This window comes from Sphaerisporangium sp. TRM90804 (assembly GCF_029846175.1).
Classification (GTDB): domain Bacteria; phylum Actinomycetota; class Actinomycetes; order Streptosporangiales; family Streptosporangiaceae; genus Sphaerisporangium.
The window spans coordinates 1-115,343 of the sequence record NZ_JARWAC010000023.1 but is presented as its reverse complement, the minus strand read 5'-3'; the positions used below and the strand labels follow the sequence as shown (position 1 = coordinate 115,343).

Sequence of the window (115,343 nt, the reverse complement as noted above, 5' to 3'; positions counted from 1 at the left end):
GAACTGACCGCGTTTGGACGTACAGCAGAGGGGCCGGGTGACGGATAGTGATAGGTGGAGGTCTCATCATTCTCCGTCAGAGCTGTGATGTTCCCTACCGCGTCGTAGGAATACTGTTGCTTGTAAGGATCTACACCCAGACCATCTGCCTCCGATGAACAGGAAGTTCCGGTCGTCGTCCAGGCGGCAGAGAGCCGCCGCAGTTTGTCATAGCTAAAGCATTCCGACTGGCCGGACGAACTTCCGGCGATAGTGGACTGCGCGTCTAATATACGTGTTATTTGGCCGACGGCGTCGTAACTATATCTGTCATCTTGCACAAGGCGCGAAGTGGAGTCGGCGTGGGCCGTAGTGGTCAACTTGACCAGCCATCCAGTTGCATCGTCCCATGTGAAGTCGCGCTGGACCTGCCCCTTAGATCCGTACGACCGCCCGGCCATCCGTCCGATCGACGTGTACGTAGTGTCCTTAACGTAAGTGAACTCCCCACCGAAATCTGATGTCAGGGATTTGGCCAGTCCTAGCTCTGTGAAGGTTGAACGAATCTGCTCAGCAGGCAACCCTCCGACAGCTGGCATCCCAACCTCGGAAGTCATGCCAGCGGAGTCGTATGTCGTTGTGAAAGTATATGCACCGGCGAGAGCCCCCTCAGAGGCAGGGATCTTCAAAGTAGAGCCGGTTGGGCGCCCCATGGTGTCGTACCCGATCACCTCGTCCACATAGGCATTGCCATCCAGGTAGCGAATCGAGGAGGTCACCTTGCCTATCGCACGGGTGTCGTAAACGTACTCGGTGAGCTTTGTTCCCGTGTTGGGCTCTCCGGCCCATTGAGCGGTCTTTCGCCCTAGGTCGTCGTAGGAATACGAGACTTTCTGGCCCTTCGCATCCATCGTCCACGCAAGTAAGCCTGCGGAGTCGTAGTGGTCTTGACTTTGCCCAGAGTCTGGGTCGTGCGTCGTCAACCGGTGACCCTGCAGATCATAAGTGTAACTTCGCCGATTGCCATTGGCGTCACGCATTTGGATCAGCTGACCACCGGGGTCAAAAGCGTATGTCGTGTCATAATGTGTGTCCTCGTTGACCCACTCCTCAACCTTCGTGACACGGTCTTTGGTGTCAATGTGGCTCACAGTCTTTCCACCGACAGACGGAACGACCTCATATCGGTCGCCGAAAAATTTGGTGGTGGTTCGCCGCAGCTCGTCGTTGCCAGCGTTTTCAATCTCGGCTATTTTGCGCCCAGCGCCGTCATACAGAGATTTAGTCCACTGTGGTAGCCCGGCCGGGGTCGGATTGACTAGACCACTTCCTGCGTTGGCGGTGTTGAAGAAGGGCCGGGAGCTTACTTGCGCGAAGCCTCGGGCTTCGTACGAGGTGACATTCACAATCCGCCCACCCACCGGCGAAGTGGACTGCTGCTCACGGGTCCGCCCGAAGCCGTCAACATACGTATGCTGGCTTACCCACTGAGCTGTACTGCCTGAACCCGACTGCAGGGTACTCGTTGTAGTGCGGGCAGGCCCAGACGGTTGGCCGAGTCCTCCATTGAAGGTGATGTGGTAGGCGACGGTGGCCGCCGGCGTCTCCCCGCTCTTGGGTTTCTCCGGATTCCACAGTTTCACCGTCCGACCGAGTGAGTCGTAATCGATTGCGACATCACCCCTGTTTGCGTTACGCACAGCTACACTTTTTCCATGCGCCGCCGAGGTCCAAGTCGTGGTGGTGTGCCCAAGCGGGTTTGTCGACACTACGCCATTGGCGGGATATCCAATTGCTGGACTATAAGCTGTGGTGGAGACCTTACCGCGAGTGTCCGTGACCGAGACAGCCCGACCGTAAAGGTCGTATGTCGAGTGCGCCGCGCTTGCATCAGCCTCACTTGCATAGCTTCGTGTGGTAGTCGGATTGCCGGTAGTCGGCGCATTCGATGGAACGGTAGCGCCGTCATACAGCGTGATCGCCCTCGCTAGCAGGATGCCGGTAGTGCAGGCGTCGCCGGCTCGGCGTTCGACTGTGGCGGGGTAGTTGAGGAGCCACTTTGTGGTGTTTCTGGCGTATGTGGTGGTGGTGCAGGTGTTGTCGTCGGCCTTGCCGGTTTCGCCGTAGTCGTTGACCTTGGTGGGGAGGCCGTACCCGTCGTACGTGGTGCGCTGGTCGGTGTAGCGGAAGCCGGTGGTTACGGCCTCTCGGGTGACCTGGCGGGTGGCGTTGATGAGCAGGGGTTCGTAGATGCCTGGGCCGTCACCGGTGGACTGGGTGGCGTACTCGTGACGTGTGGAGCCGACCTCTACGTAGCCGCCTAGTGCAGGACCGCCGTTGCCGGGGGGTGTGGTGGGGGTCGGGTCGGGAGGCTGAGAGCCTGTGGGGGTGGGGGTCGGCGTGGGGTCGGCGCAGATGCCGAGGTCGGCCCAGGAGGAGTCGACGCCGGGTTCGGCGCCGATGCCCATGTTGAGGTTCTTGCCTTCCCAGTGGTGGTCGCGCCAGGTGACCCGGCTGCCGCGGCCGTACAGCTGGGTTCTGCTCCAGGTGGGATAGGTGCAGCGCAGCGCTTGCCTGGTCAGTTTCTTGGCCACCGTTCCGGCGAGCACCCCGATCGCCCCGGCGACCTTCGCGCCGCTGGGAATCGCAAGCGCCTGTGCGCTCTGTCCGTCCTGGCCGCCTGCGGCGGAGGTTACCGCCCCCTGTGCGGTGAGGGTGGTGGCGCGCCAGGTCTGTTCCTGCAGGGTTCGGCCGACCAGGACGCGGCGGTCGGGGTAGGTGTTGCCGTCGAAGTCGGTGATGGTGGTCTGCTTCGTGGTGCCGTTGGCGCGCGGGTCGTCGTACATGCCGCGGTAGAAGGCGGTGGTGGAGACGCTGTAGTCGTCAGGGCTCGTGCCCTCGCCCTTGATGGTGCGGACGGTCTGGTAGCCGCGGAACTCGTCCCAGTCCTCGGTCAGGGTCTTGCAGTAGCCGGTGACCGGCGGGGTGCACAGAACTCCGTTGTTGGTGGTGGCCCGCATGTAGTTGAAGGCCCGCGCCCACGCCGGGGTGCCCAGGTACTGGTACCAGGTGGGCACGTCCGGGGAGCCGCCGACCAGATCCTTGTCGACGGCCTTGGTGACGAGCCACTTCATGTAGACGGCCCGGGTGGTGCGGGGGATGCCGCTGCTGTCGTAGTACGTCCCGAGCGTGGCCAGGTAGCAGTCGCGGACGTTGGCGTCCCAGCCCGTGATCGGGTAGCCGGACGGGTACGGGCAGGGATTGGCCTGGCCGTAGGAGACGTCGGTGCGGCCGCCCAGGCCGTTGTAGACCGAGATGACGCGGGGGAATTGCAGGCGCGCCTTGCCCTGGGAACTGTTGTAGTCCGCTCGGTTGTCCAGCAGCGCGGCCTCGAAGTCGACCGGGGGCAGCGGGATGTCGGGGCCGTCACCGGCGAGGCCGACCGGGCGCAGGGTGTCCAGCCACAGCACCGGGCCGGTTGGGGACAGCGGCGGGACGATGTTGGTGTAGACCCACTTGTAGCCGGCTTCCAGCCGGTACACCTCGTCCCAGCCGTTGGTGCTCGGGTTGTGCACCGAGGTGACGACGGTGTTGAGCCGTTTGGTGATGTAGAACGCCGGGCCGGGGATGTCACACGCCGTGATCACGTCCGAAGGGCCGGACGGGCAGTTCAGGTCGGTCGGGGTGTCGTTGTCCCATGGCACGCCGGACGCGGGCGGGGTGCCGCGGTCAACGGCGTTGAACGTCACCCTGGCGGTGTGCGCCGAGCCGGTCACCCGGGTGTTGCGGCCGTACGCGACCTGGCTGAGGTAGCCGCCCCGGTCGTAGGGGACGCGGAACGCGCGGCCGTCTCCCAGCGGGCCCGGCTGGCACAGCGCGCCGACGACCTTGCAGTACCAGTTCTCCTCGCGGGCGAAGGTGTAGTCGACCACGTTGCCGTTGGGGTCGATCTCCTGGTCCATGTTCCACCGCCACGGGGCGTTGCACAGCCCCGGCGTACCGCTGGTGGAGTACTGGGCACGGCACGGCTCGCCCGGATCGTCGCCCACGTGAGCCGTCTGCCACATCGAGTCGCGGCGGTACCCGAACCGGTACACCGTGCCGTCTGTCGTCGTGACGACCCAGAACGACTGGCTCGTCTGACTGGAGGTGAGCAGCTCGATCCGCCAGCCGAAGTCCTCGACGGTCTTCCAGCCACCGGACGTCTTGTCCTTGACGATCGGCGACGACTTGCCGTCCAGGGACAGCACCAGGTGAGAGGTGGTGTAGTCGGTGGTCGCCGCGTCGCCGTCGTTCTCGTCGGGCGACTCCCAGCACAGGTGCTTCCAGTTGCGCTGGTCGGTGTTCTTGTTCGTCTCGGCGACGTCGTCTGAGCAGTTGCGGAACCGGCGCTCGATGAACCCGCTGGAGACCTCCCAGCCCATGCCGGCCACGGACGCCTGGTTGTTGGTGTAGTTGGTCAAGCCGTCGATCGCCGAAGAGGAGTACGACAGCGCCAGGCTGGGCGCCTCGCCGGCGACCGGGGGCGGCACCGGGATGGGGTAGGAGTAGGAGAAGCCGCCGCCCGAAAGGCCGACCTGCCAGGAGCCGGCCGCCTTCAGATCGGTCGCGGCGAAGTTGCCCGTCGACGAGTCGGGATTGTCCGCTGCTGCCGCCGAGGCCACCACGTAGACGTTTCCGTCCGTCTGGGACGCGCCCGGCGCCGCCTCTACATCCGCGACCAGCCGCCGTCCGGCCAGGTCGTTCCGCACGGGGATCATTCGTGCCCTCTCCGCGGCCTTCGCGCAGGCGGAGTCGGGACGGGCAGCCAGTACGCAGGCGGGCATCTGCACCAGGCCCAGGCGCGCGGCGTATCCGCCCGGATGGGCGTTGGCGAACCCGGCGTAGTCGACGCTCACCCGCACCCGCCCGGTGCCGGTCACGCCGTTGGCGCGCGTGACGCGCACGCCTGTCGCCACCCCGCCCAGACGTTTAGCCGTGTCGGCCCCCAGCGTCTCCACGCGAACCTTGCCCGGTGAGCCGGTGCCGGGCACCTTTCCCACCGCCAAGGGGACGTCGGGCACCTTGGTGAGGCTCTCTCCCAACGTCACCTCGGCCGATCCGGCCTTCGGCCACACCGGTTCGCCGGAACGCTCCATTGCGGGAGGCGCGTCCTCCACTCCCCGCACATCGGCGACCTTCTTGATCGGCTGCCCCTCCACCGACTGCTCCTGGGAAGCATCCGGAGAGGATGGCGACACCAGGTCGGTCACAACGCCGATGCTGGACACCAGCAAGGCGATGGAAAGGAACACGAACAGCCAGATTTGAGCACGCTGAAAGCGCACGCCATTCCTCCGGAAAGCCCCGTCGACTAGCGGCGCCGCGCCCCTGCGGACCGCATAAAGCACACATAAAAGTGATCAAACGCGGCAATCATGATCGGGCTGACGGGGGCTGTCAACGCGCTTTTCGTCTCCGCGACACCACTCAGCGTTACTCGTAGCCGATAGCGGCAGTTCAGGACGCCGCTCGCCCCCAAGAAAACGCGGTGTGAACTCATTAGGGCTGATACCAAATCATCGGTGAGGAGTGATTCGGACGTCGGCGGCTTGGCTGCCGACCGTTCTTGTGGGGGTGGGCGCAAGTCACGGGCTCCGGGCCACCGGCAGCGTGGACGAGTCCAGGTACGGGGTCCCACGTGCTGGCGGGAGTATCAGGCGGGATGGTCAGACGAGGGCGAAGCGGTCGGCGAGGGCGGAGAGTTCGTCGTGTTGTCGGGCTGGGTGGGGGGTGGTGGGGGTGACGACGAGGCGGGTTACGCCTTGGGCGGCGTGTGCTTCTGCTTGCGCGGGGGTCAGGTCGGTGGAGGCCCAGCGGGTGTATTGCAGGGCTTGGGTGGTGCGGCCCGCTTCGGCGGCGGTTGTTTGGGCGAGGTTCCATTGCAGGGCGCGTTCGGTGGGGTCCAGTGCGCCGCCGGGGAAGTAGCCGTCGCCTCGGCGGCCGGCGCGGCGGGCCGCGGCGCGGCTGGAGCCGCCGATGTGGATCGGCAAATGGGTGGCCTCGTAGGGCTTGGGGTACTGGCACAGGTCGGTGAAGGCGAAGAACTCACCCGCGAAGCTGACGCCGTCTTCGCCGCCCGCCCACAGGAGCCGCATCACGTCGATGGCCTCGTCGGCGCGGCGGCCTCGGGTGGCGAAGTCGACTCCCATCGCCTGGGCCTCGCCGGGCAGGGTGCCGAGACCTACCGTCAGCAGCCGCATCCGGCCCTTGGACAGGACGTCGATGGTCGCCAGGCGCTTGGCCAGGACCACCGGGTGGTGGTACGGCAACAGCAGGACGCCCGTTCCCAGCAGGAGGGTGCTCGTCGCCGCGGCGACGAAGCTCAGGCAGTCGAGCGGGTCGGCGTACGGCAGGGACGGCGGCATCTCGTAGGCGCCGAACATCGCACCGGGGTACAGGGCGATGTGCTCGGGCACGTACAGCGCCTCGAAGCCGCACGCCTCCGCGTGCCGGGCATAAGCGATGATCCTGTCGGGGTCGACACCGTGATAGGCGGTGTTGTAGCTGACGGCGAACTTCATCGTCGTTCCTTCGCTCGGCCGGGTCGGCGGCCGAAGGCGATGAACTGGCGTCGCCCACCACGCGTCCGCCCTGCCTGACCTCGGCCGTCGCGCCACGCTAGAACGTTGACGCCAACGTGAAGGCAACAGACAGGCACCGGGCGGCGGTCACGAAACGCTCTCGGAGTATCAGAGCCCGCAGGTTCAGCGAAACGTCCAGCTTGGAACGGGCGTTCGCCCAGTGACGGCATGCCACTCGGGCGAACCCTTGGCCTATCTCCCGCCTCCACCGTCCAACGAACACACCGAGTGCTGACTTGGCCTGTTCCGGTCACGCAAACCGACCCGCGCACGCGACGAGGCCACGAAGATCGTCAATATGTTTGCGATGATGACCAGGGAACTGGTGCGAGACGGGCGAGGAGGTGCCGCGGTGTCCTACAGCCCACCGCTGGCCGCCGCGCTGTCGGGCGCCACGCTTCGCCAACTCGCTCACTGGCGGAAGGCGAGTTCGAGCCGCGGGGCCGTCCTCGTGCCAGAGGTCTCCGTGGTGCGACCCGTCCTGTACTCGTTCAGAGATGTGGTGGCGCTTCGCACCTGCGTGCGGCTTCGCAACGACGCCTCGTTGCAGAAGATTCGCCGGGCTCTCGACACGCTCCGCGGCGATCTGCGTGAACGCGAGCACCTGTCGGCTTACCGGCTGGTCGCCGATGGCAGCAGCATCTACCTCGTGGAGCCCGACCAGGCGACCGACCTTGTCACCCGTAAGGCGAATGTCGTCATCCACGAGATGATCGACGTCCTGCGCCCGTTCTACCGCGACGGCCGGCACATTCCCGATCTTCTCCAGCCCCGCGAGCACGTGAGCGTGGATCCCGCCGTCCGCGGTGGAGTCCCGGTCATTGAGGGGACGCGGGTGCCCTACGACGAGGTGGCAGCGTTGCTCCGCGACGGCGTGCCCGCCGAGCGGGTCTCCGACTACTACCCGAACGTCACCGCGTCGGCCGCGATGGACGCGGCCGACTTCGCCGCCTACGTCGACAGTTACGACCCTTCCCGGGAACCACGTGCGGCTGCTGCTGGATGAGAATGTGCCCAGCCCGCTCCATCGGGCGCTCACCGCTTTCATCCTGAGCCACGAAATCGTCCATCTGCTCGATCTGCCACAGTGGTCTGGAACCCGTGACGAGCAGCTCTATCCCCGCGCGGCGGCTGAGGGATTGCATGTGGTGCTGACCAATGACGGCCGACAGATGCAGCGCCCACGCGAGGTCGCCGCCATCAGAGCCGCCGGACTACACCGAATCGAGTACCCCCACAAGCACGCCGGACTGGCGGGTATGGGCGTCGCCATCGCGACGGTCCTCGCGGGACTCCCCGGTGCGCTGGAGGTACTGGAGGACGCGGACGGCCAGCGGTTGATCACCCTGAGGGGAGTCGACCCGACTCCAGCTAGCCGGTTACGCGTCATCGACCCCGCGGTCACCCCACCCAAATGGTGGTTTACCTCGTGAAAGTCAGATGACCGTCAAGCCTCGGTCGGCGAGGAGGGCGGCGGCTTGGGCGGGGCTGATTATGGCCCCTGCCAGGGTGCGGAGTTGGGTGTCGTCGATTGTGCCCAGGTCGGCGCCTCGGAGGTCGGTCTTGGTGAACTTGGTGTCCAGGAGGCGGGCGCCTCTGAGCCTGCATTCGGTGAGGACGGCGCCGGCGAAGTCGCAGGCCGCGAGGTTGGCCTCGTCGAAGCGGATGTTGTCGAGGGTCTGCTTGCGGAAGGTGCAGCCGGAGACGTCGGCCATGGTGAGGTTGCAGCTCGTCAGGGTGAAGGGGGTGCCGCGCGAGTCGGACAGGGTGGCGCCGATCATGCGGCAGCCGGTGAAGGCGACGTCGGTGAGCAGGGCGTGGCCGAAGCGGGCGGCGGAGAGGTCGACGTTGGTGAAGGTGGCATCGGTGAGCTCGGCGCCGATGAACTTGATGTCGGAGCCGCCGCCGCCGGTGAAGCGGGCGCCGTCGAGATCGGCGCCGCGGAAGTCGGCTCCGTCGAGCACGCAGCCGTCGAAGGCGTAGCCCACCAGGTCGGCGTCTCGCAGATCGGCCCGCGACAGGTCGCAGTCTTTGAAGGTGTACGGCTCTGCGGCGAGGACGTCGGTCAACGGGGTCTCCGAGAGGTCGAGGCCCTCGATGTTCCGCTCGTCGCGCAGCAGCTCCGTGTAGTTCATGCCGAGCAGTCAAGCAGGTCCCTCCGACAACGTGACGCAGGGCGGATGGTTCGGCGAGGGTGGGGCCGTGCATGAAGATTCAGGGCCTGACCGCCCCGGTCGCCCGGCCGCGACGCGGCGGTTTCAAGCGCGAGTACGCGGCCGGGTCAGCGACGATTCAAGCGTTAGTACGCGGCCGGGTCAGCGGCGGCCCGTGAGGACCGGCCGATCGGTCATACCGTCGCGAGCAGGGCCATCGCCGTGGGGTTCTGGTATTCGCGCCACAGGGTGACGCGGCCGTTCTCTACTCGCACCACCACCGCGAAGGGGGCGGCGGCTCGCAGGCCGTCGGGTTCGCGGGTCGCCTCCAGTTCGTACTCGATGAACGCGACCTGCGGGTCTGCCGTCTCGTGGACGATCACGTCGCGTACGGCGGTGAAACGGATGCGCTTCAGGAGCGCCTCTCGTTGAGGGACGGCCCTCGCGGCGAACGCCTCGCGGCCCTCGATGTGCCGGGGGGCGCCGGGCGGGGCGAACGGGGTCTCGACCACGGCGTCGTCGGCGAGGAACGTCTCCAGCCCGGCCGATGTGCCCGCCAGCAGGTGGTCTCGGAATCGTTCGAAGGCCTCTCGCGGCCCGGCCAGTGCCACTTCGTCTACTTCGCTCACCGTTGCACTCCTAAGATGAGTCAGCACTCATGATCTGTCGCTCAAAATATGAGTCGCCACTCATCTTGTCAATGTCACGAGGTACGCGGGGCCGCTCCGCGCCGACGGCGACGGCGACGGCCACGGCCGCAGCCGGGTCCGCGTCACCGCCGCCGTCGAGGCTTCGGGCCGCGCCGGGGCGGCGCCGCACGACGGCCCACAGGATGGGCCACACGACGATCACGGGCGTGAGTCGGGCCGGAGGTGGCCCGGACTATCGTGATGAGGAGGGGCGACGGCTCGGCGGATCCCAGATTCGCGGGCGGCCCGCCGCGAGTGCACGCGGGGAGACGCACCTCACATCCGTTCCTGTCACGTTCTGCCCGGCTGTTCGGTCAGAGAGGTGTAGCCACCGAACAAACCTAAGGAGAGCGCCATGGATGCTCGCATGAACCTTCACGGCACCGATGTCGCAGGCAAGGCCCTGAAGTACCTCGTCGCGGCGGGCAAGCCGCTCGCGGACTCAGCGCTGCCGGCCGCGACGCAGGAGCTGGTGAAGATCCGCGCCAGCCAGATCAACGGCTGCGGTTACTGCACCGACATGCACACCAAGGAGGCCGCGCACGCCGGGGAGACCTCGGTACGCCTCAACCTGATCGCCGCCTGGCGGGAGGCCACGGTCTTCACCGAGGCCGAGCGCGCCGCTCTGGAACTGGCGGAGCAGGGCACCCGCATCGCCGACGCGGCCGGCGGCGTCACGGACGACGCCTGGGCGAACGCCGCCAAGCACTACGACGAGGAGCAGCTCGGCGCTCTCGTGGCTCTCATCGCGTTCATCAACGCCTGGAACCGCCTCAGCGTCATCGTCCAGCGGCCCGCCGGCGACTACCAGGTCGGCCAGTACTCCTGAGGAGGAGCACGCCGCCACTCGGGCGTACTAGGGCGGACTCCGATATCCACCCACTCGGGCGTCTTGGGCGAACCCCGGCAACCGGCCATCCGAGCCTCCTGGGGCGAGCCCGATAACCAGCCACCCGGGTGTACTGGGGCCCTGATGACCCTCCACTCGGGCATCCTGGGGCGAGCCCGATAACGGGCCACTCGGGCCTTCTGGGTGAGCCCCTATATCCGGCCACTTGGGCCTCCTGGGGTGGGCCCCGATAAGTCGTCGTTCTTCTCGGCCTGCGGTGTTAGGTTCCACGGCATGCGTCTCAACGTCTCGCCGCCGCCCGCCCGCTAAGCGGGCGGCGCGCTCCACCTCCACGCCCCCGGGCACCGCCCGGGGGCGTGGCTTCGCTGTCCGCGAGTGCGAGTTCTCATCGGGACAGCGAGTCGTTGGAGACGAAGATGCTTCGTGTTGGTCCCCTGCCGTCCGGCAGGGCCGTGTTCCTCATCGCCGTGGCGGCGACCGCGTGGGGGACGGGCGGCGCGGTCGCCGCCGTGTTGTACTCCGCCAGTGGGCTCGACTCGTCGGCGGTGTCCTTCTGGCGCTTTGCCGGAGGCGCGCTGGCGCTCGGCGTGGCCTGGCCGCTGCTGCGCGGGCGGGGCGCGTCGTCGCTCGTCGAGCAGGTGCGGCGAGCGCCCATGCGGCTCGTCGCGACGGGGGCCGGGATGGCCCTCTACCAGACCGCGTACTTCGCGGCCGTGGGGTCGGCCGGGGTCGCGATCGCGACGGTGGTGACGCTCGGCTCCGGGCCGGTCCTCGTGGCGCTGGGCTCCCGGCTCTGGCTGGGCGAGCGCCTCGGCGGCCGAGGCGTCCTGGTCGTCGCCTCGGCACTGGCGGGGCTGGTGCTGATGGTGCTCGGCGGCGGGGCCGCCACCGGCCCGGCCGCTGGACGGCCGGGCGCGGGCGTCGCCCTGGCCGTGCTGTCGGCCGTGGCCTACGCGGCGACCACCCTGCTGACCAGGAGTGTCATGGGACGCGCACCGGCCACGCCGCTCACCCGGGGCGACCGCGCCCAGGGTGGCCAGGATGATCCTCTCGGCAGCGCCTTGGTCGGTTTCGTCGTGGGGACGTTGTGCCTGCTGCCGTTCGCGCTGGTGTCCGGGCTTCTCCCCGGGCGTGGCGATCCGGCTACGGTCGTCGCGATGCTGGCGTACCTGGGGCTGGTGCCGAGCGCGCTGGCGTACGGGCTGTTCTTCACGGGGCTACGGGCCGTCACGGCGACCACGGCCTCGGTCGTCGCGCTCGTGGAACCGCTCGCGGCGGCGGCGATCGCGGTGGGGTTCCTCGGCGAGCGGCTCACGGTGCCGGGCCTGCTCGGCGCGGTGGTGCTGCTGGCGGCGGTGCTCGTGCTCTCGGCCGGGCGGCGCGGGGCTTGAGTCTCCCCTGAGGGGAGGCGGGAGGGTGGGGGCATGGACGGGGACGGGCTCTACTCGATCGGGGAGCTGGCCGAGCGGACGGGGCTGACGGTGAAGGCCATCCGGTTCTACTCCGATCGCGGGATCGTGCCCCCGTCCGGCCGCAGCCCGGCCGGCTACCGCCTCTACGACGCCGACGCCCTCGCCCGCCTCGAACTGGTGCGGACGCTGCGCGACCTGGGACTCGACCTTTCCACGATCCGCAAGGTCGTGGAGCGGGAGATCTCGCTCGCCGACGTCGCCGCCGCCCACGCCGAGGCGCTGGCGGTGCAGATCAGGACCCTGCGCCTGCGGCGCGCGGTGCTGACGGCGGTCGCCGAGCGCGGGTCCACCCCGAAGGAGATCGATCTCATGCACAAGCTCGCCAAGCTCTCCGAGGACGAGCGCCGACGTCTGATCGGCGAGTTCCTCGACGCCGCCTTCGACGGCCTGGACGTCGACCACCGCTTCGCGGGCGCGAGGCGCACGATGACCCCCGAGCTGCCCGGCGACCCCGAGGCCGAACAGGTGCGGGCCTGGGTGGAGCTGGCCGAACTGTCCCAGGACCCCGGATTCCGCACCGGCATGCGCCGCATGGCCGAACATCACGCGGCCGACCGCTCCCAGAGCGGCACCACGACCGTGCAGCGGGACTCCACCGCGATGGTCCGCGAGCAGGCCGGCCCGGCAGTGGAGGCGGGCATCGCCCCGTCCTCCCCTGAGGCCGGCCTCGTCGTCGCCTCCGTGACGAGCCGATACGCGCACGCCCTGGGCCACCCGGACGACGACGCCCTCCGGCACCGCCTGCTGACCCGGCTGGAGGCCGCGAACGATCCCCGCAGAGAGCAGTACTCCCGCCTCCTTGCGGTGATCAACGGCTGGGCTCCGCCGGAGACCCTCACCCCGGTGCTCGACTGGTTCATCCAGGCCCTGCGCGCCCGCACGCCGGAGTAGCGCCGGTCAGGGCAGGATCTCGACGTACCCGTCGCTTCCGTGCACGCGGATCCGCCGCCCGTCGGGGATCAGCCGGGTGGCGTCGGCCACGCTGACGACGGCCGGCAGGCCGTACTCCCGTGCGATCACCGCGCCGTGGGTCATCAGTCCGCCGACCTCCGTGACCAGGCCCGCGACGGCGACGAACAGCGGCGTCCAGCTCGGGTCCGTGTGGGCCGTGACGAGGATGTCGCCCGGTTCGAGATCGGCCCTGGCCATGTCCAGGATGACGCGGGCGCGCCCTTCGACGGTCCCGGCGGAGACCGGCAGGCCGATCAGCGCGCCGGGCGGCACGTCGTCGCGCCGGTACGACCCGGTGAGGACCTCGCCGTCCGAGGTCAGCACCCGGGGCGCCGTGAGCGCCTGGTACGACCGGAACGCGTCCTTGCGGTGCTTGATCAGCTTGTCATCCACCTGGTTCGAGCGGACGACGTCGTGGAACTCCTGGAACGTGAGGTAGAAGACGTCGTCCCTGTCGAGGAGCACGCCGGCCCGCACGAGGCGCTCGGCCTCCTCCATCAGGGCCTGCTTGTAGACGAAGTAGCGGCTGATGATGCCGTACTTCGGGTACTCCCGGTAGCCGATGAAGGTGCGGACCTGGTCGATCATCCGCTTCGTCTCCCCGGCCTTCCGCTCCCCGTCCGGCAGCGCCCGCAGCCGCTCCAGCACCTCCCGCTCCTTGTTCAGCGCCTCTCGCCGTCCCTGCTCGAAGCGCCGCTCGGCGGCGCCCGGCTCGAAGTTCCTGACGTTGTCGAGGATGACCGGCACGAGCGTGGCGGGGCGTTCGCGCCAACGCGGCCTGGTGATGTCGATCTCGCCGACGCAGCGCATGCCGTACCGGTCGAGGTAGGACTCGATGGCGTCGCGCGCCTCGGGCCCGCCGGTGAACTTCGGCAGCTCGTCCAGGAAGCCGTCGTCCTCGACGCCCCGCAGGAACGCCACCACCTCCGGGTGCGGGCGGATCACGTCCGCGACGTCGAGCAGCGCCAGTCCCATCTCCGACGTGACGTTGCCGGGGGCGGACAGCGTGAGGGTGTCGGCGGCGTTCTTCTCGCCCAGCCACTCCCCCAGCCGGTCGTTGAGCCACCAGGTGGCATCCATCCCCGCCATGATCGCCCGCATGCTCGACGGATCGCCGAGGACCCGCTTGTGCTCCTGGAAGGCCTCCAGCAGGAAGTCGAACAGCGCCGGTCCGGTCTTGGTCGCGATGTCGCGCCGCAGGGCGTCGATGGACGCCCGGCTGCGCTCGATCAGCCCGGCGACGATGGCCGGATCGTTCTCGATCGGGGCGGGCGCGCCGCCGACCGGAGGCCCGGCGGGGCCGGCGTCCGGAAGCGTCGGGACGAAGCCTTCGCGGTCGAGCACGGTCTCCAGCGCGTCCCTGCTCAGCGGGTCGGACTTTCCCATCATCTCCAGGAAGGCGGCGCGGCTCGCGGGCGAGGCCAGGTGCCGGGTGACGTCGACGAACAGTCTCCCGCCGGCCTCGTGCATCGGCGCCATGGCGGTGAGCCGCCACATCGACAGCCCCAGTGGTCTCATGGGGTCGGTCATCATCTGCTGGTGACCGACGGAGAGGTAGACGTGGTTCTCCCCGTCGCCCGCCTCGGGGAGGGGGAACAGCGTGGTGATCGGCCGGCTCTGCACGATCTGGAAGTCATCGCCGGCCAGGCACCATTCGATGTCCTGCGGGCGGCCGAAGTGCGCCTCGATCCGCCGCCCGAGCCGTACGAGCCGCACGACCTGCTCGTGTGTCAGGGCCGGCCGCTCCTGTCGCTCCGGGTCGATCTCCACCTCCCGCGTCCCGCCGCCCGGGAGGGCGTGAAGGGCACGCTGTTTGGCGGCGACCGTCTCGGCGACGACCTCGCCGTCACGCACCTTGAAGACGTCCGGGTTCACCAGGCCGGAGACCAGGGCCTCACCGAGGCCGAAGCCGGCTTCCACGGTGGCGGACTTCCGGTCGCCCGTGACGGGGTCGGCCGTGAACAGGATGCCGGCCGCGTCCGGGAGGACCATCCGCTGGACGACCACGGCCATGTGGACCTGCCGGTGGTCGAAGCCGTTGCGCAGGCGGTAGGTCACGGCCCGCTCGGTGAACAGCGACGCCCAGCACCGGCTCACGTGCTGGAGGATCGCCGCCGGCCCCAAAACGTTCAGGTACGTGTCCTGCTGGCCCGCGAAGGAGGCCGTCGGCATGTCCTCGGCGGTCGCGCTGGACCGCACGGCGTAGGCGGCTTGCTCACCACCGAGCCGGGCGAGCTCTCGGGTGATCGCCGCCGCCGGCTCGCTCGGGATGGCCGTCCCTTCGATGGCCCCGCGGACCTCCGCGCTGAGCGTGCGGATCGCCTCCCGGTCGTCCGGGTTCAGGCGCGACAGCCGATCGAGCCGATCATCGATCGACGGCGCCTCCGCCAAGATCCGCCGGAACGCGGCCGTCGTCACGCAGAACCCGGCCGGCACGCGGACGCCTTCGATCCGTGACAGCGCGCCCAGGTGCGCGGCCTTGCCGCCCACGCCCGCGACCCGCGTCTCGTCAACCTCCTGAAGATCCAGTACGTACTGTTCCATCGCCGGCACACCCACGTCGCGCCCCCCATTACCTCGTCGGTGCTGTGTCCGGCCGCCGATTCTGCGGCACGACCCGGGTCTTGCCGCAAGCCCCCCCGTGCGCTATACGTTGAAAGTGGCGAGGAGTGCTATCTCCTCGCCTTTGCTTTTGCCCGACCGTCGGACCTGACGGAACCCGCCATCGCGGGATGCCTCCGCCAAGCCCATGGCTACGGGCTCAGAAGTCGAACTCGCCCTTCTTGGCGCCGTCGACGAAGGCGTCCCAGACCGAAGCGCTCACCACGAAGGGCGCCCTGTCGGGGGCCTCGGTGTCGCGGAGGCCGACGCGCCCTCCGGACAAGGGGGCGACCTCCAGGCAGTTGCCTTGGTTGGAGCCGCTTTTCGTCGCCTTACGCCACGCGGCCGTCTTCAACTCCTCGTTCAGGTCCACTGCTTCTCCGCCTCTCTGATCAACTCAAGGGACACGTGCTCGGGTTGCGCTGCCGCTCGCAGGGCGTCGTATCTGCTCTGGATCGCCTGGACGTGTTCCGGACGACTCGTGACGTGCCCGTGGGTCGCGGATTCGATGTACACATTATCCGGACTTCCGGGGATCTGGGCGATGGCGAATCCGCCGAGAAGTCCCGTCGTGACTCCCAGCTCTAGCGGGATGATCTGAATACCGATTCTCGGATATTCGGCCGCCTCCAGCAGACGTTCGAGCTGGGCGTGCAGGATTTCCTTGCCGCCGATCGGACGATGAAGAACACCTTCGTCCAGCACTACACGCAGCATCGGCGGGTTCGCTCGACCGAATATCTCCTGTCTTTCCATACGGGCGGCTACAGCCTTCTCCACCTGCGCCTCTGATATGCCGGGTTCTCCACGGATGACCACCCTCGCGTAGTCCACGGTTTGCAGTAGGCCCGGCACGTAGAGCGGTTCCCACGAGTGCAAGGCGTGTGCCTCCTGCTCGACATCCAGCCAGCTGCGGAACCATATGGGGCTGGCGCCACGGGTGAGTGAGGCCCAGAGGCGGACGAGTTCGCCGTCCGCGCCGACGGCGTCGTCGTAGCGCTGCATGAAGTTGTGGCTGGCCGTGCGCTGGCCCCTCTCGATGAAGCCGACCAGGCTCGGACTGAATTGTATGAGCACGGCCAGGCGTTCCTGTGACAGGCCGACCATTCTCCTGCGCTTTCGCAGTTCCGCGCCGAGCTGAACAAGCGGCTTGATGGCCGGGTCGAGCGCGGCAGGTACGGACATTTCTTCTCCGTCCGACGGTGAATCGCTACTCCACCAACACACCAGCACGGCGTCGCTACGGACTGTCCTGCAATGTGGGGGGTCTTTCGGTGCACAACGTAGCTGGTCGAAGGCACTGTGTGAAGCGGTTTCAGGAGTAGGCAATCCGCCGGAGGGCCTGTCTCGATGGCATTAGGAGCATCCCTATGGCGGCAGTGTCGAATTAACCAGTTATGTCCGGCTCAAGAGGGGACGAAATGGTCGGGAGTGGAGCGGGGAAGCGTCGGACGGGCGATCGGGATTCGCGGTGGCCGGGTACGGATCTCTCACCGATGCGTCAGGCGGGGGCGCGGTCCGTCTGCTGGGAGGTGCCGTACGACCTGGCGGCGGTGGGGAGGGCGCGGGCCCTGGTGGGCGAGGTGCTCGGGTCGTGGGGGCTGCGGGGGCTGGCCGATGACGTGGTGCTGGTGGTCGGGGAGCTGCTGGCCAACGCGGTCGCCTACGGGGAGCCTCCGGTCGGGCTTCTGGTGTGGGCGGGCGAGGGGGAGCTGGTGGTCCAGGTCAGCGATCACGGTGCGGAGCGGCCCCGGCGGCTCAGGCTCGACGTCGAGGCGGTGCACGGGCGCGGGCTGGCGATCGTCGAGGCGCTGGCGGACGAGTCGGGGGTCGCCGGGTTCGCGGACGAGTCGGGGCCGGCCTGGCTCTCGGGGGTGGCGGCGGGTGCCTGGACTCCGGCCGCGGCCGCCTGGCTCCCGGGAGGCGCGGCCTTCGCCCGGCTTGCCGGAGCGGCGGGGGGCGCGGGGATGGTGGGGATGCGGGGGAAGAGTGTCTGGGCACGGTGGCGGCTGGGGCCGGGTGGGGCCGGATAGAGGTGTCTTCGCAGGTGAGAGGGTGTTAGCAAAAAAAGCTTCATGGTAGTGTGACGGGAGGAAAAATGTGACCAAGCCCGTCTTGTACCCATCTGAGTGAGCGATGGGAGACCTGGAGCATCCCTGCATGAAGCGACTCGCAGCGATCGTGGCCGCGGTGGCGCTGGCCACCAGCGCCTGTGGCGCCTCGGACGTGGACTCCGCGGATGCCGGGGGGATCTACACCACGATCGACGGCGCCAAGCAGATCGACGCGACGGCGCCCATCAACCCGTTCAACCCGGCGGGCAGCACCTTCATGGGCTATGACGCGATGGCGCTGGCCTGGCCGAAGAACGGGCTCACGGACGCCAACGCCTTCTACCCGGGCATCGCGGCGAGCTGGACGGCCACGCCCGACCAGGGCGAGGTGGTGATCCACCTGCAGCCCAAGGCGCGGTGGTCCGACGGGAAGCCGGTCACCAGCGAGGACGTGCGCACGTCCATCGGGCTCGCCTACACCCAGGGCGGCAGCGCCTACACGGTGAACGCGGGGGCGGCGGGCGCGGCGGCCGACATCCAGGTGCTCGACGGGAAGACGATCAAGATCACGCAGGGTGCGAACCGCAGCAACGCGTTCCTGCGCAACGTCCTGTCGACCGTGGTGGTTCCCGCGCACGTCTACGGGTCGCTGCTGCCGCCCGGGTTCTGGGAGACGCTGCGCGCCGCCAGGGGCTCGGGCCCGGCCGCCGAGAAGGCCAAGGGCCAGATCACCGGGCTGGCGCAGCGGGTCATCGCCTTCGCGCCCCGCGAGGACGTCTCGGCCGGGCCGTTCGTGCTGGAGCGGATCAACCCCGGCGCGGCGCTGCTGAAGAAGAATCCCTACTTCTACGACGCCGCCAGGATCCAGCCGGATCGGGTGAAGGTCCTCAACTACACCGGCAACGAGCAGATCTGGAACTACCTGGTCTCCGGCAAACTCGACAGCGCGCCGTTCACGGCCGTCCCGGCCGCGGTGATGAGCCGCATCAAGCAGACGCCGGGCAACGAGATCCGCAAGGGCTACTCCCCCGTGGCGGCGTCCCTGGCCTTCAACCAGGCCCGCAAGCCGTACGACAACGTGCACGTGCGGCGGGCACTCGCCTACCTGATCGACCGGGCCCAGGTCACGAGGGTGGCCTCCCCCGAGGCGGGCACCCCGGCGGTGACCACCAGCGGCATCCACGCCAGCGCGGCGGCGGCCTGGCTGGGCGGCGGCGGGCTCGCCGCGCTGGAGCCGTACAAGGTCGACGCGGCCAAGGCCGACCGGGAGCTGAAGGCCGCGGGCATGGTCAAGAGGGCCGGCACGTGGCGGATGCCCGACGGCTCGCCGTGGAAGGTGAGCATCCACGTGCCCGCGTCGTTCTCCGACTGGGTCGCCGCCGCCAAGTCGATCACCAGCCAGCTCAACGACCACGGGATCAGCGCGTCCGTGGTGACCTCCGCCGACTACATCCTGTACCTGGACGAGCTGGCGGCGGGCCGGTACGACATGGGGTTCTGGCTGATGGGCCTCGGGCCCTCGCCGTACAACATCTTCCAGCGCCTGTACGGCTCGGCCAACGGGTGGCAGCTCCTGGCGGGACGGCTCACCCACGTGCCGCCGGGGCAGCAGGGCAACTGGATGGGCGGCCCGGAGACCGTCGCCGGGGTCAACCCCGGCGAGCTGACCAACAGGCTGAACCTGGCGACGCCCGAGGAGCAGAAGCGCATCGTCGGCACCCTGGCCAAGCTGACCAACGAGCAGCTCCCGGTGATCCAGCTCTACGACTACGTCAACACCCAGTTCGTCAACACGTCCCGCTACACCGGCTGGCCGGCGGCCGACAGCGAGGTGCTGCGGCTCCCCGCGGGCGTGTGGATGCAACTCGGCATGATCAAGAAGAAGTAGAGGCGATGAGACTACTCCCTGCCCGGGGCGGCACCCGGGCGCGCACGGTCACCCGCCTGTTCGCCGGCCACCTGGCCCGCGGGCTGGCCATGATCTGGGCCGTCACCACGGTCAGCTTCGTGATCATCAGGAACATCCCCGGCAACCCCGTCCTGGGGCAGTACGAGACGCTGATCCAGCGCGGCATGGCGCCGGACGAGGCCCAGCGCATGACGGCCGCGTTGTACGGGTTCATGCCCACGGGCAGCCTGTGGGACCAGTACACCGGGTACATCACGGCGCTGCTGCACGGCGACCTCGGGCAGTCGCTGAGCACGCCTGGCACCGAGGTCACGACGCTGATCGGCGCCGCCGCCCAGTGGACGGTGCTGCCGGTGCTCGCGGGCACGCTGCTGAGCTTCCTGCTCGGCGTCACGCTCGGGGTCTACGCCGGCATCAAGCGCTCGGGCCGGCTCGGCGACGTGCTGTCGATCTCCGGCTCGCTGCTGCACGGCGTGCCGCAGTACGTCACCGGGCTGCTGATGATGGCGATCTTCGCGACGCTGTGGCCGATCTTCCCCGCCGGCGGCCCGGTCGACGTCGAGTTCGTCCCCGGCTTCAACGCCGGGTACCTCGCCTCGCTGGTCCACCACGCCACGCTGCCGGTGCTGACGTACGCGCTGGCCAGCTACGGCGGCTGGGTGCTGGCGATGAAGTCGAGCGTGGCCACCGTGCTGGGCGACGACTTCATCCTCGCCGCCGAGCTGCGCGGCATGTCGCGCGGCCTGCTGTTCCGGTACGTGGCGCGCAACGCGATCCTGCCGCTGTTCACGATCCTGGCCCTGTCGCTGGGCATGCTGTTCGGAGGGGCGATCTTCATCGAGCGGATCTTCAACTATCCCGGGCTGGGGCTGCTGCTCGTCAACAGCATCGGCACCCGCGACTACGCGCTGATGGGCGGCACCTTCCTGGTGACGACGATCGCGATCATCGTGGCCAACATCGCGGCCGACCTGCTGTACGCCGTGATCGACCCGCGGGTGCGGACGGGAGGCGCCGCGTGACGCTGACCATCAGCCTGCCGGGGCGCAGGGACGAGCGCGGCGGCCGCGTGTCCCCGCGGCGCGCCTTCTGGCGCGGGGTCGGGCGCGTGCTGCGCCGCAAGCGCGGCCGCGTCGTGGGGGTCGCCATCCTGGCCCTGTTCGCGGCCATGGCGACGGTCGGGCCGCTGCTCTACCCCGCCAACCTGCCGCGTGACGACAACGCGCTGTACGCGGCGCCGAGCCTGGCGCACCCCTTCGGCACCGACTTCGAGGGCACCGACGTGCTCGCCCTCGTGGTCACCGGGGCGCGGTACGTCATCCTCACCGGCCTGGCGACCGCGATCATCACGGTCGCGCTCGGCACGACGCTCGGGCTGCTGGCCGGCCTGCACCGCGGGCGCTGGGACACCGTGCTCATGCGGATCACCGACCTGCAGCTCACCATCCCGGGCCTGCCGCTGCTGCTGGTGCTCTCGACGGTGTGGAAGTTCGAGTCCCCGCTGGAGATGGGCCTGGTGCTCGGCCTGCTCGGCTGGGGCGGCGTGGCGCGGGCCGTGCGGTCGCAGACGCTGTCGCTGCGCGAGCGCGGCTTCGTGGAGGCCGCCCGGGGGCTCGGGCTGTCGTCCACGCACATCGTCGGGCGCGAGCTGCTGCCCAGCATGGCGCCGTACATCGCGATGAACGTGCTGATCGCGGTGACCGGCGCGATCTACGCCCAGGTGGGGCTGTTCTTCCTCGGGGTGCTGCCGTTCGAGTCCAACAACTGGGGGGTGATGCTCAACCTCGCCGTCTTCGGCGGCGGCGCGCTCACCACCCCGGCCGCGCTGCCGTACCTGCTGGCGCCGCTGCTGGCCATCCTGCTGCTCACCCTGGGCATCGTGCTCGTCGTCGACGCGATGGACGAGATCTTCAACCCCCGGCTGCGTGAGGACTGACACCGTGACCATCGACCTCAAGGGATACGGCGACGACGCCTCCACGGCGACCCTCGCGCGGGCGCCGGGCGTACGCGTGCGCGACCTCACCGTCGTCTACCGGACGCCGCTCGGCGAGCTTCCCGCGCTGGGCGGCGTCAGCCTCACCATCGAGCCGGGCACCATCACCGGCATCGTCGGCGAGTCCGGCTCGGGCAAGTCGACGCTGGCGTTGTCGCTGCTGAACGCCGTCCAGCCCCCCGGGCGCATCGCGAGCGGCAGCGTGGAGATCGACGGGCTCGGCGACGTCGTCGGGCTCGCCGGCGAGGAGCTGCGCCGGGCGCGCGGGCGGCACCTGGGGTACGTCTTCCAAGCGGCGCAGAACTCCCTCAACCCGCTCAAGACGGTCGGCAAGCAGGTGCTGGACCTCGGCCGCTCCCACGGCGTGGCCGACCCGCGCGCGCTGCTGCGCGAGGCCCGCGCCCTGCTGGAGCGCATGGGCCTGGACGGCGGCCGGGTGCTGGACTCCCACCAGCACCAGCTCTCCGGGGGGATGCGCCAGCGCGTCGGGATCATGCTGGCGCTGGTGCTCAACGCGCATCTGGTCATCCTGGACGAGCCCACGACGGCCCTCGACATGATCACGCAGTCGACGATCCTGCGCATCGTCCGCGAGGTGCACCAGGAGCGCGGCCTGACGACGCTGATGGTCACCCACGACATCGGCGTGGCCGCCGAGGTCACCGACCACCTCGCCGTGATGTACGGCGGGCGGGTGGTGGAGCACGGGCCGACGATGCGGGTGCTCGGCGCGCCGTCCCATCCCTACACCCAGGGGCTGATCCGGGCGATCCCCCGCCTGTCGGGCGACCCGTCGGAGGCTCGGGCCCTGCCCGGACGGCCGCCGACGCTCGGCACCCTGCCGGTGGGCGGGTGCGTGTTCCGCGAGCGTTGCCCGGAGCGGATGGCGGTCTGCGAGACGGTGGACCCGCCCCGGGTGACCCACGGCGAGCGGACCGTCGCCTGCCACGCGGTCGAGCAGGCCCACGACCGGGCGGAGACGGCCGGGTACGGGCCGCACCGCCTCGATACGGCGAACCATCGGACAGGACGGGAGGAGCTCACGTGATCACCGGTACCGGCGTCACCAAGACCTACCGGCAGCGGGGCGGCATGCTCGCCGGCCGCGACGTCCCCGCGCTGCGCGGCATCGACTTCGCCGTCCCCCGGGGCGGGGCCGTGTCGTTCATCGGCGAGTCCGGGTGCGGCAAGACGACCCTCGGCCGCATCGTCGCGGGCCTGGAGACCTACGACTCCGGCGAGATCGTCATCGACGGCACCCCCATGTCGCCGCTGTCGCCCAAGCGGCGGCAGCCGTTCTTCCGCAGGATCCAGCTCATCCACCAGGACCCGTACTCGGCCCTCAACCCGACGCGGACCATCCAGCAGACGCTCACCGCGCCGCTGGAGCTGCGGGCGCGGCACACGAAACGCCCAGGCTCGTGGGTGGACGACCGCGCCGAGGAGCTGCTGTCGCTGGTGGGCATCGACCCCGGCTACGTCCTCGGGCGCTACCCGCACCAGCTCTCGGGCGGCATGCGCCAGCGGGTGGTCATCGCCCGCGCGCTGACCGTGGACCCGGAGATGCTGGTCGCCGACGAGTCGGTGTCCATGATCGACGTGTCGATGCGGCTGAGCATCCTGGCCCTGCTGAGGGACCTCCGGGAGCGGCTCGACATCGGCCTGCTGTTCATCACCCACGACATCGCCACGGCCCGGTACATCGGGGACGACAGCGAGCTGTACGTCCTGTACCGGGGCCAGGTGGTGGAGCGGGGGCCCACGGAGACGGTGATCTCCGCACCCGTCCACCCGTACACGCAGTCGCTGCTGTCGGCGACCCCCGTGCTGCACGGGCTGGAGCGGCCGGGCGAGGAGCGGGTGGTCCCGACCGAGGCCCTCGACGAGCGGCAGGGCGACTCCGGCTGCCTGTTCGCCCGCCGGTGCCCGTTCCGCACCGACCGCTGCGACGGCGAGCGCCCGTCGCTCGTCCATGGGCTGGACGTCTCCCACGAGCACGCGTGCTACCACCCCCGGCCCCGGGGCGTCATCCCCGTCGAGGCGGTCGCGTGACCGACACCGGACCCGGCGACATCCGCCCGGCGGGCACGCGGCCCGGCGGCGGGGGGAACGCGGGCTCGGGCGCCGCCCGTGCCGGCGCGATCCGCCCGGCGTCGCCCGCCGAGCTGGACGCGGCCGGCCGGGTCGCGGCGGCCGCGCTCACCTTCGACGCCGCCGACGCGGCCCGGGTGGTCACCCACCTGACCGGCCCGCCGCCCGGACGCGAGTGGACCGCCCTGGTGACCCCCGCCCTGAGCGGCGTGGTGTTCGCCTCGATGGCCGCCGAGGGCGTGGGTCACGTGGACCTGATCGCGGTGCATCCCTCGGCCCAGGGGCGGGGCACCGGCCGCGCGCTGCTCACGGCCGCCGAGGCGTGGCTGCGCGAGCGGGGCGCCCGCGAGGCCCGCATCGCCGGCAACCCGCCCTGTTACGCCTGGCCCGGCGTCGACGTGCGCTACACCCCGGCCGTCTGCCTGGCCGAGAGCCAGGGTTACGAGCGGTACCGCACCGCCTGGAACATGACGGCCGACCTGCCCCGGGTGGTGCCGCCCGACCCCGGCGACCTGGCCCGCCTGGCCGCCGTGGGCGTCACCGTGCACACCGCCCCCCGGGGCGGGCGCGAGGAGGTCGCCGCGTTCGCCAGGCGCGAGTGGAACGACTCCTGGGCGTGGGAGGCCGAACACGCGCAGGGATGCCACTACGCCGTCAGGGACGGCCGGATCCTGGGCTTCGCCGCCTGGGGCGTGCGCCCGTCGTGGTTCGGCCCGATGGGCACCGCCGAGGAGGCCCGGGGGCTGGGGGTGGGCCGGGTGCTGCTGCGCCAGTGCCTTCGCGACCAGGCTGCGGCCGGCCAGCGCAGCACCCAGATCGCCTGGGTGGGCCCGATCCGGTTCTACGCCCGGGCGGCCGGGGCCCGGGTTCAGCGGGTCTTCTGGCTGTACCGGCGGGCCCTGACCTGACATGCGACCACCCGGAGACGTCCGGCGGCCCGGCCGCCGCGGGACGGCGCCCCGCACGCCGTCCGGAGGCGGCGTGACGGCGCCGGAACGAGACCAGCACCACGACGGTGCGACGAGTGGCGTGCCCGAAGCCACCCCCGCGCCCGACTCCGGCGTCCCCTTCCGGTGCCGGGACGACCGCGAGGCCCGACCCGATCATCTTTCGAAGTATGAGGTGTCATGACTCTTCCACTCACGGCCCTGGCGACGACCGAGCAGAGCGACCCGCGCTCCCGGCAGATCGACCGGCTGCCGACCGACGAGATCGCGCGCCTGATGAACGCGGCGGACGCCACGGTGCCGGGCGCGGTGGGACGGGCGGTGCCGGAGATCTCGGCGGCCATCGACGCGATCGCCGCACGCATGCGGGACGGCGGGCGGCTGTTCTACGTGGGGGCCGGGACGTCGGGGCGGCTGGCGGTCCTGGACGCCTCGGAGTGCCCGCCGACCTTCGGGACCGACCCCGACCTGGTGCGCGGCATCATCGCCGGCGGCCCGGCGGCGCTGACGCGTTCCGTCGAGGGCGCGGAGGACGACGCCGAGGCCGGGGCCGCCGCGATCAGGGCGGCGGGGACGCGGCCGGGTGACGCGGTGGTGGGGATCTCCGCCAGCGGGCGGGCGCCGTTCGTGGTCGCCGCCGTGGCCGAGGCGCGCCGGCTGGGCGCGGTGACGGTGGGGCTGGCGTGCAACAGGGGCATGCCGCTGTCGCAGGCCGCCGACCACCCGATCGAGGTCGTCGTCGGGCCGGAGGTGCTCACGGGGTCCACCCGGCTCAAGGCGGGCACGGCGCAGAAGCTGGTGCTCAACATGATCTCGACGATCTCGATGATCAGGTGCGGGCGCACCTTCGGCAACCACATGATCGAGGTGTCGGCCGGCAACGCCAAACTCGTGGACCGGGCGGCCCGGATCGTCGCGGACATCACCGGGTCGGACACCGGCGTCGCGCGCCGCACGCTGGAGGCGGCGGGCAACGAGGTCAAGACGGCCGTCGTCATGATCGAGCGCGAGCTGGACGCGCGCGCGGCGCGGATCCTGCTCGCCGCCTGCGGAGACCGCCTGGACGCCGCGCTGGCGGCCGGGGCCTGACGGACGGGGCCTGACGGACGGTCGTCCAGCCCTTGACCATCGCACGGCCCTCGGGACCCCGGTACGCCGAGACCCCGGTACGCCGCGCGGCCGCCCGGCGTGGCGGCCGGGCGCGGCGACCGGGTGTGACGGCCGTCAGAGGCTGAGGCGCACCGGGTAGGTCTCCAGCCAGGAGTCGAACTGCAGGAAGCCCTCCAGGGCCGAGCGGTGGTCGGTGTGGCCCGCGGACTCCTGGGGCAGGTCGAGCAGGCGGCGCACCTTGCCGAGGTCGACGAGCTGGGCCACCGGCCCGCCGCCGCGTTCGAGCAGCTTGGCCGCCTCGGCGCGCAGGGCCTTCTCGTAGCCGGGGTCCTGGGTGGAGGGGTAGGGGCTCTTGCGGCGCTCGGCCACCGACCTCGGCAGCACGTCGCGCACGGCCGCCCGCAGCAGGCTCTTCTCGTGGCCGTCGAACGTCTTCATCGACCACGGCGTGTTGAAGACGTACTGCACGAGCCGGTGGTCGCAGAACGGCACCCGGACCTCCAGGCCGCTGGCCATGCTCATGCGATCCTTCCGGTCGAGCAGGATCTGCACGAACCGGGTGAGGTGCAGGTAGCAGATCTCCCGCATGCGGGCCTCCAGCCCGTTCTCGCCGGGCAGGCGGGGCACCTCGTCCAGCGCCTGGCGGTAGCGGCGGGCGCGGTAGGCGGGCAGGTCGAGCTCGGCGGCGACCTCGTCGCGCAGGATGTCGGTCAACGCGGTGTAGCGGGTGTTGCCCGGCGCCGCCAGCCAGGGGAAGGTGCCGGCGTGCACCGGCTCGGGGTCGTGGAACCACCGGTAGCCGCCGAAGACCTCGTCGGCGGACTCCCCCGACAGCGCCACCGTCGACTGGGTCCTGATCGCCGCGAACAGCAGGTAAAGCGAGGTGTCCATGTCGCCCATGCCGAACGGGACGTCGCGCGCGCGCAGCACCGCGGCCCGCACCCCGGGGTCCATGAGGTCGACGGAGTCCAGGACGATGTCCTTGTGCGCGACCCCGAGGCCCTCCAGGTGCCGCACGAGGTCGTGGACGTAGGGCGTGTCGGGGGTGTCGCGCATCTCGTCCGGGCTGAAGTTCTCGGCGTAGCCGACGAAGTCCACCGAGAACGACCGCAGCCCGCCCTGGCCGTGCCCGCGCAGCGCCCGAGCGGCGAGCGCGGTGACCGCGCTGGAGTCGAGCCCGCCCGACAGCAGCGTGCACAGCGGCACGTCGGAGATGAGCTGGCGCTCGACGATGTCCTCCAGCAGCCCGCGTACGGTGCGTATGGTCTGCGGCAGGTCGTCGGGGTGCTCCTCGGCCTCCAGCTTCCAGTAGCGGTCGGTGGACACGCCGTTCCTGTCGATCTGGACGACGCCGCCGGGCCGCACCTCGTGCATGCCCTGGTAGATCCCGTGCTCGGGGGTCTTGACGAACCCCAGCAGCTCCCTGAGCCCCTCGGCGTCCACCACGGGGGCGCGCGCGAGCGGGTTGGCCAGGATGGCCTTCGGCTCGCTGCCGAACAGGACGCCGTCGGGGGTGGGGAAGTAGTACAGCGGCTTGATGCCGAGCCGGTCGCGTACGAGGACCATCCGCTCGGCCTCGGCGTCCCAGATCGCGAAGGCGTACATGCCGTTGAGGTGCGATCCGAGGTCGGCGCCCCACTCCTCGTAGGCCCGCAGCACCACCTCGGTGTCGCTGCGGGTGTGGAAGCGGTGGCCGTGGGCGGCCAGCTCCTCGCGCAGCTCCTGGAAGTTGTAGACCTCGCCGCTGTAGGACAGGACGGCGGCGACCCGGCGCTCGTGCTCGGCGACCATGGGCTGAAGGCCGCCCTCGATGTCGATGATCGCCAGGCGCCGGTGGCCGAGCGCCCCGTGCGAGGACGTCCACATGCCCTCGTCGTCCGGCCCACGGCACGCCATCGTCCCCGTCATGGCACGGAGCGCGTCGACCTCCTCGTCAAGATCGAGCCTGAAGTCCACCCATCCGCAGATTCCGCACATGCCTAAGACCCCCGTGTCCCCCGTGAGCCCTCTCTACCTGCTGAAACATACCCAACCGCCGCTCTATGCCCCGGCGGCGCGCCCCCGGGCGGAACGGTGCCCGCCAACCGGCGCGCCCGGTCAGGCCGGTGTGATCACCGCGGGGTGGCGCGGGTCGTCGACCTTGACCACCACGTCGGCCTGGGCGACGGGGGCGACCTCGTCCTCGTAGCGGGCGTAGGCGGGCAGCGTCCACCGCTCGCCCTCGGGGGTGCGGCGCTCCAGCGCGCGGCGCGAGAGCCACAGGTGGACGGTGAGCTCGAACGGAAGCCAGCGGCCGAGCAGCAGTGCCCCGTCCAGCACCAGCACCCCGCCCGCGGGCAGCGTCACGTACGGCGCCCGCGTCGCCCGGTCGGCCACGGCGTCCCACAGCGCCGGCAGCACCTTGCCCGGCCCGCCGGGCTCCAGCGGCCCGAGCACCTCGCGGTCGAGCGCCCCGTAGTCGAGCCAGTCGGCGTAGAAGGAGTCAGGATCGTCGCGCCCGAACTCGAACCGCAGCGACGCCGGCCGCAGGAAGTCGGCCGCCGACACCCGCAGCACCTCGCGCCCCCGCAGCCGCAGCGGGCCCACCAGCGCGTCGGCCAGCTCTCCGGGCCTCGCGGCGGGCGCGCCGTCGACGGCGACGCGGGCCCACCCCCCGCCGGGCACGGCGGCGACACGGTCGGCGAGCTCCTCCACCAGAGCCGACGGCGAGACAGGGCGCACGTCCACGCCCCCATCCTGACCGATCCGCGCCCCCGCGGGCGACGCGGCCGGCCCCGCCGGAAGACGCCCGGAAGAGCCGCCGGTTACGAAAATTTCATGCGCTTTCATCGGGCACCTGAGGCCGTTAACCTCGCATCACCTCCGTGACCTGCGGTTACGGCCCCGAGCGCCTCAGGTCACATCGCGGAGAAAAACGCGGTGATTTCCCTTGTGGCGGCGGCGACCTACAGTTCGTAGGGCGTAAGCGCTTTCGCATCGCTGGTCGGCAGTCGGCGGCAGTTCGCCCACGGCGGCGACCGGTTACTTCACCGGGTCCCCGATGGATACCCCACGTGCTTTTGACGTCCTGACGTACTCGAGCGTCCAGGGCGCGCTGCCGCGACGCGCGTGCGGTGACCGCCGGGGACCCATGTCGTAGCCCCCTCGAAAGGTTTCGGATGAGAAAGCGACAAAAGTTCAGCCTCACCGGTGGCGCCGCCGTACTCGCGGCCATTCTCATGGTCGTGCTGCTGCCGAGCTCGGCATCCGCCCACGGCGCCATGATGGTGCCGGGCAGCCGTACATACCTGTGCTGGAAGGACGGCATCGGCCAGAACGGAGCCGTCCAGCCCAACAACCCGGCCTGCGCGGCCGCCGTCGCGCAGAGCGGAACCAACTCGCTGTACAACTGGTTCGCCGTCCTGCGCTCGGACGGAGCGGGCCGCACCAGCGGCTTCATCCCCGACGGCAAGCTGTGCAGCGGCGCGGCCTCGGTGTACAACTTCAGCGGCTTCGACCTGGCGCGCAACGACTGGCCGGTGACGCACCTGACCGCCGGTGCCTCGATCCAGTTCCGCTACAACAAGTGGGCCGCCCACCCGGGTTCGTTCCGCACCTACATCACCAAGGACAGCTGGAGCCCGACGCGGGCGCTGGCCTGGAGCGACCTTGAGTCGCAGCCCTTCTACAACGCCGTCGACCCGCCCAGCGTCGGCAACCCGGGCAGCAACGACTCCTACTACTACTGGAACGCCAGGCTTCCCTCCGGGAAGAGCGGCCGTCACATCATCTACTCGGTGTGGCAGCGGTCCGACAGCCAGGAGACGTTCTACAACTGCTCCGACGTCGTCTTCGACGGCGGCAACGGCCAGGTCACCGGTGTCGGCCCGAACGGCCAGGACCCCGACCCCGACCCCGATCCCGACCCGACGCCCACTCCCACCCCCACCTCCGGGCCCGGCGGCTGCTCCAGCACCATCAGCTCCAGCGGCTGGTCCGGCGGCTACCAGGCCGAGGTGACGGTGCGCAACACCGGCACCAGCGCGATCAGCGGCTGGACGGTGAAGTGGACGCTGCCGAGCGGCACCACGATCAACAGCCTGTGGAACGGCACGCACTCGATCAGCGGCTCGCAGATCACGGTCAGGCCCGCCGGCCACAACGGCAGCGTGGCGCCCAACGGCAGCACGACGTTCGGGTTCGTGGCGTCCGGCACCGCCGGCTCGCCCACGCTCACCTGCACCAGCCCTTGACCGACGGCGAAAGCCACTAGGTGACGGCCCGGGTCTCGTCCGACGAGGCCCGGGCTTCGCCGTGCCCGCCACCGGGCGGCGGGGCCGACATCAGGTGAACACCGGGTGAAGGCGGTTGCGGCGCGTGCCGGGCCTCCGGTTCGCTGGAAATCATGAACGCCCCCACCTCCCCCGGAGCCGGCCGCGCGCGGTCGTGGCCGGACGCCGACGTGGTCGGGGCCGCGGTGAGCGACCCGGTCACCGTCTACGGGGCCGTCGAGCGCGACGCGCGCGGGGAACTGGCCCACGAGGGCAACCGGGTGCCCGACATCGCGGCGCTGGACGCGCGGCGGCTCGTGGTCGGCTGGCGGGCGGGGGTGCGCGACTCCCGGGACCCGACGCCCAACGACCAGGGCTCGATCCTCTACGCCCGCTCCGAGGACGGCGGCGCCACCTGGACGACCGGCACGCTGGCCGCGGCCACCGCCACGCACCGCTACCACTACGTGATCTTCCTCAACGACGCCGGCACCCTGTACGCCCTGATCGGCCGGGTCGCCGTCTCCGCCGACCGCGACGCCGCGGGCCAGGTCGACGGGTTCCCCACCACGATGGTGGTCAAGAGCAGCGCCGACGGCGGGCGCACCTGGGCCGACTTCCCGGTCACCGTGGACGTGCCGGCCAACCGCAGGGGCGTCGTGGTGGCGGGCAAGCCGCTGTGGCACGACGGCGTCTGGCTGATCCCCTACTGGCGCGAGCTGGACGGCGCCACCCGGGCGGGCGTGCTGCGGTCGGCCGACCTGAGACGCTGGGTCTCCGGCGGCCTGGCGGCCAACCCCCCGGGCATCGGCGTCGAGGAGCCGCAGGTCGTCGTCGCGCAGGACGACCCCGGCACGCTGCTCATGGTGACGCGCACGCTCGACCTCACCGGCGGCTCCTCGGCGGCCCAGCGCGACGCGCACTACCGCGCCAACGCCGTCTACGCCGCCACCGCGACCAGCCGGGACGGCGGCCTCACCTGGTCGCCCCTGACGCTCGACCGCGACCTGCCCAACTACTACGTCAAGCCGTTCTTCGCCAGGGACGCCGAGGGCCGCTACCTCACGATCTACAACACGCTCGCCGGGCCGTTCACCGGGCCGGGCGACAGCAAGCCCGACCAGTACCGCGAGGTGCTGTGTTACAAGGTCAGGCGGCCGGGCGCCCCGTGGGGGCCCGGCCGGCTGTTCGCCGACGGCCCCCGGCTGACGCGGGGCGCGGCGCGCGGCTGGGACGTCTACGCCAGCGCCGACGAGTACGAGCCCGGCCGGTTCCACGTCGTCTGGGAGCACAACCAGACCAACATCAAGGTCGCCCGCGTCGACCTGTCCACCGTCTTCACCGGCGTGGGCCCCGGGTGGGACGGCCTGGCCGGCTGGACGCCCTCGCCCGGCGGCGGCACCGTGGAGCTCGACGCGCGCGGCCACCTGCGCCTGGCCAACGCCGGCCCCGCGTCCGCCGGCCCCGCCCCGGCGGTCGTGCCGGCCGGCCCGGCCACGGACGCCGCGCGGGCTCCCGTCCCGCCCACGGATGCCCTCTCCACGGCGGAGGCGCCCGGGTTCTCCGGGGTCGTGCACCGCTACGGGCCGTCCGGGGGGTTCATGGCGACCATGAGGGCGCGGGTCGAGGCGCACTCCCGGCTCGACCCGGCCACCGGGGCGGGCGCGGGGCTCGCGCTGAAGGTGGCGACCGGCATGAGAAGGCTGATGCTGGCCGTCCAGCCCGACGGCGTCCACTCCTTCGTCCAGGGCGCCGCCGGATGGAGCCGCGTCGACGCCACGCCCGTCGGCACCGCCTCGTCCCACCTGTGGCAGGTCGTCGTGGACGCCCAGGGGCGGGCCGCGCTGTACCGCGACGGCGCGGAGACCGGCGCCCGGTGGACCGTCGCCGCCTCCCGGGAGGCGCCGCAGGTGGCGGTGTGGGCGTCGGGCACCGCGGCCGCGCCCGCGCGGGCGCTGGTGGAGCTGGTCCAGGTCGCCGACGACGTCGCGAGCAGCACCTGGGACACGCTCGGCGGCTGGAGCCTGGACGCCGCGGGCGGCGCGGCGGAGGTCTCCGGCGGGCTGCTGCGGCTGCGCAGCACGCGGGGCCAGGTGTCGAAGGCCTCCATCGGCCTGGACGTGACCACGGGCTGCGACTTCACGCTGGAGTTCCGCGGGCGCGTGGTGGACGACAGCGCGCTCGACCCGGGCACCGGCGCGGGCGTCAGCCTCGGCACCAAGATCGCGAACGGCCAGGTGCGGCTGATGCTCACCGTGCAGCGCGGCGGCGTCTGGACCATGCGGAAGGGCTCGGCCGTCTGGGAGCGGGTCTACTCCTCGCCCACCGCCGGGGCGGCGGCCACCTGGAAGGTCACCGTGGACAGCGCGGGGGTGGCCCGCCTGCACCGCGACGGCGCCGACACCGGCGCCACCTGGGTCGTGCAGAACAGCAGGGAGAACCCGCAGGCCATGCACTGGGTCACGGGCACGCCGGGCGGCAACGCCGCCGAGGCGCGCATCGAGTGGACCAGGATCACCGCCACCTCGCCCGGCCTCGCCCCGGCGAGCCCGGCAGACGCCTGACCTCGGCGGGGCCCGGGGAACGCACGCGGGGCCCCGCCGGAGGCGGATCAGCGGTAGGCGCGGGGGTCGGCGCCGAGTCGGCCGGTGAGGCGGACGGTGATGAACTCGTTGTCGTCGGCCTTGCCGGGGGTGCGGCCGGAGGAGAACGGGAAGTTGTTGTCGTTCAGCAGGCCGAGCGTGGAGTCGTCGAGGATGACGACGTCCTCGATGGTCTGGAACGGGAAGCGGAAGGTGGTGCCGAAGCCGCCGACGCGGCGCGGGTTGGCGAGGTCGAGCAGGTCGGCGACCTGGGTCTTGTCGACGGCGCCGTCACGGTCGCGGTCGCGGACGTCGATCAGGAAGACCTTCTTGAACGCCGCGGCGTCACCCTGGTTGTTGTCGCGCTCGATGACCAGGAACCGGTCGCGGTCGACCGAGATCATGTCGCCGATGGCGTTGGCCGGGGCCTCCAGGCGGTAGACCCACCGGCGGTCGGTGTAGGCGCGCCTGCGCAGGTCGAACTCGTACATGCGCAGCGTGCCGGCGGGGTCGCCGGTGACGGTGCCCTCAAGCAGGGGGTACAGCGCGCGGCCGTCGACCGCCCGGGCCATGCCCTCGAAGCCCTTGCTGCTGCCCAGGTTGGGCGTGCCGCCGTCGAGATGGGGGTTCTCCGGGGCCTGGACGCCGGGCAGCGCGACGGGCGCCCGCAGCAGCTTGCCCGAGGCCGAGAAGTGCAGCAGGAAGGGGCCGAACTCGTCGCCGATGTAGTACGTGCCGTCGGGGTTCCTGACCATCGACTCGACGTCGAAGTCGGCGCCGGTGAGCCGGCGGTCGGCGCGGGTCAGCGCGAAGGGGACGCGGTGGTCGGGGTCGCGGAGGTCGACGCCGCCGAGCACCTTGATCTTGCCGCCGCGGAAGTCGGGCTTGACCCGCTGGACGCGCAGCAGGAAGTCGGCGCTGTTGGCCTTCTGGCCGTAGCCGTTGTCGGACAGCACGTCGAAGGTGCCGTCGTGGCGGCGGGCCACGCCGCTGAAGCCCTGCACCGGCTGGCCGGGGAAGGGCGGGGTGATGCCGTTGGACGGCTCGGTGCCGAGCTGGGCGCCCGACGGCTCGCTGCCCGGGACGTAGGTCTCGGCGGGCAGGGAGGCGAAGGCGGTCAGCGTGGCGCGGCCGAAGCGGCCGTCGCCGTGCCCGTGACCGCCGGAGCGCTCGCCGGGGGCGGGGTCGGCGAGCGCCGGAGAGGAGAGGCAGAGCGCCAGGACGGCGGCACCCAGCCCGATCATGGTTCTTCTCATGGCGACAAGCTAGGGATGCCCGGTGACGGGCGGCACAACACGGCGTGGCCCCCGGGTGCCGGAATCGCGATTTCCGCCCTTCTGCCCCACAAAGCTAGATCTTCGGATATTTCGGACATAGCCCAAGAGATCTTCTCTCCGTAGGGCATGACCAGCACCTTTGCCAAACAGCCGATGTACGGAACAGGACCCTTCAACTACCATCAGTAGTCAACTGCATGCTACACGTGGTGGGGCGGTGCATTGACGGAGCGACGTATCAACGTGCGCGCGGTCCTGCACGCCCTGCTGTCCGTGGTGGCCGTCGTGCTGCTCCTGCACGACCTCGTCCGTCCCGACGGGCACGGCGGCGCCCCGCCGCCCCGCCCGGCGGCCACGCCGCCCGCCGCCCACCTTCTCCAGGCGTCCCTCCCGGGCGACGCCCCGGTCACGGACGCCGACGCCTGCCCGAGACCCTGGGAGAACCCGGGCGAGCCGATCCTCACCAAGCCGCTCCCGCCGCCGTCACGCCACGGCGCGCACCCCGCGCACCGGTGGCGGCCGGCCGGGGCGTCGTACACGACGTCCCGGATGCCCGTGGCGGGCGCCACCGCCCTGCGCCGGCCACGGCCCACGGGGCCGCGGCTGCCGGTGTTCCGCTGCTGATCAGGCGAGTCTCCGCGACGCCGCGGAGCCCGGGCGCGCTCGCGCCCTGCCCTGTTCACCACCGGTCCCCAGCATCGAGGAGTCATCCATGCAGTCGTTGATCGACCATGCCCGCACGTTCCACCAAAGGCTCGACGGCGAACGAGAACAGGCGGCCGCCACCGTCGGCGGCGCCTCCCCGCAGGCCATGTTCATCACCTGCTCCGACGCGCAGGTCATCCCCTCCCTGATCACCGGGGCCCGCCCCGGCGAGCTGTTCGAGCTGCGCACCGCGGGCAACGTCATCCCGCCCTACCGCCTGGGCAGGCTGACCGCCGAGGGCGCCACCATCGAGTACGCCGTCAACATCCTGGGCGTCGAGGACGTCATCGTCTGCGGCCACACCCGATGCGGGGCCGCGCAGGGCCGGGTCCGGTCCTGGACACTGCGCTCGGCGCCGACCACACGCTGGTGGCTGCTGCAGACCCACCGCTGGCGCGAGGCGCCGGCATGCGGCGACGAGGACCCCGGCCGGGCCCACCTCGTCGCCCAGCTCGAGAAGCTGCGCCGCTACCCGCGCGTCGCCCGTCGTCTCGCCGGCGGCCGGCTGCGCCTGCACGGCTGGTTCTACGAGGTGGAGACGGGCGTCGTCTCCAACTACCGGCCCGAGACCGGCGCGTTCACGCCCCTGTGACCCCCGCCCGGCGACCCTGACGGCCCGGGCCCGTGCCGCCGGGCCCGGGCTCCGGCGCGGCGCCGCTCCCCGGGACGGCGCCGCGCCCCCCGACGCACCCCCGGCACGGCCCCCGGTGCGCGGGCCGGGCTCGACAGCGGGGCGCCACTCTCCCTACACTTCGATATATGAACGATCGTGCAAATGTCGTAGTCATGGACCCGGACGCCTGCTCCACCCCGGTGGTGGACGCCGACCGGGTCTCCTCGGTGCGGCGGAGTCTCCCCTCCGAGGAGACCGTGCAGGATCTGGCACAGGTGTTCGCCCTGCTCGCCGACCCGGCCCGGCTGCGCATGATGGCGGCGCTGCTGGAGGGCGGCGAGATGTGCGTGTGCGACCTCGCGGCGGCCACGGGTCAGAGCATGTCCGGCGCCTCGCACGCGCTGCGCATGCTGCGGATGCGCCGCGTGGTCAAGGTCCGTCGCTCCGGGCGCATGGCGTACTACCAGCTCGCCGACTCCCACGTGCGCATGCTGTTCGACCTGGCGATCACCCACGCCAGGCACACGGAGGCGGAGCGCGGCGATGGGTGACGAGACCGTCCGGCCGCAGGCGCAGGGCGCGAGCGTGTCCGGGCACTCCCCCGGCCACGGGCACGGTCATGGGCACACCGTCGGCGTCGACGCCGACCGCCGCTACCTGACCGGCGCGCTCGCCCTCATCGTCGGCTTCATGGCCGTCGAGGTCGTCGTCGGCGTCGTCGCCCAGTCGCTGGCGCTGATCTCCGACGCCGGCCACATGCTGACCGACGCCGTCGCCATCGTCTTCGCGCTGATCGCGATGCGCATAGCGCAGCGCCCGCCGCAGGGCGGCTTCACCTACGGCCTCAAGCGCGCCGAGATCATATCCGCGCAGGTCAACGGCATCACCCTGCTCTTACTCAGCGCGTACTTCGTGTACGAGGGCATCCAGCGCCTCATCGACCCGCTGCCGGTCGAGGGCTTCTACGTGGTCGTCACCGGCCTGGCCGGCATCGCCGTCAACATCGCGGCCACCTGGCTGCTCAGCAAGGCCAACCGCGCCAGCCTCAACGTCGAGGGCGCCTTCCAGCACATCCTCAACGACCTGTACGCCTTCGTGGCCACCACGATCGCCGGCCTGGTCGTCTGGCTGAGCGGCTGGAGCCGGGCGGACGCGATCGCCGCGCTGGTGGTCGCCGCGCTCATGCTCAAGGCCGGCTGGGGCCTGGTCCGCGACTCCGGCCGCGTCTTCATGGAGGCCGCGCCCGCGGGGATGAACCCGGCCGAGATCGGGCGCAGGACGGCCGCGCTGGAGCAGGTCGTCGAGGTGCACGACCTGCACATCTGGGAGGTCACCTCCGGCTACGCCGCGCTGTCGGCGCACATCCTGGTGGCGCCGGGCGCCGACTGCCACGCCGTCCGCGTCGCCGCCGAGCGCCTGGTGCACGACGAGTACGGCATCGAACACACCACCCTGCAGGTCGACCACGCGACCCCCGAGGTGCTGACCATCGGCCGCCAGACGCACCACTGCGCCGACCCGCACGGCCCCTCCCACCGCCCCGGCGGCGACCCCGGCCCCGGTTGAGAACCCGGCGCGCCGGAGCGTCGCCGGCGAAAGCACGTCGCTCCGCGCCGACAGAGGTACCAGGATGTCCGCATGACCGAATGGGACCCGAAGTCGGATCTTCGCCAATACCTGCGGACCGCCCGTGAAGCCCTGCTGTGGAAGCTCGAAGGGCTCTCGGAGTACGATCTCCGCCGTCCGCTGACGCCCACCGGCACCAACCTGCTGGGCCTGGTCAAACACGTGGCCGGGGTGGAGGCGGGGTACTTCGGCGACACCTTCGCACGGCCGTTCCCCGAGCCGCTGCCGTGGATGGCGGACGACGCCGAGCCCAACGCCGACATGTGGGCGACCGCCGACGAGTCGCGCGACGACATCGTCGCGCTGTACCAGCGCGTGTGGGCGCACGCGGACGCGACGATCGACGCACTGGCGCTGGAGGCACCCGGCCGGGTGCCCTGGTGGCCGGAGGACCGGCGTCAGGTGACGCTGCACCGCATCCTGGCCCACGTGATCGCCGAGACCAACCGCCACGCCGGCCACGCCGACATCGTCCGCGAACTCGTCGACGGGGCCGCCGGCCTGCGCCGGGACAACGACAACCTGGCGACGCGCGACCCGGCGTGGTGGGAGACCTACCGGGACCGCCTGGAGCGGACGGCACGGGAGGCCGGCCAGGGCTGAGCCCCGAGACCGGGTCAGGCGTCCGCGGGGCCGGGGGCGGGGGCGGTCTCCTCGGTCAGGGCGCGTTCGCGGCGGCCGCGGCGCAGCTCGGTGCCCAGGGCGTCGAGGCGGTTGGTCCAGAACTGGCGGAAGCGGCCGAGCCACTCGTCGACCTCCTGGAGCGGGCCGGGGTCGACGGCGTACAGGCGCCGGGTGCCCTCGGCGCGCACCCTGGTGAAACCGCTGTCGCGCAGCACGCGCAGGTGCTGGGACACGGCCGGCTGGGAGATGCCGAACTCGCGCTGGACCACCGCGCCGATCTCGCCGGACGCCCGCTCGCCGCCGGCGAGCAGTTCCAGGATCCGGCGCCGCACCGGGTCGCCGAGGACGTCGAAGGCGTGCATACGATCATTTTTTCCCAGCGACTTATATAAGTCAACTCTGAAGCGAGCCCGCCGGGGTCCGGCCCCACCTCGAGAACCGGGGGTGGGCCCGGGTTGCCGGGACCTGGGCCCGGGAGCCGGGACCGGCCCGGGCAGCCAGAGCCCGGGGCCGGACGGCCGGCCCGGGACCCGGGCGCTAGCACGAGGAGGTGGGGCGCTGGGCCTCGAAGACCGCCCAGGCGGCGTTGACCAGGCCGATGTGGCTGAACGCCTGGGGGAAGTTGCCGAGCAGCTCGCTGGTGCGGGGGCAGACCTCCTCCGCCTGCAGGCCGACGTCGTTGACGAACGCGGCGGCCCGGCGGAACACCACGTGGGCCTCCTCCACCCGCCCGGCCAGCGCCAGGGCCTGGGCGAGCCAGTACGTGCAGAGCAGGAACGCGCCCTCCCGGCCGGGCAGGCCGTCGTCCGCGCGGTAGCGGTAGACCAGGCCGTGCTCGTCCACCAGGCGGGCCGCGACGGCGTCGATCGTGGCCAGCATCCGGGGGTCGTCTGCGGCCAGGAACCCGACGATGGGCATCATCAGCGCCGAGGCGTCCAGCGTCGTGGAGCCGAAGGCCTGCGTGTACGCGCCCGCCTCCTCGTTCCAGCCCTCCCGCAGCACCGTCTCGCGGATCTCCTCGCGCGCCGCGCGCCAGCCCTCGACCCGGTCGCCCGCCTCCAGCAGGTCGGCGAGCAGGATGGCGCGGTCGACCGCCACCCAGCACATCACCTTGGAGTACACGTGGTGCATGCGCGGCTCGCGGATCTCCCAGATGCCGTGGTCGGGCTCGCGCCAGTGGCGCACGGCGGCGTCGGCCAGCGCGACCAGGAACGCGCGCGCCTCGCCGTCGAGCGCGCCGAGCTGGCCCGAGAGCCGGTGGACGGCGTCGAGCAGCTCGCCGTACACGTCGATCTGCGGCTGCCGCCAGGCGTCGTTGCCGATCCGCACCGGCCTGCTGTCCCGCCACCCGCTCAGGTGCGGCAGCTCGTGCTCGGTCAGGTCGTACTCGCCGCCGATGCCGAACACGATCTGCAACGCCCCCTCCGGGTCGTACGACACCGCGGCGGTGGTCATGAAGCTTAGGAACTCGCCCGCCTCGTCCGGGCACGCCGCCACCCACAGGGCGTTGAGCGTGAAGCTGGCGTCACGCACCCACGAGTAGCGGTAGTCCCAGTTGCGCTCCCCGCCGGGCACCTCGGGCAGCGACGTCGTCGGCGCGGCCACCACGGCGCCGGTCGGCTCGTAGGTGAGCGCCTGGAGCACCCGGCCCGAGTGCCCGACCAGGTCGCGGTAGGGCCCGTCGTAGCGCTGGTGGGCGGCCGACCACGCCTGCCACATCGCGACGGTGGCCTCCAGCCGCGCGGCGATCTCCTCGCCGGTCCAGACGCCCGGAGGGGGGTCGCCGATGGGGCCGCCGCGCAGCGCGAACCGCAGCGCCCGGCCCTCGGCGAGCGCCACGGTGGCCGCGGCCCGCTCCCGGTCGACGTCCAGCTCGACCGGTGAGGACAGGGAGAACAGTCCGGGGCCGCCCTTGACGTCGATCCCGCCGGGGACGGCCGACAGCAGCGGCACGACCCTCCCGTAGGACGGCCTCGGGCGGAACAGCACCTCCAGCTCCACCGACCCGCGCGTGCAGCGCGCCTCCCGGGCGAGGGCGTGCGGCGCGTCGGCGCCCAGCCGGTGCACGTCGCAGTCCTGGCCGACCACCAGCGCGTCGGTGAGCACGAGCGTGCCGGCCGGGGTGGTGAACGTCGTCTCCAGCACCATCGTGGAGTCCACGTAGCGGCGGGACACCTCGAACGCGCCGGAGGGCCGCAGCGACCACGTGCCGGCGCCGTCGTCGAGCAGCGCGGCGAAGACGGAGGGGCTGTCGAAGCGCGGCATGCACAGCCAGTCGACCGCCCCGTCCCGCGCGACCAGAGCCGCGGAATGCCGGTCCGACAGCAGCGCGTAGTCGGCGATCGCCTTGTTGGTCATGTCCCCCCCGCCACCGGCCCGCGCACCGCCGCCCCGGGCGCCGCGCGGCGTCCCCGGCGGTCCGCCCCGGACCCCGGTCCGCCCAGGTGGTGAACCCGCCTTCCCCCGACCCATACCCCGAACGACGCCGTCACGCCCCCGGACCGTGAATCGCCGACAACGCGGAGTGGATCACTCTCCCCGCCCGTGAGCCCCGGACGGCGCGATCACGCCCGGGATGGGAGATCACGGCGGATGGCGCGCGGGGGGCCGCTCAGGTGTCGAAGTCCACCGTCACCGAGGCGGAGGCCGGAAGGGACTGGCAGGTGAGCACGTACCCGGCCTCGACCTCGGCGGATTCCAGGGCGAAGTTGCGGCGCATGTCGACCTCGCCCTCGGTGACGCGGGCGCGGCAGGTGCCGCAGACGCCGCCCTTGCAGGCGAACGGCAGATCGGGCCGGACCCGCTGGGCGCCCTCCAGCACGGTGACGTCGCGCGGCAGCGTCACCGGCGTCGCCCGCCCGTCCAGGACCACCGTCACCTCCGCGGTGGCCGCGCCGCCCGGGCCCGCCTCGCGGCGCACCGGCTCCGGCGGCGGCTCGTCGACGTAGAACAGCTCGTTGTGCACCCGATCCCCGGGGACGCCCAGCTCGGCCAGCACCCGGCGGGCGTCCACGACCAGCCCGTACGGGCCGCACAGCCACCAGTGGTCCACCCGCGCCACCGGCGTGAGCGCGGCCACCAGAGCGCGCAGCCGGCCGGCGTCCAGGCGCCCGCTGAACAGCTCCGGCTCGCGCGGCTCGCGGGACAGGACGTGTACCAGCTCCACCCGGGCGGGGAAGGCGTCCTTGAGGTCGGCGAGCTCCTCGGCGAACATCACGGTGCGGGTGGTGCGGTTGCCGTAGAACAGCGTGACGGTGCCGCCGGGACGGGCGAGCACCGTGGAGGCGATCGACAGGACCGGCGTGATCCCCGACCCGGCCGCGACGAACACGTGGTGCCCGGGGCGTCCCAGATCGGCGGTGAAGCCCCCGGACGGCGGCTGCGCCTGCACGGTGTCCCCCGGCCGGACTCCGTGGACCAGCCACGTCGAGAACAGCCCGCCGGGGATCTCCCGGACCCCGATGCGCAGCGGCCCGCCCTCGGGCGAGCAGATGGAGTAGGACCGCCGCTCCTCCCGCCCCTCCACGAACGAGCGCAACGTGAGCGACTGCCCGGCGCGGAAGGCGAACTCCCCCGCCAGGCCGCCCGGCGCGTCGAAGGTGATCGCGCTCGCGTCCTCGCACAGCCGCTCCACCCGGGCGACGGTCAGCGTGGAGAACGCCGCCCGGGCCCGCGCCCGCGTCCCCGCCAGAGTCACGGTCAGATCTCCTTGACGTGTTCGAACGGTTCGCGGCAGTCGCCGCAGCGCCACAGTGACTTGCAGGCGGTGGAGCCGAACCTCGACAGCTCCTCGGTGGCGTCCGAGCCGCACCGGGGGCAGCGGAGGCGGCGGCGCGGCGGGCCGAGGGTCAGCGGGACCGGGCCGGCCGCGCGGGCCGGGGCCGCGCCGGGGGGCGCGATGCCGGCCTCGGCCAGCTTGCGCCTGCCCGTCTCGCCGATCCAGTCGGTGGTCCACGGCGGGGACAGCAGGGTGCGGACCTCCACGTCGGCGTACCCGGCGGCCCGCAGGGCGGTGCCGACGTCGTCGCGGATGGCCTCCAGCGCCGGGCAGCCGCTGTAGGTGGGGGTGATCGCGACGATCACCCCGCCGGTGACGGTCTCCTCGACGTGGCGCAGGATGCCCAGGTCGCCCAGGGTGAGCATCGGCAGTTCGGGGTCGGGCACCTCCCGTGCCACCTCCCAGGCGCTCGCCCGCCGCCGCACCGTCACCACCTCGCCCCGGGGTGCGCGCGGGCCACGCTCTGCAGCTCGGCCAGCAGCCCGTCCAGCGCGGGCGTGTGCGCGCCGTCCCGTCCGAGCGCGCCCTCTTGGGAGCCGGGACCCGGGGCGGACGGCTTCCGGAGATCGGGGCTCGGGGTGGACGGCCCGTCAAGGCCGGGCGCGCCGCCTCCCGGGGCGTCGTCCCGGCGGGGGGCGGCGGGGTGGGGCAGCGTGGCCGCCGTGAGGACCTGGGCGAGGGTGGCGTCGAACTCCTCGCGGGCGGCGGCGGGGTCGGCGGCGACGCCGGCGCGGGCCAGGCGCCGCTCGGCGGGGTGCGGGGTGAACAGCTCCGGCACCAGCGGCCAGACCGCCGCCAGGCCCTCGGCCATGCGCTCGCGGGAGTACGCGGTGCCGTCCCCGAGCCGGACCACCCAGCCCGCGGCGTAGTCGCGGTGGTAGGCGACCTCCTTGACGCCCTTGGCCGCCACCGCCGCCAGCACGGGGTCGCGGGAGGCTGCCAGCCGGTCGAGCAGGGCCAGCCGCCAGGTGGCGAACACCAGCAGGCGGGCCGTCGTGTGCGCGAAGTCGCCGTTGGGGACCTCGGCCAGCCGGACGTTGCGGAACTCGCCGGGGTCGCGTTGGAACGCCAGCGTGTCCTCGTCGCGCCCTGAGCCGTCCACCGCGCCGGCCCGCGCCAGCAGCAGCCTGGCCTGCCCGAGCAGGTCGAGCGCGATGTTGGCCAGCGCCACCTCCTCCTCCAGCTCAGGGGCGCGGGCGCACCACTCCTGCAACCGGTGCGACATGATCAGCGCGTCGTCGCCGAGCATCAGGCAGTACGCGGCCAGCTCGGCCGCGTCCACCCCCTCGGGCACCGCGGTGTCCACCCCGGCCAGCGGGTCGGCGAAGCCGGTGCCGTAGGCCCAGCGCGGGTCGTCCCCCTCGTTGAGTGCCTCGTAGGCGTTGCCGTGCTGCCCCTCCGGGCTTGCGGGCGGGAGATGGTCGGTGCCGGCTGCGGACATCGGCGGCCTCACATGTGCGGGACGTCGTCGGGAATGGCGTAGAAGGTCGGGTGGCGGTAGACCTTGTCGCCGCTGGGCGCGAAGAACGGGTCCTTCTCGTCGGGGCTGGTGGCCGTGATGTGCTCCGAGCGCACCACCCAGATGCTCACGCCCTCGTTGCGTCGCGTGTACAGGTCGCGCGCGTGGCGCAGGGCGGTCTCGTCGTCGGCGGCGTGCAGCGAGCCCACGTGCACGTGGTTGAGCCCCCGCTTGCTCCGGACGAACACCTCGTACAGCGGCCACTCGCTCACGCCGTCGCCCCCGCCCGTGCCGCCGCGCCCGCGCCGTCCCCGGCGCCGGCCGCGCTGCCTCCGGCCGTGGCCGCCCGGCCTGCGGCGTCAGGGGACCCGGTCGCCCGGGCGGCGGCCTTGGCGGCGTGGGCGGCGGCGGCCTCGCGGACCCAGGCGCCGTCCTCGTGCGCCGCGCGCCGGACGCCGACCCGCTGGGCGTTGCACGGGCCGTCGCCGCTGATCACCCGCTTCAGCTCCGACCAGTCGATCTCGCCGAAGTCGTGGTGGCCGCGCTCGGCGTTCCAGCGCAGGCACGGGTCGGGCAGGGTGACGCCCAGCGCCTCGGCCTGCGGGACCGTCATGTCGACGAACCGCTGCCGCAGCTCGTCGTTGGTGTGCCGCTTGATCTTCCAGGCCATCGACCGGGCGGTGTTCGGCGAGGCGTCGTCGGGCGGGCCGAACATCATCAGCGACGGCCACCACCAGCGGTCGACGGCGTCCCGCACGAGGGAACGCTGCGCCTCGGTGCCCGCCATCATCGTGAGCAGCAGCTCATACCCCTGACGCTGGTGGAACGACTCCTCCTTGCAGATGCGGATCATCGCCCGCGCGTACGGCCCGTAGGAGCTGCGGCACAGCGGCACCTGGTTGCAGATGGCCGCGCCGTCCACCAGCCAGCCGATCACCCCGACGTCGGCGTAGCTCAGCGTGGGGTAGTTGAAGATCGAGGAGTACTTCTGCCGTCCCTCGATGAGCTTGAGCGTCAGCTCGGCGCGGTCGACGCCCAGCGTCTCGGCGGCGGAGTAGAGGTACAGGCCGTGCCCGGCCTCGTCCTGCACCTTGGCCAGCAGGATCGCCTTGCGGCGCAGCGACGGCGCCCGGGTGATCCACTCGCCCTCCGGCTGCATGCCGATGATCTCCGAGTGCGCGTGCTGGGCGATCTGGCGCACCATCGTGGCCCGGTACCCCTCGGGCATCCAGTCGCGCGGCTCGACGCGCCGGTCCTTCTCGATCGTGCGCTCGAAGTGCTCTTCCAGGACAGCCATGCGCCGCCACCTCTTTACCGAACAACCGGTCAGTTAATAGTCTCGCTCAGCGTTCCGGGTCGCGCAAGCCGCCTCTCAGGCGTCGCGCCGGGCGACCAGGGTCAGCACGTCGTACTTGGCCACCGACGCGCCGTCCTGCTTGGTGACGTCGGCGTCCCAGCGGACCTCCCCGTAGGCCGCGCCCTCGCGCGGGTCGATCTGCTTGGCCGTGAGCGTGACCGTCAGCTCGTCGCCGGGGTAGACCGGGGCCAGGAAACGCAGGTTCTCCAGGCCGTAGTTGGCCAGCACCGGCCCGGGGTCGGGCTGCACGAACAGGCCGGCCGCCAGCGAGACGATCAGGTAGCCGTGGGCCACCCTGCCGTCGAAGAACGGGTTGGCGCGGGCCGCCTCGTCGTCCATGTGGGCGTAGAACCGGTCGCCGGTGAAGTCGGCGAAGTGCTCGATGTCCTCCAGCGTGACCGCGCGCGGCCCGGCCACCACGGTGTCGCCGGCCCGCAGCTCCTCCAGGTGCTTGCGGAACGGGTGCACCCCGTCCTCGGAGCGCTCGGCGCCCTCGACCCACCGGCCGGTGACCGCCGACAGCATCGACGGCGACGCCTGCACGGCGGTGCGGTTCATGTGGCGCAGCACGCCGCGCACCCCGCCCAGCTCCTCCCCGCCGCCGGCCCTGCCGGGGCCGCCGTGCACCAGCGTCGGCAGCGGCGAGCCGTGGCCGGTCGACTCCGTCGCCGCCGTCGCGTCCAGCACCAGGAGGCGTCCGTGCCAGGGCGCGGTGCCCAGCACGACCTCCCGGGCGAAGTCGCGGTCGCCGGTGACGATCGAGCCCACCAGGCTTCCCTGCCCGCGGGCCGCCAGCTCGGCCACCTCGTCGGCCGAGGTGTACGGCATGAGGGTGCTGACCGGGCCGAACGCCTCCACCTCGTGCGGCTCGGGACGGCCGGTGTCCTCCACGCTCAGCAGGATCGGCGAGACGAACGCGCCGCGCTCGGCGTCGGCGCCGACGACCTCCACCCGGTCGGGGTCGCCGAAGACGATCGAACCGGCCGACGACAGTGCCTTCAGCGCACGCCTGACCTCCTCGCGCTGCGCGAGGCTGGCCAGCGCGCCCATGTGCACGGACGGGTCGGCGGGGTTGCCCACCGTGACCTTCGCAAGCCGGGCGGCCACCGCCTCGGCCATCTCGGGCAGCAGCGGCGCGGGGACGAACGCGCGGCGGATCGCCGTGCACTTCTGCCCCGCCTTGACGGTCATCTCGGTCACCAGCTGCTCGGCGAACAGGTCGAACTCCGGGCCGCCGGGCACGGCGTCCGGGCCGAGGATCGAGCAGTTCAGCGAGTCGGCCTCGGCGTTGAACCGCACCGACCTGGCCGCGACGACCGGGTGGGTGCGCAGCTTCTGCGCCGTGGACGCCGACCCGGTGAAGGCCACCAGATCCTGCTCGGTCAGGTGCTCGAACAGGTCTCCCGCGCCGCCGCACACCATCTGCAGCGCGCCCTCGGGCAGGATGCCGGAGGTGACGATCAGCTCCACGAGCCGGGCGGTGACGTAGGCCGTCTGGCCGGCGGGCTTGACCAGGGACGGCACCCCGGCCACGAACGCGGGCGCCAGCTTCTCCAGCGGCCCCCACACCGGGAAGTTGAACGCGTTGATCTGCACGGCGACGCCGCGCATCGGCGTGTAGACGTGCTGCCCGACGAACGCGCCGGTCCTGCCGAGCCGCTCGACGGCGCCGTCGGGCAGCAGGCGGTCGTTGGGCAGCTCGCGCCTGCCCTTGCTGGAGTAGGAGAACAGCACGCCGATGCCGCCGTCGACGTCGAACCGGGAGTCGGCGCGGGTGGCCCCCGTGCGCAGCGACAGCTCGTACAGCTCCTCGCGGTGCTCGCGCAGGTGGGACGCCAGCGCCTTGAGCAGCGCGGCGCGCTGGTGGAAGGTCAGCTCGCGCAGCGCGGGGCCGCCGACCCGGCGGCCGTGCCGCAGGGCGGCGCCGAAGTCGACCCCGGCGGAGGAGACCCTGGCTACCTCCTCCCCGGTGACGGCGTCGTACACCGGGGCCCCCTCGTCGCGGGGGGCGTGCCAGGATCCTGAGACGTAGCTGCTGAGCGGGGCCATTCGAGGACCTCCCCATCGAGGATTCACCTGCCGGGCGTCGAGCGCGGCCCGGCCACACCGATCGTTCCCTCTTTCAGACGCGTTCCACGAGATCAGACGCGTTCGACGAGCATGGCGACCCCCTGCCCGACGCCCACGCACAGCGTGGCCAGGCCGCGGCGCGCGTCCTCGCGCTCCATGCGGCCGAGCAGCGTCACCAGCAGGCGGGCGCCCGAGCACCCCAGCGGGTGGCCGAGCGCGATGGCGCCCCCGTCGGCGTTGACCCGCTCCTCATCGAGCTTGAGCCGGCGGACGACCGCCAGGCTCTGCACGGCGAAGGCCTCGTTGAGCTCGACGGCGTCCAGGTCGCCGGCCTGCCAGCCCGCCCGTGCCAGCGCCTTCTCGGTGGCGGGCACCGGGCCGAGGCCCATCAGGTGCGGCGGCACGCCGGCGCTCGCGGTGGTGACCACCCGCGCGCGGGGCCGCAGGCCGTACCGCTGGACCGCCTCGGCACTCGCCACGACCAGGGCGGCGGCGCCGTCCGACAGGGGCGAGGAGGAGCCCGCGGTGACCACGCCGCCCTCGCGGAACGCCGGGCGGAGCCTGGCCAGCCGTTCCATGGAGGAGTCGCGGCGCGGGCCCTCGTCATGGCCGACCGTGCCGCCGGGCGTCTCCACCGGGACGATCTCGGCGTCGAACCGGCCCGCGTCCACGGCGGCGACGGCCCGCCGGTGGCTGCGCAGCGCGAACGCGTCGCTCTCCTCGCGCCCGATGCCGTCCAGGGCCGCGACCTCCTCGGCCGTCTCGCCCATCGAGAGCGTGATCTTCCCCATGCCGGTGGCGGGGCCGTCCGCGGCCTCCGGCCAGGAGCCGGCGCGGTCGGCCTCGGTGAAGCGCGGGTTGGTGAGGCGCCAGCCCAGGGAGGTGTCGGCGACCTCGCCCGGCCGCGCCCACGGGGTGCCCGGCTTGGCCATGACCCAGGGGGCGCGGGTCATGGACTCGACGCCGCCCGCCACGACGAGGCCGGCCTCGCCCGCCCGCACGGCCTGCGCCGCCGAGGCGACGGCGGTCAGGCCGCTCGCGCACAGCCGGTTCACGGTGTACCCCGGGACGGTGGACGGCAGCCCGCCCAGCAGCACCGCCATGCGGGCCACGTTCCTGTTGTCCTCGCCGGCCTGGTTGGCCGCGCCGAGGACCACCTCGTCGACCTCGGCGGCGGGCGCCCCGCTCCGGCGCAGCACCTCGGCCACGACCAGCGCCGCCAGGTCGTCCGGGCGGACGCCGGCGAGGGCTCCCCCGTACCTGCCCTGCGGGGTGCGGACCCCGTCGACCAGAAAAGCCTCGGGCATTGGTGACCTCCTCGGACGGCTGCGGCCGGCGCGGCGGCGGGCCCGGTGGCGAGCGCCGTCGGCGGCACGCGGGCCGTCCCGCCGAGGCGGCCGCGCTGCCGTCGCTTGACAGCGGCGGAGCGGCGACCCTTAACTGACGACAGACCCTTTCTAACCGGCCATTCGGTCAGTATGCAAGCGACGGAGATGGGCGGAGCGCTCCAGCGATGACCACCGCACGCGTCACCCCGGCCCGTCGCGGACGCCCGGGCTACGACCTGGAGTCCCTGCTCGCCGTCGCCGTAGCGGCGTTCAACGAGCGCGGCTACGAGGCCACCAGCATGGAGGACCTCTCCCGGCGGCTGGGCATCACCAAGTCGGCGATCTACCACCACGTGGCGAGCAAGGACGAGCTGCTCAGGCTGGCCGTCGGCCGCGCCCTGGACGGGCTGTTCGAGGCCGCGGCGCAGGCCGCCGCCCTGGACGGCCGGGCGATCGACCGGCTCCACCACCTGGTCCGGCGCAGCGTGCACGTGCTGGTCGAGCGCCTGCCGTTCGTCACCCTGCTGCTGCGCGTGCGCGGCAACACCGAGGTCGAGCGCGAGGCCCTGGCCCGCCGGCGCGAGTTCGACCACCTGGTGGGCGAGCTGTTCCAGCGGGCCGAGGCCGAGGGCGACGTCCGTGCGGACGTGCCACCGGCCGTCGCCGCCCGCCTGGTCTTCGGGCTGGTCAACTCCCTGGTCGAGTGGTACCGCCCCGGAGGGGGCATGGACGCCGGCGCCCTCGCCGACACCGTCGTCGCCATGGCCTTCCAGGGCCTGCGCACCACCCCCCGGGGGGCCGGGGGTCAGGTCGTCGCGGAGACGACCGAGCCCTGGTAGGTGTCCTCGATGAACTTCTTCACCTCGGGGCCCGCGAGGATCTCGGCGAGCTTCCTGACCGCGGGGTCGTTCTCCCTGCCCTCGGGGACGACCAGGCCGTTGGCGTACGGGTTGCCCTCGGACTTCTCCAGCACCAGGGCGTCGGAGGCGGGCTTGAGGTCGGCCTCCAGGGCGTAGTTGCCGTTGATGACGGCGGCGTCCACGTCCTCCAGGGAGCGCGGGAGCTGGGCGGCCTCCAGCGGCTGGAACTTCAGGTTCTTGGGGTTGCCCGCGACGTCCCGCTCGGTGGCGGCGGTTCCGACGCCCTCCTTGAGGGTGATGACGCCGTTGTCCTCCAGCAGCTTCAGCGAGCGGCCGAGGTTGGTGGCGTCGTTGGGGACCGAGACGGTGGCGCCGTTCGCCAGCTCGCCCACGCTCTTGATCCTGCTGGAGTACAGGCCGAGCGGCTCCAGGTGCGCGGCCTGCACGAAGACGAGCTTCTTGCCGCCCTTGGAGCCGAGGAAGTCGGCCAGGTAGGGGCGGTGCTGGAAGTAGTTGGCGTCGAGCTGGCCCTCCTGGAGCTGCACGTTCGGCTGGACGTAGTCGGTGAACTCCACGACCTCCAGCTTCAGCCCGGCGGCCGGCGCCAGCTTGTCCTTGACGTACTTGAGGATCTCGCCGTGCGGCACCGGGCTGACGCCCACCTTCAGAACGGCGTCCCGGGTCGCGCCTCCGGCGGCGGACGCCCCGGTCTCAGGGGCCGACGAGCCGCAGCCCGCGAGCACCGCCGCGAGCGCGGCGACGGCCACGGCCCCGATCAACTTGCGCACTCTTGTCTCCTTGTCATGAAGCACGGGTGGTGAACGCCGCGCCGAACTACGGAAGGCGTGGGCCGGCTACCGGTGGGAAAGGCGCCGGGCCAGCAGGTCGCCGAGGCTCTGCACGACCTGGACGACCACGATGAGCAGCACGACGGTGACGACCATGACGGTCGTGTCGAACCGCTGGTAGCCGTACCGGATCGCCAGGTCCCCGAGGCCGCCGCCGCCGATCGCCCCGGCCATCGCCGAGTACCCGATCAGTGCCACGATGGTGACGGTCAGGCCGGCGACCAGCCCCGGCAGGGCTTCGGGGAGCAGCACCCTGGCGACGATCCGCAGGCGGCTGGCCCCCATCGCCTGGGAGGCCTCCACCACCTCTCGCTCGACGCCGCGCAGGGCGGTCTCCACCAGCCGGGCGTAGAACGGGACGGCGCCGAGGGTGAGCGGGACGATGGCGGCGACCGTCCCGATCGTGGTGCCGGTGACCAGCCGCGTGAACGGCAGGATCGCCACCATCAGCACGATGAACGGCAGCGAGCGCCCGACGTTGACGACCGCGCCGAGCACGGCCTTGACGGCCGGGGCGGGCACGAGGCCGCCGCGGTCGGTGGCCACCAGCAGCACGCCGAGGGGGAGGCCGAGCACCAGCGTGAGCAGCGCCGACCAGAACACCATCTGGGCCGTCTCGCCGGTGGCCACGGCCAGGACGGGCAGCAGGTCGTCGTCGATCATCGGGTCTCCTCCAGGATCACGCCGCGCTCCCGCAGGTAGCCCAGCGCGTCCGCGGCGCGCTTGCCCGTGAGGCGTACGCGCAGGCGGCCGACCGGCACGCCGCCGATGTCCTCCACCGACCCGCCGAGGATGTCGACGTCCACGTCGAACTCGCGGACCAGGCTGGACATCACCGGCTCGCCGCCCTGGCCCGCGAAGGTGACGGTGACGCTGCCGGACGGCGCGGGCTCGGGCAGCGGGAAGATCTCGCGGGTGAGCAGCGACCCGGGCGCGGCGACGAGGTCGGCCAGCCTGCCGGCCTCGGCGACGCGGCCGTCACGCATGATCGCGACCGAGTCGCAGACGCTCTTGATGACGTGCATCTCGTGGGTGATGAGCAGGATCGTCAGGCCCAGCTCGGCGTTGAGCCGCCTGAGCAGGGCGAGGATCGACTGCGTCGTGCCGGGGTCGAGCGCGCTGGTCGCCTCGTCCGACAGCAGCACCTTGGGGCGCGCGGCGAGGGCCCGGGCGATCCCGACCCGCTGCTTCTGCCCGCCGGAGAGCTGCGCGGGGTAGGCGGAGGCCTTGCCTTCGAGCCCGACGAGTTCGAGCAGCTCGGCCACGCGGGTGGCGCGCTCCCGGCGCGGGACCCCGGCGACCTCCAGGGGGAAGGCGACGTTGCCGGCCACCGTGCGGGAGGACAGCAGCGCGAAGTGCTGGTGGATCATGCCGATGCGGCGGCGCGCGCGCCGCAGCCCCGCGATGTCGAGCGCGGTCAGGTCCTGGCCGTCCACGGCCACCGTGCCGCTCGTCGGGCGTTCCAGCAGGTTCACGCAGCGCAGCAGGGTGCTCTTGCCGGCGCCGCTCTGCCCCAGGACGCCGAAGATCTCGCCTTCGCGCACGTCGAGGTCCACACCGTCGAGCGCGACGACGCCGGTGTCGTAGACCTTGCGCAGGCCAGAAACATGTATCACAGGTAGGTTATATCCGAAATAGAGGGAGAGATGGACATCGGTCGCGCGGGCGGCCTACCGCCCGGGCGGCTTCAGGGCCGGCGCCGACACGGACGGCGATGCCGTCCGGCCGCGCCGCCGGGCGAGGGCCGAGGCAATCCGCTGGTCACGGTGAGGCCAACCGTTCCACACATTCGCACAATTCCCGATCGCAACTGTGATACGGCCCACTGCCCCTCCCCGGGCCGCCCCAGGCGCCCGGAAGACGCGCGATGGCCTGCCCATACGGCTCTGACCTGCGTTATCTCGCCGCGTCGCCCGCAGGCGCTCACAAGAGTGCGAGACGGCCTACTTGAGGAGTTTTCGCGAAAGGGCACCCCGAGTAGGTGCTACTTTACTTACGGTAACCGCAGTCAGGCGCAGAGGCTGGAGGGGGAGGCGTCCTTGTTCCTGCGTGCGGACCGCCCACGGTGTCCATCTTTCTGCAGGAGGTCTGGTGGCGCGAGCGACGCGGTCAGGGCCACAGACGGACGAGATGTGCCGCACCCGCCCCGGCATGGCGCACCTCGCGGGATTCGCCGCCCTGGTTCTCGACCGGGACGGGTGCGTGACGCACTGGGGCGGCGGGGCGATGCGGCTGTTCGGCCGCTCCCCCGAGCGGGCCATGGGCCACAACATCTGCGATCTCGTGCTGCGCGGCACCCGCAGGGACACCGTCAGGAAGGCGCTGGCCGAGGTGGCCGCCGGTGAGCCGTGGAGCGATGTCCTGGCCGCCGAGTGCGCCGACGGGCAGGTCCACGAGGTCGCGTTCAACTGGGAGCCGCTGCGGTGGCCCGGCCCCTGGGGCGCGGTGATGGTCACCGCCGCCGACGCCTCCGGCCCCCGCCGCCCCGGCGGCTCGGCCGCCGGCGACGAACGGCTCGCCCTGCTCCACGAGCTGAGCACCCGCATCAGCGGCACGCTCGACCCCGTGAAAGCCGCCGAGGACGTCGTCGCCGTCACCGTGCCGCGGTTCGCCGACGGCGCCAGCATCTGCGTGGCCGAGGGGCTGCTGCGCGACTCCGGGCATCTCGACCACGCCGCCGACGGCTCGGTCACCGTCCGGCGCCTGGCCCACGGGCTCGACCCGCGCTCCCCCCGGCACGACGACTGGCCGGCCGCCTTCCCGACCGGCGAGATCGCCGCCTACGGCCCGGGCAGCCCCGCCAACCGCTGCATGGCCACCGGCACGCCCACCGTCCACGATTCCGGCGCCTTCGAGCCGCGCGAGCTCCTCAGGCTGCGCGAGGTGCTCGGCGAGGCGGCGCTCGCCGCGCTCGGCCGGTGCTCGTTCCTCGTCGCCCCCCTGACGGCCCGGGGCATCGTGCTGGGCTTCATCGCGTTCAGCCGCGACGCCGGCCGCCCGGCCTTCGACGCCCACGACCTCACGCTCGCCGCCGACCTCGCCTCCCGGGCGGGCATCTGCGTCGACAACGCCCGGCTCTACAGCCTCGAACGCCGCACCGCGCAGGCCCTGCAGCAGGATCTCGCGCCGCGCACGCTCAACGTCCCGCCCGGCGTGCAGGTCGCCCACCGCTACCTCCCGGCCAGCGCCATGACCGTCGGCGGCGACTGGTACGACGTGATCTCGCTGTCCGAGACCCGCATGGCCCTGGTCATCGGCGACGCCATGGGCCACGGCCCGGTCGCCGCCGGCGCCATGGGCCAGCTCCGCGCGGCCGTGCGGGCCTTCGCCGGGTTCGACATCCCCCCGCACGAGGTGCTGCGCCGGCTCGATCTCATGGCCGAGGACATGGAGTCCATCCAGTGCGCCACCTGCCTCTACGCCACCGTCGACCTCGCCACCCGCACCTGCGCCCTGTCCAGGGCCGGGCACCCGCCGCCCATCCTGGTCGATCCCGCCGGCACCGCCTCGGTGCTCGACCTGCCCACCGGCCTGGCCCTCGGCCTGGGCGACCCCGACTTCTCGCACGCCTTCTGCACCACCGAGGTCGACATCCCGCCCGGCAGCACCCTCGCCCTCTACACCGACGGCCTGGTCGAAAGCCGCGAGCAGGACATCGACACCGGCATAGCCACCCTGGTCGGCCACCTCTCCTCCCCCAGGGCCACCCTGGAGGCCAGCTGCGACGCCATCATCGCCGCCCTCCCCCACCGCTACGACGACGTAGCCCTCCTCCTCACCCGCACCACCTGACGCAGCCGACGCCCATCCGTCCTCAGCGCCCCGTGACGCGAAGGCGATGGCCTTGCCGGGAGTTCCCCAGGGTCGTGACACGGTGAGCGCGACGGCCTCGGCCAGAGACCCGGTGCGCCGGCCGCAGGCCGCAGCCGTTCCCGGCCGGCGGCGGCATGTCTGTCGACCCAGATTCCGCCCGCCGCCCGCACACCGTCTCACCCGGCACGCCTGGCGCGCCGGGTGAGACGGATCGGTCACGCCAGGTCGTACAACGGCCAGGCCAGAGGGCTGATCTTGGTGAGGCCCTGAGCCATGCCGACGAATTGAGGTCAGTGGTGGCCACGTCGGTGATGTCGCTGTCGAAGCAGCCTACCCAGGGGAAGCGCTGTCGGATGGCGTCGTAGTCGACCGCCTCTTCCCCGGATGGGTCCGCCGATCCGCTCATGTTTCCAGTGTGAACGGTCACGCGGTGAGTCTGAATGGTCACGCTCAGGTAATAAGCGGTTCGCCGTGGCCGGTAGACGGCATGGATGCGATCGTCCCCGTCGGCGGGACGGCGTGGCGCGCGTCAGGGGGGTGTCAGTGGGGGCGGCTAGCGTGGCGGTCCAGTGGGAGGCGCCGGGTCGCCTGCCGGGCGGGTATTCGGAGGGGGTCGGCGTGGTCACGGTTGACGATGTGCGGCGGTTGGCGGTCACGTTGCCGCGTACCGAGGAGAAGGTCGTGCGCGATCATGTGACCTTCCGGGTCGGGCGCATCGTCTATCTCGGCATCTCTCCGGACGAGACGCTGATGGGGTTCGCGTTTCCCAAGGAGGAGCGCGCGGCGCTGGTGGCGGCGGAGCCGGGGAAGTTCCGCATGCCGATCCGGTCCGACGAGCGGTACAACTGGGTGCGGGTGTGGCTGGCCGCGATCGACGAGCCCGAGATGAGGGAGATCGTGGTGGACGCCTGGCGCATGGTCGTCCCCAAGCGCGTCGCCGCGGCGTACATCCCCTGACCGCCTCTCCGGGCGGCCCCGGGGCCCTCGCCGGACGGCTTATAGCCCTTGACCGCGCCTCGCCAGGCCGCTTGTAGCCCTGACCGCCCCCCGCCGGGCTACAGTCCCTGGCCTCCCTCGCTGGCGGCTTGTAGCTCCTGACCTCCCTCGCCGACCGCCCGCGGCCATCCTCGTGCCGTGCTCCGGCCCCGCGGGCGGCGCGTGCCCGGTCGTCGCGAAGGCCCGTGCCCCGGCCGCCGAGCCGATTTTGTCGGTGGCGGGGGTCAGACTCGTCGGAGTGACCACCTCACCCAAGGAGGTTCCGATGGCGCGACGACGGCCGGGCGGGCGCGAGGGGCGCCGCGCCGGGGGCGACGGCATCATGCGGGCGATGGTCGCGGTCGTGGCCGCCGTTCCATTGAGCAACGCGGCCGTCGGGCTGGTGCGGGTGGCGCGGCCGGGGCTGCTGGTGGCGACGCTGGCGGTGGTTCTGGTGCTCGTGGCCGCGGGGCTGCTCGTGACCCGCCGCCGTCGCGATCCGTGACCCACGCCGTTTTCTCGTAAACCCGCCGATACCGCGATCTCGGTGTTTACCGCGCGCCTAACTGAGGGTTGTGCCGCGCAGTGGTGTAGACCAAGGGAAAAGCCGCCGGAGGAATATCTATAAACCGCTGGAAAAGCGTCAGCGCGGGCGGCATACTAGCCTGGCATTAGTGGTCGAGTGGGGAACCTCATCGCACGAGAAGGGTGATGTCGCGATGGACCCCGCTCTGGCCGGCCTGGCCGGTGCAGCAGGAGCAGCCCTCGTCCAGGCCATGACGAAGGACACCTGGGAGGCCACGAAGGCGCGGCTGGCCGCGCTCTTCCGGCGGTACGGCGGCGACGACGCGGCCGACATGTCCCACCAGCTTGAGGCCACCGAGCAAAGGCTCGACGGCTCCCCCACTCCGCCGGAACAGGCGGTGGCCGAGGAGCGCGAGCGGTGGACGGCCCTGCTCGCGGCGTTCCTGGCCCGGCACGCCGAGGCGGCCCACGATCTGCAGGACGCCGTCCACGATCTGCGCGAGGCCCTCGGCGAGCCGCCGCCGTCCCCCGAGCCGTACACGGTGGTGCAGCAGGTCACCGCGGGTCGCGACACCTTCACCGCCGGCCGCGACCAGCACCTGACCATCACCCCCGACGACGATGACGATGACGCCTGAGCCGCCCCCGCCCGCGGTGCCGGGCCCGCCGTCGCCGGTCCCCGAGCCGCGCCGGCCCGGTGACCCGCCCGGGCAGGTGCCGGAGCGGGGACAGGGGGTGGTGGCGCGGCGGGACGCGTACGCGGCGGCGCGTGACATGTACGTGAACGTGCTGCTCCAGGGGCCGCGAGCCGGTGCCGGGTGGGCGCGGGACGGGGCGCACGGCTATCGGCGGGAACGTTCCCTGTTCATCCAGTACCTCAACCCGGAGATCCTGGCGTGCTACGGCAAGGACGTCGCCCGGGGCGACGCGACGCAGGTGCTCACCCAGGCGCTGACCGCGACCCGCCTGGCGGTGCTGCTGACCGACGCCTACCTGATTTTCCCGTCCTCCTACATGTTCGAGCTGCCGTGGTTCGACGTCTTTCTCGGATGCATAGATCCGCTCGTTCACGAGGGCCTGGTGCGTCATACCTCGCCCACCCCCGAACTGGCGGCCTACCGCGACATGAAAGCCCGGGAGTATCGCCGTGACGAGACCAATCCGTACGTGTCGCCGGCCTCGCGGCACGTACGCGTCGAACCCGATCTCGGCTGGTATCCCCGGCACGGGAGGCCGACCACCGACGGCATCGCCGACCTGTGGGGCAAGGCGCTGGCGCCGGAGGGCGAACTGTCCGCCGTCGTGCACGCGGTCGCCCGCGCGTGGCACCGGCCGTACCGGCGCGTGGAGAAGATCATGTCGCGCTCCCCCGAACGGCTGGAGGGCCAGGCGTTCGTCCCGCGCTTCGTCCGGGGCACGCTGCCCGGCCCGGTGCCCGGGCAGGCCGGGACGCTGCTGGGGCTGTTCATCTCGGCCGCCTACCTGCGCTGCTACGTGCGCGACCTGGACACCGCGATCCTCACCGACCTTCCCCTGGGGCCGCTGTCCTGCGCGCTGGACGGCTCCGAGCACGACATGGGGGGCCGGGTCCTGTCGTCCCGCCGCCTGGATCTCGCGCTCCGGTGGCTGCGCGTCGACCACTTCGTCCACCGTGGGGCCAGTTGGAAGGAGCTCATTCGTCTGAGGTCGAGCCCGGAGTTCGGCATGATTGCGTCGATGCTGTACGGGAACGGCTCGGCCGACGCGTTCCGGCTCGCGATCATCGCCGCCGGAAGGTCGCGGCACTTCCGTCCCGCCGCCACCTGTGGGGACGCACTGTCCAACGTGGCCGCGGCGGCGGACCACCTGGCGCGCGCGCTCGCCTGACCACACCCCCGTACGGCGCTTTCCCGCGCCGGGCCGGGCGCGGTCCGTACGAGCACGGCGAGGGCGCCATGAAGGTTTCGGTGTACTGCTCAGGTTCGATCGCCAAAGGCTCCCGCGACGACCGGAAGCTGACGTGGTCGGACACCGAGAGGATGGAGGTCGCCAAGGGCGCCGCACCCCACGAGGTCGTGTTCCTCAACCCCGACGACCCGATCACCGATCCCGGCAACACCCTCGGGCAGTTCGGCCGCGACATGTACCAGGTCATGGTGGCCACGGCGGTCATCGTCGACGCGCGGGAGCGGCGCGGCCTGGGCATCGGCGTCGAGATGGCCGTCGCGGGCTTCCTCGGCACGCCCGTGCTCGTCGTGGCGCCGCCGAACTCCAAGTACCGGGCCGACGTGCTCGAATACCGGGGAGCCGTCGTGTACGACTACCTCCACCCGCATGTGGCCGCGCTGTCGGCGGCCGTCGCCGACGACTTCCACGCCGCCGGCGAGGCGCTGGCCCTGCTGGTGGAGACCGGCGCCGCGCCCGAGAGGGCGCCGGTCCCCGGCTGGTTGAGCAGAGCGATCGACGAATACCGCGAGAACGTCCTGGCCGCCGACGTCCCCATGCTGGAGGCGCTGCGGCAGCTTGATCGAATACCTGGATGACCGGATGGGAGGACCCAGGTGATCCTCGATGCGCAAGGAAGCACGGCGGAACTCGTCAGGCTGGGCGCGGACGCGTCCCGGTTGTACATAGTGCACAACGCCGCGCTTGAGCGGCTGCTGTTCGACCGCAACCTGGTCGGGACGGAGTTCCGCCGCGTGTGCCTGGAGTCGAGCCGCCACTTCGTCGGCCACCTGGCCGACGAGTTCCGGCCCGGCGACACGGCGGAGCTGGTGATCCTGAGCAAGGGGCTGGTGTACCAGCTCGGCGACGCCGTGGCCCAGCGGTTCGGCCGCAACCTGCCGCTGAACCTGGTGGCCACCTCGCGGGTGGCCGTCTCCCAGGAGTCGGCCCGGGTCGCGGTCTCCTACGCGCACCTGGACGCGCCCGCCGAGACGCTGTTCGTCGGCGACACCGTCGCGTCCGGCGCCACCATCGTGGCGGCGGTCGGCCGCTACCTGGAGACGCACCCGCTGAAGCGGCTGTACGTCCTGTCGTACGCGGGCACGCTGCGCGGGGCCCGGGTGATCGCGGCCTTCTGCGCCCGGCGCGGCGTCAGGGCGACGTTCCTGTACGGCCTGGCCGCCTTCGGCCTCGGGCTCAACGGGTTCGACCTGTCGTTCCTGCACCCGGACACCGTGACCCGCCGTTCGTACGTCGACCGGGCCGCCCGGCAGTTCTCCGGCAAGCCGGTCTCGGCGGTCGGGTGGGACTTCGGCTCCCAGGCGTTCTCCCCGCGCAAGTACCGCGGGCTGTGCTGGGTGGAGGCGGAGGTGTGGGGCCTGCACGGCAGCGAGTGCCTGGCGGTGGCCGAGAAGCCCGGGAACTGGGCCGAGCTGGCCCACGAGCGCGCGGCCTACGCGGACGCCCTGGGGCCCGACTGGAGAGGCGTGATCGGGGCCTGAGCGGCCGGGGAGGCGCGCACCCGGCCTCCCCGGCATCGCCCGCCAGGGCGCACGCGGCGGTCACTCCCGGTCGCGAATCCGGAGGCCGCTGGACGACCGTCCCGCGCCCCCGGCCCCGAAGACCGCCGAACCCGCCCTGGTCTGCCCCCCGTCCGGCGAGGCCCGCCGCCGTCCCCCGGCGCGGCGGGCCTCGCCTTCTCCCACCGAGAGTGCCGCCGCGGGCCGGCCCCCGTCACGGACGGCCCGCGGCCCGCCCGTCCAGGGCGGCGAGGATCGCGGCCGCGGTGGGGCCGGGCTTCTCGGCGTGCGGGTAGTGCCCGGCCCCCTCCACCAGCCGGACGTCCGCGGGGCCGGCCACCTTGCTCGCGATGAGACGGGCCTCGGCGGCCGGGTCGGCGAAGTCGCGGTCGGCGGTGCCCATCACCACGACGGTGGGGCATCGCGCCTCCGCGTAACGGGCGCGCACGCCGGACAGCGACACCTCGATCTGCGCGCGCAGCGCGGCCGTCCCGCCCGGCGCGCGCAGGCCCGCCCTGAGCTCGCGCAGGTAGCCGTCGAAGTCGGCGGGCGCGCCGCTCGGGTACGACGAGCGCAGGAACATCCCCCACAGCGCCGGGCTGCGGCCGACCGCCCGCGATGCGGCCTTCATCCAGCCCTTGATCGGGGTGTCCCCGGAGAACGAGGCGATCAGCACCAGCCCGGCGACGTCGTCGGGGGCCTCGGCCGCCGCCCACACCGCGGAGGCGCAGCCGATGGAGTGGGCGACCACGGTGGCGGGCGAGCCCAGGTGGCGGACCAACGCCAGCAGGTCGGCCCCGATCGCGGCGACGCCGTGATCGGGCCACCCGGTGCCCGAGTCGCCGTACCCGCGCACGTCCATCGCCGCCACCCGGTGACCGGCCGCCGCCATCGGCGGGGCCAGGTGGCGGAAGGTCGCGCGGGTGTCCCCCATGCCGTGCACGAGCACCGCGAGCGGCCCGCCCGCCGGGCCGGACTCCTCGTACGCGACGCGCCCGCCCGCCGTCTCCAGGTACCTGGTCGCCACGATGCCTCCACTTCCGACGAGAGCAGCGCTCTCCCTCAAGAGCAGTGAAGCCCATGGCGGAGTCCGCCGTCAAGAGCGGTGCTCTCATTGATGAGCACCGGTCCAGCCTCGATGGAACTTCGGGCGGGCGGCGGCGCCGACGGCGGGCGCCCCCGAGGGGGCGTCAGAAGGCGGTCTTCTCCTGCCAGCGGGCGAGCAGGCTCACGTCTCCGAACGTCTCAAGGCGCGCGTCGGCCGGCTTCCAGCGGCCGTACAGGAGGAGCAGCAGGTCACCGGTGGCGCCCCGGGCGGCGACGTCGCCCTTGCCGTGCCCGCGCTCCCAGGCGAGCCCCCCGGGGGCCAGCGTGACCGTCCACTCCCCGGCGCCGGGGGCGGCGTCGGTGGCGTGGAAGTGCAGCGTCTCCCCGCCGCCGCCCAGCTCGCGCAGCGGCTCGACGAGCCACCAGGCCGCCGTCAGGTTGCCCAGGAACTCCTCCACGCCGTCGGCGGCCACCCGGGCGTCGACGCGCGGCTCCCGCCCGAGCGCGATCTCGGCGTCGGCCCGGTGGACCGTCCCCTCGTGCAGCATGCGGCGCGTCCAGAAGTGCGCGCCGCGCTCCTCCCCCCACGTCCACACGGGCTCGCCGGGGTCGGCCGCGCGCAGGGTGCCGACCAGGGACCGGGCGCCCTCCGCCAGCCAGCCGGGGTAGTCGCGGTCGTCGTCGGGCAGGGCCACGGGGACGTCCCGCGAGCTGACGCGCTCGGTCACCCGCTCGCGCACGATGTGCTCGGCCCACCGGTGGGTGATGCCGACGTGCTTCAGCAGCTTGACGAGCGTCCATCCCGGGCAGGTCGGCACGCCGGCGGAGAGGTCGGCCCCGCGCACCGCCTCCACGAACCGGGCGGTCTCGGCCTCAAGGGCCGAGCAGTACTCCTCATGCGGCCAGCGACCGTGCGTCTGGGGGCTCATGGCTCCCGAGCGTAGACCGCGGACCGCGTCCGCCGCCCGGTGGCGGCCGCCGTCCCGACAGCGATTGTGGGAAATCATTGACTGGTCAACCGACGGCGGGTAGGTTCGCAGCTAATTAAAAGGAAAGCTTCCTATCAGTAAGGCCTTTATCCCGAGGTAGGGAAGGGCTCGCCATGTCACGGTCTCCGCCGCCCCTGTGCACATCCCGGGTGCCTCGCGCTTTCCGGCATCACATGGGCCTCCCCCGCATCTCCGCCACGACGTTTCCCCGCCCTCGTGCGTACGTCCAGATCGCCCCCCATTCCTCATCTGCCCGTTGGACGTGGAGCAGTACATGAAAAACAGGTTCGTATCCAGACTCATCGCGGCGGTGGGCACTCTGCTCCTGCCGCTCGGCACCGCCGTGGCCCTGGCGCCCCAGGCCCTCGGAGCGGTCGCCCCGCCGATCCGCGCCAACGCGAACGGCCCGGCGCTCACCGACGGCTCGGGCAACGCCTGGCTGGCGGACAAGGCCTACACCAGCGGCAACTGGGGTTACGACACCGTCTACGGGTCGGGCTCGACGTCCAGCGCCATCGCCGGCACCACCGACGACTCCCTGTACCAGAGCTACAACCAGTTCAACGCGTGGACCGGCTACCGGTTCGACGTCGCCAACGGCACCTACCAGGTGACGTTGAAGATGGTGGAGGACTGGGCCACGGCCGCGGGGCACCGCAGGTTCGACGTGCGCATCGAGAACACCACGGTGCTGACCGCCTTCGACGTCTTCGCCACCTGCGGCAGGCTCACCGCCTGCGACCGCACCTTCAGCGCCACGGTGACCGACGGCCAGCTCAACGTGCAGTTCAACATGAACGGCGGCGCGAACTACGCCACGGTGTCGGGCGTCGCGGTGACCGGCGGAGGCGGCGGCGGGGACACGACGGCGCCGAGCGCGCCGGGCAGCCTGCGCTCCACCGGGACGACGTCCTCCAGCGTCTCGCTGGCCTGGAACGCCTCCACCGACAACGTCGGCGTCACCGGCTACAACGTCTACCGCAACGGCACCCAGGTGGGCACCGCCACCGGCACCACGTACACCGACAGCGGGCTGTCCGCGAGCACCAGCTACACCTACACCGTGCGCGCACGCGACGCCGCGGGCAACCAGTCGAGCGCCAGCAACCAGATCAGCGCCACCACCACCGGCGGCGGCGGGGACACGACGGCGCCGAGCGCGCCGGGCAGCCTGCGCTCCACCGGGACGAGCTCCTCCAGCGTCTCGCTGGCCTGGAACGCCTCCACCGACAACGTCGGCGTCACCGGCTACAACGTCTACCGCAACGGCACCCAGGTGGGCACCGCCACCGGCACCACCTACACCGACAGCGGGCTGTCCGCGAGCACCAGCTACACCTACACCGTGCGCGCACGCGACGCCGCGGGCAACCAGTCGAGCGCCAGCAACCAGATCAGCGCCACCACCACCGGCGGCACCGGGGGCGGCGGCAAGAAGCTGCTCGGCTACTTCGTCGACTGGGGCGTCTACCAGCGCAACTACCACGTCAAGAACATCGACACCAGCGGCTCGGCCGCCAAGCTGACCCACATCAACTACGCCTTCGGCAACGTCACCAACGGCCAGTGCGTCATGGGCGACAGCTACGCGGCCTACGACCGCGCCTACACCGCGGCCGAGAGCGTGGACGGCGTCGCCGACACCTGGGACAACCCGAACGCGCTGCGCGGCAGCTTCAACCAGCTCCGCAAGCTCAAGGCCAAGCACCCCGGCCTGAAGGTGCTGTGGTCGTTCGGCGGCTGGACCTGGTCGGGCGGCTTCGGGCAGGCCGCGGCCAACCCGACGGCCTTCGCCAACTCCTGCTACAACCTGCTGGAGGACCCGCGCTGGGCGGACGTGATCGACGGCATCGACATCGACTGGGAGTACCCGAACGCCTGCGGCCTCAGCTGTGACACCAGCGGCTCGGCCGCGTTCAAGAACCTGATGCAGGCGCTGCGGAACCGCTTCGGCGCCAACTACCTGGTCACCGCGGCCATCACCGCCGACGGCAGCTCGGGCGGCAAGATCGACGCGGCCGACTACGGAGGCGCGGCGCAGTACCTCGACTGGTACAACGTCATGACCTACGACTACTTCGGGGCGTTCGACGCCGACGGCCCGACCGCGCCGCACTCGCCGCTGACCTCCTACTCCGGCATCCCGGCGGAGGGCTTCAACTCCGACGCCGCCATCCAGAAGCTCAAGGGCAAGGGCGTGCCGGCGAGCAAGCTCCTGCTCGGCATCGGCTTCTACGGCCGCGGCTGGACCGGGGTCACGCAGAGCGCACCGGGCGGCTCGGCGACCGGCGCGGCGCCGGGCACGTACGAGGCGGGCATCGAGGACTACAAGGTGCTGAAGACCCGGTGCCCCTCGACCGGCACCGTCGCGGGCACGGCGTACGCCCACTGCGGCAACCAGTGGTGGAGCTACGACACGCCGAGCACCATCGGCGGCAAGATGACCTACTCGAAGAACCAGGGTCTCGGCGGCGCCTTCTTCTGGGAGCTGACCGGCGACACCTCCAACGGTGAGCTGATCACCTCGATGAAGAACGGGCTGAACTAGCCCCCCACGGTCACGGGGAGCCGGGCGGACGCCCGGCTCCCCGTCTCCATGTTCACGTCCATACAAGGGCGGGGGCGCGCCGGGGACGCCCGGCCGCGAAGCCGGGCGGCACCCCTAATCTCGGCGCGCCGGCGAGCGCCCCGGTGTCAGTAGTCCTGGGAGAGGCCGGACATCCGCCGCAGGTACTCGTCCTCGTCGATCTCCCCCGCGGCGTAGCGCCGCTTGAGGATCTCCCTGGGGTTCTCCTCGGGCGCCAGGGCGGCGGCGCGGCGAGGTTTCCAGGTGCGCACCATGACGAGCACGCATGAAATGATCACGATGACAGCGATCAGGAACAGGATCGTCTTCACCTCAACCTCCACTTCCTCGCGGACCGCGAGGGCGTCGCGACGTCTGACGCGACCAGCAGGCGACTACCCCTGCCGCGGTGACGCACCCCCAGTCTGGCAGCTTCGCTCGCGTATAGTGAAACTTGAGCGTTCAATCAATGCGAGGAGTGGACCATGCCAAGCTCGACCGCGCGAGTCGCGACGGACGCAGCCGCCCGCTACGCCAAGCAGCTCGCCTCCCACCTCAGCCACAAGATGGACGTGTCCGACCGCCCCGAGGGCGGCTTCAACCTCGTCATGACCAGCGGCGAGGGCGTGCTCATCCCGGAGGCCACCCAGCTCGTCATGCACGCCTCGGCGGTCGACGCCGAGCTGCTGGCCAGGGTGCAGGACGTGCTCGGCCGCCACCTGGAGCGCTTCGGGCAGCGCAAGGAGCTCACCGTCACCTGGGAGGACGACTGACCCGCCCCGGCTGAGGCCCGTCCTCGGCGCGACAACCGGGCGCCGAGCATGGAGAATCGTCCACGGACCTCAACCTGAAGGCGGACCAGGAACGTGACGATCTCCATTGACCAGCGGATCGCCGAAGAGCTCGGCGTGCGCGAGCGGCAGGTGAAGGCGGCCGTAGAGCTGCTCGACGGCGGCGCCACGGTGCCGTTCATCGCCCGCTACCGCAAAGAGGCGACCGAGATGCTCGACGACGCGCAGCTCCGCGCGCTGGAGGAGCGGCTGCGCTACCTCCGCGAGCTGGAGGAGCGGCGCGCGGCGATCCTGGAGTCGATCCGCTCCCAGGGCAAGCTCGACGACGCCCTGGAGGCGCAGATCCTCGCGGCCGACTCCAAGGCCCGCCTGGAGGACATCTACCTGCCGTACAAGCCCAAGCGCCGCACCAAGGCCCAGATCGCCCGTGAGGCCGGCCTGGAGCCGCTCGCCGACGGGCTGCTGGCCGACCCCTCGCGCGACCCGCTGGCGGTCGCCGCGTCGTTCGCCGACCCCGGCAAGGGGGTGGCCGACGCCGCCGCCGCGCTGGAGGGCGCGCGCGCCATCCTCGTCGAGCGCTTCGCCGAGGACGCCGACCTGATCGGCGAGCTGCGCGAGCGCATGTGGTCGCGCGGCCGCATGACGGCGCGCGTCCGCGAAGGCAAGGAGGAGGCCGGCGCCAAGTTCGCCGACTACTTCGACTTCGCCGAGCCCTTCACCAAGCTGCCCTCGCACCGCGTGCTCGCCATGTTCCGCGGCGAGAAGGAGGAGGTGCTCAGCCTCACCCTGGAGCCCGAGGAGGCGCCCGCCGAGGGGCCCACCGGGTACGAGGCGCGCATCGCGCAGCGCTTCGGGGTCGCCGACCGCGGCAGGCCCGGCGACCGCTGGCTGATGGACACCGTCCGCTGGTCGTGGCGCACCCGCGTCCAGGTGCACCTCGGCATCGACCTTCGCATGCGCCTGTGGCAGGCGGCCGAGGACGAGGCCGTGCGCGTGTTCGCCACCAACCTCCGCGACCTGCTGCTCGCCGCGCCCGCCGGCACCCGGCCCACCATGGGCCTCGACCCCGGCCTGCGCACGGGCGTGAAGGTCGCCGTGGTCGACGCCACCGGCAAGGTCGTCGCCACCGAGACCATCTACCCGCACGAGCCGAGGCGCCGCTGGGACGAGTCGCTCGCCGTCCTGGCCAGGCTCGCGGGCGAGCACGGCGTGGAACTGATCGCGATCGGCAACGGCACGGCGTCCCGGGAGACCGACAAGCTGGCCGGCGACCTCATCAAGCGGCACCCCGAGCTCTCACTCACCAAGATCGTCGTATCCGAGGCCGGCGCCTCGGTGTACTCCGCCTCGGCCTACGCCTCGCAGGAGCTGCCCGGCCTGGACGTGTCGCTGCGCGGCGCGGTGTCGATCGCGCGCCGCCTGCAGGATCCGCTGGCCGAGCTCGTCAAGATCGACCCCAAGTCGATCGGCGTGGGCCAGTACCAGCACGACCTGGCCGAGTCCAAGCTGTCGCGCTCGCTGGACGCCGTCGTGGAGGACTGCGTGAACGCCGTCGGCGTCGACGTCAACACCGCCTCGGCGCCGCTGCTCACCCGCGTCTCGGGCATCGGCTCCGGCCTCGCCGAGAACATCGTGCTGCACCGCGACTCCAACGGCCCGTTCCGGTCGCGCCGGGCGCTGAAGGAGGTGCCCCGGCTCGGCCCCAAGGCGTTCGAGCAGTGCGCGGGCTTCCTGCGCATCCCCGGCGGCGACGACCCGCTCGACTCCTCCAGCGTGCACCCCGAGGCGTACCCGGTGGTCCGCCGCATCGTCGACACCGCCGGGGTGGGCATCGCCGAGCTGATCGGCAACGGCACCGTGCTGCGCACGCTCGACCCCAGGCGCTTCGCCGACGACACCTTCGGCCTGCCGACCGTCACCGACATCCTGAAGGAGCTGGAGAAGCCCGGCCGCGACCCGCGTCCGGCGTTCCGCGCGGCGACCTTCAAGGAGGGCGTCGACAAGCTGTCCGACCTGGAGCCGGGCATGCTGCTGGAGGGCGTGGTCACGAACGTTGCCGCGTTCGGCGCCTTCGTCGACGTCGGAGTGCACCAGGACGGCCTCGTGCACGTGTCGGCGATGTCCAGGAACTTCGTGAAAGATCCGCGCGAGGTGGTGAAGCCCGGCGACATCGTCCGGGTGAAGGTGCTGGACGTCGACATCCCGCGCAAGCGCATCTCGCTCACGCTGCGGCTGGACGACGAGAAGACCTCCCGCGCGCCCGGCCAGGGCGGCGCGGCGTCCGGCGGCGGCGACCGCGAGCGCAAGGGCGGCGGGAACGCCGGGCGGCGCGGCGGCGACCGTCGTCCCCGGCCCGACCGCGCCGCTCCCCCGGCGGGCGGCGCCCTGGCCGAGGCGCTCAGGAAGGCCGGCCTCGACAAGGGCACCGGCTGACCCCGACCGGCTATGAGAAGTACACGCGGGGGTTGACGACCAGCATCTGGTGGAGCTGGGCGTCGGTGACGCCCTTCTCGCGCAGCGCGGGGAGCACGTCGTCGTGGATGTGGCGCAGGTGCCAGTTCGGGGCGGCGTGCTCCAGCATCTGCCCGTAGGCGCCGCCGAAGTAGTCCATGAAGCAGGCGCTGTCGTGGCTGAGCACCATGCGGTCGGCGTAGCCGCGCTCGCACAGGGCGGCGATGGTGTCGACGCGGGCGGGGGTCGGGTTGTAGACGTCCAGGCCGAAGCGGTCCATGCCCAGGGTGGCGCCGGTGTCGGCCAGGCGCATCAGGTAGCCGAGGTCGTTGGAGTCGCCGGCGTGCCCGACGACGACCTTGGTGAGGTCGACGCCCTCCTTGGTGAACAGGCCCAGGGCGGGCAGCCCGGCCTGGGTGAACGCGTTGGTGTGCACGGTGATCGGCGCGCCGGTGCGCAGGTGGGCCTGGGCCACGGCCCGGCAGACGCGCTCGACGCCCGCCGTCAGCCCTCGCTGCTCGACGACGCACTTGAGGAACGCCGCCTTCACGCCGGTGCCGGCGACGCCTTCGGTGAGGTCGCGCACGAAGTCGTCCACCATGGGCTCGGGCACGTCCATCAGGAGGCCGGGCCCGCGGTGCGCGTAGTGGTGGGGCACCTCGTCGAAGCAGTACAGCCCGGTGGCCACGATGATGTTCAGCTCGGGCACCTCGGCGGCGATGCGCTGGACGCGCGGGATGTACCTGCCGATGCCCCACACGGTGGGGTCGACGATCGTCGCGACCCCCACGGAGGCCAGCCCGCGCAGCTTGGCGATGGCGTCGGCGACCCGATGCTCCTCGTCCCACCAGGAGTCCTGGCCGTAGTTGTCGACGTGCTCGGTCGACAGGACGAAGACGTGCTCGTGCATCAGCGTCTGGCCGAGGTCTTCGACGTCGACCGGGCCGCGCACCGTCTCTACCGTTGGCATGGGACCTCCGGGTCCTGCCGGCGGGTGGTGTCCGTACCGTAGGCCCGCCCATCGCGGGCGTCAACGACCTTCGGCGGGAAGATCGACGGCCTCCGCGCGGATCTCGCGGCGCGCCCGGGGCGCTCATCCACAGGAACGGACCTGCGTTCCGGGTGGGGGCGGGTGAACGGATACCCTTCGGCTGTTCGGAAAACCGTCAACAGCCCATGTAGGGGAACGTCATGACGCAGGCTCCCGTCAAGGTCACCGTCACCGGCGCCGCCGGCCAGATCGGCTACGCGCTGCTCTTCCGCATCGCCTCAGGCCAGCTCCTCGGCGCCGACGTGCCGGTGCGGCTGAGCCTGCTGGAGATCCCCCAGGCGGTGAAGGCCGCCGAGGGCACCGCCATGGAGCTCGACGACTGCGCGTTCCCGCTGCTGCGCGGCATCGACATCACCGACGACGCCGGCCGGGCCTTCGAGGGCACGAACGTCGCGTTGCTGGTGGGGGCCCGCCCGCGCACCGCCGGCATGGAGCGCGGCGATCTGCTGCAGGCCAACGGCGGCATCTTCGGGCCGCAGGGCAAGGCCATCAACGACGGCGCGGCCGACGACGTACGCGTGCTGGTCGTGGGCAACCCCGCCAACACCAACGCGCTCATCGCCCAGTCGAACGCGCCCGACGTGCCGGCCGAGCGGTTCACCGCCATGACGCGCCTCGACCACAACCGCGCGCTCTCCCAGCTCGCGGCCAAGCTGCAGGTGCCGGTCACGGCGATCTCCAAGCTCACCATCTGGGGCAACCACTCCGCCACCCAGTACCCCGACCTGTACAACGCCGAGGTGAACGGCAAGATCGCCGCCGAGCAGGTCGACGACGGCTGGCTGCGCGACACCTTCATCCCCACGGTCGCCAAGCGCGGCGCGGCCATCATCGAGGCGCGCGGCGCCTCCTCGGCCGCCTCCGCCGCCAACGCGGCGATCAACCACGTCTTCGACTGGGTGAACGGCACCCCCGAGGGCGACTGGACCTCCGTGGCCCTGCCCTCCGACGGCTCGTACGGCGTGCCCGAGGGCCTCATCTCGTCCTTCCCCGCGGTCTCGCGCGGCGGCCGGTGGGAGATCGTCCAGGGCCTGGCCGTCAACCCGTTCTCCCGCGAGCGCATCGACGCCTCGGTCCGCGAGCTGGGCGAGGAGCGCGACGCCGTCAAGGAGCTCGGCCTCATCTGACCAGCGCCCCCACGCGTCCCGCCCCCGCCAGAACGGCTTCGCGCCGCCCCAGGCCCGCGCCCGCCGGCGAGATGTCCTCGCGGGCCGGGCGCGGGGCGCCCACGACCACAGCCGCGGCGGCCGGTCGCGCCCCGCGGCCGGCCGCGCGGGCGGCCCGGCCGGTCACGCCGGTGTCGAGGGCGGTCATGCCGGTCACGCGGGCAGCCACGCCGGTCGCGCGAGCGGCATGGGCGGTCGCGCGGCGCGGGGGGAGGGCCATCAGGGCAAGGATGATCACTTCGGTGACCACCACGAGGCGCTGGGTCAGGCCGGCGGGGATGGCGCCAGGGTCCAGGCCGAGCATGCGCACGGCGTAGGGCGTGACCACCAGGAGCAGGAAGCCGCCGGCGGCCAGGCTCAGCGCGCGCAGCAGCCGGGTGCGGCCGCCGCCTCCGCGCGCGGCCACCGCCCAGCCCGCCAACGGCATGCACAGGAAGGCGGCCAAGGCGGCGTAGCGGTGGATGCCTCCCGACATCGACAACGACATGCCCGGCCGGTCCGTCGGGAACGCCGCGATCATCACCATGCAGCAGCTCCACACCCCGACGAGCACCACCGTGGACGGCCGCACGCCTCGCCGCGCCAGCTCGCCCGCGAGCAGCGCCGACCCCGCGGCGAACAATCCCAGCGAGACCGCGAGCAGCCAGCCGTGCGGGTTGTAGGCGTACTCACTGATCATGTCGCGCAGGGGGTCCAGACCGGAGACCGCGTGCAACGTGATCATTGCCGCGGCGCCACCGGCGAGCGCCGCGTAGCCGCTGGTCATCAAGCGATTCCTCATGCACTTGACTGTGACGCGCGACCGCGCTCGGCAGCATCGGAGATGGGCCGGAGCGAGCCCTGGGGCACCCCCGAACCGACCCCGACGCGCTCAGCGCGGGACTCGGCCGGGGGTCAGGGTTTATCCCTCCCCACCAGGGCGAAGGCCCCGAGGCGGTGTTACGAGGGCGCCAGCTCCGGAGTCGAGGCACGCAGCCAGCGGCAGCCGTAGGGCTCCAGGTCGAACCTCGCCACCCCGGTCTTGGAGAGCTCGACGGTGCCGTCGACCAGCAGGTCGGTCAGCACCTTGCCGTCGTCGAGCCCGTCGAGGGTGAGCTCGAAGGAGACCTTCTCGTCGGCGAAGTTGTGCAGCGCGACCACGGTCTCGCCCTCGATGTCGGCCCGGTGCGCCAGCACGCGCGACTCGCCGGTGTCGAGCACCTTGTACTCGCCCCACGCCAGCTCCGGGCACTCGCGGTACCGCTCGACCAGCGTGGTGATCCACATGAGCAGCGAGTCGGGGTCGCGGCGCTGTGCGCTGACGTTGACGTGCTCGGGGCCGAACTCCCCCTCCACCACGGGGTTGGGGAAGGTGGACGGCTCGGCGGTGGAGAAGCCGCCGTTCCTGTGCGGCGTCCACTGCATGGGCGTGCGCACCGCCTGGCGTCCCTCGGCCTTGAGGTTCTCCCCCATGCCGATCTCCTCGCCGTAGAACAGCACCGGGGTGCCGGGCAGCGAGAACAGAAGGCTGTAGACCATCTTCATCCTGCGCGGGTCGCCGTCCACCATGGGCGGCAGGCGGCGGCGCAGGCCGCGGCCGTAGAGCTGCATGTCCTTGTCGGGGCCGAAGGAGTCGAACACCTCCTGGCGCTCGTCGTCGGTCAGCTTGTCGAGCGTCAGCTCGTCGTGGTTGCGGACGAAGGTCGCCCAGTGGCTGTCGCGGGGCGGCACCGGCCGCTCCCGCAGCGCCTCGGCCAGCGGGGCGGCGTCGCCGCGGGCCATGGCCAGGTACATGCGCTGCATGCCGATGAAGTCGAAGCACATCGTGACCTCGTCGCCGAGGTTCTCGCCGAAGTACTTCATCAGGTCGGGGTAGGGCAGGTTGACCTCGCCGAGCAGCATGGCGGTGCCGTCCCTGCGGTTCATGAACGCACGCAGGTCGCGCAGGAAGTCGTGCACCTCGGGCAGCTTGTGCCCCCCGCCGTCCCGCCCCTTGTTCTTCCCCGCCTTCCCGGCGGCCTGGGCGTCCTTCTTCTCGCCGGCGGGCTCGTCCTTGGAGACGTCCTCGACGAGGAAGGGGACGGCGTCGACCCGGAAGCCGGACATGCCGAGCTGCATCCAGAAGCCGAGGATGCGGGCGATCTCGTCACGGACCTCGGGGTTGGCCACGTTGAGGTCGGGCTGGAACCGGTAGAAGCGGTGGTAGTAGTACTGCCCGCTGCCCTCGTCGTACTGCCAGAGGGAGTCCTCCTTGTCGGGGAAGACCACGCTCTTGGGGTCGTCGGGCTCGGGGGTGTCCGACCAGATGTACCAGTCGCGCATCGGCGAGTCACGGCTGGAGCGGGCCTCCTTGAACCATGGGTGCTCGTCGGAGGTGTGGTTCACCACGAGGTCGGCGATCACGCGGATGCCGCGGTCGTTGGCCGTCCGGACGAACTCCACGAACTCCCCCAGCGTGCCCAGCTTGGGATCCACGCTGTAGAAGTCGGTGATGTCGTACCCGTCGTCCCGGTCGGGGGTCGGGAAGAACGGCATGAGCCAGATGCAGGTCACGCCGAGCCGGTCAAGGTGGTCGACGTGCTGGGTGAGCCCGGCGAAGTCGCCGATCCCGTCGCCGTTGCCGTCGGCGTACGTCTCCACGTCCAGGCAGTAGACGACCGCGTTCTTCCACCACACGTCTGAGGTATAGGTGAGTCTCACCCGCCCGCCTCTACCCCGGAACGGGCGAACTATCGCCGAGCCGGCCGGCGCGCTGTGCGGACGGGCCGCCTCATCGCCGCCCGCGCGGGCGCCGCGGGGGCAGGAGCTGCGAGGGTGAGCACGCGGCCCGAACGGTCAGACCAGCGTCACCTGCTCGGCCTGCGGGCCCTTGGCCCCCTGCACGGTCACGTAGCTGACCCGCTGGTTCTCGTCGAGGCTGCGGTAGCCCCGGGAGTTGATCGCCGAGAAGTGCACGAACACGTCGGCGCCGCCGTCGTCCGGCGCCGCGCTGAAAGGCCTGTCATCGGTGGTCACCGGCGCCTCAAAACCGGCATTCTTCATAATTAACGATTGTCACGCCGCCAGCACCCGGAACGGATCAGCACGAGGTGACCGGTCGGGGTCCCTAGAGGTGAAGGCCCGTCTCCAGCGCGGCCAGTCCCTCGTCAAGCAGTGCGCCGAGGTCGCGGTCCACCTCTTGCGCGGTGAGGAGCAGCGTCAGGCCGACGCCGATGATCGCGCCCACCACGGCGCACACCTCCGGATCGGTGGCCGCCCGCCCCGTCCTGCCGGCCACGATTCGCATCAGTGCCCGCATCGGCTCCCCGAGGCGGTCCAGAAGCAGCGCCCGCAGGGCCGGAGTCGAGACGATCAGTTCGATCCGCTCCGCCATCTCTGTCCGCTCCGCGTCCGAGATCCTGTCGAGGGATGCCCGGATCGCAGCACGCAGGGCGGGGATGATCCGGGTCTGCCTGGGCTGAGCCTGCAACGCCTCATAAATCATGGGGTCGAACCGGTCCCACAGCACCACATCTTCCTTCGTCGGGAAATAGCGGAAGAAGGTGCTCTCGGAGATTCCCGACGCCGTGACGATCTGAGTGACCGTAGTCGTCTCATACCCCTGTTCACGGAACAATCGCAGCGCGTTGTGCTGGATCAAGGCCCTCGTCTGGGCCTTCTTGCGCTCGCGCAGCCCGCTCATACCCCCAACAGCCTCTCCGCGTTGCCATGCGCGATTCGCTCCCGGTCCGTCGCGCTGACGGGAAGCTGGTCGAGGAAAGCACGTGCCTGCGCCATCGAGCTGTACGGATGATCGGTCGAGAACATGATCCTGTCGACTCCCACCTGGAGCAGGAGGTCGAGGAAGGCGGGGGTCCAGTTGAACCCGCTGATCGTGTAGTGGACGTGGCTGCGCAGATAGTCGCCGACGGTCCGGTCGAGCCCGGTCATCTGGGTGGGCAGGGCGCGGTCGAGGCGGGGAAGCATGAAGGGGAGTGTCTCGCCCAGGTGGCCGACCACCACCTGCAGGTCGGGGAAGCGATCGAAGGCGCCGCTGAGGATGAGGCGTAGCACGTGGGTGGCGGTGTCGATGTGCCATCCCCAGGCCGCCGTGGCCAGCGTGGCGGCCACACCGTCGGGATAGTTTCCGCGGTACATGCCCTCGACGACCGAAGGCGGTGGCGGAGTGGGGTGGATGTACAGCGGACGACCGAGAGCTTCGGCGCGTGCCAGGATCGGCCAGAAGAACTCGTCATCCAGGTAACGCCCCCGCGCGTGGCCGTTGATCAGGGCGCCGACGAAACCGTGCTCCTCAACCGTCCGCTGCAGTTCGTCGGCGGCGAGGTCCGGAGCGGCGGTGGGCAGAGCGGCGAACCCGGCGAACCGGCCGGGGTGGCTCCTGACCGCGCCGGCGAGCACGTCGTTCGTCTCCCTGGCCAGCGAGACCGCCTCGTCGAGCCCGAGCTGCTCCACGCCGGGTGAGGTGAGGGAGAGCACCTGCAGATCGATCCCGGCGGCGTCCATGGATGCGACTCTGTTCTCACCCAGATCGCAGAGTCGCTCGATCAGCGCGGTCAGCCCGGCAGCCACTTCCGGATGCGCGCCGGCGACGGAGGCCTGCTCCTTCAAGGCGCGCCCGGGACCGTCCATGAACGCCACGGTGGCGTAGTGCTCCTCGAGTGCGATCGTGCGCATCGGCGCCCCCTTAGTGACAGCTACCTTCAAAAGAAGGTTACTGTCAAAATCGGGGATCAGGCCAGCCCCGACTGGAGATGCCTCAGAATGATCGATTCCGTACAGGACCGCGACCTTCGAGGGCGGGAGTCCTGTGAGTGCCGTGCCGGGACCCCGGTGGGCTTCAGCCGTGGGCTTTCGGGGTGGTGTCCGGTGATTCGGCCAGCACCCTGCTCGCCACGGCGAAGGCCGAGTTCGCCGCGGGGACGCCGCAGTAGACGGCGGTCTGCAGCAGGACCTCCTTGATCTCGTCGGGGGTGAGGCCGTTGCGCAGGGCGGCGCGCACGTGCAGGGCCAGCTCCTCCAGGTGGCCGCGGGCGACCAGGGCGGTGAGCGTGACGCAGCTGCGGGTCCTGCGGTCCAGGCCGGGCCGGGTCCAGATCTCGCCCCACGCGTAGCGGGTGATCAGGTCCTGGAAATCGGCGGTGAACGTGGTGATCTGGGCGCGCGCCCGGTCGACGTGGGCGTCCCCCAGCACCTCGCGCCGCACCTTGAGGCCGAGGCCGTGGCCGAGGAAGCGGGTCATGAGGCCGGTCACCGCGTGGGCGCGCTCGACGTTGGCCAGGTGCGCCGCGTCGGAGACCACCGCGAGCCGGGCGCCCGGGATGCCGTCCGCGACGACCTCGGCGTGCTCGGGCGGGGTGGCCGGGTCGCGGTCCCCGGCGATCACCAGCGTGCGCGCCGTGATCGTGCCCAGCCGGTCGCGCAGGTCACAGGCCGCGAGGGCCTCGCAGGCCAGGGCGTAGGACCCCGGGTCGACGCCCAGCAGCGCCGTGACGACGGGCTCGACCATTCCGGGGTCGGCCTCCGGGGTGAACCAGCGGGCGGCGACCAGGCCCGCCGGGCCGGCCATGCCCTTCGCGCGCACCGCCGCGGCGCGCTCGTGCCAGGGCCCCGGCTCGCCGAACCTGGCAGAGGTGCAGCAGAGCACCAGGTCGGATACCCGGTTCGGCGCGGCGGCCGCGACGGCCATCGCCACCGCCCCGCCCAGCGAGACCCCGCCCACCGCGAACCGGCCCGGCCCCGCCAGCGCCAGCACCTCCCGCGCGAGGTCGTCGACCGAGAACGGCCCGGCCGCCGCGGGCGAGGCGCCGTGCCCCGGCAGGTCGTAACGCAGCACCCGCCAGCTCCGCCCCAGCTCGGCCACCTGAGCGTCCCAGAGCGCGGAAGTCGTCCCCAGCGACGGCCCCAGCACCAGCAACGGCCCGTCCTGCGGCCCGTCCACCCGAAACCCCAGCTCCACGCCATCTCCTCCACTCGACTACGGGTCATCGCCTTCGGCCGTACTCCTCCAGGGCGCGGGTGACGAGGTCGTCGGAGGCGCCCAGGCCGCCGGACAGCTCGCCGGTGACCTCCAAGTTGGCCCGCATGCGGTCGGGGAAGACCTCGACGCCCGCGACCAGCTCGGCGGCCGTCTCGGCCGCGCCGCCGGTGAGGCGCAGGCACTCGCGTAGCGGCATCCACTCGGCGTGCCAGGCGCCGGCGGCGCGCTCGTGTTCCGACAGAAGGGACGCCTGGAGGATCTGCGCCAGGACGGGCACCTGCAGCGCGGCCGACCTGACCAGGATCGACAGCACCGGGTTGCGCTTGTGCGGCATCGCCGACGACCCGCCGCGCCCGGGAGCGGCCGGTTCGGCCAGCTCGCCGACCTCGTTCTGCGCCATCAGCACGACGTCGCCCGCGATCTTGCCGAGGGCGCCGGCCGTCGTGGCGAGCGCCGCGCCGAGGCCCGCGACCGCCGTCCTTCGGGTGTGCCACGGCTGCACGGGGCGCGCCAGGCCCAGCTCGTCGGCGAAGGCGTCCATCAACTCGACCGGGCCCAGCCCCTCCAGGGTGCCCGCGGCGCCGCCGAGCTGGGCGGGCAGCCGTACCCCCGCCAGGGCGTCCCGCGCGTCCAGCACCAGCAGCAGCCAGCCCCCCGCCTTGGCGCCGAACGCGACCGGCACGGCGTGCTGGCCCAGCGTGCGGCCCGCCATGGGCGTGTGCCGGTGCGCCTCCGCGAGCCCGGCGAGGGCGTCGAGCGTCCAGCCGAGGCTGTCCAGGATGACGGTTCGCGCCTTGAAGGCGAGCACCATGAGCGCCGAGTCCACGATGTCCTGGCTTGTCGCCCCCAGGTGGATGTACGGCCCCAGCTCGCCCGCCGCGCCCCGCAGTTCGGCGAGCAGGGGCACGACCGGGTTCCCCGCCCCCCGGGCCCGCCGCGCCAGCTCCACCGCGTCGATCTCCACCGTCCGGCACAGTCGCGTGACCCCCTCGGCCGCGTCCACGGGAACGATCCCCAGCCCCGCCTGAGCCCGGGCCAGCGCCGCCTCGGCGTCCAACATCCCCCGCAGAAACGCCCGATCAGAGACCGCCGCCTCCACGGCGGTCCCCGCCCACACCGGCGACAGCAACCCCACATCCCCCACGGACGACTCCCCGTCACCGCCAGAACCGAGCATGCCGTCCATCTTGATCGATCCCCAGACGAATTGCCTAGTAAGGTCCCGCGCGCCCGCCAGCCCACCCGCCGCCCACGGCACCGACTTCACCGCACCACGTCCCGCCGACCCGGCGCCGAGAAGGGTCACTCAGGGCCTGGGAGGGGTGACACCGCCGGCCGTGGTCGCCGGCCCGGCGCGAGTCTTGCGGTCACCGAGGGCGGGGTGCGCGATGGGGGTCGTGGGCCGGATGAGGGTCGCCCCTAGAAGGCTGCGCCGAAGGCACGATTTCGAGGCCGCGGCGGCACAACGGAGGTAGCCGCGGCACGACGGAGGCGGCCGCGGCGCAACGCCGGACGGGAGGGCGTGGGGTCAGGCGGGTTCGGCCAGGTACCAGCGGGCGCGGCCGTCGCCTCGGGTCAGGGAGTCGAGGCGGCGCGGGAGTTCCTTGCGGGAGAAGGGGTCGCGGGTGGCGTTGCGGATGTGGATGCCTACGGCGTACATGTCCCTGATCTCCATCAGGGTGGGGTAGCCGCCCCATACGCGCAGGTCGGAGCCGTAGGCTCCGGCGAAGTCGTCGACCTCGGGGACGGTCAGGCCGAAGCGGCGCTGGCCGTGGTAGGTGTGCACGAGGTCCCACTCGCGGGGGCCGACGGCGACGGCGTCCCAGTCGCACAGGACGGCGTGGCCGTCCTGGCAGCGGAGCAGGTTGTCGATCCAGGCGTCGCCGTGCAGCAGCACCGGCGGGCCGGCGGTCGGCAGCGCCGCCCAGCGGTCGGTGAGCTCGGCGATGCGGTCGCGCAGCCAGGCGCGCTGCCAGAGGGTGAGCACGTCGGTGCGGCTCTCGACCGAGTTGCGCACCTCGGCCAGCGGGTCGGCGAGCCGCTTGAGGGTGAACGGGGGCACCGGGAGCTCGTGCAGGCTGCGCAGGATGCTTCCGAGCTGCGTGGTGGTGGGCCGTCCGCTGGCGGGCACGTAGTGCCAGAACGTCACGACCCGCCCGTCGTACACCAGGGGCTGCTCGCACAGCTCGTCGGCCGGGCGCACCGCCGGGAAGCCCTGGGCGGCCAGCCAGCGGGCGACGGCGAGCACGACCGGCAGGCGGGTGAGGGCGTCGGGCGCGGTGGCGATGCGCACCACGATCTCGTCGCGGAGCTTGAACACGGCGTTGCTGCGCACCCGGAGGAGCTGGGCGTCCCGCGCGTCCAGACCGACGTTCTCGCACACCTCCCGGAGGATCTCGGCGGCCTCGTCGGCGAGCATGTTCACGGACGCTCCACGGCGAGCTGTGGGCCGGCGTCGGCGAGAAGGTCGTGCAGGTGGCGGGCGGCGGGCAGGCGTCGCTGCCCGGTCGGCATCATCGCCAGCAATGCGCGCGCCCGGTTGACCACGATGGAGGTCCTATGCTCGGGCGGCACCTGCACCAGCGCCTGTTCGGCCAGCCGGCACGCCTCTTCGTAGCCGCCCTCCCGCGCGAGGTGCGCCGCCTGGTCGAGCAGCACGAGCGCCGGGTCGATGGTGTACGGGCTGGACGAGCCGGAGATCCACTCCTGCACCTGCTCGGTCTCGCCCAGCTCGATCAGCGTGCCCATGCGGTAGAACTGCAGCCGCCGTTCGGAGAAGCGGAACGCCAGGTTGTCGTCCTCGCGCGGCATGCGGGAGAAGATGCGCTCGGCCTCGGCCAGCGCGACGCGGGCGGCCTGGTGCTGGCCCATGCGGGCCAGCGCACGCGCCTCGGCCGCGGCACCGAGGGCGGCGGGCGAACTTGGAGCGCTCCCGGCGAGCATCCGGGCCTCGCGCGCCAGCCGCACGGTCTCGGTCAGGTCGCCGTAGTAGTACGGCAGCATGGCCTCCTGCGCCCGCACGAGGGCGCGCAGCCGCACCTCCCCGACGTCGTCGGACGCGGTGCGCGCGGTGCCGTACCACGCGTGCGCCTGGCGGGTGTCGCCCAGCTTCATCAGGGCGTCGGCCGACAGCAGGGCCAGCATCGTCGTCGCGTTCAGCAGTCGGCGTTGCGACAGGGCGGGCTGCCGCGTGGAGACGAGCCTGCGGACCTCGGCGACCTCCAGCATCAGCCGGTACAGCATCGGCAGCGGCGCGCTCTTGATGTACTCGCGCCGGTAGCGCATCACCTGCTCGTCGAGCCGGTCGAGCTGGTCTTCGGTGACCGACCCGGTGGCGAGGGTGCGGTCGACGTCCTGGCGGGTGCGTTCCACCTCGGCGAGCAGCCGGCCGTTGAGCGGCAGGCCGGAGCTCAGCAGGGCGTGGTGGAACAGGGCGCGCCGCTCTGCCTCGTCGTCGTGGTCGGGCGCGGGGCCGCGCGCCTGGGTGGGGGTCTCCTCGGCGTGCGCGGAGGCGACCACGACGACGTTCTGCCCGTCGCCGTCGTCGCAGTAGTCGGCGGCGAGGCCGAGGCGCACGGCGTTGCCCGAGTAGAGCCGCGCGATCTGGTCGATGGTCTGCGGGCGCGGCCTGGCCCGGTTGTTCTCCCAGGCGTTGAGCAGGTCGATGCTGGCCCGCGGCAGGCCGAGGGAGTGGGTCTCGCAGAGACGCTCCAGCTCCTCGATGGCCTGGCGCGCCGACCAGCCGCGTGCCAGCCGATGCGCTTTGAGCAGGCTCACCCCACAACAGCCGTGGATCGCCTGGGCGGTCTGCCACAGACTCCACTGCCTTGAGACGGCCTGCTCTCGCCAGCGACGCGCGCACGCCGGCGAATGCTCCCCACGGGCCATGTCCGCCCCTCCGCCACTGGAGTGTCCGCCCTTACGGATGTTTCCCCGATGTTAACCAGTCGGCACCTAATGGCCCAGAGCGTTATGTGACTGATGCTTGGCCATCCGCGTCGTTTCCACGTAAACCAAGTGGCCAACCACCGGAATTCCACTTATCAGTGGATTTGCTCTGATTGCCGGTAGCCGTCCGCGGGTCCAGTGTGGTGCCCGACCGGTCCCCCATGTCACCTCTGGAGACCACGATGAGGACGGCAGCAGCAAGTACCCAGTCGGGCGAGGCCATCGACCACCTGGAGCGACTCGCCGCACAACTCGAAGCCCACGCGTTCCAGGTTCGCCTGACGGCGCGGACCGGGCTGTATCCGAGACTCCGGGTGATCAACCCCATGGCCCCGGCCGTCACCGAGGATGTGCTGGCGGCCAACGCCGCCGACGGTGAATGGTGGTTCTGGCTCTCCTGGGCGGGACGCATCGGCCACGCCTCCGACATCGTGACCGCGGCCGAGCGCATCGCCAGCGTCCTTCACGTCATCCGCCGCTGACCTACGAGCGGCCCGAGACGCGGGCTCGCCGGTCGCGGCCCGCCTCCCCGCAGAGCGGCCACCGGCGAGCCCCGCTTCGTCTCTGAGGACGGGGCGCGGGCCTGATCGGTGGCGGCGTGCGCGGACACCTGGGAACATGCCGTGGCATGGGGAGAACGCGCCTGCCGATCACGGCCGCATGCCTGTCGCTCGCGCTGACGGCGGCGTGCGGCGGCACCGCGCCCGCGCACCCCTCCACGGCCGGTTCCCCCGCGCCGTCCGCCTCGCCTTCACCGGCGGCCCCCGCCGACGCGGCCACCCCGGCCGCCGCGCCGGCCGAGCAGGCCGTCTCCCCCGCCTGGAAGCGCGCCCCCGGTGGCGACCTGGAGGGCAGTTCGGCGCTGGTCGACGTGGCCGCCGCCGGCCCGCGAGACGTGTGGGCGGTCGGTTACAAAGAGAGCGCCGAAGATCGCGAGGGCACGCCCGCGCTCCAGCACTGGAACGGCAGACGCTGGGCCCAGACGGCCGTGGACCCCGCGGACGCCTGGCACCTGGTCGGCGTCAGCGCGGCCGGGCCCCGCGACGTGTGGATCGTCGGGAACGGGGAGCACCCGTACGCCGCCCGGTGGGACGGCGCCCGCTGGAGCGGCCACCGCCCCTTCGGCGTGGCCGAGGGCCACCACCTCGGCGGCGTCGCGGCGGGCGCGGGCCGCACCTGGTTCGCCGGCAGCAGCCCCACGCGGGGCATGGTCCTCACCTGGAAGAACGGGGCCTTCGACAACGTCTTCCAGGCCGACGGTTACTTCAGCGCGATCGCCGCCGGCCCCGGCCACGTCTGGGCGGTCGGCGCCGACGCCGGGCCCGCCGAGACGGCCCCCGGCAACCCGATGATCTGGCACGGCGCCGCCGTCTCGGGCGAGGAGATCCAGTCGTGGACCCGCGCGCGGACCCCGGAGATCCCGGGCGGCACGCTGAGGAGGGTCTGGATGATCTCACCGTCCGACGTGTGGGCGGTGGGCAGCGTCTCCCCTCCCGGCGGGGGCCCCAAGCGCCCGCTGGTCATGCACGGTGACGGCGACCGGTGGCGGCAGGTCCGCGTCCCGGTCGCCGGGGGAACGCTCGACGGCGTCACCGCCACCGCCGCCGACGACGTGTGGATCACCGGCGTGGACGCCGCCCACCCCGGCCAGGTGCTCTTCCTCCACTTCGACGGCCGCGCCTGGACCACGTCCTACGGCCCGGTGTTCCGGCGCGAGACCGAAGACCAGCAGTACCCCGACGGCCACCACGTCCACCGCACGTCCGTCACCCGCGTCCCCGGCTCCACAAGCCTGTGGACGGTCGGCTCGGTCGGCGTCGGCGACGACGAGCAGGAGTTCGTCCTCCGCAGGCACTGACCCCGCCCGGGCCTCGCCGATCCCTGTTCGCGGCCCGTCGTGGTCGGCACGCGAGATCACCCGCCGTCGGCCGCGGCGATCATGTCGAGGGAGACCCGCCAGAGCCGCGAGGCCGCGTCCGGGTCGAGGGCGTGGCCGGCGACGCCGCCGGGGGTTCCCGGGACGTGCGGAAGCGCCTGGCCGCAGTCCTCGAAGTAGCGGCCGCCCACGCCTTCGAGGTCGGGCCAGGCCGCGACCAGGACGGACGTGGCCGCGCCCTGCTGGGGCGTCTTGAAGGTGTAGCCGGCCGTCTGGAGCACGCCGTCCAGTTCCTCGCGGCTCATGTGCCGCGACAGGTTGGTCTCCAGGATCGCCCCGGGGTGCACCGCGTTGACCGTGATGCCGTCGGCGGCCCAGCGCCGGTTCGCCTCGACCGCGAACAGGACGTTGGCCGTCTTGGACTGGCCGTAGGCGATCGTGGGGTCGTAGGCGCGGCGGTGGAAGTGGATGTCGTCGAAGTCCACCGGGGCCCGCAGGTGGCCGACCGAGCTGAGCGACACGACCCGGGCCCCGCCGGCCGCCGCGAGCGCCGGGCGCAGGCCCGTGGTGAGGGCGAAGTGGCCCAGGTGGTTGGTGGCGAACTGCAGTTCCCAGCCCTCCGGCGTCCGCGTCTCGGGGGTCCGCATCACGCCGGCGTTGTTCACCAGGATGTGCAGGGGGCCGTTCCACGCGGCGGCGAAGGCCGCGACGGACCGCCGGTCGGCGAGGTCCAGCTGCGCGACGAGAACCCGCCCGCCGCCCGTGCTCGCGGTGAGGCCTTCGGCGGTGCGCTCGCCGGCCTCGACGTCGCGCACGGCGAGGGTGACCTCCGCGCCGGCGGCGGCGAGCGCCCGGGCGGTCTCGACGCCGATGCCGGACGCCGCGCCGGTCACGATGGCGCGGCGGCCGGTGAGGTCGACCCCGTCCACCACCTCGGCGGCGGTGGACGTCGCGGTGAACGGCGTGGTGACGCGCTCCGATACGGTCATGATCGTGCCTCTCTGTCGTGCTCGGCGCGGACCGCCGGGCGCACCGCCGGCCCGGGACGGGCGTCCAGGCGGTTCCCCCTCAGCCAACCAACCGCCGGGCCGCGCCCCGGCACGCTGGAGGGGGCCCGTCCAACCGGAGGCCCAGCCGGCCGTGGGCCCGTCCAACCAGAGGCCCGTCCAACCAGGGACCCGTCCAACCGGGGCCCGTCCACCGGGGACCCAGCCGACCGAGGGCTCGGAAGACCGGGGGCCCGGCCGACCGGAGGTCAGCTGGTACCCCTCACAGCAGGCGATACGGCGCCTGACCTGCCATAGCCTGGAAGGCATGGGCGACCACTCCTCCGGGGGGAACGCGGAGCTGCGCGAGTTCCTGCGCTCGCGCCGGGCCCGCCTCACCCCTGAGGAGGCGGGCCTGCCGTCGCGGCCGGGCGCCCGGCGGGTGCCGGGCCTGCGCCGGGAGGAGGTCGCGCAGCTCGCCGGGGTGAGCGTCGACTACTACGTTCGCCTGGAACGCGGCCGCCACGTCAACGTCTCCGAGAGCGTGCTGGACGCCCTGGCCAGGGCGCTGCGCCTGAACCCGACCGAGCGCGCCCACCTGTTCACCGTGGCCAGGCCGGTGCGCGGGCAGCGCCGGCCGATGCCGCCGCAGCGGGTGCGGCCGGGGCTGTACCAGGTGCTGGAGAGGCTGGCCGACACCCCGGCCATGGTCATCGGGTACCGCATGGACGTCCTCGCCGCCAACCGCATGGCCCGGGCCCTGTACACCGACTTCGACGCGCTGCCGTACCGCGACCGCAACATGGCCCGCTACATCTTCCTCGACGAGGCCGCACGCGGCCTGTACGACGACTGGCCGTCCGCCGCCCGTGGCACGGTGGCCGCCCTGCACCTGTACGCCGGCCGCCACCCGCACGACCCCCGCCTGGCCGAGCTGGTCGGCGACCTGTCGCTGCGTGACGGCGACTTCCGCCGCTGGTGGGCCGAGCACGACGTCCTGCGCCGCACCCACGGCACCAAGAGCTACCACCACCCCCTGGTCGGCGACCTCACCCTCGACTACGAGGCCATGACGCCCGACGGCGACCCCGACCTGACCCTCGGCCTCTACACGGCCGAGCCCGGGTCCCCCTCCGACCAGGCCCTGCGCCTGCTGGCGAGCTGGACCAGCCAACCGGCCACCTAAACCCTGCCCGGGCCTGCGGGACGATCGTCGTCGGTGACCCCGTCGGACCGGGGGGAAGAATGAAAGCCGCTTTCAGGCCCCATAAATCATCCTCGATGGTTTCGTACCGCCAAAAAGCACCCCACCTGGCACATCGGCCACAGCGGGCGGGCGCGCGAGTATAGGCGAGATTCTGAAAAACACACATTCGACCCGCCTCGGGCGATTGTTCACCAGGTCGGGATCGATATCTGCCGATATTCTCCATGGTCGAAGTCGGGTGCACTCCAGTGGTTCCGCCATCTTCGAAACTGCTTCCCACCTGCGACGAGCCACGTTTCCAGCATTTCGAGGTAACCATCCCACCAGGCTGCTGTTGATTTTCCACGCTTATGCCGAGAGGGGAACCGGCTGATTTTTTGTATATTTCCTTGCTATTTCGCCGGAAAGAGTATTAAGTAAGAGACGTACCCAAACAGGAAGGCACTCTATGAGCGTCGTACAAATCCTCGAATTCGACACCAAGCGCGCCGACGAAGTCCAGTCGCTGATGAACGAGTGGCGCACGCAGACGCAGGCCAAGAGCCCTGTGAAGCAGGGCCTCGTGGCCAAGCACCACGTCCGCCCCGACCACTACATGGCCATCCTCGAGTTCCCCACCTACGAGGACGCCCAGCGCAACAGCAAGCTGCCGGAGACCGACCAGTTCAACGCCAACCTGGCGAAGCTGTGCGACGGCAAGGTCGCCCTCTCCGACTACGACGTGATCCGCGACAAGAGCTGATCACCAGCCTGAAGTCGTGAGGATGGACCTGTGCTGTGACGTGGAAGAAGTCTCGCGTCATGGTGCGGGTCACTTCTCGTTCCCCGGCACGGCGGCCGGCCCGGGCCGGAGGCCCTTGGAAGGGCTGCCCGAGCCGAAGGCGAGGAGCATTTCTTCGTGCGGGTCGTGCTCACCGACCGTCTCGCCGGCCGGGGGCCATGACGCCCGACGGCGACCCCGGCCCTGCCCCGCGGCCTCCACACCGCCGAGCGGACCGGAACCGCAGGGCTCAAGTGCTGTTCCACGGTGCTGTTCCACGGCACTAAGGCTCGGGTGCTGTTCCACGGCACTCACGGGCGGGGTGCGATCCTCGTCCACCCCTTGCTCCAGCCTCGCTCAGACCGGCCTCCGGCCCCGGCACGGCATTTCGCGCACACCAGCCGCACCTCGTCCGCCGCGCCGCCCGACTCCGGGAAGACGTCCGTCCAGTTCACATGGTGAAAGCGGTGCAGCCGCGACCGGCTCAGCGCCAGCCCGCACAGCGTCTGGTTGGTCCCGGGCCACCACGCGTGAACCTCCCCCGCCGGCAGCCGCACACCGTCGTCCCCCCTCCACTCCCCCGAAGCCGCCACCGAAGGCTCTCCGCGCGCCGGCATAGCCCCTCCCGATTTCTCCTGATCGCCCGGCTCGTGCGAGAGCCCGGCACAGCGGGGTTACGCGGGGCCGGAGGCCCCATGGAGATACTGCCCGAGCCGAAGGCGAGGACCATTTCTTACGGGGGGAGCGGCTTCTTTCGGGCGGGGCGGCTCAGTGGTCGTCTCGCGGGCGGGGGTGGTGGGGAGGGGCGGGGTGCGGTTGGGTTGGGGGGACGAATCGACCGTACGTGGGGAGTTTTCGTGGGTGACGAGTTATCGGCGGGGCGGGCTTCGGGGATCGACACGAGCGTGCCGCATTCGGCGAGGATCTGGAACTACTGGCTCGGCGGGAAGGACAACTACCCCGTCGACCAGGCGGCCGGGGACGAGTACATGGCGATCTTCCCGGGGGTCGTGGAGCTGGCCCGGGCGTCTCGCGCGTTCCTGGCGCGGGCGGTGCGGTACCTGGCGGCGGACGCGGGGATCCGGCAGTTCCTCGACATCGGCACCGGGCTGCCGACCGTCGACAACACCCACGAGGTGGCCCAGCGGGTCGCCCCGGAGTCCAAGATCGTCTATGTGGACAACGACCCGCTGGTGCTGGTGCACGCCCAGGCGCTGCTCACGGGCAGCGCGCCGGGGCTCACCGCGTACGTCGAGGCCGACCTGCGCGAACCCGAGGAGATCCTCAAGGCCGCCGGCCAGACGCTCGACTTCCGTCAGCCGGTCGCGCTGATGCTCATGGGGATCCTCGGGCACATCGCGACCTTCGACGAGGCGCGGTCGATCGTGACCAGGCTGGTGGACGCCCTCCCGTCCGGCAGCTATCTGGCGATCAACGACGGCACCAACGTGTCCGGCACGGCCATCGACGAGGCCCAGCAGCAGTACAACGAGGGCGGCGCGGTGCCGTACCAGCTGCGGACGCCCGAGGAGATCGGCCGCTTCTTCGAGGGCCTGGAGCTCGTGGAGCCCGGCCTGGTGTCCCTGACGCGGTGGCGCCCGGAGGCGACGCCCTTCGGCACGCCGGCCGAGGTCGACGGCTACTGCGCCGTCGGCCGCAAGCCCTGACCGCCCGGTCACCCGGCGCACCGGCCGTTCACACCCGCTGGGCGAACGCGTACTTCGCCGTACACGGCGTGCGCGGCGCGTGGCATGCTCGCGCGGGACAGTGGTCACCACATGGACGTCCGGGGGCGTGCCGCCCCCCGGACGCCGGGGCATGGGGAGTGAGAGCTGAGCGTGCTACGCCGCCGAGCGAAGGCAGCCCTCCGGTTCGCCGAGAAGGCCCGGGAGAACACGACCGCCGGTCCGGGGCGTGAGGGGGTCGCGCACGCGTACGCGGTGCGGCTGCTCACCGAGACCCGGGAGGAGGTCAACAAGGCGGACGCCAAGGCGCAGGTGCTGCTCGGCGTGGTGGGCATCGCGATCGGCGCGGTGGCCGGGGGGCTGGCGGCGGGCAACTGGTCGCCGTTCGACCTGGCCAACGCGGTGGAGTGGCTGTGGTGGGCCGGGGCGGTCGCGGCTCTCGCCTCCCTGGCCTGTCTGGGCGGCGCCGTGTACCCGCGCACCGGCAGGTCGGACGTCAAGGACCCGGAGATCGTCGCCTACTACGGCGACGTCACCCGCTTCCGCACACTGGAGGCGCTGACCGACGCCCTGCTCGTGGCGTCCGTCCCGGACCTTCCCCGGATCGCCGACCAGGTGCGCCGCATGAGCGGCATCGTCGACCGCAAGTACCGCCTCATCCGCTGGGGCTTCTGGCTCCTGTCGGCCGCCATCGCCGCGACGGTCCTCCCGCTCGTCATCGACCTCGTCCTGCGGGCCGTCTGAGCGCCGTCACGCAGTACCGTGGCGGCGATGGCCGACGACATCTTCGAGCATCCGCGGCTGGCCGCGGTCTACGACGCGCTCGACCCCGATCGAGGCGACCTCGACGTGTACGCCGCCGTCGCCGAGGAGCTCGGTGCGCGCGCGGTGCTGGACGTCGGCTGCGGGACGGGGACGTTCGCGCTGCTGCTGGCCGGGCGCGGGCTCCGGGTGACCGGTGTCGATCCGGCCGCCGCCTCGCTCGACGTCGCGCGGGCCAAGCCGGGCGGCGAACGGGTGCGCTGGATCCACGGCGACGCGACCGCCCTCCCCCCGATGCGCGCCGACCTGGCGACCATGACCGGCAACGTCGCGCAGGCGATCGCCGGCCCGCTCGACTGGGAGGGGACGTTGCGCGGCGTCCACGACGCCCTGCGGCCCGGCGGGCATCTCGTCTTCGAGACCCGCGACCCGGCCGCACGCGCCTGGCGCGGGTGGAACCGCGCGGCCACGTACCAGGTCGCCGAGGTGAGCGGCGTCGGCGCGGTCGAGAACTGGGTCGAGCTGACCGACGTCAGCGGGCCGCTGGTGACGTTCCGGGTGACGTGGGTCTTCGCCGCGGACGGCCGGGTGCTGACGTCGGACTCGACGCTTCGCTTCCGCGAGCGGGACGAGGTCGAGGCGGACCTCGTGGCCCACGGGTACGTCGTGGAGGAGGTCCGCGGCGCGCCCGACCGGCCCGGTCTGGAGTTCGTCTTCTTCGCCCTGCGGCCGGATGGGTGACGCGGTCGTCCCGGTGACGGCCCGGCTTGGCCGTTCGTCTCGTCCCGCGACCGGAGGAGTGGCCCTTCGGTGACGGCCGAGCTTGGCCGTTCCGTCTGGCCCCTCGGCCGGAGGGGGGACGTCCGGTAACGGCCCGGCTTGACCAAGCGATTGCTACATACGGGGCGGCGTGGCACGATGCCTGCGCTGGAAGGATCACGTTCCGGACGAGCGGGAACGAGCTGATGCGGGCATGAGGATCGCCTACACCCCCGAGCAGGAGAAGCTGCGCGCCGAACTGCGCGACTACTTCGGCACCGTCATGACGCCGAGCCTGCGCGAGGAGCTGTCCGGCGGGGAGTCCCTGGGCAAGGACGGCGCCTACTGCCGGGTCATCCGGCGCCTCGGGCAGGACGGCTGGCTCGGCATCGGCTGGCCGAAGGAGTACGGCGGCCAGGCCCGCAGCATGGTCGAGCAGCTCATCTTCGCCGACGAGGCCATGGCCGCCGGCGTGCCCATCCCGCTGCTCACGCTGGGCAGCGTGGGCCCGGCGCTCATGGAGTACGGCTCCCCCGAGCAGAAGGAGTTCTTCCTGCCGAGGATCCTGGCCGGGGAGCTGCACTTCTCCATCGGCTACTCCGAGCCCGAGGCCGGCACCGACCTCGCGGCGCTGACCACCAGGGCCGAGCGCGACGGGGACGAGTGGGTGATCGACGGGCAGAAGATGTGGACGAGCGTCATCGCCGCCGCCGACTACGTCTGGCTGGCCGCGCGCACCGACCCCGAGGCGCCCAGGCACAAGGGCCTGTCGGTGTTCCTCGTGCCCACCGACGCGCCCGGCTTCCGGTGGTCGCCGGTGCCGACGATGACCGGGCAGGTCACCAGCCAGACGTTCTACGACGGCGTCCGCGTCCCGGCGTCGGCCCTGGTGGGCCGGCCCGGCGACGGCTGGAAGCTGATCACCGGCCAGCTCAACCACGAACGGGTGGCGCTCTGCTCGGCGGCCGGCGTCCAGTCCGTCCTCGGGGCCACCCGCGACTGGGCGGCGGCGACCCTCCTGCCCGACGGGCGCAGGGTCGTCGACCAGGAGTGGGTGCGGGCCAACCTCGGGCGGGTGCACGCCAAGGTGGAGTTCCTCAAGCTGGTCAACTGGAAGATCGCGTGGGGTCTGGACAACGGGGTGCGGGTCGGGCCCGCCGACGCCTCCGTCACCAAGGTCTTCGGCACCGAGTTCGCGATCGAGGCGTACCGGCTGCTGATGGAGTGCTTCGGCGAGGACGCCCACCTGACCGACACCCCCGGCGCCGTGCTGCACGGGCGCGTCGAGCGGATGTACCGCACCATCCTGATGCTCACCTTCGGCGGCGGCACCAACGAGATCCAGCGGGACATGATCGCGATGATCGGCCTCGGCCTCCCCCGCCCCCCGCGCTGAGCGCCACCCGCCGACGACCGAGCCGAGCACGCCGAGGAGACATGGACTTCGCCTACACCGAGGACCAGCGGGAGCTGACGCGGCTCGCACGGCGCATCCTCACCGACCGGGTCACCCACGAGTCCCTGACCGCGATGGAGGCCCGCGGCGGCGAGCGCTTCGACCGCGGCCTGTGGTCGACGCTGGCGGACGCGGGCCTGCTCGGCGTCTCGCTGCCGGCCGAGCACGGCGGCGGCGGATACGGCCCGCTGGAGCAGTGCCTGGTGCTGGAGGAGGCGGGCCGCGCGCTCGCGCCGGTGCCGTTGCACGCCACGGCGGTGCTGGGCGCCTGGCCGATCGCCGCGTTCGGCACCGAGGAGCAGCGCGCCACCTGGGTCGCTCCGGCGGCGCGGGGCGAGCGGGTGCTCACGGCCGCGCTCGCCGGGCCGGTGGGCGCCCCCGAGGTGACGGCGCGCCGCACCGGGGACGGCTGGCGGCTGAGCGGCGTCCGCACGGGGGTGCCGGCCGCGACCGTGGCCGACCTGATCGTGGTGCCGGCCGGCGGGCGCCTCTTCCTGGTGCCCGCGGGCACGGCGGGTCTCACGATCACCCCGCAGCGGACGACGGCCAAGGACGTGACCGGCCTGGTGCGCCTGGACGTCACGCTCCCCGACGACGCCGTGCTGGGCGACCCCGGCGAGGAGCGGGCGGGCGTCGTGGAGAGCGCGCGCGACATGGCCACGCTCGGCCTGTGCGCGCTCCAGCTCGGCGTCGCCTCCCGCGCGCTGGAGGCGGCGGCCGAGTACGCCGGGAGGCGGCGGCAGTTCAACCGCCCCATCGGGTCGTTCCAGGCCGTCGGGCACCGGCTCGCCGACTGCCACATCGACGTGGAGGCCATCAGGCTGACCATGTGGCAGGCGGCGTGGCTGCTGTCCCCGCAGGCCGGGGCGGGCGCGCGCGAGCGGGCGGAGGCCGTCGCCACGGCGAAGTTCTGGGCGGCGGACGGCGGGCACCGGGTGGCCCACGCGGTCGTCCACGTGCACGGCGGGATGGGAGTCGCCGAGGAGTACTTCGTGCACCGCTACTTCCTGCACGCCAAGCAGATCGAGTTCGCGCTCGGAGGCGCGACCGAGCAGGCGCTACGCCTCGGCGCGCTGCTCGCCACGTCCGCGGACCACCCGCGGGGCCGCCCGGGCGGCGACCTACCTACGGCCGTAACCGGCGTGTGAGATTGCAACAAATCAGGACTTCTCCGGAAACATCCGGTTTTTAGCCTGCAGACGTGCTCAGAGGATGCCGTTCACCGTACGAGGAGACACCCGGCCCCTAGCACCCGCCTGACCAAGGGGCGGGCTAGGGGTTACCGGCCCTACCAAGATCGAAGAAACTGGGGTCAACAACGTCTGCGGAAGGTCATTCCGGGGTAAACATGAGGCAAGGTCGGCTCCTGCACCTGGTCTGGCCGCGGAATTCGACGTCGAAGGTAAAAGGACCTTTCCGCCGACGAACGACGAGGGAAGTGTGAGTCCGTACCTTAAGGAGAAGGCATGAAGCGGATTCTGATCACCAGTCAACGCCCTAGACCCCCACGCCGGCCCGACCTGGACCTCCGTAGCCCGTCTGGGCGAACCCTCCCCTTCTGACCCTCCGTCACGACCTCCGCATCTCAGACCGAGCGCCCGCCAGCTCGTAACAGCGCTCGAACCCCTCAAGCACCGCCGGCCAAGCGCACTGTGCCGGCTCCGTCTCCCTGTTGTTCCGGGCGATGAGTTCCCGCAGCTCACTGTCGCGGGCCAGCCTGGCCACCGACCGCACCAGCTCCTCGAAGCTGCGGCCCAGCAGACCTTCCTTGCCCGGACGGACGAAGTCGGCGACACCACTCTGCGCCCTGGCCACCACGGGGACGCCCGCCGCCCGCGCCTCCAGCGCGGCGATGCCGAACGACTCCCGCGGAGCGGGTGCGACGAAGACGTCGGCCGACGCCAGCAGCTCGCGGATCCTCTCGCGCGAGTAGCGCCCCGGCAGCGACACCCAGGCGTCCATGCCGTGCGCGCGCAGGAACCGCTCCATGGAGCGGCGCGCCGGCCCGTCGCCCACCAGCGTGGCGCGCATCGCGATGTCCCCCGGCACACGCCGCCTGGCCTCCATCAGCAGCTTGAGCAGCCGCACGGGCTGCTTGCGCGGGGCGAGCCGCCCGACCGCCACGATGTGCACGGCCTCGGCGCCCCCCGCCGGCCGCGCGGGCCGCGTGCCCGGCACCGGCCGCCACGACGAGAGATCGAGACCGTTGGACACCACGTCGACCGGCACCCGCCCGCCCGCCACCGCGCGGATCGGATGCGCCGCCGCCCGGCTCACGGCCGTGCCCACCAGGTGCCACCGGCTCCACCCGAACAGCGTGTCGAGCACCCGGTACAGCAGGCGCGTCAGCGGATCCCACATGCTGTGCACGGTGACCACGACGGGCAGGCCCGCCCGGACGGCCGCGCGCACCCCCATCCACGCGAACGGCGACACCGCGCCGGTGTGGACGTGGACGACGTCGGGGCGCCGCGCCGCCATCAGCCGCAGCAGACGGGACACGCCCCTGGGGTGCACCGGGAGGTCGAACGGCATGCGGGCCACGACGCGGTGCACGCCGGGCAGCCGCTCGCCGGGGGTCGCCGTGGCCACCTCGACCTCGTGGCCGGCCTCGGACTGCGACCGCACGAGATCGGCCACCTGAACCTCGATGCCCCCGAGGCGGGGCAGATAGCAGTCGCTGACGTGGAGGATCCGCACCACGCCAGCCTCCCAGAGCACGCGACCCGCATCAAACGCGGACGGCGCCCTCCCGGCGGGACCAGGGAAACATCCGTGACGAACCTCAGGGAAAGACCCGGGCGGCCCGCCCGCCGACGCCGTCGTACGCGGGCGTGGGATCATGGCGGCGTGGCACGTACCGCGGTCTTCTTCCACGCCCATCCCGACGACGAGGCCCTGCTGACCGCCGGAACCATGGCGATGCTCGCGGCCGAGGGCCACCGGGTCGTCCTGGTGGTGGCGACCGCCGGCGAGCGCGGCCTGGCCGACCTCCCGCACGGCGACGCGCTCGCCGAGGCCCGCACCGCCGAGCTGTACGCGTCCGCCGCCGTGCTCGGGGTGGCCCGCGTGGTGCTGCTCGGCTACGGCGACTCCGGCCTCGGCGAAGGCGGCGGCCTCGCCGAAGACCGTCCGGCCAACGCCTTCATCGACGCCGACACCGAGGAGGCCGCCCAGCGCCTGGCCGCGGTGCTGAAGGAGGAGAGCGCCGACCTGCTGACGATCTACGACCCGGCGGGGGGCTACGGCCACCCCGACCACGTGCAGGTCTACCGCGTCGGCCAGCGCGCCGCCGCCATCGCGGGCACGCCGATCCTGCTGGAGGCCACGGTCAACCGCGACCCGCTGCTCAAGGGGCTGCGCCTGGCCCAGCGGTTCTACCGTTTCCCGCCCGAGTTCGACATCCGGTCGTACGAGAGGGCCTACTCCCCCGGCGAGGCGATCACCCACCGGGTGAACGTCCGCCGCTTCGCCAAGGCCAAACGCGCCAGCATGGCGGCCCACGCGAGCCAGGCGTCCGGAGGGGGCGGCGAGCGCACGCTCGCGATGATGCTCAGGGCGCCGGGGCCGTTGTACCGCCTCCTGTTCGGCACCGAGTGGTACGTCCGCCGCGACCTCCCGCCGGGCACCCGCCTGAACCACCCGTTCGACGATCCCCCCGAGACCCCGCGCTAGCGTCGACAGCGGGCCGCCCGGCGGTCGTGAGCGGGGATGAGGGCTGTTCGTCCCGCAGGAGGAACCCACCGGAGCCGGGGCACGGCAGACTGGGTGGCCGGTGCCGGGCCCGGCACGACCACTATCGTGCCGGGAAGAGGGGAAGTGCCGGGGATGAGGAAGAAGTGGGGTCAGGTGGCGCTCTCCGTCGCCTCGCTGGCCCTCGCGGTCCTGCTGGTGGTCTACCTGCCGCAGATCGTGCACGCGCTCACCGGGGCGACCGTGAGCTGGAGCGAGATCGGCGCGCAGTTCGGGGCGCTGAGCTGGCGGACGGTCGCGCTGATGGCCGCGCTGTGGCTGGCCAGCCTGTGGGCCTACACCTACGTGATGACGTCGGCGTTGCCGGGGCTGACACACCTTCAGGCGCTGACGCTGAACGGCGCGGGCAGCGCGGTCAGCAACCTGCTGCCGTTCGGCGGGGCCGCCGGGGTGGCGCTGACGTTCGCGATGACCAAGGGGTGGGGCTTCGGCACCCGGCCCGTCGTGGTGTACACGCTGGTCACCGGCATCTGGAACACGCTCTTCCGCTTCATCCTGCCGGCCGTGGGCATCGTCGGGCTGCTGGTCGCGGGCCGCATCCCCAACCCGACGGTCACCAAGGCCGCGTGGGGCGGCGTGATCTCGATTCTCGCCCTGGTGGCGGTGGTGGCCGCCGCGCTGTACTGGGAGCGGGCCGCCGACCTGCTCGGGCGCGCGGCCGACCGGCTGCTCGGCGTGCTGCCGCGCCGCGTCCGGCCGCGCCCGGGGTTCGCGTCCGAGGCCGTGCACCGGCTGCGGGCCGACACCGCAGGCGTCCTGCGGAGCCGCTGGCCCGGCCTCTCGCTGGGCATGACGGCCTTCCTGGTGCTGCAGTGCCTGATCATGGCCGCCTGCCTGGTCGCCACCGGCTCCTATCCCGGGCCGGCCGAGACGGTGGCGGTGTTCGCGCTCAGCCGGGTGCTCACCAGCGCCCTGATCACACCGAGCGGCGCGGGGATCATGGAGGGCGGCGTGGCCACCCTGCTGATCGCCTTCGGCCAGCCCCCGGGCGCCGCGACCGCGGCCGCCATCCTGTTCGGCTTCTGGACCTACACCATCGAGATCCCCTGGGGCGGCCTCGCGCTCGGCGGGTGGTCCCTGCTTCGGCGGCGCGACGCCACCCGCGACCGGTCCCCCGAACCCGCCTCCCAGGCCTGACACCCGCCCGATCCGGGCGGACGGCCACGGCCCGTCTGGGCGTGGCTGTACCCTCGGGGGGCCGCTGATCACGTCGAGGGCCCCGTACCGGCGGGGGCAGGAAGGCAGGCGCGCGTTGGCGAACACCTTGTGCGCCCTCGATCGGCCCGCATACCGTGGCGGCTGACATGGTGACGTTCCACGTTCTCGGCCCCGTCGAAGCGTACGACGGGGAGAGTGAGGCCGACCTCGGCGGTCTTCGGCAGCGGGCCGTCCTCGCACGCCTGCTGGTGGCGCGCGGTCAGGTCGTCCCCGTCGACACACTGCTGTTCGACCTGTGGACCGACGAGGCGGCCAAGGGCGCCCAATCCGGGTTACAGGTGTACATCTCCCGGCTGCGCCGCGTCCTGGAGCCCGGCCGCCCGCGCGGCGGCCCCAACCGCCTGCTGGTCACCGTCGCCTCCGGGTACGCGCTGCGCACCGCCCCCGACCAGGTGGACGCCCTGCGCTTCGAGTCCATGGTCAGGGCCGCCGGCAAGTACCTGGAGAACGACGACCCCGGGGCCGCGCGCGCCGGGCTGGAGACCGCGCTCGGGCTGTGGCGCGGCACGCCCTACTCCGACTTCGCCGAGCAGCAGTGGGCCGAGGCCGAGGTCAGCCGGCTGGCCGAGCTGCGCCTGGTGTCCAGGGAGCGGCACGCCGACACCGGGCTGCGCCTGGGGCTGCACGCCGAGACCGTGCCCGACCTGGAGGCCCTCACCGGCGAGCACCCGCTCAGGGAGGAGGGCTGGCGCCTGCTGGCCCTCGGCCTGTACCGCTGCGGCCGCCAGGGCGACGCGCTGGCCGCGCTGCGCAGGGCCCGCACCACGCTCGCCGACGAGCTGGGCATCGACCCCGGCCCGGCGCTGCGCAAGATGGAGTCCGACATCCTGTCGCAGGACCCCGGCCTCGACCTCACGGTCGCCCCGCGCCCCCGCGCCGTGGAGATCGCCGGCACCTGGCCGCCGCGCTCCCTCGGCGACGTGCCGCCCCTGTCGCCGGAGCCGTTCGTCGGCCGGGACGCCGAGCTGGCCCGGCTCACCGGCGCCGCCCCGCACGCCCTGGCCGGGCGCTTCACCGCGGCGGTCGTCGACGGCGACCCCGGCGCGGGCAAGACCACCCTGGTGCGCCGGCTGGCGCGCGAGCTGGCCGGGCAGGGCTGGATCACCACGGCCGGCGGCTGCCCCGACAGCAGCGCCACCCCGCCCGGGTGGGCCTGGGTGGAGGTCCTGCGCGCGCTCGTCGCCGTCCGGGGCACCGGCGAGTACGGCTCGCTGCTGGCCCCGCTGCTCGACGACGCCGCCCCCAGCGACGAGGACGACCAGGCGTCCGGCGGGTTCCGGCTGCACCGCGCCGTGGGCGGGTACATCGCCGGCATCGCCCGCGAGGCGCCCGTCCTGGTCACCCTGGAAGACCTGCACTGGGCCGACGACCAGACGCTGGCCCTGCTGCGCGCCCTGCCCAGCCTGCTGGCGACCAGCAGGGTGCTGCTGGTCGTCACCTGCCGCGACGGTGAGCTGAACGACCACCAGTCCGACGTCCTGGCCGCGCTCGCCCGCCTCGGCCCGGTGCGCGTTGGCCTGGAGGGGCTCGGCGAGGAGGCCGTCGCCGAGCTGGTGCGGGCCACGTGCGTCCGCGAGGTCGACGAGGACGCCGTCCACTCGATCATCGAACGCACCGGCGGCAACCCGTTCTTCGTCCGCGAGACCGTGCGGCTGCTCGACTCCGAGTCCCCCGGCGGCCGGGCCACCGCCGCCGAGGTGATCTCCGAGGTGCCCTCCGGCGTGCGCGACGTGCTGCGCCGGCGCATCGCACGGCTGCCCGGGCCCGCGCAGCAGATCCTGCTCCAGGCGGCCGTGATCGGGCGAGACGTCGACATCGACGTCCTGGTCGACGTGTCCGGCGACGAGGACGCCGTGGTGGACGCCGTCGAGGCGGGCCTGCTGGCCGGCCTGGTGACCGAGCCGGGCCCGGGCATGCTGCGCTTCGACCACGACCTGGTGCGCGACACGCTGTACTCCGACGCCTCGCGCCTGCGCCGGTCGCGCCTGCACGCCGCGGTGGCGTCGGTCATCGAGAGCCGCTCGGCGTCCGACGTCGCGGCGCTCGCCCACCACTACGACTCCGCCGGCACGGCCGAGACCGCCGCCAAGGCCGTGCACTACGCGGGCCGGGCCGCCGAGCAGGCCGAACGCCGGTTCGCCCACCGCGAGGCCGCCACGCTGTGGGAGCGGGCCATCGCGGCGTTCGACCGCGCCCATCCGGTGGAGGGCCCACCCAAGGAGCGGTTGGCGCTCCAGCTTCGGCTGATCAAGGCGCTGGCGCTCTGCGGCGACATGACGGCCGCGCGCGCCCGCCGGCGCGAGGCGATGGACGCCGCGCTGCCGCTGGGCGACATGGAGCTGACCGCGCGGGTCGCCGCCTCGGTCGCGGTGCCGTACAAGGGCATCGCCCGCGACCTCACCCGCACGGCGTGGGAGATCGTGGACGTCACCGAGCGGGCGCTGATCGAGCTGCCGCCAGGCGAGCAGTCGCTGCGCGCTAGCCTGCTGGCGACGCTGGCGCTGGAGCTGGAGGGCTCGGCGACCGGCCGCGGGTACGAGGCGTCCCTGGAGGCCGAGGAGCTCGCCCGCCAGAGCGGCGACCCCGCCGTACTCGCCGTCGCGCTGAGCGGGCGGCTGCGCCAGTCGTACGTGATCACGGTCGTCGACGAGCGGGAGGCCATCGGCCGCGAACTGCTGGAGGTCGGCGCGGCGTCGGGGCAGATCGCCGTGCAGGCGCTGGCGCATCTGGTGCTCATGGAGTGCGCGGCGGCGCGCGGCGACTTCGCCGAGGCCGACGCGCAGATCAAGGCGGCCGAGCGCCTGGCCAAGCAGTACGACCTGCCGGCGCCGTCGGCCGTGGGCGCCTGGTACGCCGGCCAGCGGCTGATGATCGCCGGAGACTACCCGGCCGCCGAGCGCGCCTACCGCAACGCCGCCCGGCTCACCGCTCGCGCGGGCATGCTGGAGGGCCGTCAGGACCTGCCGCTGATCACCACGTTCTGCCTGCGCCTGGTCGACGGCAAGGCGGCCGACATGGTGGAGCCGCTGGAGGAGGCGCACCGGCGCGGCGCGAAGTGGACGCTGGACGCCTACGCCTTCGCGCTGGCGTCCGCCGGCCACGTCAAGGACGCCCGGGCGGTCGCCGCCGCGAGGCCGGCCGTGCGCGCCGACTTCCTCTACGAGCTGGCGGTGACCTGGCGCGCACTGGCCGGGATGCTGCTCGGCGACCGCGACCGCATGCAGGACGCCTACTCCACCCTCGGTCCGTTCTCCGACCGCATCGCCGGCGCCGGCACCGGCGTGGTGGCCCTGTGGCCGGTGTCCCAGACCCTCGGCGACCTGGCCGTGCACCTCGGCCAGCCCGAGGCGGCCCGCACCCACTTCGACAACGCCCTGCGGGTGGCCGAGCGCGTCGGCGTCCCCCGGTGGGTGGATGCCGCCCGCGGCTCGCTGGAGACGCTCAGCGGCTCGTCGGAGTCCGCCCGCTGACCAGGCCCGCCGTCGGCTGACGAGCCCACCCGCCGACCTCGCGGCCCGCCGACCTCGCGGCGCGGCAGGCTCGCGGCCCGGCGACCTCGCGGCCCGGCGACCTTGCGGCGCGGCAGGCTCGCGGTGCGGCAGGCTCGCGGTGCGGCGGCCTCGCGGTGCGGCGGGCGCGTCTTCGGCCCGGCTCGACTCGCCCCTCCGGGCGGGGTCAGCAGCTCACCTGGAAGCGCTCGCTGAGGACGGCGGCCTCGCCGGAGACCTCCAGCTCCACGCGGTACCAGCCGGGGTTGCCGACGACGCGCGGGCGCCACTCGACGGCGCGCGGGCCGCCGATGAAGCCGGCGGGGCCGGACGACAGGTACGTCATCCATTCCTTCGTCCTGGGGCTCCAGCGGTACAGGGTCCAGTCGTAGGTGACCATGGCGCCCGGCTTCTCGGGGGCGGCCACGCCCTGCGCGTGGTAGGTGCGGCGGCATTCGGGCCCGGCCGCGGACGCCGCCACGCTGACGGTGCCGGTGCGCGGGGCCCGCTCGACCTCGACGGGCATGGCCTGCGCGGACAGCGTCACGGTGCGCGCGCCGACGCGGGCGCTCGGCTCCGTCCCGGTGGCGGCCTCGACGCCCAGGTAGGCGCCGGCCATGGTCAGGGACGCGATCAGCAACCTCGCCGCCGTGGCGGTGCCGGACGCCATCACCGGTCCCAGGTTGTGTCGAGCTCCCATGACTGCCACCTCTCTCTTTCCACCCCCAGGTGTACGTGGGGGCAGTTGCTTCCCGCTTGCCGTCCACTTGCAGGCCCGATGCCCGATCCCCGCCGGGGAGGTGCCATCCCGTGCGCCACGCGGTGCCGAAGCTCTGAGAAGGTTGTCGCAGCGTTCTAAGGGGGGTGCACGGGTGGAACCGGATGGGGCGCTGGAGCCCCACAGCCTCGTCGAGCTCTCGGTGCGGCGGCTGCGTCACGAGATCCTCAGCGGCGCCTTCGCGCCGGGCGAGCGGCTGATCGAGGAGCAGCTCACCCAGCGGTTCGGCACCAGCCGGGCGCCGCTGCGCGAGGCGCTGCGTTCGCTCGGGCAGCAGGGCCTGGTGGAGCACCTGCCGCGCCGCGGCGTGCGGGTCGCCGAGCTGACGCCGACGGACGTCGACGAGCTGTTCGGGCTGCGCGACGTGCTGGAGCGCTACGCGATGCAGACCGCGCTGCCGCTGCGTGACGGCCAGAGCCTCGAAGGGCTGGCCGAGGCCCTCGACGGCATGGCCGCGGCCGTCGAGGCCGACGACCCGTTCAGCGAGAACGAGGCCCACCGGCGTTTCCACGTCGCCCTGGTGGAGCTGGCCGGCCACCGCCAGCTCCAGCTGGTCTACGAGCCCGTCATCCTGAAGCTGCAGCTCTACATGGCCGCCAACCTGCGAAGAGAGGCCGAGCAGCGCGCCCCCTCCACGGGGGTCGCCCGCCACCGCCGCCTCTTCGACGCCGTCTCCTCCGGCGACGCCGCCATAGCCATAGACGCCCTGACCAGACACGGCGCCCGCACCTACATCGGCTGACGGAAGCCACCGGGTCGGCTGTTCGGGCAGACTCGGTGCCTGACCCGCCCGCCGGAAGGGTGCTCATTCCGCCCACGGTTGCCCCTCCTTCCGGCGCCGGGGCGGCGGGAAGCCGTACGGCGAAGCCGGCGCCGCCTTACGGCGCGCAAGCCGGTGAGGCGCAAAGGGGACCACCTCACCTCCATCGGGGGCGCTCCTTCGCCGCCGGCCGGGTCGGTGACGAGTGTGTCTTTTCAGCAGGTGAGGAGGGTGGCTCGCGCGACGGCGGGGGGTGGGCCGGCCGAGGGGCGCCCTTGAGCAGGCTGCGCCGAAGGCACCGGGTCGAGGATGGTGCTCGGTTACTCGCGGGCGGCGAGGGAGACCGCGTAAGGGGGCCCCTACAGACGCGAGGTGGTGGGCCGCCGGTTGGTGGGCGGCGGGGGCCTCGGGGCGGGGACCGGGGAGCTTACAGAGCTGTAACCGGGGGGAACGGCGGCGGACACAAAACTGTCGACAATCGACGAACAGGAACTGAGGACGGAGGCACCGTGTCCGATCCGCTTCTCGTCGAGGCCGAACCGTACGCCTACGCGTTCGACCCCGCGCACACCGCCTTACTGATCATCGACATGCAGCGGGACTTCGTGGAGCCGGGGGGCTTCGGGGAGACGCTGGGGAACGACGTCAGCCTGCTGCAGCGGGTGGTCCCGCCGCTGCGTGACGTGCTGGACGCCACGCGGCTCGCGGGGATGACCGTGATCCACACGCGGGAGGGCCACCTGCCCGACCTGTCGGACTGCCCGCCCGCCAAGCTCAACCGGGGCACGCCGTCCCTGCGCATCGGGGACCAGGGGCCCAAGGGCCGCATCCTCATCCGGGGCGAGTACGGCCACGACATCGTCGACGAGCTGGCCCCCGCCGAGGGCGAGCTGATCATCGACAAGCCGGGCAAGGGCGCCTTCTACGCCACCGACCTCCACCGGGAGCTACGTGACCGGGACGTCCACCGCCTGGTGGTCACCGGGGTGACCACCGAGGTGTGCGTGCACACCACCGTCCGCGAGGCGAACGACCGGGGCTACGAGTGCCTCGTGCTGTCCGACTGCGTGGGCTCCTACTTCGCCGAGTTCCAGCGGCACGGGCTCGCGATGATCGCCGCGCAGGGCGGCATCTTCGGCTGGGTCGCCTCCTCCGGCCACTACCTCAAGGCACTCGAGACGGGAAGCCGCCGATGAGCACGACAACCGGCCCGGCCAGACAGCACCTGCCGTGGTGGGTCGCCGGGGACACCAACGCCTTCTTCGGCCTCGGCTTCAACGTGATGGTCAACGTGCTCGTGCTGAGCGGCCTGTGCCTCGGCGTCGTGCACCTGCCCGGGTCGGACGTCTTCGGCGTCATCCTCCCGGCGATGGGCATCCAGCTCCTGATCGGCAACCTGTACTACACCTACCTCGCCCGGCGGCTCGCCCGCCGCGAGGGCCGCACCGACGTGTGCGCGATGCCGTACGGGCCGAGCGTCCCGCACATGTTCATCGTCGTCTTCGTCATCATGCTGCCCACCTACCTGGCCACCAAGAACCCCGTGCAGGCGTGGGCGGCCGGGCTGGCCTGGTGCTTCATCATCGGCGTGATCGTGCTGATCGGCGCGTTCGTCGGCCCGTACATCCGCCGCTTCACCCCCCGGGCCGCCATGCTCGGCACGCTGGCGGGCATCTCGATCGCCTTCATCTCGATGCGCCCGGCCGCGCAGATGTGGGAGGCGGCGTGGATCGCGCTTCCCGTCCTGGTCATCATCCTGGTCGGCTTCTTCACCGACCTCAAGCTGCCGGGCAACATCCCGGTCGGGCTGGCCGCGCTCCTGGTGGGCACCGCCATCGCGTGGGCCGGCGGCTACATGAACCCGGCCGACGTCGGCGCCGCCGCCCAGAACATCGCGATCAGCCTGCCGACCCTCAACCTCGACCTGCTGCTCGACGGGCTCGCCCAGGTGTCGCCGCTGCTCGCCACCGCCATCCCGCTCGGCATCTACAACTTCACCGAGGGCATGAGCAACGTCGAGAGCGCCGCCGCCGCGGGCGACTCCTACAACCTGCGGTCGGTGCTGCTCGCCGACGGCGCGGGCGCCGTGGTCGGCTCCATGCTGGGCTCGCCGTTCCCGCCGGCCGTCTACATCGGCCACCCGGGGTGGAAGTCGGCCGGCGGGCGGAGCAGCTACTCGATGGCCAGCGGCGTGGTCATCGCGCTGCTCTGCTTCCTCGGCATGTTCGCGCTGCTCGGCGCGGTGCTGCCGACACCCGCGATCGTGCCGATCCTGCTCTACATCGGCCTGCTCATCGGCGCCCAGGCCTTCCAGGCGGTGCCGAAGGCGCACGCCGTGGCCGTCGTGATCGCGATCATCCCGAACATCGCCGCCTGGGCCCAGGGATACATGGACAACGCGCTGGCGGCGGCCGGCACGAGCGCGCAACGGGTCGGGTACGACGCCATCGCCCAGAGCGGCACGGTCTACGAGGGGACGGCCCTGCTGGGCGGGGGCGCGGTGCTCGCGGGGCTGGTGCTCGGCTCGATCACCGCGTTCATCATCGACCGGTCCTTCCTGTGGGCGGCCGGGTACGCGCTCGCGGGCGCGGCGCTGTCGTTCGTGGGGCTCATCCACGGCGTCCAGGTCGAGTGGAACGCCAACGGCCAGGTCGCACTCGGCTACCTGTTCGCCGGGGTGGTCCTCGTGCTGTTCGCCCTGCTCGCGCCCAAGACGGCCGGGCCCGAGGGGGACGGGACGCCCGCCCCCGAGCCCGTCGCCGCCGACGCCAAGGCGGCGACGTGACCCCGTCGCGCACCGCATCCCGTCCCGCGCCAGGAGAGGGCGCGGGACGGGCACCCGGACGAGAGGACGGCGGATGAGCGTGTCCCTGGACCTGCCGAGCCTGGCCCGCCGCTACCGGACGGGCGCGGCGGGCCCGGCGGGCGTCGTCGAGGAGGTGCTCGCGCGGATCGAGGCGCGGGGTGACGACCACGTGTGGATCACCCTGCGCCCGGCCGCCGCCCTGCTCGCCGACGCCGAGACCCTGCGGCGCCGCTGGCCCGACCCCGCGGCCCGCCCCCCGCTGTACGGCGTGCCGTTCGCGGTCAAGGACAACGTGGACGTGGCGGGCCTGCCGACCACGGCGGCCTGCCCCGCCTACGCCTACGTGCCCGAGCGCGGCGCGCCGCTGGTCGAGCGGCTGCTCGCCGCCGGCGCGCTGCTCGTGGGCAAGACCAACCTCGACCAGTTCGCCACGGGCCTGTCGGGCACCCGCAGCCCGTACGGCGCGTGCGAGTCGCCGCTGGTGCCGGGGCTCATCTCGGGCGGCTCCAGCTCGGGCTCGGCGGTGGCGGTCGCCGCCGGGCTGGTCGCGTTCGCCGTCGGCACGGACACCGCCGGGTCCGGCCGCGTGCCCGCCGCGCTCACCGGCACGGTGGGGATCAAGCCGAGCCGGGGGCTGGTCAGCACGCTCGGCGTGGTGCCGGCGTGCGCGTCGCTCGACTGCGCGAGCGTCTTCGCGGGGTCGGTCGCCGACGGTCTCGCGGTCCTGTCGGTCATGGCAGGGCCGCAGGACGGCGACCCCTGGTCGCGGCGGCTTCCCGTGCCCGCGCCCGTCCCGCCCGCCGTCGGGCCGCGCCGGATCGGCGTGCCGGCGCGGCCCGAGTTCTTCGGCGACGACGCCGCGGCGGCGGCCTTCGAAGAGGTCAAGGAGCGCCTCGCCGGTCTCGGGCACCGGCTGGTCCCGGTCGACCTGGAGCCGTTCCTGGCGGCGGGGCGGCTGCTGTACGACGGGCCGTGGCTCGCCGAGCGGCTGGCCGCGGTCGGCGACTTCGCCGACCGGCACCCCGAGGAGCTGCATCCGGTCACGCTGCGCGTGCTGCGCCGGGGCGGCGCGCTGAGCGCCGTCGACGCGTACCGGGGCCTGTACCGGCTGCGCGAGCTGCGCGCGCGGACGGAGCACGCCTGGGCAGCGATGGACGCGCTGGCCCTGCCCACCGTGCCCACGACGTTCACCGTCGCCGAGATGGCCGAGGAGCCGATCGAGCGCAACACCGTGCTCGGCCACTACACGACGTTCACCAACCTGCTCGACCTGGCCGGGGTGGCCGTCCCCGGCGGCCTCACGTCCGCGGGCCGCCCGCACGGCCTCACCCTGCTCGGCCCCGCCGGATCCGACGAACTCCTCGCCGGCCTCGCCGCCCCCTTCCACGCCCTGACCGGCGGCCCACCCGCACAACCGGGCCCGGCTCCCGCGCCCGCCACACCACCCGCATCGCCGCCCCAAGACGCACCGGACGCGCCCGCCGTGCCCACCATGCCCGCCGCGCCCGCCGCCGAGATGGTGCTGGCCGTGGTGGGGGCGCACCGGACGGGGCAGCCGCTGCACGGGCAGCTCACCTCACTGGGCGCCGTCCCGCTGGGCACGGCGCCGACCGCGCCGCTGTACCGCCTGTACGCCCTGGACGGCGGCGAGGTGCCCCGGGCGGGGCTGGTGCGTTCGGCCACGGGCGGCTTCTCGGTGGAGGTCGAGCTGTTCGGCATGGACCGGGCGGCCCTTGGCGCCCTGCTGGCGGCGGTCGGGCCGCCGCTCGGCGTCGGCACGGTGCTGCTCGCCGACGGCCGCTCGGTGCACGGCTTCCTGTGCGAGTCGTACGCCGCCGCGAGCGCCCTGGACATCAGCGCCCACGGAAGCTGGCCCGGCTACCTGCTTTCCCTGGCCTGACGGAACGACCGCCCCCCTACCGCCCACCTCCGCCTCCAGCACGGACCGGCCACCTCCGGCTCCACCCACCACGGATCGTTCACCTCCGGCTCCACCGCGTGCCGAACCAGCGACCTCCCGCCCCGGACCGGCCACCTGCGGCTCCCCCGGCCCAACGGACCGGCCGGCCCCGGCGCGTGCGCCGACGACCTCGGGGGCGAACGTCAGGGGCGGACGGCCGGGGCGCGGGCCATCAGGCCGTGGCAGGCGATGGCGGCGGCGGCCACCACGTTGAGGGAGTCGACGCCGAGGGCCATCGCGTCCGGGCTCATCGCGATGCAGACCGCCTCGTCGGCCTCGCGCAGCCAGCGCGAGGACAGGCCGTCGCCCTCCGAGCCGAGCATGAGCGCCACCCGCTCCGGCATGGCGACCGTGTCGACGGGGGTGGCGGACTGGTCGGGGGTGAGCGCGAGCAGCCGGAACCCGGCGGCCCGCAGCGTCGCCAGGCCGTCATGCCAGTTCGTCATGCGGGCGTACGGAATGGCGAAGACGGCGCCCATGGAGACCTTGACGGCCCGCCGGTACAGCGGATCGGCGCAGCGCGGCGACAGGACGACCGCGTGCACCCCGAGCGCGGCCGCGCACCGGAAGACCGCCCCCACGTTGCCGTGGTCGACCAGGTCCTCCAGCACCAGGATGCGCCGGGGCGCCCCAGGGTGCGGCACGCCGGGGCGGCCCCCTCCCCCGTCCGCGGGGCCCTCGGCCGGCGTGCCCGCCGGGCGGCCCGGTGCGCCCGCGAGCGGCTCCTCCACGGACGGACCAGCCGAACGGCCCGACGTCCCGGCGAACGGCTGCTCCACCACCGGTTCGCCGGCGGGTCGGCCCGCTTCGCGGGCGAGCAGGTTCTCGACGGACGGGAGCTCCAGGCGGGCCATGGAGGCCAGCGCGCCGCGGTGCACCGCGAAGCCGGCGATGCCCTCCATGACCTCGTCGGAGACCAGGTAGACGCGGGCGTCGCCCAGCGCGTCACGCAGGCCGGGCAGCCATCGCCGCGTCGTCAGCACCGACCTGACGGGGTAGCCGGCGGCCACGGCGCGCCGGATGACCTTCTCCCCCTCGGCGACGAACAGGCCGCGCTCGGCCTCCATGCTCTTGCGGAGCTCGACGTCGCGCAGGCGCACGTAGTCGGCGAGCCGGGGGTCGGCGGGGTCGTCGACGGGGATCGGATCGGGCACCGGACCAGCCTAGAACCCGGTTGTCCACAGCTTCGCGGGCACACGGGGTCACGACTCGGCGTAGTCGGTAGGCTACCCATCGTCGTCAACGCCGGTTCGTACTCCCAGGGAGGCATGGTGACCGACCAGTACATCCGCGCGCGCCCACCCGCATCGGCGCCGCCCCTTCCCTCCGTGCCGTTCCTGCGCGACGCGCGGCTGGCGAGGCGGCTGTCGTTCTGCACGCTGGCCTGGCTGGGCGCCGAGAGCGTGCTCGGCATGGCCGCCGGCCTGTCGGCGCACTCGGTGGCGCTGATCGGCTGGGCGTGGGCGTCACTCGTCGAGGCGCTGGCCAGTCTGATCGTCATCTGGCGCTTCACCGGGCGGCGGCTGCACTCGCACACCGCCGAGCACCGCGCGCGCAAGGCCGTGGCCGTCAGCTTCTGGGTGCTGTCCCCCTACCTGGTGCTGCACGTCGCCTACGACCTGAGCCAGGGTCACCGGGCGGCGCCGACGGCGCTGGGCATCGTCGTCACCACGATCAGCCTGGTCAGCATGCCCCTGCTCGGGTTCGCCAAGCGCCGGCTCGGCAGCCGCCTCGGGTCTGCCGCCACCACGGGCGAGGGCACCCAGAACCTGATGTGCGCCCTGCTCGCCGCGGGGGTGCTGGTGGGGCTGGCCGCCACGTCGTTCGGCTGGTGGTGGGTCGACCCCGCCGTGGCGGTCGCGCTGGCGGTGGTCGCGGCGGGCGAGGGGCGCAAGGCCTGGCGCGGGGAGTCCTGCCGCCACTGAAGGATCACCACGGCGAACTCCACCTCCTGGGCGCGGAGCGCGTCGGCGACGTGACAGGCCGTCCCCGGGTCGGCCAGCGCGCGGCACACGCCGCCCGCCACGAGCACCTCGCGCACGCAGTCGCATTCCCTCAGCGCCCGCCTCACCCCGTCGGGGCACACCGCCCCGGGCAGTTCGAGCAGCAACAGGTCGGGCCGGCCGGCGGCCGCCCGGCGCGACGGCGCCCCCGCACGGACGGCCGGCGCGCTCACCACGACGGCGGCTCCCAGGCCTTCGACGGCCGGCCCCCCGGGCGCGGGCGACGGCGCGGCGAGCGAGGTGCTCGCCGCGAGCGAGGTGGGCGGCGGCGCGACTGGCGGGGGGCTCGCCGCGATCGTGGCCGGCACGGGCGGCGGCACATCGAACGGGCCGCTCGCCGCGAGCGCGGAGGGCGCGGGCGGCGGCGTGGCGGGCGGGGGGCTCGCCGCGATCGTGGCGCCGGGGGGCTCGGGGGCCCTCGCGGGGCGGTGTCTGGCGTCGGTGAGGGTGGACACGTGCGGCTGCCTCCTGCGCGTCGCCGCGACCGCTCTTCTGCGTTCCCCGTCGCGTTACGGACACTGCGCTGTGAAGCCATCACGATACATCGCGTCCACCGATCACTCAAGATGTATCGCGTGATCCGCTCTTTAAAGGCGACCCCTACGCAAGGTAATCGCCGCACCAAATGATCGGTTTTACGGAGATGACGCGCAACGCTATCGTTCCGTACGCATTGGCCCGGAACTCCCGATATGGTCGCTGCGAGGATCGCCGTTTGCGGCGAAGATCGACGATTGTAAGAGGACACTGTGGGCGGACGCCACCGCACGGATGAGCTCGAGGGCGGCTACAACCCGTACTACGAGCCGCCAAGCCGCCGTCGCGCGGGTCGAGGCAAGGTTCTGGTGCCGCTAGCGGGCGCCGTGGCCCTGGCCGTCCTGCTCGGCGTCGCCGCCTACGTGATCATGAGCCGCGACCAGGGGTGCGGAGAGAACAAGGTCGCCCTGCGGGTCGTGGCGTCGCCCGACATCGCCCCCGCGATCACCAAGATCGCCGCCGCCTTCAACAAGGAGGCGACCCCGGTCGACGGGAGCTGCGCGGCCGTCGCGGTCAAGGAGAGCGACCCGGCGGGCGTCACCAACTCCATCGCCGGGTCGGGCGCGACCGCCGGCCGGTTCGACGCCGACCTGTGGATCCCCGACTCCAGCCTCTGGGTGGCCAAGCTGCGCTCCACGCCCAAGGGCTCGGGCATCTCCGCGCCCGTCGGCTCGATCGCCCGCTCCCCCGTGGTGCTCGCGGCCCCCAAGCCCGTCGTGGAGAAGCTGCAGAGCGCCTTCGGCGAGCCGAGCTGGAGCGGCGTGATGTCCGCGGCCAACGCCGCGACCCCCGACGGCCTGGGCCGCAGGATCCGCGTGCTGCCGCTCGACCCGACGCAGAACGCCGCCGGGCTGAGCGCCCTGCTCGCCGGCGCGGGTGTGCTGCGGGCCGGGGGCGGCGGCGACGAGCAGCTCGTCGGCGTGCTCAGGCAGCTCTCCGAGAGCGCGGTGAACAGCCCGGCGAACATGTTCGCCACCATGGGCAAGCAGTCCTCCCGCGCCCCGATCGGCATCGCGTCCGAGCAGGCCATCTGGGCGTTCAACACCAGGAACAACGCGGGCCAGATCGTCGGCCTCTACCCCGCCGAGGGCACGATCAGCCTCGACTACCCGGTGCTGATCACCGCCAAGGACCAGGCCACCCGCAACGCCGCCAAGGCCTTCTCGACCGCGCTGACCGGCGCGGACGCCAAGAGGATCATCCGCGAGCAGGGCTTCCGCACCCCCGACGGCAAGGGCGGCGCCGGTCTCAGCAAGGCGAACGGCCTGAACCCCGCGATGCCCCGAGTGATCAACATCCCCGAGGCGTCCGCCGTCACCGAGCTCTCGCAGGCGTGGTCCCGGCTGAAGCTGGGCGGGCGCATCCTGGCCCTGCTCGACATCTCGGGCACCATGGCGCTGCCGGCGGTCGGCGCGAGCGGCGACCGCATGCGCCTCATCTCGCAGACGGCGATCGAGGGCCTCAAGCTGTTCCCGGACAAGACCGAGATCGGCACGTGGATCTTCTCCACCAACATGAACGGCAAGGGCGTCGACTACCGGCCGATCATCCCGGTCGGGCCGATAGGCGGCGAGCTGGAGGGCACGACCCGGCGCGAGGTGCTCATCAGGTCGCTGCAGCAGATCAGGGCGAAGAAGACCGGCGACACCGGGCTCAACGACACCCTCGCCGCCGCCTACGACAAGATGCAGGCCGAGTACGAGGCCGACAAGATCAACACGATCATCCTGTTCACGGACGGCGTCGGCAACGACGACCCCGACGGCGGCATCTCCAACCAGGAGATCCTCAGCAAGATGCGCACCGAGTTCGACGAGACGCAGCCGATCAGCGTGATCATCATCGCCCTCGGCGCCGACGACGCGTCGGGCCGCCGGCAGATGCAGGCCCTCGCCAAGGCGACGCAGGGTGAGGCCTTCTTCCCGAACAACGCCCTGGAGATCCGCAAGGTCTTCCTCGAAGGCATCTCCCGCCGCCTCTGCGCGCCCAACTGCAATGCCGCCGCGCAGTAGCGGCGGCGACCCGCCGGGCTTATCCGCCCGGCCCCGGCCCCACACGGCCGAACACGCCCGATCCCGGCCGCTCGCGGCCCCGGGGTCGGGCGTTCTCGTTCCCGGAACCCGCCACACGGGCTATCCAGGAAGAGTGACCTTCGTCACCGGGCGGCCGCCCGCGCGCGCCGCGCGGGCCCCGGACGCGCCCGGTGATCACGCTCGGTCACCGCCGGCGATCACCGCCGTGACCGATCTTCGCCCCAGTTCCGCACCGGCGGCACGATTGCCCCACCAACCACATCAGACCCTGTTTTCCCAGCTCATACCCGGTGATTATCAAACGATCCCCGGTGAACCGGGCGGAGAGACGAGGCGTCCTACGCGTGTGGGGCCTGGCGCGGGCAGGGGAGATTCTCGCGAGCGTGTGCGACCGGAAACCAGGTTCCCGTCCTGCGGGGAGGAAGATTGCCCGGGTGGCCGAGCGTCGGCCGTGCCGACGATCAACGACTGGTGGAGGCCCTGCGCCGAGCGGACAGCCGCGCGGCGGACGGCCTCTACGACGCCTATGCCGATCGGCTCAACGACTACGCCTGTTCGGTGCTCGACGACCACGACGCCGCGGCCGAGGCCGTGCACGACACGATCGTGCTCGCGCACGGCCGTCCGGAGGTGTTGCGCGAGCCCGCGCGCCTGCGGGCCTGGCTGTACGCGCTGACACGGTACGCGTGCGCGTCCCGCCGCGGCCGCACGCCGCCCGGCGGAGCCGCGCTGCCCGGCCTGCCGTACGGGGACGGCGAGGACCCGGAGCTGGCGGAGATCGTGCGGGAGTCCCTGGCCGAGATGGGCACCAGGGACCGCGAGGTGCTGCTGCTCGCGCAGCGGCACGGGCTGAGCACCTCGGAGGTCGGCGCCGTCGCCCACCTGTCCTCGCGCCAGACCGGGACGCGGCTCGTCCGGGCCCGCGACCACCTGGAGAACGCCGCCGCCGCGGTGATCCTCGCGCGGACCGGCCGTGCGTACTGCCCTGATCTGTCGGCACTGGTGGACTCCCTGGAGGGCCCGCTCCCCCAGCCGTTGCGCAAGCGGCTGACCAGGCACATCATCGGCTGCAAGGAGTGCGCGGACGGGCGCCGCCGCCGGGTCTCGGCCGAACGCCTGCTGGAGGCCGTGCCGGTGGCCTTCCCGCCGCTGTCGCTGCGCCGCAGGATCGCCGAGATGTGCGGCGCCGTCGAGCACGGCGCGCCCGGCCGCGACGCCGCGCGCGCGGTGATCCTCGGCGCGGCCGACGGGTTCGACAAGAACGGCTTCCCCCCGGCCGGGGGCGAACGCCGCGGCAGGGCCGAGCGGCGGGCGGCCAGGCCCGTCCCGCCCGCGCCCGCCGACGCCGAGACCCCCGGGTACGGCACCACGGCCGCGCACGAGCAGACCCCCCGGCACGGCGCGCGGGCGGTCCCCGGCAACGGCCTGCCGCGTGGGGTCCGGGCCCTGAGCCAGGAGCCCTTCGACGGCACGCCGTACAAGGCGGGCTACGGCACCGCGTACCTCGTCGAGCTGCCCGCCGAGACCGGACCGGGCCCGGACGAGCCTCACACGCCCGGGCACGGCGCTCACGGCGCCGCCCATGGGGCGGACGCCCGATACCAGGAAGAAGACCTCTCCGGACACGAAGGCCCGCACGACGAGGCCGCGTCGCCCGGACGCCACGCCGGCGTGGCGTCCGGGGAGGCGTTCACGATCGGGAAGGCCGAGGAGCCCGGCCGCCGCAGGGGCGGATCCGGCCGGGGCGGCAGGGGAGGCCGGGGCGGCAAGCGGCTCGGCGGCGCCTCACGCAAGGCGACCCCCGTGTTCGCCACGATCGCCTGCGTGCTGGTGGCGACCGGCGCCATGGTGGTGGCCACCGGGCAGGACGCCACCAACCCCGGCGCCACCCAGACACTGCGCTTCCCCAGCCGCACCCCCGGCGAGCTGGAGGTCACCTACGGCTTGGAGCGCAGCGGCCCGCCCGTCCCGACGCCCGCCGACTCCGACCCCGGCCCGGCGCCGTCGGCGACCCGGCCGGCGACGCGCAACGCCGCCGCGCCCGTCCCCTCCGCCACGCCGCGCCGGACGCCCACCCGTGCCCCCACGCGCCCGGCCCCGACGCTCGCGGCCAGGCTCGTCGTCTCCTGTCCCTCGGCGCTCGGCGCCGACTCCACCGGTGTGATCCTCGTCTCGGCGCGCAACGGCGACGTCCGGTGGACGGCGTCCGCGTCGGGCGGCCTCACCGTGGCGCCGGGAAGCGGAACGCTCCGCCCCGGCACGAAGGCGCGGCTGGCTGTGGAGGTGATCGACCCGCTACAGTCAGGTGAAGGCCAGGTCACGCTTCGTGCCTCCGCGGGCGGCACGTCCTGCGCCGTGTCGTGGGAGGGGGACGACGATCCCCCCGCGTCGGATCCGCCGCCGGATCCCCCCGGCACACCGGATCCGCTGCCTTCCGACACGCCGACGGGCGAATCCACCGGTGATCCCACCTGATTCCCCGTCGACTCCACCTTTCGGGCAAAGCGACGGTACCTTGTCATTACCTCCGGTCCCTGGTGTCCCAGTGGGCTCGGGGGCATCAGCCGTTGGCGCATCGGAAACATGTCCGATCAAGCACCGGTTTCTTGCCCTCGCCGCTGTAAACCAGTGACCGGTTGAGGGCGTCGGCATTGACGATCGCATTACGTGGTTGATCCCATGAGAGCAGCGATCAACCGTAGTCAGTTCGGCCTTGACCAGCGGAGCCAGGAGACATGTGGAGGAAAAGGACAGTGCTCACTTGGGTGCTGGCGGTCGCGTGCGCCGCAGGGGCGGTCATCGCGCTCGCCGATATCCAGACTCCGGCGCGTCTTTTCCTGACCCCGCTGTTCCTCCTGGTCGTCCCGGGGGCTTCGGTCGTCGGACTGTTGCGTGATCGTGACCCACTCGCGGCACTTACGGTGGGCGCCGCCGCGAGTCTCGTTATCAATGTTCTGCTCGCCGAAGCCATGCTCATGTTCGACGCGTGGTCTCCTCGCGCCGGGGTGGCCACCGTCGCGGTACTCGGTGGGTTCATGTGGGTGCTTCGGTCGCTGTACCGGGGGAACGGCAGTGTGCACACCGAACAGGGGGCCGGTTCAAGGTGAAAGTCACGGTCGTCCGGCCGGGGGAGCTCGGGGAGCCTGAGCTCGGCCGATGGCGCGAGCTGCAACACTCGGCGCCCTCTTTGGACAATCCCTTCCTCTCGGTGGAGTTCGCGCTGGCCCTCGATCGGCTGCGCTCGTACGTGCGGGTCGCCGTGGTGGAGGACGGCGGCAAGGTCGTCGGCTTCCTCCCCTACGAACGGCACTCCTTCGGCATCGGCAAGCCCCTCGGCAGCTGGCTCACCACCTGCCACGGGCTCGTCGCCGATCCCGGCCTGGAGCTGTCGGCCCGCACCCTCCTGCGCTCCTGCGGGCTCTCGGTGTTCGACTTCGACCACATGGTCGCGGGCCAGCCCACGTTCGCGCCGCACGAGTCGGCGGTGCGCCCGGCCCCGATCATGGACCTCTCCGAGGGCTTCGACGCCTACATCGGGTACGTCCGCGCCAACGCCCCCAAGAACTACAAGACGGTCCGTTACAAGGAGCGCAAGCTCGCCCGCGAGCACGGCGACATCCGTCTTGAGTGGGGTGTGAGCGATCCCCCGTCGATGCGCACCCTGACCGGCTGGAAGTCCGACCAGTACCGCAGGACGGGACGGGTCGACCGGTTCGCCCAGCCGTGGATCGTCGAGCTCCTCGACGTCATGCACGCCAGCGACTCCCCCTCGTTCGGCGGCGTGCTGACGATGCTCTACGCCGGGGACACCCCGGTGGCCGGCCACTTCGGCCTGCGCACGCACCGCACCCTGGTCGGATGGTTCCCCGCCTACGACCCCGAGTTCGCCCGGTACTCCCCCGGGATAATGCACCACTTGCACATGGCGGAGCAGGCCGCGTCGCATGGCCTGGGCCAGGTCGACATGGGCAAAGGAGGCCGGGAGTACAAGGGGTGGCTGAAGAACGGCGTCGTGCACGTCTCGGAGGGCCGGGTCTCCCGTCCCTCTCCGGCGGCCGCCGTCCACTGGATGGGCCGAACGCCCTTCAACAAGGCGCGCAACATCGTCGTTGACCGACCATCGCTCTACCGGCTGGCCGACCGCCTGCTGAAGGGCTTCGGACGGGTTCGCTCCTCCCTCCACCCCGAGACCGCAGAGAAGGAACCATCGGGGGCGCGCTGACAAGCGCCCCCCGCCGTAGTAGCCCGACACCCCCCCACTGCTCTGACCGGGACGGAGAATCCCCTCTCCGTCCAGTCGCGCCGGTCCTGTTGGCAGTCGCCGCCGATGTCAGACCGCCCGGAAGGACATCCCTCGAAATGAGTCCCGAGACCACCACCAAGTACAACGGGAAGCCTCAGCTGCACAGCCTGAGGCCACTGCCTGCAGTGGACCGTTTCACTCCCCTCACGCCCCACCTAGCCATATCCCCGACCGTCAGCGTGGTCGTTCCGGCCATGAACGAGGCGGAGAACCTTCCGCACGTCTTCGCCACGCTGCCGCACTGGGTCCACGAGATCGTCCTGGTGGACGGCAACTCCGTCGACGACACCGTGGCCGTGGCACGCAGGCTGCGCCCGAACCTCCGCGTCGTGCAGCAGCGCGGCAGGGGCAAGGGTGACGCCCTGGCCAGCGGGTTCGCCGCCTGCACCGGCGACATCATCGTGATGATCGACGCCGACGGCTCCACCGACGGCCGCGAGATCATCCACTTCGTCAGCTCGCTCGTCGCCGGCGCCGACTTCGTCAAGGGCTCCCGGTACGCCAGCGGGGGCGGCAGCGACGACCTCACGTTCAGCCGCCGCCTGGGCAACAGCGTCCTGCGCTCGATGGTCAACTGGATCTACGGCACCCAGTACACCGACCTGTGCTACGGCTACAACGCCTTCTGGGCACGCCACCTCGACGTGCTCGACCTCGACTGCGAGGGCTTCGAGGTCGAGACGCTGATGAACATCCGCGCGGCCAAGGCCGGGCTGAAGGTGCACGAGGTGCCGAGCCACGAGCGCTGCCGCATCCACGGCGAGAGCAACCTGCGCGTGGTGCGCGACGGCTGGCGCGTGCTCAAGACGATCATTCGCGAGCGGCGCCGCCCGGTGCCGGCGGCCGGCCCGGTGCCGGCGCAGCAGCCCGCCGCGGACGAGGCGGCGGCCGGCCAGGGCGCGGCCTGAACGAGATGAAGATATCCGTCGTCATCTGCGTCTACACCGAAGATCGGTGGGACGACATCGCAGCCGCCGTGCGTTCGGTGCGCGAGCAGCGGCGCCGGGCGGACGAACTCGTCATCGTCGTCGACTACAACCCCGACCTGCACCTGCGGCTCAAGCGGGAGTACACCGACGCGATCGTCGTGGAGAACAGCCACGAGCGAGGGTTGTCCGGCGGCAAGAACACCGGTACGGCGACCGCCTCGGGCGACGTCGTGGCGTTCTTGGACGACGACGCGGTGGCGGGCGAAGGGTGGCTGGAGGCCTTCGAGCGGGCCATGTCCGAGGAGCACGGTGCGAACCCGGCCGTCGTGGGGGTTGGCGGGTTGACCGAGCCACTGTGGGACACCGGCGCGCGGCCGCGATGGTTTCCCGAGGAGTTCGACTGGACCATCGGGTGCACCTACCGCGGCCTTCCGGCCGAGCGGAAGCCGATCCGCAACGTGATGGGAGGGAACGCTGCCTTCCGCAGGGAGGTCGTGGGCGGGGTGGGCGGTTTCCACTCCGGCATCGGCCGCAGCGTCCAGGGCCGCAAGAGCCGTCCGCTGGGGTGCGAGGAGACCGAGTTCTGCATCCGGCTCACCCAGCGCAGGCCCGGCTCGATCATGATGTTCGAGCCGGCGGCCGTGATCGGCCACCGGGTCCCCGCGGCCCGGTCGACCTTCCGGTACTTCCGGTCGCGGTGTTACGCCGAAGGGCTGTCCAAGGCGCTGGTCGCGCGGAGCGTCGGGGCCGGCGACGGCCTGTCGAGCGAGCGCGCCCACGCCGTCAAGACCCTGCCGGCGGGAGTCCTGCGCGGCGTCGGCGCCGCCCTGCGCGGCGACGCCGCCGGGCTGGCCAGGGCTGGGGCGATCGTCGTCGGCCTGGCCTGGACCACCTGGGGATACGCCGTCGGCTCCGCCCGCCTGCGCCTTCGCGGCGGCCGGGCGGGACGCCCCCTCGACCACGAACGGTGACACCATGAGCGTGCCGATCCTGATGTACCACTCGGTGACCGACGACCCCAACAGCGCCACCCGGCCGCTGGCGGTGCGCCCGTCGGACTTCGAGGCGCAGATGACCTACCTCAAGGAGCGCGGGTTCACCCCGCTCACCTTGGGTGACCTGGTGGCGAGCCTGTACAGGACGGGCGGGGCCCCGGCGCCCGACCGTCCCGTGGTCATCACGTTCGACGACGGGTACGCCGACTTCCACCACAACGCGCTGCCGGTGCTCGACGGCCTCGGCTTCCCGGCGACGGTCTTCCTGACCAGCGGGTGGCTGGACGACGCCGGCGACGACGCCGCGGGCAGACCGCTCGACCGCATGCTGACCTGGAACCAGGTGCGCGAGGCCGCCGCGTGCGGCGTCGAGATCGCCGGGCACAGCCACAGCCACCCGCAGCTCGACCAGCTTCCCGACGCCGACCTGCGCCAGGAGCTGCGCCGCAACAAGGCCCTCATCGAGGACAAGGTGGGGCGCCCGGTCGCCACGATGGCCTACCCGTACGGCTACTCCAGCGCCCGCGTGCGCAGGGAGGTACGCAAGGCGGGCTACTGGGCCGCGTGCGCGGTGGCCAACACGCTGGCGGACGGCGACGACGACGTCATGGCGCTGCCCCGGCTCACCGTGGGCCGGTCGACGTCCATGGAGCGCTTCCGCAAGGCGGTCGAGGGCCGCGGCGTGCCGCTCATCTATCTCAAGGAACACGCCCTGACCAAGGGGTACGCGGTGGTGCGCCGCACCCGGTACGGGCTGCGCCACGTGGTCGGGCGTGAGTGAAGTAACCGCGGGGACCACGCCGCGCGTCGAACAGGGGGTGACGCGACCATGAAGACGACAGTGGCCGACCAACGGCCGGACCGGCCGCAGGTGGGCGACGGCGTCGGCCGGTTCGCCATGATGCGCCGCCGCCTGTTACGCGATCTTCGCAACCCCCTGTTCCTGAACGGCTACGCCCTGATGGCCAACACCGGCGTCACGGCGGTGCTCGGCATGGGCTACTGGCTGCTGGCGGCCCGGCTGTACTCGCCGGAGGACTTCGGCCGCAGCCAGGCGCTGATCACCGCGATGCGGCTGTTCGCCGGGCTCACCGCGCTCGGGCTCGCCGGCGCGCTGGCGAGGTTCATCCCGGTGGCGGGGCGGCGTACCGGCGGGCTCATCGGCCGGGGTTACCTCATCTCGACGCTGACCGCCGTCCTGGCGGCCGTGGGCTTCCTGCTGACGCTGCCGTTCTGGGGGGAGAACTACGCCTCGCTGGCGGGCATCGGGCCGGGTCTGTTCTTCCTGGCGGCGGTGGCCATCTGGTCGGTGTTCACGCTCCAGGACGTCGCGCTGGCCGGGCTGCGCAAGGCCGTGTGGGTGCCGGTGAACAGCGTGTGCTTCGGGCTGATCAAGATGGGCCTGCTGGTCGCGCTCGCGGGCGCGCTGCCCGACGACGGCATCTACGTGTCGTGGATCATCCCGACCGCGATGGCGCTGATCCCGGTGAACCTCTTCATCTTCGGCGTGCTGGTGCCGCGCAACGCGCGGCGGGCGCCCGAGGGGTCGCGGCCGCCGGGGTTCCGGCAGATCGGCCGGTTCCTGGCGGGCGACTATCCGGGCGCCTTCTCCATCCTGGCGATCGTCTACTTCCTGCCCGTGTACGTCGCCTCGCGGGTCAGCGGGGAGCTGTTCGGCTACTTCGCGATGGCCCAGACCCTCGGCGCGATGATCGAGCTGCTGGCGATCAACATGGCGACCTCGCTCACGGTGGAGGGGTCGGCCGACCGTTCGAAGCTGGTCGCCAACTGCCGGCAGGCGCTGCGGCGGTCGTACCTGATCATTCTGCCGGTGTCGCTGGTGACGGTGGTGGCGGCGCCGTACATCCTGGCGGTCTTCGGGCCCGGGTTCTCCGAGCACGGCACCCTGCTGCTGCGGCTGATGGCGCTGGCCGTGCTTCCCCGGGTGCTCATCGAGATCTACCTCAGCGCCATGCGGGCGCAGAGCCGGGCCCGCACGCTGGCTGTGGTGCAGATCGGCCTCGCGGTGCTGGTGCTCTCCTCCTCGGTGCTGCTTCTGCCGGTGACGGGCATCGCATCTGTCGGCTACGGGCTGTTGTTCAGCGAGATCCTGGTGGCCCTGCTGATCTTCGGCGGGCTTCGTAAAATTCTCGGCTCGTCGAAAACCACCCACACGCCGAGCGCGCGGGAGGCGCCCGAGGCCGCATCATGGTCAACGTGAGGCAATGGACGGGCGATGAGACGAAGGAGGCGGCGGCGAGCGTCGCCGGCGACGACATGGAAGTCGATGTCGACACCACATCCGGCCTGACCCGCCCGGTCCCCCTCCCCACCCCTCCCGAGCCGGACGCCCCGTCCACCACCGACGACGACGGCCCCGGCTCCACAACGGACGCCAAGCCCACCCCCGAGGCCCCCACGGCCGCCGAGCCCAAGCCGCCCACCACCGGCGAGACGGCCGCCCCCGGGGAGAAGACCGCCGTCTCGGACAAGCCCGCCACCGGGCAGGACACCCCGGTCGCGGACGAGACCACGACCGAGGGCAAGCCTGCCGTCGCGACCGAGCCGACAGTCGCGGACAAGCCCGCCACCGGGGAGAAGACCGCCGTCCCGGACAAACGCGCCACGGCGGCCAAGCCAGCCGTCGAGCCCACGCCCGCCGCCGAGGATGACACCACCGTCGTAGCCAAGCCCACGACCGGCGAGAAGCCCGCTGGCGCGGCCAAGCCGGCCGTCGGACCCACGCCCGCCGCCGAAGACAACACC

Annotated in this window: 96 protein-coding genes and 1 pseudogene (1 of these 97 running past the window's edge); 58 read left to right on the top strand and 39 right to left on the bottom strand. The window is 72.3% G+C overall.

What is annotated here, in order from left to right; genetic code table 11:
* On the bottom strand, window positions 1-5,306 hold the 5' portion of the coding sequence (locus tag PYR91_RS27390) for a polymorphic toxin-type HINT domain-containing protein (protein ID WP_279784271.1). Its footprint begins 1,873 nt before the window's first position; 5,306 of the gene's 7,179 nt are visible here — the first part of the coding sequence; its start codon is at window positions 5,304-5,306; the stop codon falls past the left edge of the window.
* A gap of 381 nt (window positions 5,307-5,687) precedes the next feature.
* Complete coding sequence (locus PYR91_RS27385) at window positions 5,688-6,542, bottom strand: TIGR03619 family F420-dependent LLM class oxidoreductase (protein ID WP_279784269.1); 855 nt, start codon at window positions 6,540-6,542, stop codon at window positions 5,688-5,690.
* 412 nt (window positions 6,543-6,954) lie between these two features.
* Between PYR91_RS27385 and PYR91_RS27380 the strand changes: the two genes are divergently transcribed.
* Both PYR91_RS27380 and PYR91_RS27375 read left to right on the top strand, forming a co-directional pair.
* Window positions 6,955-7,608 (top strand): DUF433 domain-containing protein, encoded by a 654-nt coding sequence (locus PYR91_RS27380; protein WP_279784267.1) that lies wholly within the window; start codon window positions 6,955-6,957, stop codon window positions 7,606-7,608.
* On the top strand, window positions 7,589-8,035 hold the full coding sequence (locus tag PYR91_RS27375) for a hypothetical protein (protein WP_279784265.1): 447 nt from the start codon (window positions 7,589-7,591) through the stop codon (window positions 8,033-8,035). The genes PYR91_RS27380 and PYR91_RS27375 overlap by 20 nt, the downstream gene beginning before the upstream one ends.
* Window positions 8,036-8,038: 3 nt before the next feature.
* On the opposite strand, the gene PYR91_RS27370 is transcribed toward PYR91_RS27375, so the two are convergent.
* Both PYR91_RS27370 and PYR91_RS27365 read right to left on the bottom strand, forming a co-directional pair.
* Window positions 8,039-8,737 carry a pentapeptide repeat-containing protein gene (locus PYR91_RS27370; RefSeq protein ID WP_279784263.1) on the bottom strand — a complete coding sequence of 233 codons (699 nt, stop codon included), beginning with the start codon at window positions 8,735-8,737 and terminating at the stop codon, window positions 8,039-8,041.
* 212 nt (window positions 8,738-8,949) lie between these two features.
* Entirely contained in the window at window positions 8,950-9,384 is a 435-nt protein-coding gene (locus PYR91_RS27365; RefSeq protein ID WP_279784261.1) for a nuclear transport factor 2 family protein, read from the bottom strand.
* Between the two features lie 415 nt (window positions 9,385-9,799).
* On the opposite strand from PYR91_RS27365, the gene PYR91_RS27360 reads away from it, so the two are divergent.
* From PYR91_RS27360 to PYR91_RS27350, 3 genes are all read left to right on the top strand, one after another.
* Window positions 9,800-10,273: a carboxymuconolactone decarboxylase family protein gene (locus PYR91_RS27360; protein ID WP_279784259.1), complete on the top strand. Its 474-nt coding sequence runs from the start codon at window positions 9,800-9,802 to the stop codon at window positions 10,271-10,273.
* A gap of 437 nt (window positions 10,274-10,710) precedes the next feature.
* Complete coding sequence (locus tag PYR91_RS27355; protein ID WP_279784258.1) at window positions 10,711-11,685, top strand: EamA family transporter; 975 nt, start codon at window positions 10,711-10,713, stop codon at window positions 11,683-11,685.
* Between the two features lie 33 nt (window positions 11,686-11,718).
* The gene (locus tag PYR91_RS27350; protein WP_279784256.1) at window positions 11,719-12,657 is read left to right on the top strand and encodes a MerR family transcriptional regulator; all 939 of its coding nucleotides are present in this window, start codon (window positions 11,719-11,721) and stop codon (window positions 12,655-12,657) included.
* A gap of 6 nt (window positions 12,658-12,663) precedes the next feature.
* Here PYR91_RS27350 and rph read toward each other — a convergent pair whose 3' ends face one another.
* The 3 genes from rph to PYR91_RS27335 form a co-directional block, all read right to left on the bottom strand.
* Window positions 12,664-15,261 (bottom strand): rifamycin-inactivating phosphotransferase, encoded by a 2,598-nt coding sequence (gene rph / locus PYR91_RS27345; protein WP_279784254.1) that lies wholly within the window; start codon window positions 15,259-15,261, stop codon window positions 12,664-12,666.
* Between the two features lie 217 nt (window positions 15,262-15,478).
* The gene (locus PYR91_RS27340; RefSeq protein ID WP_279784252.1) at window positions 15,479-15,691 is read right to left on the bottom strand and encodes a DUF397 domain-containing protein; all 213 of its coding nucleotides are present in this window, start codon (window positions 15,689-15,691) and stop codon (window positions 15,479-15,481) included.
* On the bottom strand, window positions 15,682-16,503 hold the full coding sequence (locus PYR91_RS27335; protein ID WP_279784250.1) for a helix-turn-helix transcriptional regulator: 822 nt from the start codon (window positions 16,501-16,503) through the stop codon (window positions 15,682-15,684). Before PYR91_RS27335 ends, PYR91_RS27340 begins: the two co-directional genes overlap by 10 nt.
* Before the next feature lie 311 nt (window positions 16,504-16,814).
* Between PYR91_RS27335 and PYR91_RS27330 the strand changes: the two genes are divergently transcribed.
* The 8 genes from PYR91_RS27330 to murQ all read left to right on the top strand — a co-directional run bounded on the left by PYR91_RS27330 (window position 16,815) and on the right by murQ (window position 25,404).
* Window positions 16,815-17,351, top strand: a complete 537-nt coding sequence (locus PYR91_RS27330) for an ATP-binding protein (RefSeq protein WP_279784248.1) — start codon at window positions 16,815-16,817, stop codon at window positions 17,349-17,351.
* Window positions 17,352-17,478: 127 nt separating this feature from the next.
* A complete protein-coding gene (locus PYR91_RS27325) occupies window positions 17,479-19,260 on the top strand; it encodes an ABC transporter substrate-binding protein (protein ID WP_279784246.1) in 1,782 nt (593 codons plus the stop codon).
* A gap of 5 nt (window positions 19,261-19,265) precedes the next feature.
* The gene (locus tag PYR91_RS27320; RefSeq protein WP_279784244.1) at window positions 19,266-20,303 is read left to right on the top strand and encodes an ABC transporter permease; all 1,038 of its coding nucleotides are present in this window, start codon (window positions 19,266-19,268) and stop codon (window positions 20,301-20,303) included.
* Window positions 20,300-21,217, top strand: a complete 918-nt coding sequence (locus tag PYR91_RS27315) for an ABC transporter permease (RefSeq protein WP_279784242.1) — start codon at window positions 20,300-20,302, stop codon at window positions 21,215-21,217. The genes PYR91_RS27320 and PYR91_RS27315 overlap by 4 nt, the downstream gene beginning before the upstream one ends.
* Before the next feature lie 4 nt (window positions 21,218-21,221).
* Window positions 21,222-22,325, top strand: a complete 1,104-nt coding sequence (locus PYR91_RS27310; protein WP_279784239.1) for an ABC transporter ATP-binding protein — start codon at window positions 21,222-21,224, stop codon at window positions 22,323-22,325.
* The gene (locus tag PYR91_RS27305; protein ID WP_279784237.1) at window positions 22,322-23,329 is read left to right on the top strand and encodes an ABC transporter ATP-binding protein; all 1,008 of its coding nucleotides are present in this window, start codon (window positions 22,322-22,324) and stop codon (window positions 23,327-23,329) included. The genes PYR91_RS27310 and PYR91_RS27305 overlap by 4 nt, the downstream gene beginning before the upstream one ends.
* Entirely contained in the window at window positions 23,326-24,276 is a 951-nt protein-coding gene (locus PYR91_RS27300) for a GNAT family N-acetyltransferase (RefSeq protein WP_279784235.1), read from the top strand. The genes PYR91_RS27305 and PYR91_RS27300 overlap by 4 nt, the downstream gene beginning before the upstream one ends.
* Before the next feature lie 219 nt (window positions 24,277-24,495).
* Window positions 24,496-25,404, top strand: coding sequence for an N-acetylmuramic acid 6-phosphate etherase (murQ, locus tag PYR91_RS27295; RefSeq protein WP_279784233.1), 909 nt, complete (start codon window positions 24,496-24,498; stop codon window positions 25,402-25,404).
* A 135-nt stretch (window positions 25,405-25,539) separates the two neighbouring features.
* Here murQ and asnB read toward each other — a convergent pair whose 3' ends face one another.
* Both asnB and PYR91_RS27285 read right to left on the bottom strand, forming a co-directional pair.
* A complete protein-coding gene (gene asnB / locus PYR91_RS27290; RefSeq protein ID WP_279784231.1) occupies window positions 25,540-27,402 on the bottom strand; it encodes an asparagine synthase (glutamine-hydrolyzing) in 1,863 nt (620 codons plus the stop codon).
* A 120-nt stretch (window positions 27,403-27,522) separates the two neighbouring features.
* Window positions 27,523-28,152, bottom strand: a complete 630-nt coding sequence (locus PYR91_RS27285) for a uridine kinase (protein WP_279784228.1) — start codon at window positions 28,150-28,152, stop codon at window positions 27,523-27,525.
* Window positions 28,153-28,583: 431 nt separating this feature from the next.
* Here PYR91_RS27285 and PYR91_RS27280 point away from each other — a divergent pair, with 431 nt between their 5' ends.
* Window positions 28,584-29,657, top strand: a complete 1,074-nt coding sequence (locus PYR91_RS27280; RefSeq protein ID WP_279784226.1) for a lytic polysaccharide monooxygenase — start codon at window positions 28,584-28,586, stop codon at window positions 29,655-29,657.
* Window positions 29,658-29,809: 152 nt separating this feature from the next.
* The gene (locus PYR91_RS27275; RefSeq protein ID WP_279784224.1) at window positions 29,810-32,239 is read left to right on the top strand and encodes a sialidase family protein; all 2,430 of its coding nucleotides are present in this window, start codon (window positions 29,810-29,812) and stop codon (window positions 32,237-32,239) included.
* Window positions 32,240-32,286: 47 nt separating this feature from the next.
* Here the strand turns inward: PYR91_RS27275 and PYR91_RS27270 are convergent, their stop codons facing one another.
* Window positions 32,287-33,513 (bottom strand): esterase-like activity of phytase family protein, encoded by a 1,227-nt coding sequence (locus tag PYR91_RS27270; protein WP_279784222.1) that lies wholly within the window; start codon window positions 33,511-33,513, stop codon window positions 32,287-32,289.
* Window positions 33,514-33,756: 243 nt separating this feature from the next.
* Between PYR91_RS27270 and PYR91_RS27265 the strand changes: the two genes are divergently transcribed.
* The 5 genes from PYR91_RS27265 (at window position 33,757) to PYR91_RS27245 (ending at window position 37,081) form a co-directional block, all read left to right on the top strand.
* On the top strand, window positions 33,757-34,158 hold the full coding sequence (locus tag PYR91_RS27265) for a hypothetical protein (protein ID WP_279784220.1): 402 nt from the start codon (window positions 33,757-33,759) through the stop codon (window positions 34,156-34,158).
* An 88-nt stretch (window positions 34,159-34,246) separates the two neighbouring features.
* A complete protein-coding gene (locus PYR91_RS27260) occupies window positions 34,247-34,831 on the top strand; it encodes a carbonic anhydrase (RefSeq protein ID WP_279784219.1) in 585 nt (194 codons plus the stop codon).
* A gap of 167 nt (window positions 34,832-34,998) precedes the next feature.
* A complete protein-coding gene (locus PYR91_RS27255; protein WP_279784217.1) occupies window positions 34,999-35,403 on the top strand; it encodes a metalloregulator ArsR/SmtB family transcription factor in 405 nt (134 codons plus the stop codon).
* Window positions 35,396-36,418, top strand: a complete 1,023-nt coding sequence (locus tag PYR91_RS27250) for a cation diffusion facilitator family transporter (RefSeq protein WP_279784215.1) — start codon at window positions 35,396-35,398, stop codon at window positions 36,416-36,418. The genes PYR91_RS27255 and PYR91_RS27250 overlap by 8 nt, the downstream gene beginning before the upstream one ends.
* Window positions 36,419-36,490: 72 nt before the next feature.
* A complete protein-coding gene (locus PYR91_RS27245) occupies window positions 36,491-37,081 on the top strand; it encodes a DinB family protein (protein WP_279784213.1) in 591 nt (196 codons plus the stop codon).
* Between the two features lie 14 nt (window positions 37,082-37,095).
* On the opposite strand, the gene PYR91_RS27240 is transcribed toward PYR91_RS27245, so the two are convergent.
* The 9 genes from PYR91_RS27240 to PYR91_RS27200 form a co-directional block, all read right to left on the bottom strand.
* On the bottom strand, window positions 37,096-37,464 hold the full coding sequence (locus PYR91_RS27240) for a metalloregulator ArsR/SmtB family transcription factor (RefSeq protein ID WP_279784211.1): 369 nt from the start codon (window positions 37,462-37,464) through the stop codon (window positions 37,096-37,098).
* 175 nt (window positions 37,465-37,639) lie between these two features.
* Entirely contained in the window at window positions 37,640-39,460 is a 1,821-nt protein-coding gene (locus PYR91_RS27235) for a glycoside hydrolase family 15 protein (RefSeq protein ID WP_279784209.1), read from the bottom strand.
* A 253-nt stretch (window positions 39,461-39,713) separates the two neighbouring features.
* Complete coding sequence (gene paaE, locus PYR91_RS27230; RefSeq protein WP_279784207.1) at window positions 39,714-40,799, bottom strand: 1,2-phenylacetyl-CoA epoxidase subunit PaaE; 1,086 nt, start codon at window positions 40,797-40,799, stop codon at window positions 39,714-39,716.
* 2 nt (window positions 40,800-40,801) lie between these two features.
* Window positions 40,802-41,305 carry a 1,2-phenylacetyl-CoA epoxidase subunit PaaD gene (gene paaD, locus PYR91_RS27225; protein WP_279784205.1) on the bottom strand — a complete coding sequence of 168 codons (504 nt, stop codon included), beginning with the start codon at window positions 41,303-41,305 and terminating at the stop codon, window positions 40,802-40,804.
* A 2-nt stretch (window positions 41,306-41,307) separates the two neighbouring features.
* On the bottom strand, window positions 41,308-42,321 hold the full coding sequence (paaC, locus tag PYR91_RS27220; RefSeq protein ID WP_279784203.1) for a 1,2-phenylacetyl-CoA epoxidase subunit PaaC: 1,014 nt from the start codon (window positions 42,319-42,321) through the stop codon (window positions 41,308-41,310).
* Window positions 42,322-42,329: 8 nt separating this feature from the next.
* Complete coding sequence (gene paaB, locus PYR91_RS27215) at window positions 42,330-42,611, bottom strand: 1,2-phenylacetyl-CoA epoxidase subunit PaaB (protein ID WP_279784200.1); 282 nt, start codon at window positions 42,609-42,611, stop codon at window positions 42,330-42,332.
* A complete protein-coding gene (gene paaA, locus PYR91_RS27210; protein WP_279784198.1) occupies window positions 42,608-43,636 on the bottom strand; it encodes a 1,2-phenylacetyl-CoA epoxidase subunit PaaA in 1,029 nt (342 codons plus the stop codon). Before paaA ends, paaB begins: the two co-directional genes overlap by 4 nt.
* 75 nt (window positions 43,637-43,711) lie before the next feature.
* Entirely contained in the window at window positions 43,712-45,745 is a 2,034-nt protein-coding gene (paaZ, locus tag PYR91_RS27205) for a phenylacetic acid degradation bifunctional protein PaaZ (RefSeq protein ID WP_279784197.1), read from the bottom strand.
* A gap of 92 nt (window positions 45,746-45,837) precedes the next feature.
* Window positions 45,838-47,073 carry a thiolase family protein gene (locus tag PYR91_RS27200; RefSeq protein ID WP_279784195.1) on the bottom strand — a complete coding sequence of 412 codons (1,236 nt, stop codon included), beginning with the start codon at window positions 47,071-47,073 and terminating at the stop codon, window positions 45,838-45,840.
* 206 nt (window positions 47,074-47,279) lie between these two features.
* Between PYR91_RS27200 and PYR91_RS27195 the strand changes: the two genes are divergently transcribed.
* Complete coding sequence (locus PYR91_RS27195; protein WP_279784193.1) at window positions 47,280-47,933, top strand: TetR/AcrR family transcriptional regulator; 654 nt, start codon at window positions 47,280-47,282, stop codon at window positions 47,931-47,933.
* On the opposite strand, the gene PYR91_RS27190 is transcribed toward PYR91_RS27195, so the two are convergent.
* From PYR91_RS27190 to PYR91_RS27180, 3 genes are all read right to left on the bottom strand, one after another.
* Window positions 47,900-48,742 (bottom strand): MetQ/NlpA family ABC transporter substrate-binding protein, encoded by an 843-nt coding sequence (locus tag PYR91_RS27190; RefSeq protein ID WP_279784192.1) that lies wholly within the window; start codon window positions 48,740-48,742, stop codon window positions 47,900-47,902. The two genes, PYR91_RS27195 and PYR91_RS27190, sit on opposite strands and share 34 nt — an antisense overlap.
* A gap of 66 nt (window positions 48,743-48,808) precedes the next feature.
* A complete protein-coding gene (locus PYR91_RS27185) occupies window positions 48,809-49,465 on the bottom strand; it encodes an ABC transporter permease (protein ID WP_279784191.1) in 657 nt (218 codons plus the stop codon).
* Entirely contained in the window at window positions 49,462-50,418 is a 957-nt protein-coding gene (locus tag PYR91_RS27180; RefSeq protein WP_279784189.1) for an ATP-binding cassette domain-containing protein, read from the bottom strand. The genes PYR91_RS27185 and PYR91_RS27180 overlap by 4 nt, the downstream gene beginning before the upstream one ends.
* Window positions 50,419-50,893: 475 nt before the next feature.
* Between PYR91_RS27180 and PYR91_RS27175 the strand changes: the two genes are divergently transcribed.
* The 7 genes from PYR91_RS27175 to PYR91_RS27145 all read left to right on the top strand — a co-directional run bounded on the left by PYR91_RS27175 (window position 50,894) and on the right by PYR91_RS27145 (window position 57,540).
* A complete protein-coding gene (locus PYR91_RS27175; protein ID WP_279784187.1) occupies window positions 50,894-52,594 on the top strand; it encodes a SpoIIE family protein phosphatase in 1,701 nt (566 codons plus the stop codon).
* 405 nt (window positions 52,595-52,999) lie between these two features.
* Window positions 53,000-53,572: an MmcQ/YjbR family DNA-binding protein gene (locus PYR91_RS27170; protein WP_279784185.1), complete on the top strand. Its 573-nt coding sequence runs from the start codon at window positions 53,000-53,002 to the stop codon at window positions 53,570-53,572.
* Window positions 53,573-53,876: 304 nt separating this feature from the next.
* The gene (locus PYR91_RS27165) at window positions 53,877-54,095 is read left to right on the top strand and encodes a hypothetical protein (RefSeq protein WP_279784184.1); all 219 of its coding nucleotides are present in this window, start codon (window positions 53,877-53,879) and stop codon (window positions 54,093-54,095) included.
* A 214-nt stretch (window positions 54,096-54,309) separates the two neighbouring features.
* Window positions 54,310-54,753 carry a hypothetical protein gene (locus PYR91_RS27160; RefSeq protein ID WP_279784182.1) on the top strand — a complete coding sequence of 148 codons (444 nt, stop codon included), beginning with the start codon at window positions 54,310-54,312 and terminating at the stop codon, window positions 54,751-54,753.
* The gene (locus PYR91_RS27155; protein ID WP_279784180.1) at window positions 54,737-55,981 is read left to right on the top strand and encodes a hypothetical protein; all 1,245 of its coding nucleotides are present in this window, start codon (window positions 54,737-54,739) and stop codon (window positions 55,979-55,981) included. The genes PYR91_RS27160 and PYR91_RS27155 overlap by 17 nt, the downstream gene beginning before the upstream one ends.
* A 68-nt stretch (window positions 55,982-56,049) precedes the next feature.
* Window positions 56,050-56,637 carry a hypothetical protein gene (locus PYR91_RS27150; RefSeq protein ID WP_279784178.1) on the top strand — a complete coding sequence of 196 codons (588 nt, stop codon included), beginning with the start codon at window positions 56,050-56,052 and terminating at the stop codon, window positions 56,635-56,637.
* Between the two features lie 18 nt (window positions 56,638-56,655).
* Complete coding sequence (locus tag PYR91_RS27145; protein WP_279784177.1) at window positions 56,656-57,540, top strand: hypothetical protein; 885 nt, start codon at window positions 56,656-56,658, stop codon at window positions 57,538-57,540.
* Between the two features lie 232 nt (window positions 57,541-57,772).
* On the opposite strand, the gene PYR91_RS27140 is transcribed toward PYR91_RS27145, so the two are convergent.
* Window positions 57,773-58,585, bottom strand: a complete 813-nt coding sequence (locus PYR91_RS27140; RefSeq protein WP_279784175.1) for an alpha/beta hydrolase — start codon at window positions 58,583-58,585, stop codon at window positions 57,773-57,775.
* 163 nt (window positions 58,586-58,748) lie between these two features.
* On the bottom strand, window positions 58,749-59,534 hold the full coding sequence (locus PYR91_RS27135; RefSeq protein WP_279784174.1) for a maleylpyruvate isomerase family mycothiol-dependent enzyme: 786 nt from the start codon (window positions 59,532-59,534) through the stop codon (window positions 58,749-58,751).
* 370 nt (window positions 59,535-59,904) lie between these two features.
* Here PYR91_RS27135 and PYR91_RS27130 point away from each other — a divergent pair, with 370 nt between their 5' ends.
* Window positions 59,905-62,142, top strand: coding sequence for a glycosyl hydrolase family 18 protein (locus PYR91_RS27130; protein ID WP_279784172.1), 2,238 nt, complete (start codon window positions 59,905-59,907; stop codon window positions 62,140-62,142).
* 146 nt (window positions 62,143-62,288) lie between these two features.
* Here PYR91_RS27130 and PYR91_RS27125 read toward each other — a convergent pair whose 3' ends face one another.
* The gene (locus PYR91_RS27125) at window positions 62,289-62,492 is read right to left on the bottom strand and encodes an SHOCT domain-containing protein (protein ID WP_279784170.1); all 204 of its coding nucleotides are present in this window, start codon (window positions 62,490-62,492) and stop codon (window positions 62,289-62,291) included.
* Window positions 62,493-62,645: 153 nt separating this feature from the next.
* On the opposite strand from PYR91_RS27125, the gene PYR91_RS27120 reads away from it, so the two are divergent.
* Together PYR91_RS27120 and PYR91_RS27115 are read left to right on the top strand one after the other, a co-directional pair.
* A complete protein-coding gene (locus PYR91_RS27120; RefSeq protein ID WP_279784168.1) occupies window positions 62,646-62,933 on the top strand; it encodes a DUF2218 domain-containing protein in 288 nt (95 codons plus the stop codon).
* 93 nt (window positions 62,934-63,026) lie between these two features.
* Window positions 63,027-65,384 carry a Tex family protein gene (locus PYR91_RS27115; RefSeq protein WP_279784166.1) on the top strand — a complete coding sequence of 786 codons (2,358 nt, stop codon included), beginning with the start codon at window positions 63,027-63,029 and terminating at the stop codon, window positions 65,382-65,384.
* A 10-nt stretch (window positions 65,385-65,394) separates the two neighbouring features.
* Here PYR91_RS27115 and PYR91_RS27110 read toward each other — a convergent pair whose 3' ends face one another.
* Window positions 65,395-66,372: a phosphotriesterase-related protein gene (locus tag PYR91_RS27110; RefSeq protein ID WP_279784165.1), complete on the bottom strand. Its 978-nt coding sequence runs from the start codon at window positions 66,370-66,372 to the stop codon at window positions 65,395-65,397.
* Window positions 66,373-66,593: 221 nt separating this feature from the next.
* Here PYR91_RS27110 and PYR91_RS27105 point away from each other — a divergent pair, with 221 nt between their 5' ends.
* On the top strand, window positions 66,594-67,580 hold the full coding sequence (locus PYR91_RS27105) for a malate dehydrogenase (protein WP_279784163.1): 987 nt from the start codon (window positions 66,594-66,596) through the stop codon (window positions 67,578-67,580).
* On the opposite strand, the gene PYR91_RS27100 is transcribed toward PYR91_RS27105, so the two are convergent.
* The 9 genes from PYR91_RS27100 to PYR91_RS27060 all read right to left on the bottom strand — a co-directional run bounded on the left by PYR91_RS27100 (window position 67,573) and on the right by PYR91_RS27060 (window position 77,352).
* The gene (locus PYR91_RS27100) at window positions 67,573-68,400 is read right to left on the bottom strand and encodes a DUF998 domain-containing protein (RefSeq protein WP_279784161.1); all 828 of its coding nucleotides are present in this window, start codon (window positions 68,398-68,400) and stop codon (window positions 67,573-67,575) included. The two genes, PYR91_RS27105 and PYR91_RS27100, sit on opposite strands and share 8 nt — an antisense overlap.
* A 158-nt stretch (window positions 68,401-68,558) precedes the next feature.
* The gene (locus PYR91_RS27095) at window positions 68,559-70,298 is read right to left on the bottom strand and encodes an alpha-amylase family protein (protein WP_279784159.1); all 1,740 of its coding nucleotides are present in this window, start codon (window positions 70,296-70,298) and stop codon (window positions 68,559-68,561) included.
* A 135-nt stretch (window positions 70,299-70,433) separates the two neighbouring features.
* Window positions 70,434-70,613 (bottom strand): cold-shock protein, encoded by a 180-nt coding sequence (locus PYR91_RS27090; RefSeq protein WP_279784157.1) that lies wholly within the window; start codon window positions 70,611-70,613, stop codon window positions 70,434-70,436.
* Between the two features lie 91 nt (window positions 70,614-70,704).
* Window positions 70,705-71,280, bottom strand: coding sequence for a TetR family transcriptional regulator (locus PYR91_RS27085; protein WP_279784155.1), 576 nt, complete (start codon window positions 71,278-71,280; stop codon window positions 70,705-70,707).
* Window positions 71,277-72,272: an amidohydrolase family protein gene (locus PYR91_RS27080; RefSeq protein WP_279784153.1), complete on the bottom strand. Its 996-nt coding sequence runs from the start codon at window positions 72,270-72,272 to the stop codon at window positions 71,277-71,279. The genes PYR91_RS27085 and PYR91_RS27080 overlap by 4 nt, the downstream gene beginning before the upstream one ends.
* 163 nt (window positions 72,273-72,435) lie before the next feature.
* Entirely contained in the window at window positions 72,436-73,554 is a 1,119-nt protein-coding gene (pcaC, locus tag PYR91_RS27075) for a 4-carboxymuconolactone decarboxylase (RefSeq protein ID WP_279784151.1), read from the bottom strand.
* A 25-nt stretch (window positions 73,555-73,579) separates the two neighbouring features.
* Complete coding sequence (gene pcaB / locus PYR91_RS27070; RefSeq protein WP_279784149.1) at window positions 73,580-74,752, bottom strand: 3-carboxy-cis,cis-muconate cycloisomerase; 1,173 nt, start codon at window positions 74,750-74,752, stop codon at window positions 73,580-73,582.
* Window positions 74,753-75,103: 351 nt separating this feature from the next.
* On the bottom strand, window positions 75,104-75,994 hold the full coding sequence (locus PYR91_RS27065) for an aminoglycoside phosphotransferase family protein (RefSeq protein ID WP_279784356.1): 891 nt from the start codon (window positions 75,992-75,994) through the stop codon (window positions 75,104-75,106).
* Window positions 75,995-75,996: 2 nt separating this feature from the next.
* Complete coding sequence (locus PYR91_RS27060) at window positions 75,997-77,352, bottom strand: helix-turn-helix transcriptional regulator (RefSeq protein WP_279784147.1); 1,356 nt, start codon at window positions 77,350-77,352, stop codon at window positions 75,997-75,999.
* A gap of 353 nt (window positions 77,353-77,705) precedes the next feature.
* Between PYR91_RS27060 and PYR91_RS27055 the strand changes: the two genes are divergently transcribed.
* Together PYR91_RS27055 and PYR91_RS27050 are read left to right on the top strand one after the other, a co-directional pair.
* Entirely contained in the window at window positions 77,706-78,005 is a 300-nt protein-coding gene (locus PYR91_RS27055) for a hypothetical protein (RefSeq protein WP_279784146.1), read from the top strand.
* Between the two features lie 146 nt (window positions 78,006-78,151).
* Window positions 78,152-79,381: a hypothetical protein gene (locus PYR91_RS27050; protein ID WP_279784144.1), complete on the top strand. Its 1,230-nt coding sequence runs from the start codon at window positions 78,152-78,154 to the stop codon at window positions 79,379-79,381.
* 56 nt (window positions 79,382-79,437) lie between these two features.
* On the opposite strand, the gene PYR91_RS27045 is transcribed toward PYR91_RS27050, so the two are convergent.
* Complete coding sequence (locus PYR91_RS27045) at window positions 79,438-80,388, bottom strand: SDR family NAD(P)-dependent oxidoreductase (protein WP_279784142.1); 951 nt, start codon at window positions 80,386-80,388, stop codon at window positions 79,438-79,440.
* A gap of 325 nt (window positions 80,389-80,713) precedes the next feature.
* On the opposite strand from PYR91_RS27045, the gene PYR91_RS27040 reads away from it, so the two are divergent.
* From PYR91_RS27040 to PYR91_RS27010, 7 genes are all read left to right on the top strand, one after another.
* A complete protein-coding gene (locus PYR91_RS27040; RefSeq protein WP_279784140.1) occupies window positions 80,714-81,571 on the top strand; it encodes a helix-turn-helix transcriptional regulator in 858 nt (285 codons plus the stop codon).
* Between the two features lie 469 nt (window positions 81,572-82,040).
* Window positions 82,041-82,334 carry a hypothetical protein gene (locus PYR91_RS27035; protein ID WP_279784138.1) on the top strand — a complete coding sequence of 98 codons (294 nt, stop codon included), beginning with the start codon at window positions 82,041-82,043 and terminating at the stop codon, window positions 82,332-82,334.
* 875 nt (window positions 82,335-83,209) lie between these two features.
* Window positions 83,210-84,019 (top strand): SAM-dependent methyltransferase, encoded by an 810-nt coding sequence (locus PYR91_RS27030; protein WP_279784136.1) that lies wholly within the window; start codon window positions 83,210-83,212, stop codon window positions 84,017-84,019.
* 171 nt (window positions 84,020-84,190) lie between these two features.
* The gene (locus PYR91_RS27025) at window positions 84,191-84,781 is read left to right on the top strand and encodes a Pycsar system effector family protein (RefSeq protein ID WP_279784134.1); all 591 of its coding nucleotides are present in this window, start codon (window positions 84,191-84,193) and stop codon (window positions 84,779-84,781) included.
* Between the two features lie 27 nt (window positions 84,782-84,808).
* A complete protein-coding gene (locus PYR91_RS27020) occupies window positions 84,809-85,540 on the top strand; it encodes a class I SAM-dependent methyltransferase (RefSeq protein WP_279784132.1) in 732 nt (243 codons plus the stop codon).
* Between the two features lie 232 nt (window positions 85,541-85,772).
* Window positions 85,773-86,954, top strand: coding sequence for an acyl-CoA dehydrogenase family protein (locus PYR91_RS27015; RefSeq protein WP_279784130.1), 1,182 nt, complete (start codon window positions 85,773-85,775; stop codon window positions 86,952-86,954).
* A 41-nt stretch (window positions 86,955-86,995) separates the two neighbouring features.
* Window positions 86,996-88,162: an acyl-CoA/acyl-ACP dehydrogenase gene (locus PYR91_RS27010; RefSeq protein ID WP_279784128.1), complete on the top strand. Its 1,167-nt coding sequence runs from the start codon at window positions 86,996-86,998 to the stop codon at window positions 88,160-88,162.
* Window positions 88,163-88,583: 421 nt separating this feature from the next.
* Here the strand turns inward: PYR91_RS27010 and PYR91_RS27005 are convergent, their stop codons facing one another.
* The gene (locus PYR91_RS27005) at window positions 88,584-89,717 is read right to left on the bottom strand and encodes a glycosyltransferase family 4 protein (protein ID WP_279784126.1); all 1,134 of its coding nucleotides are present in this window, start codon (window positions 89,715-89,717) and stop codon (window positions 88,584-88,586) included.
* A 147-nt stretch (window positions 89,718-89,864) separates the two neighbouring features.
* Here PYR91_RS27005 and PYR91_RS27000 point away from each other — a divergent pair, with 147 nt between their 5' ends.
* The 3 genes from PYR91_RS27000 to PYR91_RS26990 all read left to right on the top strand — a co-directional run bounded on the left by PYR91_RS27000 (window position 89,865) and on the right by PYR91_RS26990 (window position 95,455).
* Window positions 89,865-90,689 carry a PIG-L family deacetylase gene (locus PYR91_RS27000; protein ID WP_279784124.1) on the top strand — a complete coding sequence of 275 codons (825 nt, stop codon included), beginning with the start codon at window positions 89,865-89,867 and terminating at the stop codon, window positions 90,687-90,689.
* A gap of 153 nt (window positions 90,690-90,842) precedes the next feature.
* Window positions 90,843-91,904 carry a lysylphosphatidylglycerol synthase domain-containing protein gene (locus PYR91_RS26995; protein ID WP_279784122.1) on the top strand — a complete coding sequence of 354 codons (1,062 nt, stop codon included), beginning with the start codon at window positions 90,843-90,845 and terminating at the stop codon, window positions 91,902-91,904.
* 167 nt (window positions 91,905-92,071) lie between these two features.
* On the top strand, window positions 92,072-95,455 hold the full coding sequence (locus tag PYR91_RS26990; RefSeq protein ID WP_279784120.1) for an AfsR/SARP family transcriptional regulator: 3,384 nt from the start codon (window positions 92,072-92,074) through the stop codon (window positions 95,453-95,455).
* A gap of 205 nt (window positions 95,456-95,660) precedes the next feature.
* Here the strand turns inward: PYR91_RS26990 and PYR91_RS26985 are convergent, their stop codons facing one another.
* Window positions 95,661-96,173 (bottom strand): hypothetical protein, encoded by a 513-nt coding sequence (locus PYR91_RS26985; RefSeq protein WP_279784118.1) that lies wholly within the window; start codon window positions 96,171-96,173, stop codon window positions 95,661-95,663.
* Between the two features lie 172 nt (window positions 96,174-96,345).
* On the opposite strand from PYR91_RS26985, the gene PYR91_RS26980 reads away from it, so the two are divergent.
* The 4 genes from PYR91_RS26980 to atzF all read left to right on the top strand — a co-directional run bounded on the left by PYR91_RS26980 (window position 96,346) and on the right by atzF (window position 101,717).
* The gene (locus PYR91_RS26980) at window positions 96,346-96,993 is read left to right on the top strand and encodes a GntR family transcriptional regulator (RefSeq protein ID WP_279784116.1); all 648 of its coding nucleotides are present in this window, start codon (window positions 96,346-96,348) and stop codon (window positions 96,991-96,993) included.
* 527 nt (window positions 96,994-97,520) lie between these two features.
* Window positions 97,521-98,207, top strand: coding sequence for a cysteine hydrolase (locus PYR91_RS26975; RefSeq protein ID WP_279784114.1), 687 nt, complete (start codon window positions 97,521-97,523; stop codon window positions 98,205-98,207).
* Complete coding sequence (locus PYR91_RS26970; RefSeq protein ID WP_279784112.1) at window positions 98,204-99,796, top strand: hypothetical protein; 1,593 nt, start codon at window positions 98,204-98,206, stop codon at window positions 99,794-99,796. Before PYR91_RS26975 ends, PYR91_RS26970 begins: the two co-directional genes overlap by 4 nt.
* Before the next feature lie 73 nt (window positions 99,797-99,869).
* Window positions 99,870-101,717, top strand: a complete 1,848-nt coding sequence (atzF, locus tag PYR91_RS26965; RefSeq protein WP_279784111.1) for an allophanate hydrolase — start codon at window positions 99,870-99,872, stop codon at window positions 101,715-101,717.
* Between the two features lie 203 nt (window positions 101,718-101,920).
* Here the strand turns inward: atzF and PYR91_RS26960 are convergent, their stop codons facing one another.
* Entirely contained in the window at window positions 101,921-102,931 is a 1,011-nt protein-coding gene (locus PYR91_RS26960; RefSeq protein ID WP_279784109.1) for an RNA methyltransferase, read from the bottom strand.
* 117 nt (window positions 102,932-103,048) lie between these two features.
* On the opposite strand from PYR91_RS26960, the gene PYR91_RS26955 reads away from it, so the two are divergent.
* From PYR91_RS26955 to PYR91_RS26910, 10 genes and pseudogenes are all read left to right on the top strand, one after another.
* Complete coding sequence (locus PYR91_RS26955) at window positions 103,049-103,702, top strand: cation transporter (protein WP_279784107.1); 654 nt, start codon at window positions 103,049-103,051, stop codon at window positions 103,700-103,702.
* 923 nt (window positions 103,703-104,625) lie between these two features.
* The gene (locus PYR91_RS26950; RefSeq protein ID WP_279784105.1) at window positions 104,626-106,329 is read left to right on the top strand and encodes a substrate-binding and VWA domain-containing protein; all 1,704 of its coding nucleotides are present in this window, start codon (window positions 104,626-104,628) and stop codon (window positions 106,327-106,329) included.
* A gap of 447 nt (window positions 106,330-106,776) precedes the next feature.
* On the top strand, window positions 106,777-108,825 hold the full coding sequence (locus tag PYR91_RS26945; RefSeq protein ID WP_279784103.1) for a hypothetical protein: 2,049 nt from the start codon (window positions 106,777-106,779) through the stop codon (window positions 108,823-108,825).
* Window positions 108,826-109,103: 278 nt separating this feature from the next.
* Entirely contained in the window at window positions 109,104-109,457 is a 354-nt protein-coding gene (locus PYR91_RS26940) for a hypothetical protein (protein ID WP_279784102.1), read from the top strand.
* On the top strand, window positions 109,454-110,572 hold the full coding sequence (locus PYR91_RS26935) for a GNAT family N-acetyltransferase (protein WP_279784100.1): 1,119 nt from the start codon (window positions 109,454-109,456) through the stop codon (window positions 110,570-110,572). The genes PYR91_RS26940 and PYR91_RS26935 overlap by 4 nt, the downstream gene beginning before the upstream one ends.
* Before the next feature lie 137 nt (window positions 110,573-110,709).
* A complete protein-coding gene (locus tag PYR91_RS26930) occupies window positions 110,710-111,561 on the top strand; it encodes a glycosyltransferase family 2 protein (protein WP_279784099.1) in 852 nt (283 codons plus the stop codon).
* A gap of 5 nt (window positions 111,562-111,566) precedes the next feature.
* Complete coding sequence (locus tag PYR91_RS26925) at window positions 111,567-112,553, top strand: glycosyltransferase family 2 protein (RefSeq protein ID WP_279784096.1); 987 nt, start codon at window positions 111,567-111,569, stop codon at window positions 112,551-112,553.
* A gap of 4 nt (window positions 112,554-112,557) precedes the next feature.
* Window positions 112,558-113,358, top strand: a complete 801-nt coding sequence (locus PYR91_RS26920) for a polysaccharide deacetylase family protein (protein ID WP_279784094.1) — start codon at window positions 112,558-112,560, stop codon at window positions 113,356-113,358.
* A 48-nt stretch (window positions 113,359-113,406) separates the two neighbouring features.
* Complete coding sequence (locus tag PYR91_RS26915) at window positions 113,407-114,798, top strand: oligosaccharide flippase family protein (RefSeq protein WP_279784092.1); 1,392 nt, start codon at window positions 113,407-113,409, stop codon at window positions 114,796-114,798.
* Window positions 114,795-115,343, top strand: a pseudogene (locus PYR91_RS26910) (hypothetical protein); the annotation flags it as partial. The gene PYR91_RS26915 and the pseudogene PYR91_RS26910, both read left to right, overlap by 4 nt.

Coding starts and splice junctions, on each gene's coding strand:
- PYR91_RS27385 (WP_279784269.1), bottom strand. CDS start 6,542: ATGAAGTTCGCCGTCAGCTACAACACCGCCTATCACGGTGTCGACCCC.
- PYR91_RS27370 (WP_279784263.1), bottom strand. CDS start 8,737: ATGAACTACACGGAGCTGCTGCGCGACGAGCGGAACATCGAGGGCCTC.
- PYR91_RS27360 (WP_279784259.1), top strand. CDS start 9,800: ATGGATGCTCGCATGAACCTTCACGGCACCGATGTCGCAGGCAAGGCC.
- PYR91_RS27355 (WP_279784258.1), top strand. CDS start 10,711: ATGCTTCGTGTTGGTCCCCTGCCGTCCGGCAGGGCCGTGTTCCTCATC.
- PYR91_RS27350 (WP_279784256.1), top strand. CDS start 11,719: ATGGACGGGGACGGGCTCTACTCGATCGGGGAGCTGGCCGAGCGGACG.
- rph (WP_279784254.1), bottom strand. CDS start 15,261: ATGGAACAGTACGTACTGGATCTTCAGGAGGTTGACGAGACGCGGGTC.
- PYR91_RS27335 (WP_279784250.1), bottom strand. CDS start 16,503: ATGTCCGTACCTGCCGCGCTCGACCCGGCCATCAAGCCGCTTGTTCAG.
- PYR91_RS27330 (WP_279784248.1), top strand. CDS start 16,815: ATGCGTCAGGCGGGGGCGCGGTCCGTCTGCTGGGAGGTGCCGTACGAC.
- PYR91_RS27325 (WP_279784246.1), top strand. CDS start 17,479: ATGAAGCGACTCGCAGCGATCGTGGCCGCGGTGGCGCTGGCCACCAGC.
- PYR91_RS27320 (WP_279784244.1), top strand. CDS start 19,266: ATGAGACTACTCCCTGCCCGGGGCGGCACCCGGGCGCGCACGGTCACC.
- murQ (WP_279784233.1), top strand. CDS start 24,496: ATGACTCTTCCACTCACGGCCCTGGCGACGACCGAGCAGAGCGACCCG.
- asnB (WP_279784231.1), bottom strand. CDS start 27,402: ATGTGCGGAATCTGCGGATGGGTGGACTTCAGGCTCGATCTTGACGAG.
- PYR91_RS27280 (WP_279784226.1), top strand. CDS start 28,584: ATGAGAAAGCGACAAAAGTTCAGCCTCACCGGTGGCGCCGCCGTACTC.
- PYR91_RS27275 (WP_279784224.1), top strand. CDS start 29,810: ATGAACGCCCCCACCTCCCCCGGAGCCGGCCGCGCGCGGTCGTGGCCG.
- PYR91_RS27270 (WP_279784222.1), bottom strand. CDS start 33,513: ATGAGAAGAACCATGATCGGGCTGGGTGCCGCCGTCCTGGCGCTCTGC.
- PYR91_RS27260 (WP_279784219.1), top strand. CDS start 34,247: ATGCAGTCGTTGATCGACCATGCCCGCACGTTCCACCAAAGGCTCGAC.
- PYR91_RS27255 (WP_279784217.1), top strand. CDS start 34,999: ATGAACGATCGTGCAAATGTCGTAGTCATGGACCCGGACGCCTGCTCC.
- PYR91_RS27250 (WP_279784215.1), top strand. CDS start 35,396: ATGGGTGACGAGACCGTCCGGCCGCAGGCGCAGGGCGCGAGCGTGTCC.
- PYR91_RS27245 (WP_279784213.1), top strand. CDS start 36,491: ATGACCGAATGGGACCCGAAGTCGGATCTTCGCCAATACCTGCGGACC.
- PYR91_RS27240 (WP_279784211.1), bottom strand. CDS start 37,464: ATGCACGCCTTCGACGTCCTCGGCGACCCGGTGCGGCGCCGGATCCTG.
- PYR91_RS27235 (WP_279784209.1), bottom strand. CDS start 39,460: ATGACCAACAAGGCGATCGCCGACTACGCGCTGCTGTCGGACCGGCAT.
- paaC (WP_279784203.1), bottom strand. CDS start 42,321: ATGTCCGCAGCCGGCACCGACCATCTCCCGCCCGCAAGCCCGGAGGGG.
- paaA (WP_279784198.1), bottom strand. CDS start 43,636: ATGGCTGTCCTGGAAGAGCACTTCGAGCGCACGATCGAGAAGGACCGG.
- paaZ (WP_279784197.1), bottom strand. CDS start 45,745: ATGGCCCCGCTCAGCAGCTACGTCTCAGGATCCTGGCACGCCCCCCGC.
- PYR91_RS27200 (WP_279784195.1), bottom strand. CDS start 47,073: ATGCCCGAGGCTTTTCTGGTCGACGGGGTCCGCACCCCGCAGGGCAGG.
- PYR91_RS27195 (WP_279784193.1), top strand. CDS start 47,280: ATGACCACCGCACGCGTCACCCCGGCCCGTCGCGGACGCCCGGGCTAC.
- PYR91_RS27185 (WP_279784191.1), bottom strand. CDS start 49,465: ATGATCGACGACGACCTGCTGCCCGTCCTGGCCGTGGCCACCGGCGAG.
- PYR91_RS27170 (WP_279784185.1), top strand. CDS start 53,000: ATGGGTCCGCCGATCCGCTCATGTTTCCAGTGTGAACGGTCACGCGGT.
- PYR91_RS27165 (WP_279784184.1), top strand. CDS start 53,877: ATGGCGCGACGACGGCCGGGCGGGCGCGAGGGGCGCCGCGCCGGGGGC.
- PYR91_RS27160 (WP_279784182.1), top strand. CDS start 54,310: ATGGACCCCGCTCTGGCCGGCCTGGCCGGTGCAGCAGGAGCAGCCCTC.
- PYR91_RS27155 (WP_279784180.1), top strand. CDS start 54,737: ATGACGATGACGCCTGAGCCGCCCCCGCCCGCGGTGCCGGGCCCGCCG.
- PYR91_RS27150 (WP_279784178.1), top strand. CDS start 56,050: ATGAAGGTTTCGGTGTACTGCTCAGGTTCGATCGCCAAAGGCTCCCGC.
- PYR91_RS27135 (WP_279784174.1), bottom strand. CDS start 59,534: ATGAGCCCCCAGACGCACGGTCGCTGGCCGCATGAGGAGTACTGCTCG.
- PYR91_RS27120 (WP_279784168.1), top strand. CDS start 62,646: ATGCCAAGCTCGACCGCGCGAGTCGCGACGGACGCAGCCGCCCGCTAC.
- PYR91_RS27110 (WP_279784165.1), bottom strand. CDS start 66,372: ATGCCAACGGTAGAGACGGTGCGCGGCCCGGTCGACGTCGAAGACCTC.
- PYR91_RS27105 (WP_279784163.1), top strand. CDS start 66,594: ATGACGCAGGCTCCCGTCAAGGTCACCGTCACCGGCGCCGCCGGCCAG.
- PYR91_RS27100 (WP_279784161.1), bottom strand. CDS start 68,400: ATGAGGAATCGCTTGATGACCAGCGGCTACGCGGCGCTCGCCGGTGGC.
- PYR91_RS27085 (WP_279784155.1), bottom strand. CDS start 71,280: ATGAGCGGGCTGCGCGAGCGCAAGAAGGCCCAGACGAGGGCCTTGATC.
- PYR91_RS27080 (WP_279784153.1), bottom strand. CDS start 72,272: ATGCGCACGATCGCACTCGAGGAGCACTACGCCACCGTGGCGTTCATG.
- pcaB (WP_279784149.1), bottom strand. CDS start 74,752: ATGCTCGGTTCTGGCGGTGACGGGGAGTCGTCCGTGGGGGATGTGGGG.
- PYR91_RS27065 (WP_279784356.1), bottom strand. CDS start 75,994: ATGCTCGCCGACGAGGCCGCCGAGATCCTCCGGGAGGTGTGCGAGAAC.
- PYR91_RS27055 (WP_279784146.1), top strand. CDS start 77,706: ATGAGGACGGCAGCAGCAAGTACCCAGTCGGGCGAGGCCATCGACCAC.
- PYR91_RS27050 (WP_279784144.1), top strand. CDS start 78,152: ATGGGGAGAACGCGCCTGCCGATCACGGCCGCATGCCTGTCGCTCGCG.
- PYR91_RS27045 (WP_279784142.1), bottom strand. CDS start 80,388: ATGACCGTATCGGAGCGCGTCACCACGCCGTTCACCGCGACGTCCACC.
- PYR91_RS27040 (WP_279784140.1), top strand. CDS start 80,714: ATGGGCGACCACTCCTCCGGGGGGAACGCGGAGCTGCGCGAGTTCCTG.
- PYR91_RS27035 (WP_279784138.1), top strand. CDS start 82,041: ATGAGCGTCGTACAAATCCTCGAATTCGACACCAAGCGCGCCGACGAA.
- PYR91_RS27020 (WP_279784132.1), top strand. CDS start 84,809: ATGGCCGACGACATCTTCGAGCATCCGCGGCTGGCCGCGGTCTACGAC.
- PYR91_RS27015 (WP_279784130.1), top strand. CDS start 85,773: ATGAGGATCGCCTACACCCCCGAGCAGGAGAAGCTGCGCGCCGAACTG.
- PYR91_RS27010 (WP_279784128.1), top strand. CDS start 86,996: ATGGACTTCGCCTACACCGAGGACCAGCGGGAGCTGACGCGGCTCGCA.
- PYR91_RS26995 (WP_279784122.1), top strand. CDS start 90,843: ATGAGGAAGAAGTGGGGTCAGGTGGCGCTCTCCGTCGCCTCGCTGGCC.
- PYR91_RS26990 (WP_279784120.1), top strand. CDS start 92,072: ATGGTGACGTTCCACGTTCTCGGCCCCGTCGAAGCGTACGACGGGGAG.
- PYR91_RS26985 (WP_279784118.1), bottom strand. CDS start 96,173: ATGGGAGCTCGACACAACCTGGGACCGGTGATGGCGTCCGGCACCGCC.
- PYR91_RS26970 (WP_279784112.1), top strand. CDS start 98,204: ATGAGCACGACAACCGGCCCGGCCAGACAGCACCTGCCGTGGTGGGTC.
- atzF (WP_279784111.1), top strand. CDS start 99,870: ATGAGCGTGTCCCTGGACCTGCCGAGCCTGGCCCGCCGCTACCGGACG.
- PYR91_RS26930 (WP_279784099.1), top strand. CDS start 110,710: ATGAGTCCCGAGACCACCACCAAGTACAACGGGAAGCCTCAGCTGCAC.
- PYR91_RS26925 (WP_279784096.1), top strand. CDS start 111,567: ATGAAGATATCCGTCGTCATCTGCGTCTACACCGAAGATCGGTGGGAC.
- PYR91_RS26920 (WP_279784094.1), top strand. CDS start 112,558: ATGAGCGTGCCGATCCTGATGTACCACTCGGTGACCGACGACCCCAAC.
- PYR91_RS26915 (WP_279784092.1), top strand. CDS start 113,407: ATGAAGACGACAGTGGCCGACCAACGGCCGGACCGGCCGCAGGTGGGC.